This window comes from Alkalimonas amylolytica, from assembly GCF_900107845.1.
GTDB classification, from domain to species: domain Bacteria; phylum Pseudomonadota; class Gammaproteobacteria; order Enterobacterales; family Alteromonadaceae; genus Alkalimonas; species Alkalimonas amylolytica.
In genome coordinates this window covers 475,025-566,754 of the sequence record NZ_FNRM01000003.1, presented here as the reverse complement: position 1 = coordinate 566,754, position 91,730 = coordinate 475,025, and the positions used below count along the sequence as shown (strand labels likewise).

The window sequence follows — 91,730 nt, the reverse complement described above, 5'->3', positions numbered from 1 at the left end:
AAAGTGCAGTTGGAAAAGATGATTGCTCGATTAGATGCTAAAAAGTCACCATATCTCAGTGATTACGAAATTCATCAACTCAAACAAAAAGAAATCGATATAAGACAATCGCGGATATTTGTTTTGATAACTTGGTCAATATCTATTATCGCAGTTATATATTTCGGTGCTCTTCCTGGTCGGACTGGAATGATATACTGGTCTCAAGAGCCAGGCTTGTTTATAACATGTTTAGTCATCTGGATTTCTGTAGGGGTGTATTTTTATGCTAACAGTGAAGACACCTAACAAGTTGCTTAATTACCGGGGTCAGTAATTACCGGGGTCTAATTACCGGGGTCAGAACAAAATATAATAATTACCGGGGTCAGAACAAAATATAATAATTACCGGGGTCAGAACAAAATATAATAGGCTAAACTTACATCAGATCTCGCCCCCAAAGGCTACGCTATAGCACGACTTCCCCGAGTGCATCAGGCCTGTTGCCAGAGCATATTGTTCAGCGAGGTAATAACCGCCAGGTTTGGTTGAAATGTTAACAGGGCGGCGACAACATAAAGGGCAGCGAGGGCGGCCAAAGGTGAGCCGGGTATAATTTTCATCTGACCCCAATAGTTCTTAATTTTCATCTGACCCCAATAGTTCTTAGGGCCAGAACAAAATGAAACAGTCTAAACTTACATCAGATTCCGATCACCGAAAGGCTACGCTATAGCACGACTTCCCCGAGTGCATCTGGCCGGTGTGGCAGAGCCTATTATTCAGTGCGGTAAATAGACTGTTAACATTTTCAACACTGAGAATGCTAACGGCTATAGTAGGGCAGAAAACGAGATTAGTTTATATCCTGAAATGTCAGTCCGCTAAGGCCAAGTTGGCGCACTACATTCAAAAAGCTATTTGGCAGATTCGTACTGTAAATTCCCAGGCTCAAACCTTGAACGCGAAACAGCACGCCATTTGAGACTCTGTCACCATCCAGCACCAGCTTTTTAAACATACGCATCGGTGTGCCGTCCCGGCGCACTTTGCGTTGTGACTGAGCTTCATTAAAAATATCTTCTTTGGCCAGAACATGAATAATGTACCAACGCCAGCCATCCACATTGATGGGCAAGAATTCAACGTAATCGCTTATAAATGGCCGCAGCTTTTCGCAGGTTTCTGCCGAGGCAGCAAACGCTATTGCACCAAAAGCAGCAATATCAGGCTGTGGTTTTACCCGCTCGTCGGGGTTGTAAAACCAGGTTACTTCCATCGGTGCCCAGTTATCCGCTAACGGCTTGCCATATAAGCCAACCGGTTCGTCTATCTGCATTATCAGCTCTAATTCTGTTTCTTGCAGCATGGCGTATTGTTCGACGTCTGCAAACACACCGAAAACCTTGGTGTCAGCTATTACCTCAGACATCAGTTATCCTCCTATTCAGCGGGAACTCGCCATCTTCCAGTTCCTCTGCAACGTCACGCAGTGTAGAGATAATAGCATTGCGGCCCATACCTTCCGCAATGGTGGCTTCCAGTAAGAACTCCACATTCAAAAAGTAGGTATTTGTATGCGTTTTAGAATGCGATTGCGCATTAGGCAGGTACTCATGTGGACAATGCCGTTGAAAGCGCGGCAGGAATACCCCGTTACACTCATTATCTATATCAATTGCATACGCCGCCAGCCGAATTCGTGACTTAGCTGCGCGGGGATGATCCCAGGCAACAATGTGATGTGCCGCCATGTTTTTCTTGCGTTCACGACCAGCGGCCAGCATGTTATTTGACAACTTCTCATTGTGTTTCCGGGTATGCATCCAACGAATATGGCGACTCAGTTCTAACGTCTTTTGGTCAATAGCACCGCGCTTGTAGCGCACTGTGTCGATAACCGTATCCCGATAGTAAATAGCGTAGGCCATCGCAGCGGCCTGGCCATACTGTTTATTACCCGTGACATTAGTAAGATCTTCAGCCAGATCGCTTACAGAGAGATAAACCGACTCAGTAGCATTGTTCACGCAGTGCGCTCCTTGCAGAAAAGTTTTCCTAAGTTTACATAATAAATAATATATGTAAACGATAATGGTTAATTTTGGGGCCGTTAATACCTAAAACCGATATCAGGTTGGGACTGACTCATAATTTTGGGGTCACCCATTAGTTATTTTCTTAGAGAGAGGTTCGAAGCGAAGAAGGATAAAGTCAGAAACTCCGCATAATCCCCGCAAAAGCAGATTTTTTTTGCATTGAGTGGTAATTAGCCTGAATATAGCACCATAATCTTCCGTCCGGATACGACCATGACTGAGTTAAATGAACTGCTGGATTTGCTGAAAATATTGATCCGCGAGCCCAGTGTGGTGGGCGCAGAACATAGTTTTTTCAGGGTGCTGCAACGGGAACTGGAGGAGCGCGGCGCGCAGGTTACCTGGTATGAAGGCGTACTGGTAGCACAGGGCAATGCCCCCTTTAGCACCATGTTTTCTGCGCATATTGATCGCCACGGACTTGTCTGCACTGGCCCCGATGAATTTCAGTATGCTGCTTTTGTGGCAGGAAACCGCTCCGATTTGCTGGGAAACTCCGTATCCGAGCAGTTGATCAATAAAATTGTTGACCGCTTTGATACTACGCCAGTGATGGCGTATGAGCCCTGGTCCGGTGCCTACCGCGGGAGCGGTAAAATTGCATCAAGTTATGTCTGTGAGCGGCGTAACAACCTGATTTTCACTCTTGAGGGAATGTCGCATTTGGTCGCAGGCACGCCGGTGGCTTTCGCCGACAAACTCAGAATTGGTGCTGACAGCATCAGTGGTCAACTGGATAACGTGCTAACTGCGGCCTATTTGGTGCATTTGTTCAGTTTAGGTTTTCAGGGCACCGCCTTTTTTACGGCACAGGAAGAGGCTGGTAAGAGCTGGCGCTATCTGCTGGAATGGTTCCGGCGCTTTGGGAACACCACCAACCGGCTGGTGGTGGTGGATACCAGCCCCTACCCGGACAGAAAGGAGGCAGATCGCCAGCAACTGGTATTGCGACACAAAGACGCCAACGCCAGTTTCGATGCGCAACTGACCGACACACTGGCCGCTTTGTGCCAGGCATCAGGGGTTAGTTACAGCTACAAGGATGAATACATTGAACAGAAAAATGCGTTGTTAGCACCTGGACAATCTCCTCAGTCACTTGGCAGTACCGAAATGGGCAGGATTATCGCCGCCTCAGCGGGCGCAGTCACCGGTACCACACTGCAGATCCCCACGACCGGCTACCATACCATGGAAGAAACCGCATCACTGACATCCTGCGAGGCATTTCTGACACTGCTGAAGCGTCTGGCCGGTGTGTAACCCTATTATTCAGCGCGGTAATCACCGTCAGCTTTGGTTGAAGCGTTAACAGGGCGGCGGCATAAATAAAAACCCCAGCATCGGCTGGGGTTTTTATGTTTCGCTACCGGCCATGTTGTTAGCTACAACCGACTTAATGCCGCCAGGCTGCGTTCAATTTCCTGTTCGTTATTAATCAGGCTGGGGGCAAAACGGGCATAAGGGCGCCGGTACGGGGTGGTGCTGATGATAATGCCTTGCTCATGCATTGCTTTGTCTACCTGCCAGGGGGCCAGCTCCTTGTAATCAAAACAGACCATGCCGGAGGATAGCTCGGCCGACATCGGCGTGTGCAGCGTAACGCCTTTAATTTGCTGCAGGCCTTGTTTTGTCAGGGTGTTTAATTGGTGGATCCGCTGTTGCACCTCGGCTTTACCGAGCTGTAAATGCAGCTTAAAGGCTTCTGGTAAAGCCCAACGATGATCAAAGGCATGAAAGCCACCTGGGGTCATGTGTTCACCGGGTGGTACCTGATCCTGCGTCATATAGCCCAGCCATACCGCATAGGAGCGGCTGAAACTGGGCACCACTGCCTTACAATGCGCCCAGCCTCTATCACTGCCCCAAATAACACCGGTGCCACGCGGGCCAAACAACCATTTATGGGTACCGGCAATAAAGAAATCACAGCCCACAGTGCTGACATCAATATTCTCAATGCCAAAACCATGCACACCATCCACCATATACAAGATCTGATCGGCTTCATCCCGTGTTTGGTTTAGCTCTGCCAGCATCTTTGCAATTTCATGGATCGGCAGCTTTACCCCGTTCATCGAGTGAACCCAGGTTAGTGACACCACCTTGGTGGCCGGGGTAATGGCCGCTTTAAGCTTACTCAGTACCTCATCTTTGCTAACCAGCGCAGGGCTTTCATACAGGGATACGCGCCGTACTTTGGCACCGGTGCGCTCAGCACGCAATTGCAAGGATAAGTCCATGGCATAATGGTCGTGCTCTGTTTGCAGAATTTCATCATCAGGCCGCAACATCAGCCCGCTGGCCACCATGGCCAGCCCCATTGTGGTGCTGTCGGTCATGGCGATCTGGCCGGCGCTGCCGCCCATGTATTCCGCCGCAGCTTCGGCTATTGCCTTATCCATCTTGCCCACGTTGTCGTAGTAGTAATCAGCCGGATTTTCATCAAAAGCCCGGCGGTGTCGCTCTATCGCCTCGGCCACAGGCTTGGGGTGGGAAGACAGTAAAAAGGTCGCCAAATGCACGTGCTGGCGACTTAAAGCAAATAAGTCTCGCAATCCGATCCAATCGGCCGCTTTAAGCACAGTCGGAGCTGTTGCTTGCGCTAAGTTTGCCTGCGCCATAGCGGGGACCGACAGCAAGCTGCTGCCAAGCAACAAGGAGGTTTTGGTCAGAAATTCACGCCGCTGCATAACTAGCACCTGTGGTTGAATTTCGTACAGTATAGTTGGTTTTTGCAGCTACCAATCCGGTATTTCTGAACGCACGAATACAGCCATTAAAACTTCATTTATGTTTACTTGCTGAGTGAATTTATATAATACTTTAAGTTAATTATTTATTTTGATTTTCCGTGGTTGTTCAGGTGGAAGAACAGAATTTGAGAGTGATTAATCGTGGTACTTCATGTGTTTGTGAGTAGTAAGTTTGATTTAGAACAGCTAATTACCTCCTGCTCTGGATTACTGTGTCGGGCTGCACGCGCACTCAAAGGCAGAAATCAAGCTTATGAGATGGAGCTGCAAAGAATCATGGGGCATTAACCGTGAAGACTATTCTATTGAGCTTGATGTTAGCACTGACTATTTCTGGTTGCGCGACAGCAGATGATAGCCAAATGCCGTTGTTTCAAACCTATACGAAGTACACCGCATTAGTGGATAAAGACAATGTGCTAACGATAGCAGATCGCTATTTCAGCCCTTCATTATTAGGGGAAGATTATAAAAACAACCCTGGTGCTTCCAGTCAGCTGTTATTTCACAAACTCATGGCTGAAAAAGTCAACCACCGGGAGCTCGTGACTGGTCAGCATGGTTGCTTGTCCATTAATGGCTATGATGAAGGCAAGGAACCGCTGACATTTAGTCTTGCGTATATGCAATTGGATGATGCCTGGTTAATTGCACAAATCCATGTTGTTTTTCTGGAGAATGAAAGTGATTTTCCAGATGTGGCGACATGCCCCGATGCATATAGTCTGGATCCAGTCTGAACCCGGCTTTACGATAAGCCCCCGGAACAGGTGGGGGCAGCTATTTAAGGAGCTTTAGCAGCTGCTGCTCAATGGCAAAGACATGCTCGTCCTGCTCATCCATATCCCTTAATGCTTGTGCCAGTTGTAACAGGTAGTCGCTGTTGGGGCCACTTGGGCCTGCGCTGCTGGCGATATGGGCGGCGATAGCGGCGTCTGTGTCCGGGCCAAGATAAGCCTCATTATCGGCACTGGCTAAATACACCAGGCCTTGCGTTTGTCCTGGTTCGCCCAACCAATGCAACTCAGTGAATACCCGCAGGTAGCCGTTTTTCTCGCGGTGATCAAGGTGTTCAAAGGTATCGGGTGTTACTTCATAGGCCATGCCCGCGCAGCGGGCGCCTGGAGCCTCGATCAGGGTGAGTACCCGGCCTGGCGCCTGTGGCGTGCCACGATGATCATGCGAGCCCTGCCAGAAACGGCGTTGCCAGCCATAAATACAGGCCGGTTTGCACTGCATGTAAGGAAAATCAGCCTTGTAAATCAGGGAGCCATAACCAAACAACCAGACGGAATCAAGGTGATCCAAAGGCTGTTGCTGTTTGTTCAGGGCAATGGTGTTGTGCGACATAAAGCTCCACTCTGGCAGACAAGGTCATGGCTGGTGCCTGACATGGTAACAATTTTATCGCCGGTCGTGAGCATGCAGCTGCATGACTGACTAAAAAACTTGGCGCTTTCTTTCCCTGTCCATCCTTATGAATAGAGATACGATGCTATCGACATCCAGTGAACACAAACTCCAGCCATAGTGCTGGAGTTTGTCATAGCGTTCGTTCCGGGGCCGCCCGAGGCGAGAAGGGGATGAAATCACTTTTCATAAAAAACAAATAAGGTTACTTTGTATTCCATGAAGGCGTTTCAAAAAGGATAGGGTCATGCTAACGAAGTTCGTGCGCGTAAGTTTGTTGCTGCTGGCAAGCCAGGCCAGTTTCACTGCCACGGCCGATATCAGCCAGGCGCTGCAGCATGAAGTGCGCAGCGAAGCCAATAAAGTGCGGGACGATGCCCGCAAACCTGAACAAACGCTGACCTTTTTTGAAGTGACACCGCAAAGCACCGTGGTGGAAATATGGCCAGGGGCTGGCTGGTATACCGAGGTGCTGGCACCCTTGCTGGCCGATCAGGGCAAGCTGTACGCGGCGCATTTCTCTGATAAGTTTACCTTGTTAAGCGCCGATTACATGCAGAAAGTGCGCTCTGACTACCAGAAGAAACTGGCATCACACCCGGTCTATCAAAATGTCACCCTTACCGAGTTTGCACCCATAGCCGATATGACGATAGCGCCGCCTGAAAGCGCCGATGTTGTGCTGTCTATCCGCAATCAGTTTTATATCTTTGAAGGCGAGCAGTCGCTGCGCCATGGCCTGGCCAGTTTTTACCAGGCACTAAAACCGGGTGGGGTATTGGGGGTGGTGGCACCGCTGTTGCCTGAAGATAAGCTGGAAACCGATTGGCAAGGCTCTGGTTATGTGCCAAAACAACTATGGTTGGATTTAGCGGCAGAAGCCGGTTTTCATTTCGAAGCCAGCAGCGATTTGCTGCACAACCCCAAAGATACCGCCGATCACCCGGACGGGATCTGGTCACTGCCCCCGGCTTTAGCGGGTGGGGATACCGATAGAGAAAAATACCTGGCTATTGGTGAGGCTCATCAGATGGTGTTGCGGTTTCGAAAGCCGGTTGGTTAGGTTGGGTTTGAGAGTAGATACGGGGCGCAGCTTAATTTAGTTCTTAACATCGATTTTTGGGGTGATAAATGCTCTGACGCTTTCATTACCTTGTGTCAGAAAACCTTTCCTAGCCTTTTTTAACATAAAGGAAGATCTATGCCTCTGGACCTAAGCAACACGTTGGTTGTTGGTATTTCAGCTACCGCACTATTTGATATGAGTGAATCAGACAACATGTTTCGTGAAGCGAAGGCTGAAGATCCAGATAAGGCGATTGAGCTTTTTCGTGATTACATGCGTAAAAACGAAGATATTCCGCTGCAATCTGGTACTGGCTATCCACTAGTTAAGGCTTTGCTTGGACTGAACAAGTACATGCAAGATGGTGATAATTCACCGTTGGTTGAAGTAGTTGTAATGTCACGTAATAGTCCTGACACAGGGCTTCGAGTGTTGAAAACCATCCGTCATGAAAAACTAAACATTACCCGTTCTGCTTTTACGGCGGGAGAGTCGGCAGCAGATTATGTAGAAGCCTTTGATGTAGATTTGTTTCTTACAACAGATGTAAAAGACGCACAGCAAGTTATTGACTCTGGCCATTGTGCTGCTGCCATTTTAAAAGACCCACCAAAAGACAGTGCGGCAATACCAGAAGGTCAGGTGCGTATTGCTTTTGACGGTGATGCCGTGTTGTTTTCTGATAAAAGTGAACTGGTTTATAAAACTCAGGGCATGGCGGCATTTCATGCGCAAGAAGATGCAATGCAAGATACCCCAATGGAAGAGGGACCTTATGCCACACTACTGAAGAAATTGGCGAAACTACAGGACCGATTACCAATGCGTGTCGAATACTCACCAGTTCGCATTGCTATAGTTACCGCTCGCAATAGTCCGTCTGAAATGCGTGTGATAAAAACCTTAAGAGCTTGGGGGGTCTACGTTGATGAGGCATTTTTCTTAGGTGGTCTGGAAAAAGGCAAAGTTCTAAAAGCGTTCAAACCACATATTTTCTTCGATGATCAGGATGTGCATTTAGAGGCTGCAGCTAATTTAGTTCCATCTGGTAAAGTGCCGTATTTAAGTAGTTCCCAATTATCATCAATGCCGGTGAGTGCTGAAGCTGTCAGTTCGTCAGAACAAAAACTGGAGGCAGTTAAAATTTAACCTCTGTCTTAGGCTCAACAAGCCTTAATCCATGCTACGCTCTGTCATCAGGATCAAACAGTTTCTTGGCTTATAATATCTGGGGCAGATACAAATTATATCTCTGAACCGAAGGCTTAACGAGCCCCACTAGCCAAGCTTGCTTTAACAACTGTAAGGTTGCTAAGCTGCTTGTGCTAAGTATTTTGAAATACCTAAAAGCCATAGCGTTGGTAAAAGTCGTTTACGGCATCTTCGCCTCGCCACTTTTGACTATCGCAAGTGCTCTATTAATACGTGCCTTCCCCCTGTAAAAAAGCTTCAACATTTAACGGGCAGACAGCGTTGACGACAAAGTCATCTTTACTACCTAATAAATCCAGCATTACATCATTTAATTTCCAATGCCCTTGTTCTAATACAAACTCAATGTTGACGGTTGCTGGTGTTTGCTGAGTTGTGATGACATTAATGCTGAAGCAGCCTCGATCACCATTTACTGAGTAAAAATGTGTATGCTCTTGGTCAATCAATGAACTGACATAGCTAAATATCGGTGAAAATTCATCAAGGGTTGGTTCATTGCTCTCGTGCCACAGCGAGACCACTCTTTGACTGAAAATATCCGCTTGAAGTTGCTGGACGTTATTGTCACGAGATGCTTGGAGAAACGTCGTATACAGCGAATAGAATGGGGAGTTGCTTTGTGCAGACCAAGCGCAGCCGATGAGCGAAAAATAAAAGGCTATAACAACAAATCTTTTAATGGCCAAATGCATTTAATGCCTCCTCGGTACGTTGCTTATGTGATTTGAGCGCTCGGGCGGCCTGACAGAGCAAACCACTGCACGAAGTGATTAGTGCCTCCATATCCACGTTGCCTCTGAAACCAATGCTACCAATATTATAAAAGCTAACTACCGCATGATAATTCACTTTACCATTCTCAGCGCGTGAAAATGACACATTGATATTCCTAACCTGGGTGCTTATTTGCTCCAAAGCAGGTGAACCGTTAAATCGTAGCGAGCCAACTCGTGAAGACAGCATTGCATTACCATCCTGGTCTACGACCAGTCTGTAATTATCATTTCCTAACATGACTTTGGTGGTAAGCCCTTTATTTTCTTGGTAGGCAATCTCGACAAGTTTTGCAATGGTTAGACGCAACTCTATTTCATGGTTCATATTCAACATCCATTTAAGTTCTATTTTTGTTATTTTATGTTTTATTTGGGTTTTTGTCTTTATATATTTGTGTTGTTGATTGCGTTTCTGTGTGGTTTTTGGGTGGTGCCAGATAAGCATTAAATCCTAGCTGCTTTCACTCAGCAACCATTCGCTAAAGCCTTGTGGCGGCACAAGGCACTTGGTGTCCCGATTCACTTACTCGTTAGCGTCCGTACCCAAAACACTAACCCCGAAGCACAAACATCTGATATGCGAACTCAGCGCCGTACTGCCGGTAGATGTTGATTTCTTGTTGGCTATCCAGCAAAGCCCTTGAGTTTGGCAGCTGCGGTTTCATGGCATCTATGCGCTCTTGCAGCGGCTGGTAGTAATTTTGCCAGGCCTGGTCGCTGAGTGAGAACTGATCCACCAGTTGGTAGCCTGCGTCCTGCATTCGTTGGATGCAGGTGGCGATGTTCTGCATATCCGGGTAGCCCTGCTGCCAGAAGTCACGCGCTTCCGGGCTTGGTGCATCCGTCAGCCAAACCAGCTCGCTCAGCACCAGATAACCACCAGGTTTTAAGAATGTCTTCCAGTAGCGCAGTGCCTGCACCAGGCCCATGATGTAGGCAGAGCCTTCCGACCAAATCGCATCAAAGCTTTGTTCGGCAAAAGGCAGCTCCGTCATGCTGGTGCAAAGTGCCGTCACCCGTTTGGTGAACCCCAGCACTTCCAGTTGCTGCTGCAAAGCCTCCAGAGCCGTAGGCTCGTTGTCGATTGCGGTGATGCTGGCAGTGGTATGCTGTGCCAGCAGGGTGGTGGCAATGCCTTTGCCACAGCCAATTTCCAGCAGGGTGGCAGGTGGCGGTGACAATAGTGCCAGCGCACGCAAGGTATCCTCTGCACTGCCGGGCGCCCAATAGTTTAAGCCCTGGTAGACGGCCATAAAGTCCGCCATGTACTGTTCGTGTTCGTTCATATCGTGTGATAACCATTTTAAGCGCAGGGCTTCTTTTTCATTGAAACCCTGCTGTTTTAGCCAGGATAAATGAGCATCCGGCGCTGCTTGGTCAATGGCCTGATGCCAGGCGCGCAGCGTTGAATGCCCTAACAAGCTTGCCAGCAAATGCCGCGCCTGCTGCTTTTGTGCTATTTCGTGATCCAGTTTCTGCAGGCGGGCCTGCAGCAAACTTTGGTTTAACTTGGCATCGAGGCAGGCTTTGCACTCGCTAAGCGACAAGCCTCCTGCCTGCAGTTGTTGCAGCAAATACAGTCGCTGCCTGTCTTGCTCGCTATAGAGCCGATAGCCATTGCTTTGGCGTTGCGCGCGCAGCAATCCTTGCTTTTCGTAATACAACAAAGCGGTACGCGATAGTCCGGCCAGTTGGGCCAGTTCAGATATTCGATACATCGCCGGATCCTTTGCCAAAGTAAAGTGCAGCATAAACTGTAAAGTTATAGACGAGTCAAGCGATGAAGTCTGTTGAAAGTGCAACAATGCGATATGCATAACAGCGATCAACGGTAGGCTTTTTTAGGCCGCAAGGTGGCAAAACAAGCGCCATAGACTCTGAAATTACGTATATAATGCTGGCTTTTCCCCTTCAGGTTGTTTTGTTGTGACTAGCCTTGATAAAACAGTGGAATTGTCGCCGTCGCCTATCACAGCGCCAGCGTTGATGGTATTGCCGGTGGTCGGTGCGGTGAGTGTGGTGCACTTGCTCAATGATCTGATCCAGGCGGTATTGCCGGCCATTTACCCGATGCTAAAACAGGATTATGCGCTCAGCTTTACTCAGATTGGCCTGATCACGCTGATTTTTCAGCTGACCGCTTCTGTACTGCAACCTGCTGTCGGCTTTTATACCGACAAACATCCAAAACCGGCTTTACTGCCGCTCGGCATGGTGTTTACCCTGCTGGGGCTGGTGCTGCTGAGCCTGGCCCAGCGTTATGACATGCTGCTGTTGGCGTCGGCGATGATAGGGCTGGGCTCATCAACCTTTCACCCTGAAGCAGCCAGAGTCGCACGCATGGCTTCCGGCGGGCGTTATGGTTTGGCGCAGGCGATGTTTCAGGTGGGTGGCAATGCCGGCTCGGCGCTCGGGCCTTTGCTGGCCGCGATGATCATTATTCCGCGCGGCCAGGGCAGTATCGGCTGGTTTTGCCTGTTTGCCATTGCGGGCATTATGCTGCTGACGCGGGTAAGCCGCTGGGTGGTGCAATCCAATGCCAGACAACGGCTTGGCAGTGCGGCAAAACAGGGCAATGGCCTGAACGTCCGTCAAACCCGCCAGGCACTGCTGGTACTGGCGCTGCTGATTTTCTCCAAATACGTCTACATGACCTGCCTGACGAATTTTTACACCTTTTATCTGATCGAAAAATTTGCCGTATCGGTAGCCGATTCGCAGCTGTTTTTATTTTTGTTTTTAGCCGCCATCGCGGTGGGCACGGTGGCCGGCGGTCCCATCGGTGATCGCTTTGGCCGCAAGTGGGTGATCTGGGCATCGATCCTGGGCGCGGCACCGCTGGCGTTAATGCTACCCTACAGCAACTTATTCGGTGCGGCGCTATTAACGGTGCTGATTGGCCTGGTGATGTCGTCGGCCTTTTCAGCCATTATTGTGTTTGCTCAGGAGTTGATGCCGGCCAGGGTGGGGATGATTTCCGGGCTGTTTTACGGCCTGATGTTTGGCATCAGTGGCATTGCCGCGGCAGTGCTTGGCATGCTGGCAGATGCAACCAGTATTGGTTTTATTTTCAAGCTGTGTGCCTGGTTTCCGCTACTGGGCATACTGGCATTCTGGCTGCCGGATATGCGCCGCAGCAGGGCATAGTCGCCAGCAGGCAGATAAAAGTTAGCCCGAGCAAGATAAAACTGCGCAGCTGTGCAATCAGATTTATGGTTTTATTAAGCCGGATTGCATCAGCTACGCCGGGTATGTTTCAGCTCAGCTTTGCGCACATACCACTAGCAACCAAGCTCTTTTGTTAGCCCACCAGTTTGTCCAAATATAGGGCCTACTTTATAGCCCGGTAAATTAGGCATGATGTTTAAACCTGTGCGGTATTCCACATTGAAGCCCGTTACTTCGTAACTGCAGTAGTCAGCGTTTCGCGCCAGGCTTTGCTCCATAATAAAAGCAGACATTTCAACCCAGCCATTGTTATCGGTAACGATTGCCTTGAAGTAGCCCGAAGGTATGGTGTGTTGCTTCGAAGTACCTGGTAAGGTGCCAAAGTGCCACTCATACAAGGGGCCGGTCACAACGTAAACATCCTGGCCAGTGCGTGCTAAAACCCGAACAGCATTTTCCAGGCGTGCCCAGGGGCCTTGATTCAGGTTTGCCGCCTGAGGCGTTACATTCGACAAGTAGTTCGTGGTAGCCCAGTGCTCTGTATTGCTGAATGAAGCTAATGGCACTTGGTGGCCGCGATCAGTGCCTAGAGTTGCATGGGCACCATTGTAATCTGAGGGTATCAAAGTTTGGGAGGCATGAATGATAGGATCTTGCCGCCAATTGCGATTGCGGGATGGGCCATCAATCGTCTGGCTGGTGACCCGGTATGCCACCCAATCTGCAAACTTGGTGTTGGCGTTGTTTTGCAGTGTATAGATTGGCCGTTCAATGAATTGACCGGATGCACCCGTCGGGCAGCCATAAGCACAGTTTTGTGCATAGATAGCAAAGCTGGCAATGAACAGCAAAAGCGTTGCAGTTACACGTAGTAAGTTCATAGTGGGTCCTGGTTTTTGTTGGTAAGCGGCTAGTGCCAAGGGGACGGTATCAGTGCAATGTGACTCTGGGATTAACTTTGAATGACAACACGTGAGCGCTAGTTGAACTATCGGGGGCAGATCAACGGCTTGCTTAGTACGGTTTTGCTGCACCAACCCTTAGCTACCGCCGACCACCCGGCAGGGATCTGGCAATTGCTGCCGAAATTAGTGCTGCAATTCACTGATCGCATTGCCCTTGAGAGCGTACTCTTTGATTGGTCTCCAGCGTCATCCTAATTTCTAACGAAAAGAAGCCATATTTATGCGATATGTTCTATTTACTGCTGCGGCGGGAGCCGTCGTAGCGGCTGCTGTGTATGCGGTTACTGTGAGTGGCCGGGCACCGGTCAGTGCCCAGGATTTTGTCAATTTACAACAAGGCGACACAATTCAGATGGGCTTTAGGCGCGCTCATGCGAATGGTTTTTGTATTAGTGGCGAATTTCAGGCCTCTGGTGAGTTAGCCGCTTACTCCAGCGCCAAAGCATTGCAGCCTGGCAGCTACCCCTTTATTGGCCGCATGTCCATTGCCGGGAATAACCCAACGGCACCCGATTTGCGCGCACCAGTCAGAAGCCTGGCGCTAACCATTTTGCCTGACACGGCGGACCAGTGGCGCACTGCGATGAATACACCGCCGGTGATGGCGGTAGCGACGCCGGAAAAGTTTTATCAACAGCTGTTGGCCATTCAAAGCAATACCGTGCCGCAGTTTTTTGCTGACCATCCGGAAACTGCGCATTTTCTAGAGTGGCGTAGCCACTATCAGCCAAGCCAAAGTTATGCCACTGAGCGCTACCATAGCATTAATGCTTTTTATCTGGTTGACCGGCAAGGCAAACGGCAGGCAGTGCGCTGGGCGGCCTTGCCACTGACCGATGATGCTGGCGTCATTGCGGACGAAGAAGCACCAGATGCCTTGCAGCAGGAGTTTTTCAATCGGCTGCAGCAAGGGCCGGTCCGCTTTGATGTGCAGTTTACCCTGGCAACTGCCAACGATGATCCGGCCGACGCCACTATTCCCTGGCCGGAAACCAACCCACAGCTCAGTGCCGGTACTATTGTGATTGAACAAGCCAGCGTGCAGCAAGAGGGCGCCTGCAATGCGCTTAATTTCGACCCCCTGGTGCTGCCTGCTGGCTTTGCACCATCGGCAGACCCGATTCTACGCGCCCGCGCAGCCGCCTATGCCGAATCGCACCGGCGCCGGGCCCGCGAAGTCTTGATGCAGCAGTTTGCCGGAGGTGCCAATGAATAAGCCGCAGTCTTATCCTTTTGCCATGCGGGTGATGCATTGGCTGATGGCAGCGTTAGTGCTTAGCCTGCTATTTGCCGGTTTAACCATGGTCAAGTCACTGGGGCCCTGGCAGCAGCAACTGCTGGCCTGGCACAAAGCCATGGGGTTGATTGCCTTGCTGGCGATTGTGGTGCGCCTCATCATTCGTCTGCGCTCAGATACGCCAACATTACCTGCTAGTGTGCCGAACATGCAGCAACTGGCAGCGAAGCTCACGCAACTTGGCTTTTATCTGTTGCTCTTTGTGATGCCGCTATCCGGCTATTTAATGCAAAACGCGGCCGGCCGGCCACTGAGCTTATTTGGGCTGCCATTGCCATCCTTGCTTCATACCGATTTAGCCCTGTACGGCTTGTTCCGCGAAATTCATGGCTGGGCAGCGCTGCTGTTGGTGCTGCTGATCGTGGTGCATAGTTGTGCCGCGCTCTATCACGGCTTGATTAAGCGGGATGGAGTGTTTCGCAGTATGGTACGAAAATAGCTCATGGCGTGCGAGAAGGTCACGGCATTGCTTGGTGCAGTGACCTTTTTAAGAAAAGAGTCAGTCTGAGTTTTGTTGCAACAAGAACTCTGCCAATGCCTGATAAGCCGGTAACGAGGTCGCATCATTGGCGCTGTTGCTGGCAACCGGATGCGAGGCGAAACGCACAATCACCATGTCAGCGGTCGGGTCGATGTAAATGGTCTGCCCATGCACACCCCTGGCAGCAAAAGCCTGATGCGGATTATGAAAGACCCACCACATACTGCGGTAACTGCCACCGGTTAAACTGCTAAAACCGTCCGCAAAGGCCGCTTGATCACCACCGGCCTGAATGCTGCGAGCCAGCTCTGGCGCTATGATGCCGGGTTTACCTAGTGTTGCATCCAGCAGTGCTTGCCCCAAACGGCCCAAATCCCGCAGGGTGGCACTGATACCGCCACCGGCAAAGGGGGTGCCGAGTCCATCGACAGTCACGTAGGCATCCTGTTGCATCCCCAATGGCTGCCATAAGAGTTCAGATACCAACTGGTGATAGGGTTTACCAGTTACGGTGGCGAGCACCCAGCCCAATACATCACTGTTGACGGTTTTATAGCCAAACACCTTGCCATGCTCTCCCGCGGCCCGGACAGTCATCAGATACTCAAAATAACCGACTGGCCCCTGATAGCTGGCAGGCTTAGGCAGCGGGTTAGCCGCAGCACTGTATTGCCAGATATCCGCATTTGGATCGGCATAATCTTCACTGTACTGAAGCGCAGTGGTCATATCCATCACCTGCCTCACCGTCGCGTTGGCAAAGGCCGAACCCTGAAGTGCAGGTATCAGCTGACCAACCAGAATGCTCTCATCAAGCTGCCCCTGTGCAATCAGCATTTCTGCCAATAAACCGGTGATGGATTTGGTCATCGACATCGCGGCATGATGTTGTTGTGGGCCCAAACAGCCCCGATAGCTCTCGTACACCACCTTGCCGCGGTGGAGCACCAAAAGTCCATCGGTATAATTGGCCGCCAGGCTCTCTTGCCAACTGATGGGTGTGCTGGTCCCTGTAGGAGTGAACTGCAATTGGTCAATCGACGAAATGAGTGCTTCTGGCAGTGGGGCATAGTGGTCGATGGCGCGCGGAATGGCTGCAGTAGGCAGTAACTCACGCATGTGACACACGCTCCAGCGTAACTTTGGGAAACTAAAGAAGTTGCTATCGGGCTGAGTGATCCGTTTCTCCACCGGCGGTGGAAAACCCTGCATCCAACCGAGCGTTCGTGGATCGGATTGTTCGGCATTTAATGGCTCTTTCAGTGAAGCTGTCGCTGTAGCGGACAAAACACCCGCCGCCATTAAAACGGTGAGAAGGAATGCGACTATCCGTTGCGGACTGGCTAAACCCATAGCACTGCTCCTTGTTATGTGGCTTAATTCAGCTTAACAGTGAATAGCTTGTTGCTCCAGTGGCTTTAACCCCCCGTCACCAAGGGCGCAGATTTACATGAATTCAAAGCTAAACATTGAAGGCAAAGGTTTCTGGCGAACGCGTTGTGCTTTTCAGGGGCCAGTCAATTGGCGACTTCGTGCGGCTTTGTTGCTACCTGCTCCAGCGCGGTAATCATTTCTTCAGGATAAACCGAGTGATACAAGGCCCGCATGCGGCCATCCCGGTAACTTTGCAGCAGCGCCTGCTGCCAGCGCGCTACACGCTCAACAGGTACATCACGACTAAACGCCAGGTACTGGCGGGTTTCGATAAAGCCGTTCAACTGCACCAGTTCAATACCCAGCTCTTCAACTTCTTGTGCTCTGAGCGCTGCCGACGTCTCACTGAGTAAAATAATATCGACCCGGCCACGCAGCAACAAATTGAAGCAGTCGCCATGTTGTACTGTTTTGAACAAATTGCGCTCTTCATTAAATCCCAGCTCGATAAGCTTATCGAGATACACCGATTGAATGTACTCGCAGGCGATATAGTGCTTCGGCCAATACGCGGGGGGAACTGCCACATTAAAATGATCTTTTCTGGCATAAAGCGCGATGCGATGAATTTTTAGCGGGCCTACCCATTGGAATAAGGATTCACGACTCGGTGTCCGGGTTGTTTCAAACAAGGCCGTGTTCGGTTGTGTTGTGGCCATGGCAAAGGCTCTTGCCCAGGGCATTAATTCAAAGTGGACGTTTTCATTGAGCTGCTCTGAGATGCTACGTAGCAGTTCGAAGGTCACACCGGCCAGCTCACCGTTTTCATCCAGGTACTCGCCTGGCGGGCTGTGCTCGGTCAGAAATTGCAACGCTGGCGCTGGCGCTGGGTCTGGTTTGGTCGCGTGCAGTGAACCGCTAACCCCTAAAAGTAACGCCAGCACAAATCGGTACACCATGCAAACACCTGTGTGGTTCGTGAAAGAACTGCTACAGCAGTCATTTTGGTTGATGGTAGTGCAGACTGATGCAATCACCAAGGATAATTTGCTTAGCGATAATTAAGGTCTGATACAGAGCTTGGATCGATCGCATCTTTCCTGGAGTTAGGCTAACCCGATGGCCTCTTGGTCCATTTGCTAAACCTTTTCGTAAACTCCTTAGCAATACTTGACTAAAATACTCGGATAAATAGTTGAGTGTTTTACTCGGGTATTATACCATCACATATTTAATGTGATCTTCGCTTTTCAAGCGGCGCAAACGACTGCAGTGGCGTTGTTTGTTGGTTGTTTTGAGTAGACTGGTTATGAGGGGTTTATGAGAGGTACCATCACTGAAACGGTGACTCAGGTTCATCATTGGAATGACACGCTTTTTAGCATTAAAACCACACGTCGTCCTACCTTCACCTTTGAAAATGGTCAGTTCGTGATGATTGGCATCGAAGTGGACAACAAGCCACTGCTGAGGGCTTACAGCATTGCCAGTGCAAATTACGAAGATGAGCTGGAGTTTTTCAGCATCAAGGTACCGGATGGGGCTTTGACTTCACGGTTGCAACATATACAGGTGGGGCAGACATTGCATATCTCGACCCGTCCAACCGGCACTCTGGTCGCAGGCCACCTGACGCCTGGCGAGAATCTGTATCTGTTGGCCACCGGAACCGGCTTGGCGCCTTTTATGAGCATCATTAAGGATCCGACCATTTATGAGCAATTCAGCAAGGTGATTCTGGTCCATGGCGTGCGAACTGTGTCTGAGCTTGCGTACCAGGATGTCATCTGCAATGAGCTCCCTAACAATGAGTTTTTTGGTGATTGGGTACGTGACAAATTACTTTACCACCCCACAGTAACGCGTGAAGCCTACCGCCATGCCTTGCATCAGCAGCGGATCACCAGCTTACTGGAGTCGGACATCTTCACCGAGCACTTGGGTATGCCGCCACTGAGCCCGGAGCGGGACAGGTTTATGCTGTGCGGTAATCAAGCCATGCTGGATGACACCATGGCTATTTTAAATGCCCGAGGTTTTAGCAAAGCCAACTCTCGTCAGCGCGGCGATTACGTCATCGAGCAGGCTTTTTTGGAAAAATAGACTACTTTTTTGCAGGAATAGTGTTATGAGTGAAGCCGCAGCCACCGTTCAGCATGCGCTAATGCAGCTTGGCCTTGAGACGCCAATGATTGAAAACGGACTGAGTCCGGAAGAAAAGTACCTACAGATTACCTGGTTGATGACTGAGGTTATGACCACTCTCGGGCTCGATCTAACCGACCTGAATGCAGGCACACCTGAAGCCAACCGATAGACCACCCCCGGATACAGCATGCAAGCTATCAAGTGCCTGCTGTATTTCAGGAAACCCAACCAATTGCAGCAAAGCTTTCGATCGTTGCAAGCCCTGCATTTCTGATGACTGAATTCTTCATTGACTATTTACTGCACCAACTGGACGGTATACTATTCGCATTACTGTACCAACCAGACGGTTTTTTGAGGGTGGATCATGAACAAACGAGCCAAGGTCACCAAAGCGCAGATCATTGAAGCGGCACTGAGCGTGGCCGCCGAGAAGGGCGCGGGCAAGGTGACGCTGGATGAAGTCGCCAAAGTCAGTGGCTTTAGCAAAGGCGGCTTGCTGTACCATTTCCCCAGCAAAGAAGCGCTGATCACCGCCATGGTGCAACAGTTGGTGGATGACACTGAAGCTGGCCGGCAGCAACTGCTGGCGCAGGGCGACAATGCGCTGACCGCCATGATTAAATCGCATGTTCAGTTAAGTGAGCAGGTGCAATGCAATACCGCTATGGCCATTCTGGCTGCTGCAGCCGAGCAGCCAGGACTGCTCAACCCGGTGCAGCAGGCTTGTCGGCATCTGCTGTGCGATATCAATGCGGAAAGCGGTGATAACCCGGAAGCGATGTTGTTGATGCTGGCCTGCGATGCGCTCTGGTTCCAGGATATGTTGTCGATTTCACCACTGGATGCACCGCAAAAAGACCAGTTGCTGCAGTACATGCTGCGCCGCGCTAAGGAGCTGATGCCATGAGCAGGCTTTTTTCTTCGATAAATCAGGGCACTGCTGCGCTGATGGCTCTGCTGTTATTGCTGGGGCTGACTGCCTGCTCGAAGGCGCCGGAGGATGAGGCTCAGCTTGCGCCTGTCACGGTGAAACTGGTTATGGCCAATGGCGACTCGCAGCTAAGCAGCCGCAGCTTTGTTGGCCGGGTCGATGCGGTCAGCACGGTCGATCTGGCATTTCAGGTTGGAGGTCAGGTCACGAAGCTTGCGGTGCAGCAAGGTCAGGTGGTAGCAGCCGGCGGGGTGTTAGCAGCGCTTGATCCTGCCGATTATCAGTTGGCGTTGCAGCAAGCCAGGGTGCAGCTGGATCAGGCCAAACGCGATTTGGAGCGGGCGAGGCCATTGCGCGAGCAGGGCATATTAACGCCATCGGATTTTGAACAGCTGCAAACCAGTTACGAACTAGCCAAAGTAGCGTTGGAGAATGCCAGCCGCAATATTGCTCACGCCCAACTGGAAGCTCCTTTTGATGCCCTGATCACCCGCCGTCTGATTGAGCGCTATGCCACTGTGGCAGCTGGCACGCCGGTACTGCGGGTGCAGAACATCAGTGAGCTTCGGGTGCACATCAATGTACCGGAGCAATTGATGCGCCTGGTCAATGACAGTGCCGATTATCAGGTATCGGTGCGCTTGCCGGGGCAGGATGCTGCCTACCCGCTGGTGTATCGCGAACACGCCACCGAAGCCGATCCGATGACGCAAACCTATCGGGTCTCCTTTGCTCTGGCGCGGATCCCAGAAGTGAACCTGATGCCGGGCATGACCGTGAGTGTGGTCACTGAGCGTACCCAGCAACCAAGCAGCTTATCGGTGCCTTTATCGGCCATAGATACCGCCACACCGGAACAATTTCATGTCTGGCGTTACCTTAGTGACAGCCAAACCGTAGAGCGGGTTCAGGTGCAGCTTGGCCAGATCCATGGCCAGCAGGTCGATATTCTAAGTGGCGTGCAGTATGGCGATCAGTTGGTTTCGGCTGGCCACGCGCAGTTGCAACCGGGGCAGCGGGTGCGGCCTTTTCAGGCTTACTGAGTAAGGACGCCGCATGAAAATTGCCAGTTACGCCATTGATAATCAAATCAGCACCTGGATGTTGGTACTGTTATGTTTTCTTGGCGGCTTGTGGGCGCTTGCCACCATAGGCCGTTTGGAAGATCCTGCCTTTACTTTAAAAGAAGCCATCGTGATGACGCCTTATCCGGGCGCTACGGCCGAGGAAGTCGAGCGGGAAGTGACGGAAAAAATGGAGTCGGCCATTCAGCAGCTGTCACAGCTAAAACGCATCAGCTCCAAATCCATGCCGGGCATGTCGGAAATTCGGGTCGAAATTCAGGACAAGTACGATGGCCGGCAGATGCCGCAAATCTGGGATGAACTGCGACGTAAAGTCAGCGATATCCGACCGCAGCTGCCAGCCGGCGTTCTGCCGCCGATGGTCAATGATGATTTTGGTGATGTGTTTGGCATCTTCTATGCCGTCACCACTGAAGGTTTCAGCGATCGCGAGATCCGCGAGCTTGCAACTTTTTTACGGCGGGAAATGCTCACGGTACCAGGGGTGGCCAAGGTGCAAACGGCCGGCGAGCCGGAAGAAGCCATTTATGTTGAAATACCGCATGAGCGCCTGCTGGGGCTGGGCTTACCGCCCGCTGCCATTGTCGATACCCTGCAATCCGAAAATGCTGTGGCCCCGGCTGGCTCGGTGCTGATTGGCGATAAACGGGTGCGGCTGGTCAATAAGCCGGGACTGGATTCAGTGGCTGCGATTGAACATGTGCGTATTGGCAATCCGGGCTCAACCGAGCAGCTTAGCATTTACGATGTGGCCGAGGTGCGCAGAGAAGCGGTGGAAACGCCTTCGAAGCTGATCCGCTTTAACGGCCAACCGGCTTTTACCCTGGCGGTGGCGGGGTTAAGCGATGCCAATATCGTCGATGTGGGCAAAGCGGTCGATCAACATCTGACGTCGCTGCAGGCGCAAATCCCGCTTGGCGTCACGCTGCAGCCGATTTACCAACAGCATTTGGTGGTGGAAAAAGCCATCAATAATTTCATTGTTAATCTGACGCTGTCGGTGCTGATAGTGATTGCTGTGCTGTGCCTTGCTATGGGGTGGCGGGTTGGCCTGGTGGTGGGCGCTACCTTGCTGCTGACGGTGCTGGGCACGGTATTTTTTATGCGGCTCTGGCACATTGAAATGGAGCGGATCTCACTTGGAGCGCTGATCATTGCGATGGGCATGCTGGTGGATAATGCCATCGTGGTGGCTGAAACCATGCTGATCAAGATGCAGCGCGGTATGCACTCGCGTCAGGCGGCCAGTGAAGCTGCCGCTCGCACTCAGATCCCGCTGCTCGGAGCCACCGTGATTGGCATTATGGCCTTTGCCGGTATTGGTTTATCACCGGATGCAACCGGCGAGTTTCTGTTTTCCCTGTTTGCCGTGATTGGTATTTCCTTGCTGCTAAGCTGGGTGTTGGCGATGACGGTGACGCCTTTGTTTGGCCATTATCTGTTTAAGCCTGCTTCAGGCTCTGCCAGCGTCGATCCCTACGCCGGTCGCTTTTATGGCCACTACGCCCGCTTGCTGCAGCTGACTCTGCGTCATCGCTGGGTGACGATTAGCGTGCTGGTACTCCTTACCGTCAGCAGTGTGGCCGGTTTTAGCCGGATCCAGCAGGTGTTCTTCCCGGCTTCGAATACGCCGATCTTTTATGTGAATTACTACTTGCCGCAGGGCTCGGATATCCACGCCACCGCCCGCGATATCGGCCATCTCGAAGATTTTATGCTGCAGCAAGCCGAAGTGGTGTCGGTAAGCAGCTTTATTGGCGGTGGTGCCAGCCGTTTTATGTTGACCTATGCACCTGAGCAACCGAATGCGGCCTATGGCCAGCTGATTGTAAGAACCGAACACCGCGATCAGATCCCGCCCTTGATGCAGCGGCTGCGGCAGCAGTTGCCACACGAATTGCCACAGGGCACCCTCTATACCCAGCAGCTAATGTTTGGCCCGGGTGCCGGTGCTAAATTGCAGGTGCGTTTGTCCGGAGCCAATGAAGCCGAGTTGCGCCGTTATGCACAGCAGGTGGAAGGCATTATGCGGGCCAGTGGGGGGATTACCGATATTCGTCAGAACTGGCGTCAGCCGGAGTTGGTGATTGTACCGGACTTTAACGAAGAGCGGGCCCGGGTCGCCGGCGTGAACCGGACTGATTTGGCGCAAACACTGGAGCTGGCCACCACCGGAGTGCAAAGCGGGGTATACCGTGAAGCCGATCGCCAAATTCCAATCGTGGTGCGGCCACCGGCGCATGAACGCCTCAGTGTGGATAATCTGCATGACCGGATGATCTGGAGCTCGGTGGACAACAGCTACATTCCGATCACTCAGGTGATCGACGGGCTGCAAACCCGCAGTGAGGAAGCGCGCATTCATCGCCGCGACCGGGTCCGTACCCTGACGGTGGAAGCCGAACCCAGGCTTGGCATCACAGCCGATCAGGCGCTCAGGCAGATTAAGGACGAGCTGATGCAACTGGAGTTGCCGACCGGCTACCGGTTAACTCTGGGCGGTGAGTACGAAGACTCTGCCGAAGCCCAGGCTTCACTGGCCAACCAGCTGCCACTGAGTTTTCTGGTGATGCTGGTGATCAGCATTTTGCTGTTTGGTTCGTTGAAACAACCGCTGGTGATCTGGTTGATCGTGCCAATGGCGATTTGCGGTGTAACGGCTGGTTTATTGCTCTCTGGCTTGCCCTTTGGCTTTACCTCCTTGCTGGGTTTTTTAAGCCTGTCGGGCATGCTGATGAAAAACGCCATCGTGCTGGTGGATGAAATCGACCTGCAATTGAAGCAGCTCCCGGATCAGATAGAGGCCATCGTGCAGGCCAGCGTCAGCCGGATCCGCCCGGTGATCCTGGCTGCGCTCACCACCATTCTCGGCATGCTGCCGCTGCTGTGGGATGCCTTTTTTAACAGCATGGCCGTGACCATTATGGGGGGGCTGGCCTTTGCCACTATCCTCACGCTGGTGGCGGTGCCTACCCTCTATGCCGTGGTGTTAAACATTCGAAGCGCAAAAAACAGTTAATCGGCTCGCAGCATGCCCCGGCTGAGCGCCGGGGCATGGCTAAAACCCTTGAACAATGTGCCCGTGAGTGACTGCTTATTTGCATGAGATTGGCCAAAAATTGCAGATAGTGGCGGTTATCTTCTACGCTTCCATGTAGAATGCGCGTTTTCTAAGCGCAGTCAGGTTTTCTGGTAAGCGCACATGGGTAGGATAGGTATGAAAAAGACATTCGCGTTAACGCACCCCAAGCTAAAACCAGCGCGTTGGGTGGACGCCATCAAGCATGAAATCAAAAAGTACCTGAACCGGGAGCGGCGCAAAGCGCTGCCAGCTGGCATGGACTACTGGACCTTTGATTGCCGCTTTGGCGCCACCGAAGATGTGGCTGTCAAAATTTTCACCTCGGACATCAATAAACACATCGATGCAGCTGTAGCGCAGGAAATGCCCGGCTTTTATCTCGAAATTCTGGCCAGAGCCTGCCAGCACCAGCCGCGCGATCGCCATGACGATACAGATGGCGACTTTGACGGCGCCAGTGACTAATTTTCCCTTTTTAAACTGTAGCTATTCTACAGAGGAACTCCTATGCAATTTTCATCTTTAGATTTAGCGGCAGATTTACAGCGCGCTCTGGTCGAATGCGGCTACAGCGAGATGACGCCGGTGCAAGCCCAGGCCATCGTGCCAGCACGTCGCGGTAAGGATTTGCAGGTCACGGCGCAAACCGGTACCGGTAAAACCGCCGCTTTTGCCATCCCGCTGTTGCAGCGCATGCTGGATACACCCAAAGCGAGCCAACAGCGTCGGCCAAGGGCTTTGATTTTAACACCGACCCGCGAACTGGCCGAGCAAATTGGCCACGCAATCACGGCATATGCGCAGTTTTTGCCGCTGAGCGTAACTGCCTTGTTCGGCGGAGTGAAGATGGGCGGCCAGGCCAATAAATTAGCGGCTGGCGTAGACATGGTCATCAGCACCCCAGGCCGTTTGCTGGAACATCTGGCGCTTGGTAACGTGATGTTAAGCGACGTGGAATTTGTGGTGCTGGATGAAGCCGACCGCATGCTGGATATGGGCTTTAGCGCCGATGTGCTGAAACTGCTGCAGATGACAGCAAACAACCGGCAAACCTTGTTGTTCTCTGCCACCACCTCGCCTGCGGTCAACGAGCTGTCGCATAAAATCCTGAAGAATCACCAGCAAATTCGGGTGACCAAAACCAACAGCGCAGCGGATACAGTGAACCATGTGGTGTATGCGGTGGAAGAAAGCCGCAAAATCGAGTTATTTGAACAGCTGCTGGCCGAGCAGAACTGGTTTCAGGTGTTGGTGTTTACCAGCACCAAAGAGCAGGCAGACCGTTTGTTAGCTGGCCTGCAGCAACGCCGTATTGAAGCGGCGGTCTGTCATGGCGATAAAAGCCAGGGGGCAAGGCGCCGTGCACTCGCTGATTTTAAATCAGCCAAGTTGCAGGTATTGATTGCCACCGAAGTGGCAGCCCGTGGCCTGGATATTCAGGGCCTGGATTATGTGGTGAACTTTCATCTGCCGTATTTACCGGAAGATTATGTGCACCGTATCGGCCGTACCGGCCGGGCCGGGGCGAGCGGCCATGCCATTTCCTTTGTCAGCCGTGAAGAAGAGCAAAGCTTAGAGCGTATTCAAAAGCTGATGGGCACTACCATTCAACGCATCTCCAAACCTGGTTTTGAAGTCAGTACTCGCGATTCGCTGCTAAAAAGTATTTCGCGCAAGGTGCTGATTGGGCGTGCCAATAAGGCATCCGAAACCACTATTGACCTGGAGCGCTCAGGCAAGGCTGGCTCAAAAACCAAGACTAAGCCGAAAGCCACTGCTACATCAAAAGTCAATGCCAGGCCAAAGGCCAAAGCTGGCCGCAGTAAGTAAGGGGGGGGAGTGAGCTGGCAAACCGGAGCTCGCGAAGCCACCCCTTTGCTGGGTGGTTACATCCCTGTGGCCATTTCTTTTGGCATGGTTGCGGTGCAGGCAGGCTTTAGTGTCTGGCATACCATTCTGATTTCGACCCTGATTTATGCGGGCGCTTCGCAATTTCTATTTGTGGCGATGGTGGCGGCTGGTGCACCCTGGAGCTTGGTGGTGGTGATGACGCTGCTGATTAATGCGCGTCATGTGGTGTACGGGCCAAGTATAGCGCCCTGGTTGCCCAAAAGTCGTTGGTGGCCTTTTTTAAGCCATGGTCTGACCGATCAAATCTTTGCCCTGGCGCTGAGCCGCCTGCCACAGTTGCCTGCCGGGCAGCGCTTAGGCTGGTACAGCGGTGCTATGTTGCTGGCCTGGTTCAGCTGGGTGGCTGGCACTGCCGCTGGAGCCATCGCCGGTGAAGAACTGAGCCGGCACTGGCCTTTGTTGGGCGAGATCATGCCTTTTGCGCTGCCGGCCCTGTTTTTGGTGCTGCTGGCGCCCCGTTTTACCTCCCGCAGCTGGAGCATTGCACTGGGTTGCACCATCGGCGTGGCCATGGTGCTTACCCTGTATGGCTTTACCAATGCGTCGATCCCGTTGGCCGCTGCATCCGGAGCCCTGTGCTTTTATCTGACGACTTTGCATGCACGGGCCGGAGGGCGTCTTGATGGATAACGGCTTCTGGTTTGCATTGCTACTGGTCAGCGTGGGTACCCTCTGCATGCGTTTACTGCCTTTGCTTTGGATGCAGCGCCATTTGTTAAAACAAAAGCGCAAAGGCGGCCTGGCGGCCATCCCTGGGTGGCTTAGTGTGCTTGGTCCCTTAATGATTGCGGCCATGCTGGGTGTCTCGCTGGTGCCGGCGACAGTTGGTTGGTCGGCCTGGCTTGCCACCTTGTTAGGTGCTCTTGCTGCGCTGATGGCCTGGCTGTGGACCAAATCACTCGGTTGGCCGGTGCTGGCAGGGGTGAGTATCTATGGTTTGGCTATTCTGTTGGCTCGCCTGATGACGGGTGGATGAGGCGTGTTTTTGTATCTGTATTTGGTTACATTTGTATTTGTAACTAAATTTGGTTTCAAGCTTTACTTGTAACTTTTTTCGATTACACTTTAGGCTAAGTCAACCGATGAAAGCCAACGATGCCAACCAGCTATGCCGTGTTAACCGGTGATTTAGTCCAATCCCGTGCCATCAAAGCCGTGCAGTACGATAGCGTGCTGTATCAGCTGGAGCAGTTGTTTGCGTCCCAGGTCGAGACCTGGGGGCTGAGTTACAATTTTTATCGTGGCGATGCTTTTCAATTGCTGCTGACCAAACCCCAGTATGGGGTGCAACTGGCCATCAGCATACGTTTAACCCTGCTCAGCCTGGCGCAGGATTGTAAAATCAGCATTGGCATTGGTGAAGTGACCAACTTACGGCAGGACATTAAAAGTGCCACCGGCCCGGCTTTTACCTTATCCGGTACCGGGCTGGATAGCCTGAGCGGATCCCAGCGTTTGCAGATCCATTGTCAGCAGAGTGAGCTGCAGGCTATTTTAGCCGTGCCGGTTCGGATGGCCGATGCGATGGTGGCAAATTTGACCGCCCGTCAGGCCGAAGCCGTGTTGCTGCATCTGATCAACCCCGGACTGGCGCACGAGGCCATTGCTCAAAAGCTCGGGACCTCCAGAGCCAATGTCACCAAGCTACTGAATAACAGCCATGTCGATTATCAATTGCTGCAGGCATTTCTGATTTATTGCGAGCAGCATATTTGCCGGAGTCTCCCATCATGACCGATCTGAGCTTACTGCTTAGCCTGGTGCTGGCCCATGTGCTGGCCGATTTTTTCTTTCAGCCCACCGCCTGGGTGCAAGCCAGAGCCAGCCAGCACTGGCGCGCCGCTGCACTTTATTATCACAGCCTGTTGCATTTTGGCCTGACCCTGGCGGTGCTTAGTCTGTGGCATTGGCTCAGTTGGTCGATGCTGAGCGCCTGGTTGCTGCTTGGTTCGGCGCTGCTGATTGCGGCCAGCCATTGCCTGATTGATGTGGCCAAGTCCTATCGGCCGGGGTTTCGCTACTTTTTACTGGATCAGCTGCTGCACATGCTGGTGATTGTGCTGGTCTGGCTGGCACTAACAGACACCAGCATGGCGCAGTTGCTGGCTATGGCACAACTCATGCTTAACCCTAATGCGTTGCTGTTGGTGCTGGCTTATTTGCTGCTATTAAAGCCGGCATCGGTGGTGATTGGCTTTGTCCTGAATCAAATTGCGACACCAGCCACTGGTGCCGGCTCAGGCTTGCCTACAGCTGGTCATTGGATTGGCATGATGGAGCGGGTGCTGGTGTTGACCCTGATTTTAGTCGGGCAATACGGCGGTGTGGGTTTTGTCATCGCCGCCAAATCCGTGCTGCGCTTTAGCGATTTACGCAATGCCAATGATCGGGCCTTAACCGAGTACATCCTGCTTGGCTCTTTACTCAGCCTTGGGCTAACCCTGGTGCTGGGCATTGGGGTGGTACAGTTGTTGGGATAATGGAAAAGTAATTCGTACACAGGTGCCGGTAGCAGAGCTTTCGATGCTGTACTGCAGCTGCCATTTCTCACACAAGCGGCTGACAATGGATAAGCCCATACCCAGGCCCTGACTCGTTGGGCCTTTGGTGCCGGGGCTAAATAGCTGCGATTGTAACGCTGCCGGAATGCCGTGGCCGCTGTCCTTCACGATAAGCTGCTGGTTCTGGTAGCTAATGTGGATGCTGCCGCTATGGGTGTAACTAAAGGCATTGGCCAGCAGATTATTCAGCAAAATCAACAGAGGGGCCTCGGCCATGGCAATCTCGCTAGTGTCAGGAATGGCCAGCTCCAGTTCAATATCTTTGCCGGCAAGCCGACTGTGTTGCTGCAAGATGCTCTGCTCAACCATCGGCAGCAGCATGCTGCGACCCGGCTCTGGCTGTGGCTCACGGGCCAGTTCCAGTAAAGTGTCCATCGACTGCGCTATTTGTTGTTGGGCGGCTTCTATTCGGCCGACCAGTTCCCGTTGATCTTTCTTCAAGGCTGTCGCTGTCAGTAAGCTAAGTGCCCCCTGACTGATGGTGACTGGCGTTCGCAGTTCATGCGACAGATCACGGGTAAACAACTGCTCTCGCTCGATAAAGGCATTGGTTCGGGCCCAACTTTGCTCCAATGCTGTTGCCAGTTGGCCAATTTCATTGGGCTTAAAGCGGGCGGCAAATTCTGCAGGCAGCGATGAATGGGACGTATTGTCAAGCAAGGCGGTGAGTTGTTGCAGTGGGCTAAGCAGCTGGCGGCCAATCAGCCAGGCCAGGCCTGAGCTAAGCAGCAAGGTGGTCAGCAGCAGTACCAGCAGGAATTTCAGCATCAAGGGGCGAAGCTCACGCACCATCAAATGCTGGCTCACTTCTGCCAGCAAGTAGCCCTGGGACAGGCGCTGTAAATGATAGTGCCGCTGCTCCTGGCCGCTAAATTCGGTGCGGTTAGGCTGGCTTTGTATCACGCTTTGCAACTCGGATGGCAAAGCGGTCGCGTTGCTGTAGTAGCGAATGTAAGCAAGCTGCGGTTCGGGGGAGCTACCTGCTGTCAGTTGTTGCTCCGCCCGTTTGGCTTCATCAATGAGCTGGCCAGTAAAAAAGCGATCTTCGATGTGGTAAGCAAACAAGAAGGTGGTGAGGCTAAACAGCAGCGCGATTAGCAGGGTAGTTAGTGCAAAAGCAGCCAGCATGCGCCGGTGTATCGAGTGCTTTTTAATCATCGCTGCTTAGCTCCAGGGCAAAACCAACTCCATGCAGGGTTTTAAGCATCGGCTTTGGAAAAGGCTGATCCAACACCTTGCGCAATTGATACAAGTGCGATCGCAAAGCATCCGACTCGGTAGGCTCATCCCCCCAGATCCGGCGACAAAGCTCAGTTCGGCTCATTGGCCTGGGATACGCCTCGATCAGCAAACACAGGATTTGCCAGGCAATGGGTTTAAGCTGCAGCAATTGCCCCTGCCGGCTGATTTGACGACTTTGCTTATTGAGCAGTAGCTCACCCACACGCACCTGATATGCCGGTGGCAGCGGTCGGCGGGTCAGTGCTTGACAGCGAGCCCATAGCTCGGGCAGGGCAAAGGGTTTGCTCAGGTAGTCATCAGCACCACAGGCAAAGCCATGCAGCTTGTCATCCAGGGTATCACGGGCCGTAAGCATCAATACCGGTATATGGCGATTGGCCTGACTGCGTAGTGCTTTGCACAGCGTCAGCCCGTCCATGACTGGTAGCATCAAATCCAACACCACCACATCGTAGTAATGCTGTAAGGCCAGCTGCAGCCCCTGTTGGCCTTGTACGGCAAAATCCAGCACAGCGCCATGCTGGCTAAAATAATCGGCAATATTGGCGCTGATGCTGCTGTTGTCTTCAATCAGTAATACGCTGAGTGGCGCTGTCATCATGTCTGAACCAGTCATCAAGAGTCTGCACATAGCTTGCCGGTAACAGGTGGCCGCCGTCAAAGGTAATGTGTTTTTTATCGGGGCTCGGAAAGGCGGCAAACAAGTGGCTGTTCTGCTTTTTGCTGGCGTATTCATCCTGGTTTGCACTGAGTAGCCAGATAGGATTATCGGCCAGCCCTGCCAGCATATTTTTTGGCGCCACTATGGCTGTGGTGTTGTTGATATGCGGTGGTACTATAGCCAGAACCCGGTTGATGCGTGCATCGCTTCCTGCCAACAGCAAGCTGATGTGTGCTCCCATACTGTAACCAGCAATGTTGATATTATTGGGGTCAAACTGCGGAAGCTCTGTTAGCAAGTCCAGTAATACCCTATGATCTCGAACGGTATCAATTAACATAGCCTCGTAGGGTTCGCGTTTACCCCACCAATGCAAATTTCTTATAATTTCAGCGATGCCGTTCGACGGATCTTTCCGCTCGCCATGGTTACGGGCATCAATGGTGACGACAGCATAGCCATTGGCTAGTGCCATAGCGGTGATCTGGTCGGTACTCTCCAGGGTAGGACGGCCATTATAACTGTCTTGCCACCAACGCACCTGGGAGCGCCCCATGGCATGAGCGCCAATCAAAACGGGTAACGGCTTACTGCTGTCTGAAAGCGGCAACGGATAGCGGAGCTGGCCATTGACCACAGCCCCGTCAAAGCTGCGATAGCTAAAGCTGAAATGAGTGTTGTCTGTGGACTCTAACTGCATGGTCATTGGCTGAATCATCGAATAGCTGTATCGCTCAGCAATCTGTGTGGGCGTAACGGTATAAGGTTTTAAGCCAAATACACTGTACCAGGCAGCAGCCAAGGCCGCGGCCACTCCAGCTATGGTGAGTAGTGATGTTCTGATTTTGATGAGGTTCATGCACGGGCTCCTACGCTAAATAGTCAGCTGTTGGTTTGAAAGGGGGCAGCATAAGGGGGAAGCTGTGAAGCGGGTGTGAATTGATGAGTGCCTATTTTTTTCCGAGGTTCAGAAACATGCTTTGGCTTGCTTTTACCATAGCAACATGGAAGACTTTTGCGAAAAGTGATCCTTACAGCTACCGATTGAATACGATGCAAAAACTATTGATTGTCAGCGATATTTTTGGCCAGTGCCAGGGGCTGCGGCAGCTGTTGCAGGATCTGGCGGTGTCCGAATGCAGCATCCATGTGCTGGACCCTTATCAGGGGCAGCCGCAGTCGTTCAGCGATGAGCAGCAAGCGTATCAGGCCTACACCGAATGTTGTGGCCATGATCATTATGCCAGCCTGGTGCGGCAGACGTTAACCGAATACACGGATCCCTTGGCAGTTGCCATTGGTTTTAGCGCCGGTGCCAGTGCGCTCTGGCGTGCGTTGGCTAAGCCGGATGCCAGCCTGGTACAACAAGCCGTATTGTTTTATCCGGGGCAGATTCAGCCCTACCTTACGCTTAGCCCCGGCGCACCGGTACACGTTATTTTCGGTGCCAGTGAGCCGCAGTTGGATGTTCGCGCAGCCTGTGCTGCTTTGTCACAGCTGCCGGGTGTTCAAGCCAGCAGCACAGTATGGCAACATGGCTTTATGAACCCGGCATCAGCCGCTTATAGTGAGCTTGGTTATCAACAGCATCTGGGATTATTAATGGAGTTCGCTGCTATGTAGGGCAGCTGCTGGTTTAGTCTGTGGTTTGCCAAACACGAGATCGCAATAACTCAAAGTATGGGGCGGACTCCGGTTCATCATTAAACCAAAGCGCTAACACCTGCAAAAATTCCGGGTGCTGCCGTACCTGAGGCAGCACCTGATTGATTTTTTGTATGGCCGCTTGGCCCCATTCCGTATTGGTACAGCCGACAGCACCCAGCACATGCTGGCCTTGGGTTTCTGCAACTGGCAAAAATACCAAATTGCTAGTGGCATGCTCGGCTAGTTCAAAATTGTGCAGAATTTGATACTCAAGGGTGTAATCAATTCGACCTTTTTTTATCATGGAGAGAATTGCTACGGTCGCATTTTCACCGGTATGAGTAATTCTGGTAGTGCTGCTTTGCTCAGTGCTATCCAAAATATGCTGCACCGCAGGGTAATGGCGACCATCAGGATAACCAAATCGAAAGACGCGGTCGCTCATTAAACTGGCTAGGCGAACCGGATGACCATGACGCTTTTTGATAACCTCCGCTTTTTCTGAGGTCGTGATAATGCCATGCGGGTAATAAAAGTGAGTGGGTTTGCTTTGAATGGTATCGCCCGGTATCGGGCGATAAATCATGCAAGGAAAACATTGATCTTCCTTGCGCTCAAATTGTTTGCGAATGCGGGACTGTGGTAGCACCAAGCGCTCACTGTTAAGCTCAGGTAGATGCGCATCAATGACATTGATAAGCGCATCACAAATTCCCTGGCCAGCCAGAGGGCCATTTACAATATGAAAGGGAGGGGCGGTATTAATCACCCAATTCAGCGAATGCACCTCATGTTGTGCCCGCTCTTGTGCCATGGTAGGTAGTGCACTAAACGCAAAAAAGAGATACGTTATGAGTATCACCTTTGGCTCCTTCATTGCCTAACCCCACTGTCTTAGTCTCGCTAATAAACAAAATGACCAGCCACCAAAGCCATGGCTGGCGAAGCAGTATACCTCAGCATGGTTGTTCATGCGAACCCGGTTCGGGGACGGCAGCTTGCTAAACCTCAGGCAGAAAGCTTATTTTTTACAGCCTGATAAAAGTTGTTGATCTTTTTGTGGCTGCTGGCTAACTTGCTTGCAGCGAAGTGATGGAAAGAAACATCCTGGTAGTGTATTGGGGAGTTTTCTGCTTCCTGAAGGAGTCGATTCGCTATCAGGCATAGTGCCTTATTGAACTGGAGGATTTATGCGTACTTTGATTGCTTTAGCTATTGTTGTTGCTGGAATTGCCGTAGCTGTTATCAGCGTTGCTACCGCTTCACAGCCAGCAATGAATACCATTGAACAATGTGCCAGCTTGTTGCCGCAAGGCCAGGTTTACACCTTTGAAGTGATGGGCATTGTGGATACGACCAGTGGTTCGCCACAACTTTCGGGTGAAATGTCTATCTCTGATGGCACTGAGCAAGACCGCTCGGCTGAGACTGAAGCTTTTGGCCAATGCCTGGCCAGATTGATCCGTTAGTCGCTTCAGCTTAATTTAACCTGGGATCGCGCAAAGCAGCTGCCGGGGCATACAGATAGCCCCGGCAGTATGGTTGTGTGCGTCCGAACTGATGGCAACAGCCAGCCTTACCCCTGGCTAGTTTTTTCCAGCAGTGCATCATCCAGTTCATTGGCCCGGATGGCCGCTGCACGAGCGCCGAGCTTTGCTGTGTACTCGGTAAAAACAGGCCTTGGTTCGATGGTTTTGAACATCAAGCCCCACATAATATGGCTGCCCACATAGACATCGGCGGCGGTAAACTGTTCACCACAGAGGTAGGGGCCATTGGCTAACGCCGTTTCCAGGGTATTGATCGTATCCTGATAGAAACCAGAGCCCACCGCCGGCGCATTGTCGGCATCAATGCGCCAGTCGTAGGCTTTGGCGCTGGTTGCCATTTCCAGTGGCCCGGCAACAAAGAACAGCCAACGATAGTAGGCCGCGCGCTCCGGGCTTTGTGGATCGGGTGCCAGTTGTTTTTCGGCAAAGTGATCGGCCAGGTAAGCGCAGATGGCGGCGGCTTCGGTGACCACCACATTGCCGTGGGTCAGTGCCGGTACTTTGCCCATTGGGTTCAGCGCCAGAAAATCGGCGGACTTCATTTCACCACCGTACTGCAGTAGCTTCACCTGGTAAGGGACTCCCAGTTCTTCCAGTAGCCAGCGGACAATACGGCCGCGGGAGTTGGGGTTGGTGTATAAGGTTAATTCGTGCATTGCCATTGTGGTATTCCTTGTTGCTGGTAACTTTTGCACCTGGTCAGTGATCTGGCCTGGCAGTGTGGCGGTTTTCCGCTGATCCAAGAGTACAACTCATCTAGGGCAGAATACGTCCTAATTTTCGGCTATAGTTGCACTTTTAGTTTCACTTTGATCGTTTGCAGACAGCAGAGCGATTATGTGCATAAAGCATAGCAAAGCACTGGGGGATGGGATGACACAAAGGCAGCTGTTATGAGTGGCCCCACGGTGCGGGTACTGACCTTGCTGGAACTGTTGCAATCGCATTCGCGTTTAAACGGCACTGAGATAGCGCAGCAGCTTGGTGTGGATAAGCGCACGGTGCGGCGCTATATTCAGGCGCTGGAAGCACTGGGCATACCTGTGACCACAGAGCTGGGGCGCGATGGCGGCTATATGCTGGTGGCTGGTTACAAATTGCCGCCGATGATGTTTACCCATGAAGAAACCCTGGCGTTATCACTTGGTTTGTTGGCCGCGAAAAAGTTAAACCTGGCCGAGACGGAAGCGGCTATCAGCAGTGTGCAGGCGAAACTGGAACGGGTGATGCCTGCGAAGTTGAAATCCCGTACCCGGCTGATTGCCGATACCATCAATCTGATGTTGCCGGAGCCTGCACCAGCCAGTCGGGGATTGCCATTATCGCCGTTGCTGGATGCGCTGGAGCAGCAGCGCGCGGTGCAGATCCGTTATGCGTCCTACCATACCGAGCCGGTAGAGCGGCGGGTGGATCCCTATGGTTTGCTGTTTCGCCGCCAGCACTGGTACCTGAGTGGTTACTGCCATTTACGCCAGGATCTGCGTATTTTCCGGCTGGATCGTATTCAGCAACTGACATTGCTGGAGCAGACCTTTACCCGGCCAGCGAACTTTAATGCGGCAGAGCATTTTAATGCCAGCCTGAATCAGATGCCTGGCAATTTAGCAGTAAAAGTCATGCTGCATACCGACTTAACGACGGCTGCTGAGCATCTTGGTTTAACCGCCTCCTTGTTAAAACCGCAGGTCGGTGGTTTGCTGCTGAGCTTTCAAATCGACAACTGCGATTGCATCGCCCTCTGGCTGAGCCAACTGCCGTTTGATTTCACCATTCTGGAGCCACCGGAGCTCAGGCAAGCACTTAACAAGCAGGCGCAGCGTTTGCTGCGACTGGCTGGTCAGGCGCAGTGAGTGGTGGTAAGGCATAGTTTATGCTGCGAGGGCTCGGTAGTTAAAAGCTGCGTGCCTGAAAATTAATGCCCGTACCAGACTCGCAATACTGTTTCAGGCTCAGTAGAAAGATGGCCCAGTTGTAGTTACAAAACCGATAGAAGTCGGTGAGTTCCCGCCAGTCGGCATGCTGCAAAGTGACGGCGGTTTTGCCATTGCTCTCTTGCAGTTCAAAGCAAACACGGGTACCTATCCATTCAGGATCTGAATCCAGACAAAGCCAGTCCATACGCTGATTTGGCGTGAGGGCGGTGATTTGCATTTTTGTGGGTGTTTCATCACCAAACCGGAATTCATTGATGGCACCAGGCTCGGCGCTAAACGTCAGCTCTTTTGTCCAGATAGCGGCTAAACCCGCCGCTGTGGTGAGTGCCTGATACACCTGCGATGCGGGTGCTTTGATGTACTGAATCTGTTCAATGTTGATCATAGGTCCTCCGGTAGTGATTGGGTGGATTGTGTTTTGGGGCATTCGTCGCCGTTAGCGCCAATCGGGGAATAGCACTGCGTTGCCTTCCAGCAACGATTTCAGACCAGCAAGAATCACTGGCCAGCCGTTACTCACCCCCGGCAGCACTTTACTGCCCGGTTCAAACTGATCATGCGTCAGGGTCAGCTTTACTTTGCCCAGGTATGGCTCTATCACGAAAGTCACTCTGGATGGTTGTTCAGGCCGGGTCAGGTCTACTCTTTGTCCCTGGTAACCAGGCATCTCATCATCGGTAGCAGGATGAAAGGTGTAACACAAGCGTCTTGGAGGCTCTGCTTCCAGCACCTGTCCAGACCAATCCAGTGAACCGTCTTCTTTCAGCAGTTGTACCACAGCCCCGACTTGCCAGCTGGATTCAATACCACGTTGCCCCCAGTACTGCCGGGTAAACTCAGCACTGGTCAGTGCCTGCCATAGTTGCTCTGGGCTGGTATCGATATAGGTGACATAGACAAAGTTTGTGGCGGTCATGTTATTTGTCCTCCAGAGCTTGTTTTAAGGTGGCGAGCGCTTGCAGTCGCTGCGGTTCGAACTTGCCAAGCCAACGCTGATAGATCTGCTGGATTGGCTCTGGGTTTAAGTAATGCAGCTTTTCTCTGCCGCGCCAAACCACCACTACCAGATTGGCGGCCTCGAGCAGCGCCAGATGCTTCGTGACGCCCTGACGACTGATGGCCATGCGCTCACAGAGCGAACCCAGCGTCTGGCCGTTTTCTTCAGTTAAGCGATCAAGCAGCTCGCGGCGACAGGGATCGGCCAGTGCTTTAAAAATGTCGTGTGAGTCTGACGTCATAGATTATATTATGCAACTATTTGGTTGCATGTCAAATGTTGTGTGCCAAACTATTTGGGCTAGGTTATGGTTGGTACCTTTGGAGTGGCAGTGAACGAGTATTGGCCGCCGGTTAGGAAAAGTACTATTTATGGCATGCGGCCAGTAGGGGAAAGTGCAGCTGCGGTGTGAATGTTGGGTAGCGCAGTTGCTCTGTATTGGCAGTTTACAAAGCAGAATTCATCGGTGTGGCTGGTGGTTCGAGGGTGTTCAATATTCTGTTTTTAGCAACTTTGACTCACTGCTTCATCAAGCTGTATGGGGGGAGCATTTGCAATTACTCAAAACGTTGTTCTCGCTCGTTATTTTCTGCAGCTTCTTGCTCTCGTGTTTTCTTAATTACTTGCTCAAGTATGATCATTTTTGATTTAGCAAACTCTCTTATCTCAGGTGTAACATGATTGGTAAGTACAGCAAAAGCTCTTGCTCGTTCTTCCATGATATCTGCTCTTGAACCTAACCAAGAGGTTGGGCAGATATCTTTGTATATCGATTCAGCTATAGCTAGCTTATCTTGAGCAATGTCGAGTAGTGCCAGTGCATGTTCAGTCAAAGTTGTAACCCTCAGGTTTCCATCTTGGTCTGGCTCGTTGGGTAAACGCTTATACGCGGAAATGGATTTTGCTACTATTTTTATGCGCGTTTCTTCTTTATTACACCAAGCCAGAACACGTTTTGCTGGTACCTGATTAAGGTAAGAAACGTGTCGTGAGGAGTTATCTTTAAATAGGTAATATGTGAGGTGGCCTTGGTTATCCACATCTTTAAGCACGCGATCTAGTACAAGTTCAGGGAAGCTTTTAACCACAGCCGAAATTATTTTGGTGATATCAGGCCTGAAGAGCCGATAGTTACTTAAACCATCACAGAGGCAATCAATAATATTAACAATTTCATTCTGTGGTGCTGTTTCAGTTATGCAAAGTTCGATAACTCGATCCAGGCCAAATAGCTGATTATAATGAACGTTATCTTTATCTAATGAAAGTAGCCGATAAATAGTCGTACGGCCGAGCTTTTTTAGGATGTCTTGGGGCACATAAGTGCTTTTTTTATCGATGTAAAAGCGCATGCTAAGTATTTCAATTACAGAGAATATGCCATTTTCTAGCTTGCTCACGGCATTGAGAATTTCTGCAAAGTCATTGTCACTAATTGTTTCATGTATACGGCCACGGCTTAGACGTTGAAATTTCGATGCTTCAACAAGACCATGCTTTGCAACTTCGACTAACTTATTTGCACCCCACTGGTTTATCGGCGTGCTACACAACAAGTAAACAAAGTGCTGCTGCAGCTCAGGGATCAATAGTGTTTGTGCTTGAAGCTGTTCCGCTTGTACAGAATTTTCTGTATAGACAGCGCTTATGAAACCAGCAAATAAATTTGGATACACCATCGTTCGTTTTTGCTTCTGCATTAACGATACAAGATAGGTAAACGCTTCGGTTTTATCTTGGCTTCCTTGTGCAAGCCCTTTGCCGAATAACCAGATTGAATCTCTATCTGTAATCCAAAGCTGCGGTGCCAAAGACTCCAATATCTCAGACTGTGATGCGACCATTTCACCGAAAGAAGTAATCTTCTTGCAGATAGCTTGATAACTTTCTGGATATTCATCTTCGCAGTGTTCTGTGAGGGTGTGTATGCTGGAGAATAGATGGTATTCCAAATCTTCAATGAAACTTGATGGTGTAAGTTTTTTTTCTAAGCTTTGCAATAAGATGAGTAGCTCTGGAGAATGGGCACTTTTATCATAATGCAGGGTTTGCTTTACTGCTAGTAACATCTCTGGCCAGTGCTTTAGCTCATTTTGCTTTGTAATTAAGTTTTCAAGAGTTTTAAAGCAATGCGCTTCTGACCAAAGGCCTCGGAAGTTAGAGACTAAAATACTCCGGTTGTGATTTCTAATGTTTTCATCAGCTGACTCAAGACCTGGTTTTAAAATTTCAATAAATCCTTCATACCATGTTTTTACATCTGCATTTGTCTGAGGTCGCCAGCCCCAATCTCGTTTGCGTGCACCAAAGCTAAAACCGCCAAAGGAAGACCAGTGGTATGCTTCAAAAGCGGAACTGAATAGCTTTTCTGCTATTTCTTGGTACCTTTTGTTATCGCTACAATGTAAGTGCCGCAGAAACTTCTGTCTGCGTTCCGGGGTTGCTTGAGTACCTGAAAGATATAGTGAAAATAGCTGACTAAGCTTGTTAACTATACTGTCGTTATTTTCATCTTTATTTTCTGTTTCAGCGAATTTCACTAGCACAGTGGCAGCTCTATCAAACATGTTATCTTCATACGCAAGCTTGCAGAGCAATCCGACAACAGTTGAAAAATAGGTGTTCTTTCTGGAAGCGAACTTTTTATCGACACATGCTCTTTCAATTGCAGCTAACGCAGTGGCAGGAAAGACCGGAGCTATATAAGTCAGTATGGCAATTTGCTGTACATCGCCTGAAGCTATGTTATGTAGTGGTGCTCCGGGTTGGAGCCAACTGCTCGCGAGCTCATGTGCGGCTTGGCAATCATGCAAATAGCCCAGCCGGTGCGCACAGGATTTAAGTAGCCGGATATTCTCAGGTTTAAACAGTTCTGCATTGATCTCATCTGGAGCAATACTTTCCAGTGCTCTACTCGCTAACCGATTAGCAAGAGCATGTGGTAAAACTGCCCGCCAGTGACCGCGCTGTTGAACGAGCTGACGGCGGAGTAATTCGGCTTGGTCTTTGTGCAGTGACTTCCGCGTAACATCCCCGATCTGTGCGAATACGCTTAATTCGTCGTTAAATTCTTTTGCTGAAACATTGAATGAATAAACCAGAGACAGGAGTTCAGCATTGTGTAATAAGCTGACAGAGTGCTCTTTCCGCTGACTAAACAACCGTTTGAAAAGTGCATCGTCAGAAAACTTAGTCAGTGTTTCATCGGCATCTACCCGATTAGCTAATGCTATTGCTACGCGCGCATTACCTCCAGCAAACTCAGCGATCCTGTCTGCGTTGAGCTGTCCTAGTTCTGGAAAGCGTCTTTGAATAAGTGATGAAACTGTCTTCTCGCTGGCAGGCTCTAGGTGGATGACATCAGTCTCTTCCGGTTTATCATCAGAAATATCATATTCAATCGTCAGCAAACTTAACCTTGCATTGCTCTCTGACAGCTGCCTTTGCAACTGCCTGTGCACATCCGGATTGCAGTTATCAAGCACTACAAAGGCTGCATAATCGTTGGCAATTAAATAAGTCAGTAGTTCTGCAGCCGAAGGTTTTAAATCTTCGCCTAAATCAGCATAAATTACGCCGGTTGATGACAACACATTTTCACCAGTTCCGGCTTCAAATAACGCTTGGGCAAACCGTGTTTTGCCAACACCTGACAATCCGGTAATCCTAACTGCACTGCAGGGATTACGTAGTTTATCTCTGGCTAATTTTATTCCGTCGATAAGTGCAACGGCGCTTTTATCTGGGGAGTTGAGATCCCTTACGCAGGGATGATCATCAAGGAGTAATTCATCTTCTTTGTTAGCTGGTACTGAAGTCCAGCGTCTAAATGGCTTCCAACCAGAGAGCGGTTTGCCGAGTTTTATTCTGGCCCAAAGTGCAACCCCAGGATGCTGCCTTAACCAATTGCAAAGTCGGTCACTGCAATAAAAATCAAGTTTAAGGTTTTCCTTGTTCGGCAAACCTGTAATCGCTGATGCCATGCCTGAAATACGATCGGAAAGCATTCTGTCTGAGCAACGATCCTTCCCGCTGACAATGATGTAAGCACCGTGATTGTCTGCGAGACTGGATATTATTTTTTTTACACTGCCACTATCCTGCATTTCTTTAGCGCAGGCAGCTTTACTCATACTATTTTTCTTTACTTGAATGCCGGTGTTTATGCGGGGTACAAAGCCTGGTGAAGGCAATGAGCCGACATCTTGTACATAAACATCAAGACCACCGTCGGGCGCTTCTTGTGCTCCGCCCCATTTTATATGAACTGATGAGATGCCTTGCCGGCTTAATTCAGCCTCGCATAGACGTGCGACTAACTCTCTTAAGTCAGCGTCGTTTAAGTTGGAAATATCTACTGGTGCGAGCTCAAAAAGTACCATTGATCCCTCAATTGATTCTTCGCCACTATTTAAGAAATGGGAACCTAACTGATGGCAACATATCAGGCTTTACTGGGTGTGGCTATTAGTTCGTTTTTCTTGCCCATGTGGCTATAAATGTGGTGACTTTCTCTTCGATATGGCTTCCGATCGTTCTCAGGCGCAGCAGTGGAATATTCACCTTTGCCAAGATGCTATTTTTTAACGCATCGCGCTCGGCTTGCTCGGGGGAGTCGTGATAGCCACCATCCACTTCAATCACCCCCAAGGGTGTCTTGCCCACTTTGAAGTAGATGACAAAGTCACAGCTGGCCCGATTTATCAAAAATTGCTGCTCCCGCTCTGTTAAAGCGTCGTTGCTGGGGGCAGCCAATTGGTTCAAGGCGATCTGGGAGTGGAACATCAGTGCCTGGTAGGGCTCTTGGGACATTGCAGAACGCAGTATGTCTGCAATGATTTGTTCAGATTTAAATTTGGAGTCAGTCGGTCGCAACCGCTCGTTTAATGCTTGCAGGGACTGGTCGTATTCTTTGTAAAGCAGATCGAAGGCAGAAACAACAATCGCCCGGTGTATTTGTTTCTTATCCGCGTAATATTCCATGTAACGCACCAGTGCGGCGATGTGTCCATTATTAGTGGTGAAGACATCATCGCCGGTGACGAGTGTGAACTTATGCTGGGCTCTGGATACAGCGACATTGATCATACGGGCATCATCGACAAAGCCTAACTTTCGTTGGCTGCTCTGCTTCTTGTCCAGCACGGTAGAAAAGACGATTTCTTCACATTCTCGGCCCTGAAACTTATGGACAGTGTCATTAATGAAATCGCAGGGTAAATGGCTATCAGACAACCTAACCTGTGCCCTGAAGGGGGCAATAAAGCCTCTTGACTGGGTCTTATCCCATTCAACGCCATCCTGCATTTCAAACACCTTAAGCACGGAGTCCAGTTCGCGCAGATTCGAATTGTTTCTGGTGTGATTCCCTCGGGCGGTGACAATGAGCGTCAGTGCTTCTTCACCGTTATCTTGCCGCATCGGGATCAGTTGATTGTCATAATATTGCTGGTTACAAAACTGGATGATTCTGGGGTGGCAGCGGTAGTGCTCTTTTAACAGGGTACGGGGAAGTGAGTTGTGAAAAACACCCATGCACGAGGCGAGTAAACTGTATTTTTCACAGTCGTAGAACTCATGGGGAGAGGGGATTCCTACTGTGGCAGGAATATGGGCTAGCTGCTTGCTATCACCAACCACAATCAAGTTTCTGGCACAGCCAAGCGCTAAAACCCCGGGAACAATATCCTGCTGTGAAGCTTCGTCGATAATGACATAGTCAAGTACGGCGCCTGTCCCAATAGAGTTTACAATCGAGTGCGTACCACTGCCAATGATTGGGTAACGCTTGATAAAGTCATCAAATCGCTGCCGGTAATTTTTTGCATCGAAGTTTGCTTGCGCAGGGATATGCTCCCTGAGGTGGTGTTTCAGATAGATCATGGAGCTGTTGGTGAGCTCATCCAGCAAAGTGGTGAAATTATCTTGCTTTAACATCTCCTGCAAAGCGGCTAACTGTGCTTTTTTGTCCTGTAGCGTTTGCTCATAGTAGTGAAGTTGTAAAGCGTAAATCATGGTGTTGCGCTGCTCTGCACTTGAAAAAGGTTTCATCCGCAGTATCCAATGATTGAATAACAACTCAATCCGATCCTTCAGTGTGATTTTCTTGATTTTTCGCTCGTTGATGTAAGCCAGGTACACCATCAGCTCCACTGCTTTGGCGGGGGAGAGTCTGTACTTATCCAGCGATGCTGATGTGTCTACCTTGTTGTCGCTTTGCCATTGACGCAAATAACTCTTTTCAATTTTTAATTCGTCAATTTCAGCTTGCAGTTGCACCATTTCATTCTGGGTATGCAGCTGTTGCTTCAAGGTTGCAAGAACAGTCTGTATCTGTGCGATGGAAGGCTTAGGGGGGAGTTCCTCCTGTAAGGTGGTCGTCCCATCTGTGAAAAAGGCCTCTCGGTTATCCTTGTTCCCAAGTTTTGCGACCACATGATCCAGGCCGTGTTTGGCGAGCTTTTCGTACACATTTTCTACGGCAGCATTGTTGTTGGATAGTATTGCCACGCTTTCCCCGCGCAGCATAATATTGGCGATGATGTTCAGGATCGTCTGAGTTTTCCCGGTGCCTGGTGGGCCTTCAATCAGACTGATCTGTGATGTGAAAGCATGCTCAACAGCCTTGAGCTGGCTTTCATTAATGCCAAACGGGTAGATGTAATTTCCTTGCGGCACACGTTCTTGCATCTTAGCTGTACAGTAAGCTTGCAGCACGGTGTCTGCATGGGGAAGAATTTTTTCAAATTGACGCACCACATTGTCGGCAATTGATTTTTCTACTGCCATTGCATGCTCAGACCGAGCTTTTGCCACAGCAACAAAATAGTGGAAGAGGGCGTCATTTGTGAGTGTGGTTGCTGGGACAAGCTCAATGTCGGTCAATTTTTTGGCATAAACGCTTTGATTATTGGGGTAGCGAATAAGCCCATACTTTTCACCCAGAATCGTCACACGTTCTGTTGCACTGTAGACAGAGCCTTCTTTTTTTGCGACCAGCATTCCGTGAACGTCTCTGCAGGGGGTGACTTCACATTCGCTAAGCGGCCGGGAATAGCGTTTGCCAGAGGGGAAATGGCAAGTCAGTTTCAACTCATTCTGGTTGGAGTCCCAGCGTATTTCCCAATCACTGAGCTGTTTCGTTTTGTCTTGACCGGCTACATGGATCGAAACCATAGAATCCTTAGCTACCAACTCTTGCTGGTATCAAAACATCAGTTACGATGCCAAAAAATAAATCCAATTCGAACTAGAAATAGTGGGTTCAGGTTCAAAGGTGTTTAAATGATTTAACGTTAAATTATTGCTTAGGCTACAAGAAAAGGTTGGTGATAGTCAAAGGCTCAAAATGATTGAGCGGTGCCTGTAGCCTGTAACCAGTAACAGCTCTCTTTGGCTGCAAGCTGGCTGCCCAAGTGCAAAAGATCCCGGGTTTTAAGCGAGTGCCTGGCGCCGTTGCCAGAATGGAGCCTCTGTCCAGCGACTTTCGGCCTGATAGAATTTCTGTCGTAATTGCTTAAATGCAGAGAAGTGGTTGCGCAAATCTTGCTGAAAGAGCTGCCTGGCTGAAGATGAGCTTTGTGAGGGTGTGGTTGAAAGCTGTGCCAGCTCAGCCATAACTAAACGGGCGGCATGGCAGGCAGATGTAATGGCAAAGCCAAGCCCCATTGAAGAAATGGGATCAAAAGCGCAGGCGGCATCACCGATAGCGATGTAGCGACTGATGGCACTGCTGTCGCTGTAATGACTGCTGGCATTACGAACCCAGGGGTGTTTCGATAGCATGGTGCAGCCTTGCAACTGATACTTCAGTTGGCGGCTTTGCTGCAACCGGGTAAGCCAGTGTTGCCGCTGGTTGAGGCGCTGCTGACTGATTATGTCGACATCGGAAAAAAAGGTGGCTACGTATCCCTGGTTGGGCAGCAAAGCGCCATACCACCACCCATCTTCACAGCTTTCAATGATGTGTTGCTGTAGTTGACTGCCGTGCCCTGGACAAGAAAAAAAGCAGCCGGCTCCCATCAATTGATCCAGCTTATGGACCTTTCCCCCTTGTTGACGACACAAGGTGCTATTGCGGCCAGAGGCGTCTATCAGATAGCGGGCCTGGATTTGAAAAGGGGCCTTTTCCGGGTGCGTGCAATCCAACAGCCATCCGGCTGAGTCAAGCAGCGGTTGAGCTTTGCTTTGCGTTCTTGGGTAGATGGTGCCGCCCCTGGCCAGAATATGCTCCAACAAGGTGAAATCGAACAGTTCCCGGGCCAGTTGCACACTGGCATTTTCGCTGTTAAAAATGCTGTGGCGTTCTCTTGGGATCGCGCTGCCCCAGTAGGCGGTGTCCCCATAACAAGGCATAAAGCTGCCTTCTGGAAAGTCGGTTTTGCTTAACTTCAGGTAGTCGAGCAGTGCAAACAGGCTGTCGGAGACGTGCTCCCCAACTCGAAGTTGGCTGAAGTCGGATTGCTCCAACAGAACCACCTTCAACGACGAGTAGGTGAGCAAACTAAGGGCGGCACAGGCCCCGGCAGGGCCTGCGCCGATAATCACAACATCTGCTTCGATGCGGGGAAGGGCCATGCGAAATCAGCGCCTTACCCGAGTGCCAGAGCGAGGCATACCGAGGCCATCCGGGCTCACATCAATGGGTTTAAAAGCCCGCTGTTCCATCGCTTCCACCATCGCCTTCGCCCTGGTGCATTTCGCTTTGATGGTATCTTTATTTGTTTCGATATAAAACACCGGTATGGTCGTTTCATTATCGTCTTTATTGCCGGTGATTTGGCCGATGCCGACTTCCTTGTAGCAAAACAACTCGTTATTGCGTTCGGTTTCGGTGAAGTAGGGGTAAAGAGCATCCTCGCTGTGCTGATTGCGGATAAATGCCAGCGCGGACCAATGCTCCACCATCTGCACAAAGGAGTTGATCCCACGGGCGTAATTCATTTGTTGGCCGGCGGGTAAATGCGAGGCCGCTTGCCCCTCCTGTGTCAGTTCGCCGGTGAGCACATCCCAAGGGCTTTGCGGTGGCCACCAGTAAGCGTAATAGGTTGGGGGTAAGGGAGCGCCTTTGCTTTTATTGACCTCCGGCTCAGTAAAGTTCACTGTTTGCACTGTGCATTGGAAGAAGTCTGCTTGCCAGGGGCAAGCCATTCGTTTGGTCAAATCGCCTGGCTCACAACCTCCACCTTCGCATTCATCACGAGATGGCGTCAGGCCTGTCTTGTTGTATCCGCCAGGGCCTTTTTGATCAGCGATCCGGTATGGTGCTGCATAGACTGCCGGATGTTGCATGCTCCAGGTTACCTCGATGCCTGGACACATCGGCAAGCCGACACAGTTACCGACACTGCCTTGATCCAATGGATGTACTGGATAGGGTGGAGCCATTGGATCGGCATCAAAATGACCTTCCGCCCACTGACTTAACAGAAATTGCTGGGTTTCGTTTAAAGCCAGAAACTTCATAATCAGCTCATTACTGACGGAGTTGCTACCGGAGTTCAGTGGCAGCATGGGAAAATTGTCTTTAAACAGGGTTTGCTGTGGCTGATTTGGGGAGGGATCACCTTCCTTGTTCAGACCTCGAAAGTAGGAAAAGTAGCTTTGCCGGTTGGCTTTATTGGCTTCGCTGTTATCGGTGTAATCAAATTGTCTGGAGTTAAAGGCGCTCATTGCCTGCACATTTGCTACCCATTGGTACCGGCTGAGTCGCTCAACCAGTGGCTGAATATCACGTTGATAATTTGCCTTGAAACCCCGATTAAACTGGTCATTACAATAGAGTTCCGGGACTAAATTATAGAAGCGGACACCTACATCAAACATGGTGTCGGACAAGGTGGAGATATTGACAATTTCCGGTGCAAAATCTGGCGAACCAACCACCACCCAGGCTTGCAACTGTTCTGTAGAGCCATCCAGGTAGGTGACGGTGCAATACACTGGGCCATCGGAGATGTCATCATGCCAGCTGTCTGAGCCACCATAACTTGTCAGCTCCTCATTGCCTCCGGCATGGCCAAATCCGCCAAGCACAATAAGGCGGCCTGCATCGTCAGTGTATAGATTACCCAAGGTGGTTACAGGGGTGCCAGATTCGACTGTGGCCGGTGGGTAGGAGACCGGATAATCGACGGGAGCATTGGCCTTATCAAAACCAATGCTCTGACGACTGCCACTTATTGAACGCGGGCCTGGGTCAATGATGAGTTGTCGTCTGGCTTGTTCGCCTTCAACGCTTGCATTACGAAATGGGATATCCTGTGCTTTATAGCTGTTTTGTGGTCCATACAATAAATTACCTTTTAATTCACTGTATTGGTACCAGGCCGCTTTTTTATTGGCCAGATGCACTGTCCATTGGATGGACTTTACATTGGGGCTATCCAGGGTGACTTCGTCTCCTTCGGCGGTTAGCAGTTTAAACAACTGCCCCTGACGTCGAACCTGGCCCGCAGCATCTTTGAAATGCTGTACCGGCCCCAGCCGGTTGCCGTAGGCGTCAGCTTCAAATGGCAACTGGCCAATCTGATCAGGAGCCAGGTAAAATTGACCGGGACTATTGCCCAATCGGGCTACACCAATGGAAGGGTGGATGCTAAGGGTCATAAATAAATTCCTTGTTTGCAGTGAGTGCCGTAGTCTCAGAAGCTTAGTTGTACTTCCCAGGTTGAGTACGCATAAAGTTATGATATTAAATTGATATAAAAAAGTTTCCTGGTGGGTGTTTCTGATATTTTTGTTATAAACAAAATTTCAATCAGCAAGGCCTGATAGTTTTTTAAGCTGCACAGGCGTTGTGCGAGGACAAAGCACTGCAGGGTAGCGTTCTGTTGGAGGACAAAGTGGTCAAAGCGGTAATTTTTGATATGGATGGGGTCTTGATTGACTCAGAGCCTATGTGGCAACAGGCTGAGCTGCAGGTATTTAGTCAGCTCGGTGTCACCCTGACCGCCGAGCAAACCCGGCAAACTGCCGGCATGACCACCGAGGCTGTTGCTAAGTTCTGGTATCAGCAATCGCCCTGGCAAGGCATGAGTTTGGCAGAGACAGAGGCAGCGGTGATTGCTCAGGTAGCGCGGTCGATCGCAACCAAGGGTGAAGCTAAAAAAGGGGTTCAGCCTTTGTTGCAGTATTTGCGTGAGCGCCGTTTGCCTGTGGGGCTGGCTACCAATTCATCGCAGTATTTGATGGATACTACACTCGATACCTTAGCCATTCGGCATTATTTTGCTGCGCATTGTTGTGTCGAGATGGTGGCAAAGGGTAAGCCAGAGCCAGATATTTACCTGTTGGCTGCCAGTGAACTGGGGGTAGCACCAGCCGACAGTCTGGTATTTGAAGACTCTTACACCGGCATAAGCGCAGCGAAAGCAGCTGGTATGAAAGTGGTGGCGATTCCGGCAGCCGAAGAGTGGCACCATGAGAAGTTTGGCATCGCCGATGCGAAAATCCGCTGCCTGACCGAGTTTGATATGCGCCTGTGGCACTAAGCACTCAGGCGCAAACCAGGAAACGCAATTCTGTTAATGCAGCTTGAGTTTAGGCCGCACAGCCCGGTTCATTTTCTCTACCAGAACCAGCAGCATGCCTTTCCACCAGCCATGAATGGCGATTTGGTGCATGCGGTACAGGGAGATATAAACAAAGCGCGCCAGCTTGCCTTCAATAAACATGCTGTTGCCGGTCAGGTTGCCCATCAGGTTGCCGACAGTACTGTAGCGGCTTAAATTAACCAGTGAGCCGTGATCTTTATAGACAAAATATTTAAGCGGTTTTTGCCGGCGTTGCCGCAAAATATTCTGCCCCACCAGACTGGCCATTTGATGGGCCGATTGAGCGCGCGGAGGCACCCAACTGCCATCCTGTTGTTGGAAACCGCAACAATCACCAAGTACATAAATGGCTTCCTGTCCTTTGGCTTTAAGCTCCGACGTGACCAGAATTTGCTGCAAGCGGTTCAGCTCAAAGATACCAAGTTTGGCGATAAAGTCGGGCGCTTTCACCCCAGCCGCCCAGACCATCATTTCGGCGCTAAGCAGTTGATCATCGGCCGTGATAAAACCCTCTGCATTGGCAGCACTGACTTTGGTGTTTTCCCGCACCTCCACGCCAAGCAAGCTGAGCTCTTTGCGCACTGCATCGGCGATGCGCTTGGGTAATGCCGGCAGGATACTGGGACCAGCCTCCAGCAGGTGAATCTTCAGCTTTTTGGCACTCATACCGGACAAACCATAGCGCTTGGCTAAGGCAGCCACATGGTACAGCTCGGCGGCCAATTCGACCCCGGTAGCCCCGCCGCCGACAATGGCGATATTCAGTGCCCGGTCATCGTTTTGTTGGCTGAAGCGGACAAAGTTGTTCATCAGTGCTCGGTGAAAACGCAACGCCTGAGGAGCTGAGTCAAGGAAGTAACAATGCTGGCTCACCCCTGGGGTGTTAAAATCATTGCTGACGCTGCCGATAGCCAGCACCAGCGTGTCGTATGAAAGTGTACGCTCGGCAACCAGCAACTCTCCTGCATCGGTATGAATGGCGGCGAGTCGAATGTGTTTTTGCCCAGCATCCAAGCCAATCAATTCGCCATGCTGGAAGTGGTAATGGTGCCTGGCAGCGTGGGCACTGTAGATCACGCCGTCGGTATCGGTATCCAGTGAACCACTGGCCACTTCATGCAGCAGAGGTTTCCAGATATGGCTGGTGTTTTTATCCACCAGAGTGATCCGCGCCTGGCCGGATTTGCCCAGTGTGTTCCCCAGCCTGGTCGCTAGTTCAAGTCCGCCGGCGCCGCCCCCAACAATCAGGATCGTTTGCATGGTGATACTCCATTTTTTTTAACGTCATAATTCTTCCTGGGCGGCCTTTGTGATGGGCGTTGGTGGCAGCATCCGATGCCTAATGATAAATCCTTTAAGCTGGCAACACTATGTATTTACTGAGAGGGGAGCAGGAAATTGTGCAGTTAGCCAATTGGGTTGTTGGTCATGTCTTAGGTTGTCTCGCTACCGCCATGTTTGGCGGCCATCTCATCCAGCTCTGCCAGGGTGTAATCAAAGCCATTGCCATCAAACTGATAACGAACTTTCACCACCAGGCCGCCATCCAGCAGGCTGGTTTTTACATCCGCCACCGGCCAGTGCTTCAATTCGTTTAAAAAGCGATAGGCAATCTGAGCTGTAGCAAAGCGATAGCGAATGTCATTGGTCATGTTGTTGCAGAGATTAAGTTGAGCCTAAAGCGCATTGTGCGGCATTGCGGCATCGAATCAAGTCTAAGCGATAGCGATTGCTGGATTTAACAGCAAACATCACTACTTTTTCTGCATGCCTTGGTCTCTTGGCGGCTCTGCCAGCAAACGGTCAATGGCCGAGCTCCAGTTCTGATAACAAATGCTTTGCTGCTCTGGGTTTAATTGTGGGGTGAATTGTGCTGCGCTCTGCCAAAGTGGTTGGATAGCATCAAGCGTGCTAAACCAACCAAGCTGCCAGGCTGCCAGAAAGGCGGTGCCAAAAGCCGTGGCATCGCTGATTTTGCTTTGGCTGATACTGTGCTGGGTTAAATCGGCCAGGGCTTGCAAGAACCACCGATTGACCGTCATGCCACCATCGACCCGGATATCGGCGATGGTAATGCCATCTTTCTCCATCGCCAGCAGCAAATCCTGCGTTTGATAAGCGACACTGCGCAGCGCTGCGGCGCAGATTTCCTCACGGCCGCTATTACGGCTTAGGCCAAACAGCGCTGCTTGCACTTTAGGTTGCCAGTAAGGCGCGCCAAGGCCGGTAAAGGCTGGGATCAATAACTCGCTTTGCTGATAATCCACGCCGTTAGCCAGTGTTTCAGTTTCGCTGGCTTGTTGAATGATACCAAGCTTATCGCGCAGCCATTGCACGGTAGCCCCGGCCATAAAGATACTGCCTTCCAGCGCATAGCTGCATTCCCCTTTAAGGCGCCAGGCTACCGTAGTTAACAACTGATGTTTGCTGTGCAAGGCCTTTGCCCCGGTATTCACCATGGCAAAGCAGCCGGTGCCATAGGTACTTTTCAGCATCCCTGGCTCGACGCATGCTTGGCCCAACAAAGCCGCCTGTTGATCGCCCAGTAGGCTGACAATTGGGATGGGGTGATTAAATAACTCGGTATTGCAGCAGCCGAAGTCGCCGGCACTGTCGTGCACTTGCGGCAAAACAGCTGCTGGAATGGCAAAGAGCTGCAGCAGCTCCTGATCCCATTGCTGCTGATGGATATTAAACAGCAGGGTACGACTGGCGTTACTGGCTTCGGTAGCATGCACTTTGCCATCGGTTAAGCGCCACAACAAAAAACTATCGATGGTGCCAAAACACAGTTCACCGGACTCAGCGCGATTGCGCGCGTCGGGCAGGTGCTCCAGCAGCCACTGCAGCTTAGTGGCAGAGAAATAGGGATCAGCCAGCAAACCGGTTTTAGCGCGGATGCTGTCTTCATGCTTTTGTTTCAGTTCCTGGCACAGATCGGCCGTGCGTCGGTCTTGCCAGACAATAGCCGGATACAAGGTTTTACCGGTTTTTTTATCCCACAGCAGGGTGGTTTCCCGCTGGTTGGTCAGCGCCAGCGCAGCGACTTGTTTGGCCTGGATGCCATTTTGTTGCAGCAGTTGCCGGATGCAGTTCAGCACGCTTTGCCAGATCACCTCCGGATCCTGTTCGACCCAACCGGTTTGAGGGTAACTTAGCGGTAACTCCTCATTACAACTGGCCTGTGGGGACAACTGGCGATCGTACAGTACTGCCCTACTGGAGGTGGTGCCCTGATCAATGGCTATGATGTAATCCGACATGATGTTGCTGACCTCAGGTACCAAGGAATTTCGTTCAGGTGTTAAGCGTTTTTAGCCGCTCTTTCCAATACGCCCGCCAATGCTCTACCTGTTCGCTGGATTCCAGTTTGTCATGCTGGACCGTCAACGAGGCTTTATCCGGGCTTTTCTGGTAAATGTTGATATTCACCCGTGAACCATCGGCCAGTCCACAGCGCCAGTAACGCCACTTCTCGGTCGAGCTGATATCCGGCCCACGACTGATGGCGATATCGGAAAAATCAGTGCAGCCCTGCACCAATTGTTGCCAGCAAGCCAGTGCATCATCCATGCTGCCGCCCAGGGTTTTGCTGACCGAGACACTAAAGCTGCCGCTGCAGTCCTGACCTGCCACCCGGCGGCCAATGCTCTGCTCAAATTGCACTGCCAGCATTTGCGCCCACCAGCCGCTGATGCCGGGCTGTTCGGCCAGCTTGCTGGCAATCTCTTTGTGTGTTAACTCACTGGCGTGAATGCTGTGCAGCCAGCTTTGCCAGTGCGACCAGGGCTGGCCGGTGCCTTTCACGACGGCAGTTTCGGAAATAGAGAGTGTCATGTCCTGTGATTTCTGTTGGGTGTCATTGCTTTAGCCTAAGTCAGCTTTGGCAGCCTGTCCAGCACCATTGCCTGCCTGGCATCCTTACTCTATGATGGCTGTCTTCTGTGGTTGAAACGAACCTTTGCTATGACGATGCATGCCGCTGGCAAACCCCGACTGTGGCTTTGGTTGCTTTGGCTGGCGCTGTTTTTCAGTGCCTGGGGCTATTTAATGCTGGGCCGGGGGCTGTGGCCGGTAGCGCTGGAGCACTGGCCAATGGCACTGGCGATGGCGATTGGCAGCTACGCCGCCGGCTCCACCCCGATGGGGGGAGGCACCGTTGGTTTTCCGGTGCTGGTATTGTTGTTTGAGCTACCTGCCAGCCTGGGCCGTGATTTTAGTTTTGCCATTCAATCCATTGGCATGGTCAGCGCCAGTATTTTTATTCTGGCAAGGCGACAGCCGATCGCCTGGGCCATGCTGAAAGGCGCCATGCTCGGCTGTCTGCTGGGCTTGCCGCTGGGTATCTTTCTGTTAGCACCTCTGGTGCCGGAACTGTGGATCAAACTGCTGTTTGCGGTGGTGTGGGCCAGCTTTGGCGTGCTGCACCTGTGGCGCTTGCAGGAAATTGCCGGCCATAGTGGCATGACCGAATTTGACGAGCGCTGGGACTTTCGGCTCGGGCTGAATATCGGGGTACTGGCGGGCGCTTTAGTGGTCTCGGTGACCGGCGTTGGCATTGATATGGTGCTTTATACTGCTTTGGTGCTGATTAGCCGGGCTGATCTTAAAATCGCCATTCCTACTTCGGTGGTGATTATGGCCTTTGCCTCGGTGCTGGGTGTGCTGATTAAAGTGGTGCTTGGCCCTGGCCTTGCGCCCGGCGTGTTTGAAAACTGGCTGGCTGCCGCCCCTGTAGTCGCTTTGGGGGCACCTTTAGGGGTTTATATTGTGGCGAAAATTGGCCGCAAGCCAACCTTGTTGGTGGTATCCACCCTTTGTGTTGGCCAGTTTGTCTGGACCCTGTACTCCGAGCAAAGCGTGCTGGGTGTTGGTGGCATGGCTGTAGCTTTGCTGGCAGTGGCTATTTGCCTGTTTGGCTTTGAACACCTGCGCCGTTTTGGTGCTCGTTTGGCGGGTGAGCGTCTGGAGTTTGTTCAGACTCAAGCAGGCACCCAAAAGGGGACTCTGCTACCGGAACTTGCGCCAGAAACGTCCGATTCAAAAGCATCGCCGCTCTAACCCGCAGTGGTCACCGCATAGCGGCTTGCCAGGCGGCTTTCACCCAGGCCACTTTTACGCGTCACCACCAGTTGGGTGGGGATGCGCTCTTTCATCGCTTCAATATGGCTAATCACCCCAATCATCTTGCCGCTGGCATTGAGGTTATCCAATGCATCCAGCGCAATATCCAGCGTTTCGCTGTCCAAAGTGCCAAAACCTTCATCCAAAAACAGCGAATCGATGCTGGTTTTGTGACTGACCAGATCCGACAGTGCCAGCGCGAGCGCCAGACTAACCAGGAAACTTTCGCCGCCCGACAGGGTTTTGGTATCGCGCACCGTATCGCCTTGCCAGGTATCCAGTACGCAGAGCTCTAATCCTTCACCGGCTTTGCGTTGCAATTGGTAGCGGCCATGCAGCCGCTCCAGCTGGCGGTTGGCCAGATGGATTAAATGATCCAGCGTCAAACCCTGGGCAAACTTACGGAATTTAGCGCCATCACGAGAGCCAATCAGGGCATGCAGGTAGCTCAAATCATCCAGCTGGGCTTGTTGCTCGGTTATTTGCGCCAGCAACTGCTGCTGCTCGCTGCGTAAGCGCGTATCTTGCTGCAGCTGGCCGGTGATACTGCCGAGTTGCTGGTTCAGGCTATCCAGTTGTTCATACACCGATTGCAGTTGCTGCTCGGTGTCAGCGACAGAGCTGGCAGCATAGTGGCTTGCTTTTGGATCCTGCTGCAGCTGTTGCAACCGTTGTTCAGCTTGCTGCATGGCAAAGTCCGCTTGCTGTTTTTGTCGCTGCAATTGCTCGCGCAGTTGTGTTAATTGTTGCTTGGCTTCTGGTGAGAGCAAGGCATTTAAAAAGGCTTGTTCATCGGCAAACACTGACTTGTTGAGTACCTCGGTAAAGGCCTGCTGCTGCTCTTTCGTGCGCTGCTGCCATTGCTGCACACTGTCCTGCAGGCTCCGAATGCTGGCTTCCAGCTGCTGCAATGCCTGCTGGTGCTGCTGTTGTTGTTGCCCGGCCTGTTGCTGTTTGTGTTCCAGTTGCTCTAATTGTTGCTCACTTCGCTTACGCTCGGTGGCCGGGTCTTTGTCGGCAAACAGTTGTTGCCGTTTGTCACCAAGCTGCTTGAGTTCGGCTTCGCTGGCCTGAAGTGTTGTGGTTAGCTTTTCCAGCAGTTGTTTGAGTTCCTGCTGCTGTTGCTCCAAGTAATGGCAGTCGCTCTGATGACGTTCCAGTTGCGGCTTTAAGGCGTGCAGTTGTTGCTGCTGTTGCTGCCAACGATCGGCATCTTTTTGTTTTTGTGCCAGGAAATCCGCAAAATCGGCTGCTGCAGGCATGATCTGCAGCTGCGCCTGCACCCGTTGGGTTAACTGCTGCCATTGAGCATCCAGCTGCTGTTGAAGCGTGCCAAGCTCTTGCTGTTCTGTGCTGAGGTTTTGTTGTTGCTGTGCCAGCCGCTCTGCAAGCAGCTGTTGTTGCTGCCGGGCTTGCTGCAGCTGGTTGTCCAGTTGCTGGCCCTGTTGTTGCTGTTGCTGCAGTGCATGGCCAAGCGCACGTAGTTGCTGGATACGGCCGCTAAGCAGCTTTAGCTGGTCCTGTTTGCTGGCGAGCAGTGCGCTCATCGCCGAACTGTCACTGATAGCTGGGGCGCTGATAGCCGGTGCTGTCTGCCGTGCTGATTGCTCCGCCAGCTGCAGCTGCCAATCGTTTTGCAGCTGTTGTTGTTCAGTGGTCAGCCTTTCCTGAGTTGTTTGCAGCTCTGTCAGATGACGCTCACAGCTATCCAGCTCACTGCGAAGCTGCTTGCCTTGTTCTTCCAGGGTCGCCAGCTCCGAAAGGGCCTGATCGCGTTGCTGAATATGATTGCCAGCAGACGGTTCGCCTGAGCTGTGTTCTTGCTCATGGTCATTTTTATGCAGGGCAGGGTGCTGTTCGCTGCCACAGAGCGGGCAGGGGTTGCCAGGCTCAAGCTCTGCCCGGTACTGCGCCAGCTGTTCATCCTGAGTCACCAGGGTGCTGAGTGCTTCGGTCAGTTGGCGTTGCTGACGATACTGTGCTGCCAGTGTTTTGTGCTGCTGTTGTAGCTGTGTACGTTGGCTGGTGAGCTGTTGCAACTGCTGCTGTTTTTCCTGTTGCTGCGCATTATTCTGCTGGTAACGCTGCTGCAATTGCTGCAAGGCATGCAATAACGGCAGCTGCTGGTTAATGGCATCACGCTCGCTTTCGTCTTGTTCCAGGCTGCTGCCTTGCTGGGCATTGAGCAGAGCCTGGCGGGCCTGCTCAAGTTGCTGTTCAGCCTGTTGCTGTTTGGTCTGCAGTGTTTGCACCGCGCTGTGTTGTGCTGTTTGCTGCGAGCTGATGTCAGCGATGTGTTGCTGATAACTAGCCAGCTGTTGCTGCTTGTCTGCCAGCCGTTGTTGCAACTGCTGACAGCTACGGTGCTGTTCGTGCAAACGGCCCAGCTCGCGGCCGAGTGCTTCATCGGCTTTATGCTGCTGCAGGTAGTGCTCAAGTTGCTGCACCGCGGTGGTCTGTTCGGTCAGTAGTTGCAGTTTGTCGTGGTGTTGTTGCTGCAATTGCTGCAGCTTTTGTTGCTGCCTGGCGTGTTCTGATCCTTGCTGCTGATGTTGAGCTGTTAGTTGCTGCAGGCTGAGATCCAGCGGCAGCACCTGTTCGCTCAGTAGCTGTTGCAGTGCTTTGTGCTGGTTTTTCGCTTCGTGCAGCGATTTTTGCAACTGCTGTACTTCGGCATCGGCCGTTTTGAACGCTGTGGCTAGTTCAGGTTGTAGTTGCAGGCGCTCCTGCAGTTGATCTTTGGTTTGCTGTTCATGCTGCTGGCTATCCTGCCAGCGCTGGTACAGGCCACGGATGGCTTCAGCCGGTTCGCTGTCGGCCAGGCGTTTCAGATCCGATGCGGCTTGTTCGAGTGCCTGCTCAGCATGCAACAAAGCAGCCTTGGCATCCTGTTGCTGTTGCTGGTTGTGCTGGCTGGCTTTAAGCCACTCTTGCTGGGCACGAAGTTCTTGTTGTTGCTGGCGTAACGGTTGTTGCTGGCTTTGCAGGCTGTGTTGTTGCTGTATAAGTTCGGCTTGCTGCTCGTCACTCAGTAGTTGCATGCCATCGGCTCTGGCGCTAAGTGCTTGTAGCTGCTGTCTCGCTTCACTGTGCGCATCGTGCACATGCATCGAGATCAAACCATAGATATCGGTGCCGGTCAGCTCTTCCAGTAGTTCGGCGCGATCACTTTCATTGGCCAGCAAAAAGGCGGCAAACTGCCCTTGCGATAGCATCATCGAGCGGGTGAAGCGGGCAAAATCCAGGCCAGTGAGCTGTTCGATCTGGTCGTTTTTCTGCTTGAGTTGGCTGGCCAGCACCTTACCGTTACTGACTTCGGCCAGTTCAACATCGGCCGGTTGCAGCTTGCCATCGGCCTGGCCGCGGGCACGACGCATGCTCCAGTGCGCCCGGTAGACGGTGCCTTTGACGTCAAATTCCACCTCAGCCAGGCAGTCGGCACTGCCGCGGGTCATAATGTCGTTGCTGTTTTGGGTGATCAGGCCAAGCCGTGGCGTCTGGTGATACAGCGCCAGACAAATCGCATCCAAAATGGTGGTTTTACCAGCGCCAGTTGGCCCGGTAATGGCAAAAAGACCGTTATCGGCAAAAGGTGGCTGGGTAAAATCAATGTGCCACTGGCCTTTCAGTGAGTTTAAGTTGGCAAATCGCAGCGACAGGATCTTCATGCCGATGTCTCCCCGGCTTGCACCTCTGCCAGCATCTGTTGGAATAGTTGCTCCAGCCGTTCTTTTCTCGCCTTGGCTGTATCGTCGTCAAAGCTTTCCAGCTCAAGACGCCGGGCAAATACTTCCTTGGGTGTCAGTTCGCTCAGGGTTTCTTTTTGCTGCTGCTCCAGGGCCTGACGCCTTGCGGTGCGGGCCCGGCGTAGCTGCAGTACTTCCACCGCTTTATCGGCACAGAGCGCCTGAATGCGCTGCTGCAAATCCGACAAGTAATCATCCAGCGCTACTTCAATGCTGAGCCAGGTGACGCGGTCAGTTTCTGCCAGACCGGTGCTAGCAGGGTAATCAGCCAGTTGCTGTTCAAGCTGGCTCAGGTTGCCTTTTAACAGCGCCATCGGCTGAAAGCGCGGTACTTCCAGCGGCGTCACTTTATCCAGCTGATCCTTGCTAAATTGCACCAGCAGTACTTGTTTGGCGCTGCCGAGTTCATCGAAACTCAGTGGAATGGGCGAGCCGCTGTAGCGGATGTGTGGCTTTTTACCCACGATCTGAGACCGGTGAATATGGCCCAGTGCAATGTAATCGGCCGGGGGAAAAGCATCAGCGGCAAAGCCATCCAAAGTACCAATGTAAATATCCCGCACCGATTCGGACTGGCTAACGCCTACAGCGCTTAAGTGCCCGCTGGCAATAATGGGCAGCGCAAGCGCCAGTTCCGTGCGCTTGTGAACGGCCAACTGATAAAGTTGTTGGTAATGCTGCTGAATGGCTTCCCCCAGCGCCTGGCGCTTGGCCAGGCCACTGTCCCCGGCCTGGCTTTGCAGCACATCGCGCGGCCGGACAAAAGGCACGGCGCACAGCAGGGCACCTGGGCTGCCATCGCGTTTAGGCAAGGTCAGCAGTTGTTGTGCTGGTTCATCGGTGACACTTGCCACCACATAGGTATTCAGGCAAGCCAGCAGCTGACGCGATTCATTCAATACCGATACCGAGTCGTGATTGCCAGCCAGCACCACCAGGCAAACGCCCAGCCGGTTGCAGCTCACCACGAACTCGTTGTACAACTCGCGGGCATAGCTGGGCGGCGTGCCGGTATCAAACACATCACCGGCTACCAGAATGGCATCGACCTGTTGTTGTTCAGCTTGGTCCAGCAGCCAGTGCAAAAACGCCTGATGCTCAGCTTTGCGGCTTTTGGTGAAAAAGCTTTGGCCGAGGTGCCAGTCGGAGGTGTGAATGATTTTCATACAAGGCTTTGTGCTTACTGATACATTGGGTCATAGACTACCATAGCGTTGGTATTTCGTAGGACGCTTTGCTGGTTTTTAACTAAAAAACAGGCAGTACGGGCTGCCTGTTTTATGGGCTGACTGAGTGTTACGCCCTCACTTTCTGCAAGCGTTGCCAGTCACGAATGACTTCCCAACCAGGAAAGAGGGCAATGATCAGCAAGCTAATCGTCATGCTGCGCTCCAGTTGCTCAGCCGTTATCCAGGACAGCTGTTCTGGCACACTGCTGAAAAACGGACTGGTCCAGGCCAGGATTAAAATTGCAGTCACCAGTAAGGCATTTAGTACCAGGTTGCATTTCAGCAAAGCTTCAGTCCAGTAGCGCTGTTTGAGTTGCCAAAGACTGAGTGCGATACCAAGCAGCAGCAAGGGGCTAAAGGCTTGCAGTAGAAAACGACTACCCATACTGAGTTCTACGGACATGACGACCTCACCCCACAGCGGATACCAAATCAAAATGAGCAAAAAGAGGTAGGTCGCCAAATCGTGAAATACATCACTCAATGAGATCCGTTGCCAGCGGTGATTCAGTTGCGGTAGCTGTAACGGGTCCCAGCTCTGTTGTGCCGTGCAACGCGTTTTTTGCTCCAGGCTCATCGACCAAAACCCCAACGTGATTGCTGTAAACGCTAAGGTTGCATCGCCAATAAATCCACTACCCATGTGTTTTAACAGCAAAAGCAGCCCCATCTGCTCATGCCCTAGCCAGAGCAGGGTCGATTGCACCAGATTAATCAGAAAAATAATGCCCAACACCATAAAAAGGGTAAAGCGAAATAATGGTATCAGATCGGCTCGGATCAAGGGTTGTGGCGGATGAAACTGATAGGCCATCTGTTTGGGGGGCCCCAACTCTTGCAGCACTTGCAACAAGTGCTCTTCATCGGATTGCTCTGGTGTTTGTTCGCGTAGCGCATCCACCTGATCAAGAATGTTTGCTTTCAATTCGCGTGTCACATCCTGCTGCTTGTCGGCAGGCAATTCTTGCTGCACGGCGGCTAAATAGCGTTCCAGTAAGTCCATGGCTAGTGCTCCAGTAGTGGCCCTAAGGCCTTATTCAGTTGTTGCCATTCCTGCGTTAGCTGCGTCAGCAACTCCGCTCCTACTTCCGATAGCTGGTAATAGCGCCGCTCCCGGCCTTCCCCCTGGCGCCATTCGCTGTCCAGCAGGCCCTGATCGGCCAGCCGTCGTACCAGCGGGTACAGGGTGCCTTCATCGATATCGATGCCAGCGTCCTGCAGTTGCTTGCGCAGCGAGTAGCCGTAGTGGGGGGCTTTCAGCGAACCCAGTACTGCCAGTACCAGCACGCCGCGCCGCAGTTCCAGCCGCATTTTGTCCAGTTGCGCTGTGGTCATTGTTGGTTCCTGCTTACTGTGTGTCACATACTGTATGTGACACAGTAATCATATACTAGGTGACACACAGTAACGGTGTCAAGCGTGATAATGGTTATTTTTTGTACCAGCCACAAAAAAGCCGGCACAGGGCCGGCTATCGTGAATTTAGGGCATTAAAGCATGCATGGAGTGAAGCTATCTGGCTGTTTTCACTTTTGAGAGCCGACTGAACGATGGTAGCTCCAAATTTTTCGGTAGTGCTCTACGCCTTGGCGGTATTTTGAAGAACCATACAATTGATGTGCGAGACTAGCCATAGTTATTCCTACCAATCCAGTTAAGCCAACGCCATATGTGCCAGCAAGGAAGGCAAGCAAGGTACCGACAAGCAAAGTGGTAAGGCATGCTCTGTTAAACCAAATCAGAAACCCATGGAAAACGGACCTTCCTCTTGTGACCAAAAAGGTTGCTGTTGCCAGGATAAGCATCAGTATGACTATTGAACCAAGCTCAAAGTAGACCAGTGAGTGCTCATTTAACCAAGACGACAGCAAGGAGGATGTCAAGAACACCGCGAGTGAGAGGCAAATAACCATCAATAAAACGGCCGTAAGCATATGCCAGATACCAGTTGGGAGCATCTGATACTCTGGTAAGACGCTTCTATTTTGGTGACTTTTCTTTTTGGACACTATTCTTCCTTAACTACTACAATCGCTAATTGTCTAAAGCTACCCCCGAGAGCACTTCCAGCATATGCCAGACCTGCACCTGTTGCATCTTTGATTTGACGAAGTGTTGTTGCTTGAATTGCCGCATTGGAATAGCGACGCTCAATCTGGCCGGCTCTTTCCATCATTTTGAGGGTAGAGTTTGAAATGCCTGGTGCATTTGAGCGGGCTATTTCTCTGGACAAGCGCCGACGTTGTTGACGGTTCAAGCCTTGTAATGCTTCGCGGGTTGGGATACCGCTAGCATTAAGAACTTTGATACCACGTATAGTCATTAAACCAGCAGTGGTCGCCCCACCGATGGAGATTATATCAAGTGCCATAGTTGCGTTTTGGTACCAAAGTTCGCTATCAAGCTCGTCGTTTCTGTTTGGGGCTACAATCTCGTTTCTAGTTCGCATGATGCTGTTGCCGCACTGTATGGAGCTTGCAGCTGCTGCGCCATAGGCCATTACAGTGAAAACACTCGAACTACCACCACTGAAAGGAATTGCAGCGCCAGATGTAAAAACGACAAACCAGCTAAGGGCTGCGGCACCACATGATAAAACAGCCCCTGCGGCTTCAGATACTATACGACTTTCTCGTGGGTTATTCTTTACTTCAGATATATAAGTTGATGCGGAAAGGCCTATAGGTGGCTCACGAAGCACAATATTTACTGGTTTAATAAAACAAAGTGGTTCAAATTCCCTTAGGGTGACCGCAGTACCTCGACTATCAATGAACATAACTCCAGCACCAACAAGAGAAATATCATCATCAATTGCCCTGAACAGACGGTCTTGATTAATTAGATGAGACAAACGACGACGAAGGTTTTGTTCATTATATGAATTGAAGCCAAGCGGTAGTGATGAAGCCATTTATAAGTCCCTTTGCTGAAAATCTAGGTTTTTAAACTTTACCTCTCTATTGTTTCCGGGATGTTAAATGCTTGGGTTTTTAGTGTCAATTTAATCCTGTCTGCGTACACAGAAAAACACTATATTTTGCAAAATTAACTGCAAACTGAAATATAACTAAGCCTGATACAGCTCCAGTGGCAATCCATCCGGATCCTGAAAGAAGGTGAAGGCTTTGTCGGTGTAGGGATCGATGCGAATGGGCTCGACGGCGACACCTTGCTGTTCCAGATAAGCTTTCACCTTGGCGACATCCTCCACCACAAAGGCTAAATGACGCAGTCCTTGCGCTTCGGGTTGGCTCGGCCTTGGCGGCGGGGCCGGGAAAGAAAACAGCTCCAGCTGACTGCCGTCCGGCAGTTGCAAATCCAGCTTCCAGGAGTTGCGCTCTGCCCGGTAGTTTTCTGCCAGGATAGGTAGTTGCAACAGCTGATGATAGAAGGTTTTTGAGCGCTGATAATCGGAGCAAATAATGGCCAGGTGATGAATGCCTTGGAGCATAGCAATCTCAATCATTTAGGAAGTACAGAATGCGATAGATTCTATAACACTTAATCACAGTTTTCACGGTGCGCAGGCCTATACTGATGTCTCTATCTGGCGTCTAAACTCATAGCTCATTATTAAGGAGGATGCGATGCGATATCTGAGCCTTGTTTTTGCAGCGCTGGTTATCACAGGTTGCGGCGATTCGGACTCTGTTGCACCACCGGTACAACAAGAGCCTGCGCCTGTTGGTTATCAGTACAGTCAATCCAACTTGCCCAGGGATTTGCAGCCCCAGATCAGTGCGGCTGCATTTGAGCAGTTCATTGATAACAACAATGACTTTGCTTTAAAGCTTTACCAGTGGCAGGCCGGAAAAAATGAAAACCTGTTCTTTGCCCCTGTGTCTGTATCACTGGCGATGGCCATGAGCTACGCCGGAGCCCGTCAGCAGACGGCTACGGAAATGGCAACGGCACTAAATTTCCAGCTGCCGGATGAACAACTGCACTCAGCCATCAATAAATTGCTGTTACGGTTGCATGAGACTGCCACTACAGGTGATTACCCTATCACCTTCAACCTCACTCAGGCCAGCTGGTTAGAGCAAAGTTATGTTGTGCTGCCTGAGTACCTGGATCTGTTGGCAGTGCATTACGACGCAGGTGTGCATCAGATTGATTTTAAAGAGCAACCTGACAAAGCCAGATCAACGATTAACAACTGGGTAGCTGAACAAACCGAAGGCAAACTTACTGAACTGTTATCTGATGGCAGCGTGACCACAGATACCCGGCTGATGTTGTTAAACACCATGTTTTTCAAAGCAAACTGGGCGCAGCCATTTAAACCAGCAGATACCCAGCAGGCAGACTTTTTCCTTTTGGATGGCAGTGCAGTACAGGTTCCGCTGATGCAGCAGAATGCAGTTAGAGCCTTGTATGCGGAAGGTGCTGGCTATCAGGTTATTCGTTTAGCCTATGCCAATCAGCAGTTTGCTATGCTGGTGCTGGTACCGGCTGAAGGCAACTTCGCCGCCTTTGAGGCTGAGCTGAACCTGAATCGGCTGCAGCAGATCCGTCAGCAACTGAGTGAGCATTTGGTGGATCTGAAGCTGCCGAAGTTTCAATGGCAACACGAACTCAATTTAAAAACCGTGTTGCAGGATTTCGGTATGCACGAGGCGTTTCAACCCGGCAGTGCTGACTTTTCCGGTATCGATGGTACACAATCTCTGTTTGTTGGCTCGGCGGTGCATCAGGCTGTCATTGATGTGGATGAATATGGGACTGAAGCAGCTGCGGCAACTGCTGTGGAGATGGGCGTCACCAGTGCCCCACCTCCGGCTGTACTGACAGTCAATCGTCCCTTTATCTATCTGATTGAAGAGCAGGACACCGGTTCCATTTTGTTTATGGGACGTATACTGCAGCCTTAAGTTCGGATTCTGACTCTGCATCTTGCCATCCAGTAACGGCATTGCTGGATGGCCAACAGTTAAGGCAGGGTTCACGCTGCCTGGCTATGCTGGGCCAGATATCAGCGTTTCTTGATGAGGTTTTACCATGCGAACCATGCTAGTAACTGTGGCCCTAAGTGCCTTGATTCCGTTTGCAACTCAAGCCAGCCCGGTGCCAGATTTTCCTTTTGTAACAGTGACCGGCTCTGCCCAAATGGAAGTGGCGCCGGATTCGGCCCGTATTTCCTTGGTGATCCGCGCCAATGCCGAAACAGCGGATGCGGCTACCAGTTCGGTGTACCAGCAAGGGCGCAGCTTGCTAAGCTATTTACAAAGCAAAGGGGTGGAGCTGGGGGATATAGAAGCGGCTCAGATCAACAAAGAGGCAACTTATCAGGATTACAGCAGCCGCGTGATTACCGGTTATGCGGCGACCCAGCCCGTATTTGTGCAGCTGCGCAGCATTGAGCATTACATCGCTATTATGGATCACTTATTCAAGCAGCCGCATATCTTCTCAATCCAGGGCCAGTTTGAAACCAGCAAGAAAGAGCAACTGGAGCAGGAGCTGATGGCCAAGGCCGGGGCCGATGCCCGTCAGCGCGCTGAACGGTTGGCAAAAGCTCAGGGAGCTGGCATTCACTCGGTCTTTGCCATCAGTGAAGGTAGCCGAAGCTGGGGCAGCTTAAGCTCTGATTTTGGCTTTGGCGCGGGCAGTGGTGTCTATGGGGTGCAGATGCGCGCCAGTGCCGATATGGCTGAAAGCAGCCTGGTGCTGCCGAAGCACATCCGTATTCAGCAATCGGTGAACGTGATTTACCGGCTGGAGCCTTAATCTTTGTCAACGCAGGGGCTGGGTGTCCAGGGCGCTGCATTTCCAGGCCAAAGCCACTGGCGCTTGCGCTCAAGCGGGCTAAAGGTATAACTGTTTGCTGCCGGTAACTGCGCAAGCTGGCATTGCACCACCAAGTCGTAGTTTTGATCTGCGCTAAGTTCGTTGAGCAACACTGGTTGGCCAGCGCGCTGCAACAACAGACAGCTGGCTCCAGCGCTATCCCGATAGTCCTGGCTTTGCAGTGGCTCCTGGCCTTGCAAGCCCGCGACCAACAGCAGTGGTGGGGCGCCACAGCGTATGATGTGCAGGACGCTATCGCCTTGGCGGTAATGCAAAACAGCAGCCCGCGCTTCTGTATCGGGTAAATCGGCCTCGGCGGTGTAATGCACGATGCTGCAGCCCGACAAACTCAGTATCAGTATAAAAAATAGTGTTTTCATTTTACCCCCAAAGCATCGCTACTAAACGTAAGCCTAATGACGGATCTTGCCAGTAAGCGGTATGCGCCAGTAACCAGCGCTGACCGGTGTTGACGTAATGACCATGCAATAACCAGCCTTTGTCATCGCAGCCTTTGCGATACCGCAGCTCGAGAGGCCCTTCTGTGCCCTCTACTTCAACTTTACTGCCAAACACCCGGCCGCTAACGATGGGATCATGTCGGCTGTAAAAGTTGTGCCAGGGCAGTCGCTCATGTTGTGCGGGGAGGGGAAGCAGGGTGACTTTTGGAAAGATGGGCCAGGGGCCGATTTGTAAATCCAGCCCCAGCGGGCTACCCATGGTTACCAGCCCCTGCACTGGCCAGAGGCGACGGTCTTCGCCCTGAAAAAGTCCGGGCTCTGCAATCAGTTCGTTCAGTACCTGCAAGGCATAAAAGCTGCCCAGGCTATGGGCCAGCAACAGTACCCGGTGGCCTTGCTGATGGGATTGCAGGATCTGCTGGCGCAGTCCAGCGCGAATACTCGCTGCTGTACTAGCCTGGCCGGCAGCTATCACCACATCGCCAATCAAATCTACCGTCATCGTCAAGGCACGTCGGGTTAGTGGTCGACCACGGGCAATGGCGGTTGCCAGTTGTTTTCCAAGTTGCACGGTGGGATGGGCGTCGTTTTTGTCTTCATACAGGTATTGCAGCACCTGATAATCTTCGCAGATGTGGCTGGCTGCAAGCACTCGATCTACCAACCGACGAACGGATTTATCCAGTGAAATCTGCTGGTTACTGCCGGTCTGTACACCATGCACCACCAGAATATGGGGGGCTTTGCTAAGATCTACGGCCATGGCCTGGTACCAAATGTAACAGAATCGTTTGATTCTAGTACAAATCGTGACCAGATCAACCTGGCTGTAAGGGGGACAAGCTATTTTGGCTCAAACTGCTGTTGTAAATAAGCCATGATATCGTTGGATTCATACAGCCAGCGTACTTCTTTATGCTCATTCTCAATACGTAAACAAGGTACCTTTACCCGGCCACCGCCTGCTTCAAGCTCCGCTCTGTGAGCGGCATTGTGCTGAGCATCCCGCTTTTCGATATTCAGGTTAAGTCGGGCTATTTCTTTACGTACCTTGATGCAAAAAGGACAGGCCAAAAACTGATACATCACCAACTGCTGGCAGGCTTGATCGACCTCCAGTTGTGCGCTTGGATCACGCTTTATCGGTGTTGGTGTACTGAGCTTTTCAGTAAGCAGTAGAAAGGGAGTTACTATCAGGCGGATAGAACGGAAAAATAAACGGACAACAACGCGCATAAAGGACTCTATTGATTTCGAACAAGTTACTGTATTCGGAGCGGCATTTTAGCATATTCGGCTATTTAAACACAGCGCTTGCGAAAGCACGTTGCTTGGTTGGCACTTTATTCGGAACGGGTTGTTGTGGATCCTACATTTCTTGCAAGTTGCCGCGTTATGGCTGTTTGGATAATCAGACTCTTGCTACTATCTAAGCCAATGTGAAAAAGGTGATAAGGTGCCGTTGTATGATGTCCTCGACCTACCCGATAGGTACAGCAAACACGCCATGGGGCGAAGTTGAAAAGGCTGCATGGTTAAAGCAGCAGCAAATTCAGCGCAGTTATCAAAGTGATGTGCTAAGCCAGCTGAATGCACTGCAACAGGATTTTGATGTGGAGCAGTATGGTCGGTTGGATCACCGGGAGCTGGTTGGTGCTGACTACCCGCTGTTTGCGGTAAAAAGTCGTTGCTGGGATCCGGCCAAACCCTCGGTGCTGGTAACCGGTGGCGTGCACGGCTATGAGACCAGCGGGGTGCATGGTGCCTTGGCTTTTTTACGTCAGCAAGCACTGAGTTACAGCCAGCATTTCAACCTGCTGGTGCTGCCTTGTGTAAGCCCCTGGGGCTATGAGACCATCAACCGCTGGAATCCAAAGGCGGTGGATCCCAATCGCTCATTTACCAAGCAAAACCTGACTATCCCAAGCCCGGCACCGGAGTCGGCCCAGGCAATGCAATATGTGCAGTCAGTCACTGCCAACTGGCTGGCACACATCGATTTGCACGAAACCACCGACAGCGACAACAGCGAGTTCCGCCCGGCCAAAGCAGCACGCGATGGCACCGTCAATACCAACTGGAATATCCCGGATGGTTTTTATCTGGTGGGGGATACGAAGCAGCCCGCCCCCGCCTTTCAGCAAGCCATTATCGAGGCGGTAGCAAAGGTCACTCATATTGCCGAGCCGGATGAGCAGGGCTGCTTGATTGGTGAGCCTCTGGTGCAGTCAGGGGTGATTTTGTACGATACCAAAGGAGCCGGGCTATGCGCAGGCATGACCGATGCGGCTTTTGTTACCACCACGGAGGTCTACCCGGACAGTCCGCGCAGCACGCCGGAAAACTGTGTGCTGGCTCAGCAAGCCGCTATTTGTGGTGCGCTGGATTACCTGCTTAATCAGCGCTAGCGTCCGGTAGCAGCTCGCTTATAAGTTGCCCGGCACTTTGCTGGTTCAGGTAGCGCGGCACCGCATAGGTAAAGCGGGCTTCGGCCAGCGCTGCTTTGGCAATGGCGGCAATATCGGATGCTTGCAGCTGCGGTACTTTGTTGGCAATTCCAAAGCTTTGATTCAGTTGAATAATGTGATCAATCAGGGCCAGCGCGGCCTGCTGATCACTTTGCGTACTACTTGCCAATTGGCAATGACGAGCAAGGCTGGCCATGCGCTTTTCACAAGCCGGTAGAGAAAACGCCAGCACAGAGGGCATCACCATGGCATTGGCTAATCCATGGGGGATATGATAGTGGGCACCAAGCTGATGGGCGATGGCATGAATGTAACCCACGCCTGCCACGGTAAAGGCTTTACCGGCCAAGTGAGAGGCTTCGGCCATCTGTTGGCGTGCTTCCAGATCTGCACCGTGTGCAAAGGCGCGCGGTAAATGACTAAAAATCGCCTGGGCTGCCGCCAGTGCCTGCTGATCGGTTGTGCGGGTGGCATTTCGTGATAAATAGGCCTCAATGGCGTGGGTAAGCGCATCCATGCCGGTGCTGGCGGTGATGGCAGGCGGAAGCCCGGCCATCAGATGAGCATCCAGGGCGGCAGCTTTGGGCAGCAAACGCACATCAATTAAGGGCAGCTTTCGCTGGCGCTCCGGATCCGACACCACGGCTGCGATGGTCACTTCAGAGCCGGTACCCGCCGTGGTGGGAATGGCGTAGACCGGCAGCATGCCACGCCACACCCTGAGCATGCCAGTCATTTTTAACACCGACTTTTTATTTTTTGCCCGGGCGCCAATCAGTTTGGCGGCATCTATCACCGAGCCACCACCAACCGCCAGCAAGGCGTTGGCATCGGCTGCCACCAGCGCTTGATAACCGGCTTCAATTTGCGCATTGACTGGATCCGGTGTGATCTGATCGAACATCTGGTAGCGAATACCAAGGCTTTCGAGTTCTGCAAGTAAGGGATCAAGCAAACCCAGCTGCCGCAAGGCACTATCAGTTACCAGCAGCAAGCCGCCGGTTTCCTGCTGCTGAATATGCTGCAGCAACAAGCGGCTGCTACCAGGGCCTTGAAAGACCCTCGGCCAGCGAAAGGGCAGCAAAGCCGTGCCCATTTTCAAAGCCATCATGTACAGGCGTAAGGCCATTTTTTCCAGGGTAAACCGCATGTTGCTAAACCAGTGATGGTGAATACTTAGGTTTGTACACCAATTAAAGCGGCTATGCAAAGTCAATTGCCAGCCTAAGCGGCATGCAGTAGGGTAGATGCAGACAAACCCCTGGGAGAGATTCGATGAAACAAAGAATAGGATGGATAAGCTTGGTGTTGCTGCTGGCAGGGTGCAACCCGCACATGCAAAATAGTACCAATGGAGCTCCTGCAGCCGACAGCCAGCCGTTTGAACAGTTTTTTCAGGCCCTGGCACAGCACTGCGGCAAAGCTTACCCCGGTGGTTTGACATTGGAGCCGCAAGGCGATGACATGCTAACGGGGACTGAGCTGTTGATTGTGCATTTCCGGGAGTGCAGTGACGATCAGCTGAAATTACCTTTTCATATCGAGCTGGAAGCAAGCCAAAGCTGGGATCGCTCCCGCACCTGGATCATCAGTCGCCATGCCGATGGCCTGGAGCTCCGGCACGATCACCGCAAAGCCGATGGCAGTGACGACAGCAACACCATGTATGGCGGGTTCACCGTTGGCGAAGGCTCTGTCATCACGCAGCAGTTTCAATCGATCCCGCGTACTGAAGAATCGGGCTATTTTCGTGGCTGGCGCATCGAAATTGAACCCGGAGTGCGTTACACCTATGGCACAGTCCGTGGTGACAACTGGAGCTGGCGCATTGATTTTGACTTAACCGAACCTTTGACGGAGCAGCCACCGGCACCTTGGGGCCATGATTAAATAATGCGCTTTTTTCGGGCATGGCATTGCGCTAAGGCTGCATTTCGCGTAGATTAGCGCCCCTTTTGCTGCAACCATCCGAGACACTGAAAAGCATGATTTCTGCCGCCAATATCACCATGCAGTTTGGCTCCAAACCGCTGTTTGAAAACATTTCCGTTAAATTTGGCCAGGGCAACCGTTATGGCCTGATTGGTGCCAACGGCTGCGGTAAGTCCACCTTTATGCGCATTTTAAGTGGTGAGCAGGAGCCTTCTGCTGGCAATGTTTCGGTCGAGCCCAATATGCGGGTTGGTAAGCTGCGGCAGGATCAATTCGCCTACGAACAGTTCAGCATTGTTGATACGGTGATTATGGGCCATGAAGAACTGTGGCAGGTAAAAGCCGAGCGTGATCGCATCTATGGCAGTGCCGAGATGAGCGAAGAAGACGGCATGCGGGTGGCCGATCTGGAAGTGCAGTTTGGCGAAATGGATGGTTACACTGCCGAAGCCCGTGCTGGCGAGTTGCTGATTGGCGTTGGCATTCCGGTCGAGCAGCATTTTGATTTGATGTCGACGCTGGCACCAGGCTTAAAGCTAAGGGTACTGTTGGCGCAGGTGCTGTTCTCCAATCCGGATATCATGCTGTTGGATGAACCGACCAACAACCTGGATATTCATACCATTCGCTGGCTGGAGAATGTGCTGGCCGAGCGCAGCAGCACCATGGTGATCATTTCGCACGATCGGCACTTCTTAAACCGGGTATGTACCCATATGGCCGATATCGATTACGGTGAGCTTCGGCTTTATCCGGGCAATTACGATCAGTACATGTTTGCGGCCACTCAGGCCCGGGAGCAATTACTGAACGAGAATGCCAAGAAGAAAGAGCAAATCGCTGAGCTGCAAAGTTTTGTCAGCCGTTTTTCGGCCAATGCCTCCAAAGCCAAGCAGGCCACGTCGCGAGCCAAGCAGATTGAGAAAATTCAGTTGGCGGAAGTCAAGGCATCCAGTCGCGTTAACCCTTTTATTCGTTTTGAGCAGCATAAGCAGCTGTATCGTCAGGCACTGGAATTAAAAGATGTGCAAAAGAGCTTTGATGAGCTGGCGGTATTAAAAGGTGTATCCGCTCTGATTGAAGTGGGCGAAAAAGTGGCGGTAATTGGTGCCAACGGTATTGGTAAAACCACCTTGCTCAAATGCCTGATGGGTGAATATCAGGTAGACTCAGGTCTGGTGAAATGGTCAGAGAATGCCGAAATTGGCTATTATGCTCAGGATCATGCCTATTTGTTCCAGCACAAAATGACGGTGTTTGACTGGATGTTGCAATGGAAGCAGCCGCAGCAGGATGAACAGGCCGTGCGTGCTGTGCTTGGCCGCATGCTGTTTTCCAAAGACGATATTTTAAAGCCGGTCACAGCCTTATCGGGTGGTGAGAAAGGCCGGATGATTTTTGGCAAGTTGATGCTGCAGCGGCCCAATATTCTGTTAATGGATGAGCCGACCAACCACCTGGATATGGAATCCATTGAATCCCTAAACCAGGCCCTGCTGGATTTTCCGGGTACCCTGATTTTTGTTAGTCACGATCGGGAGTTTGTCTCCTCACTGGCCACCCGCATCATTGAAATCACTGCCGATGGCGTGCGTAACTTTGCCGGTAGCTACGATGACTATTTGAAAGAGCAAGACCAACAACAACGCTAAGTTGTGACTCCATCAACAAACCCGGCTTCGGCTGGGTTTCTCTTATCTGGCTCGACGAATAGTCATTGCTGTGCTTAGATCAGACAAAGCAGCTCACCGTCAAAGCACTGAACTTTATAGTTAGTTTAGCGTTTTATTTTGCAGGAACCTGTATGTCACTGCTGGCATTTGCCGATCATACAACCGACTTCAGTCAGGCCCTTAGTGGTAGCCATCAGCCCTTACTGGTGCTGTTGTCGTTGCTGATTGCCATTTTGGCTGCCCATACCAGTTTTAACTTCGGCCAGTTAATGCGCTCTACCCGTTCCATCCACATCCGTCGACTTTGGCATGGCCTGGGTGCCATCGCCTTGGGAGGCGGCGTTTGGGCCATGCACTTTACTGGCATGATGGCCTTTGAGCTGCCGGTGCAAGTGGACTATCAGTTGGGGGCTACTTTATTGTCGATAGTCCCGGCCGTGCTGGCAGCCGCCGTGATTTTGCATGTGGTTGCCATGCCGAAGATCCATTGGCGTGGCATCGTGTTGGGTGGCTTTTTGATGGGTGCCGGTATTGGCATTATGCATTACACCGGTATGGCCGCTATGGTGCTTCAGGCCGAGCGGTTGTATCGGCTGGATCTTTTTATTGTTTCCGTGCTGGTAGCTGTGGTGCTGGCCACTTTGGCGCTGTCAGTGCGGCCATTGCTACGTCCTTTCATTACTCAACATGAGATCCTGAAGCTGATCAGTGCCGTGGTGATGGGGCTGGCGATTGCCAGTATGCATTACCTGGCGATGCATGCTACCTTGTATCTGCCCGCTGAGACGATTCAAGGCTTGAGTGGCGTTCATATTAGCAAAGCTACGCTAGGAGCTTTGGCGGTGATGGTTGCAGTTGGACTGCTTGTTATCGCTGCCGTGGCGGTTAGGATGCGTCAGCGCTTGCAGCATATGGAAAAGGAAAGCAGCCAATCGGAGCGCATGGCATTGCTCTGGTCACAGCGGATGCAGCGTATTTCCGAGCGGGTACCCGGGCTGGTGTATCAGTTCAAACTCAGCAGCGACGGGCGCTTTACTTTTCCTTATGCCAGTGAAGCCATTCGTGATATTTATCGAATTTCTCCGCAACAGGCTGCGCTGGATGCTTCCAGGGTGATGGATGTGATTCACCCGGACGATCGGGAAGGCATGCTGCGCTCGATAGAGCGCTCAGCAGCCGATTTCTCGCCCTGGAATTATGAATACCGAGTGCTGGATGAACAAGGAAATAGCCGCTGGGTGCTGGGCAACTCGGTACCGGAGCAAGAGGCGGATGGCATTAGCTGGTTCGGTTTTATTACCGACATTACTGAGCGCAAGGCAGCCGATGAGACCATTCATCGGCTGGCATATTACGATGAGTTAACCGGGCTTTATAACCGGAAGAAAATTCTGCTTTGCTTGCAGGAGCTATTGCAGGAGATGGCGCATAGTGGTTATTTTGCTGCGGTTATCTACCTTGATTTGGATGATTTCAAACGGCTGAATGATACGCTTGGCCATCAGGCTGGCGATCAGTTGTTAATGCAGGTCGCCCATCGAATAGCTCAGGAAATGCCGACAACAACCTTTTGTGGCCGCTTAAGTAGCGATGAGTTTGTCATGGTGTTGGGACGCTTGCCTGCGATCCCAACTTTGGCGCGGGATATTACCGAGCAGCAGGCTGAGCAGCTGTTGGTCCGGTTACAGCAGCCTTTTGCCATCAGTGGTCATCAGTACAACAGCTCGGTTAGTGTTGGGGTCTATACTTTCTCTGCAGAGGAACAAGCCGAGGAGTGCCTAAAGCGGGCTGATCTGGCGATGAGCTATGCCAAGCAGGCCGGCGGTAGCGAGGTACGGTTTTTCGACCCACAAATGCTGGCAGAGGTGGAGCAACGCTTTGAACTGGAGCAGGCCATCAGCAGGGCGCTGGTGGCTGACGAGTTTATGTTGTTTTATCAGCCTCAGTTAACAGAGGCGGGCCAGGTGATCGCTGTCGAAGCATTGATCCGTTGGCGGCATCCACAATGGGGCATGATTTCGCCGGCCTACTTTATTCCCTTGGCAGAAGAGTCCAGTCAAATTGAGGCCATTGGCCACTGGGTATTGCAGCAAGCCTGTTTGCAATTGCAGCGTTGGCAACAGCAGCCCCGGTTGGCTGACTTGTGTATCTCGGTCAATATCAGCGTGCGTCAATTTTATCAGCCAGATTTTGTGCGTTTGATGTCGGACTTGCTTGCCCGGTATCAGGTGGATCCGGCACAACTGACGCTGGAGCTCACTGAAAGCCTGGTATTAACGGATTTGGATGACGCGGTGCATCGCATGCAGCAGCTAAAAGCACTGGGTCTGCGCTTTGCCATGGATGACTTTGGTACCGGTTATTCATCCTTGTCTTATTTATCCCGCTTGCCCTTTGATGAAGTGAAAATTGACCAACACTTTGTCCGGCAAAGTGAAGATGGCGAGAAAACCAGAGACTGGGCCATTGTCGAGGCCATCATCGGCATTGCCAACACCTTTGGCATGGCGCTGGTGGCAGAAGGCGTTGAAACAGAAGCGCAGCGCCAGCTACTACTGGCTAGTGGTTGTTATTGTTTTCAGGGGTATTTGTTTGCTAAGCCGCAGGCCGTAGCTGACTTCGAGTCATGGTTTAGCCAAAGATAAATCCAGCTTGAAAACTCGAATTTTTTCAAAAGCACACTAGGCTTTAAATCAGGGATCGAAGTACAGAGCTGTAAGTGTGCGAGATAAATCACCAAACCGGACCTGTTGTGCCATCAAAACGATTCGTCGCTGCTGCTGCCTGTTATGGCTTGGTGGCAGCTTTTTATCGCTTAGTGCCTGGGCGACATTACCGCAGCAAATAACATACTGCGTGGATCCTGACTGGTTGCCTTACGAAGCAATTGCTGATGGCAGCCATGTTGGCATCTCTGCTGACTACATTCGTTACCTGCAGCGCGCGACGGGTATTGAGTTTGTGCTGCTGCCAACTGAGTCCTGGAACCAGACCCTGACTGCCTTGCAACAAGGCGACTGCCAGCTCACGCCAATGCTGAATCGCTCGTCAGAGCGGGAGCAATATCTGGTATTTAGTGACGTCTATTTCCGCTCGCCCAATGTGCTGGTGTCTTTGCGCGAGCAGCCATTTTTACAAAGCCTGGATAATATTGGGGAGCGTTCGCTGGCCGTGCCTGAGGGCTATCGGCTGTTGGAGTATCTGGCCATGCATTATCCAGAGATCCCTATCGTGTTGGTGCAGAGTGAAGCCGATGGTTTGACGGCAGTCGCCAGCGGCAGGGCTGATCTCTTTATTGGCTCCTTGTATTCCATCAATGCATTGATCCAACAGCAAGCCTTGTATCAAATGAAAATTGCAGGCTGGGTCGGGCTGGAGGATGAACTACGGCTTGGTGTGATTACCGGGCTTGAGCCGTTAATCCCGGTACTTGAACAGGCATTGGCAGAACTTAGCGACACTGAGCGCATTCAGATTTACCGCAACTGGACCCAAATTGAAGTCATCGACCACACCAATTACCGGCTGATTTGGCAAGTAAGTGCTGCTGCGCTGGGTATCATTCTGTTGCTGCTGCTCTGGAATTACCGCAGCAGTTATTTTAACCGGAAATTGCAGGAAAAAAATCAGCAACTCAAGCAAACCCAGGCCCGGCTTCAGCGAGCGGTCAACAAATTGCAATTTTTATCCAGCCATGATCCTTTGACCAAGACGTACAACCGCAATCACTTTGATCAGTCGATGCAAAAGCAGCGGCGACAACCACATAGCGACGATGCATTTAGCCTGATTGTGCTCGATATCGATTATTTTAAGCAGATCAACGATCAGTATGGTCATTTGGTTGGGGATCAGGTACTGCAGGAGTTAGCGTATGAATTAATGCAGCAAGTTCGCGATGGTGATCAGGTAACCCGCTGGGGCGGTGAGGAGTTTGTGATTCTTTGCCAGAAAACCAGTTTGCCTGAAGCTAAGGTCCTGGCGGAGCGTATTCGCCAGAGCATCAGCCAGCAGTTATTTGCCGGTAGTGTGCAACTCAGTTGCAGTTTCGGACTGGCGGAGCAGGGGGCGAAAGAGCCGCTGATGGCTTGCTTTGAGCGGGCCGATAAAGCCCTCTATCAGGCCAAGGCTGAGGGCCGGGACAGGATTTGCCTGGCAAAGCCCTTTGTGGCTGCTGTCAGCTGAAAACGGCCTGGTCGGGCACAAGGCATCGAAACCTTGGAGCCAGTACTGGCGCTCATCCACCGCACTCATGCTGAGTTTGTTGCTGCTTGGCTGGATGCTGCTGCGTTCTGAGTCCTGGTATGACCATGGCTTCGGTTGCCCGAAGCCATTTTGTCTGCAGCCTTGGTATTTAAGCGAGACTGGGGTAGTCGGTATAGCCTTTGGTATCCTGGGTGTAAAATGTTGCCGCATCCGGTTCGGCCAGAGGCAGCTGCTTGGCAAAACGCTCAACCAAGTCAGGGTTGGCAATATAGGCGCTGCCAAAGGCGATCGCATCCAACTGGCCGCTTGCTACCGCAGAGCTTGCTTCATCAACGCTGTAGCCCATGTTGCCAATCAAAGTACCCTGATAGTGCTCACGGGTGACTGAGATCACATCGGCCTGCTGTATGCCGGCAAAATCCGCCCGCATCAGGTGCAAATAAGCCAGCTCATAGCGGTTGAGCTCGGTGGCCAGATACTGCATCAGCTGGATGGGATCATCGTCCAGCATGCTATTAAAGCTATTGAGTGGTGATAAACGCAGGCCGGTGCGATCAGGGCCAATGGCCGCTGTAACAGCTGCAATCACCTCGAATAATAAGCGGGCACGGTTTTCCAGCGGGCCACCATAGTGGTCACTGCGCTGATTGGATCCACTGCGCAAAAACTGATCCAGCAGGTAGCCATTGGCACCATGGATTTCAACGCCATCAAAACCAGCTTCAATGGCATTGAGCGCAGCCTGCCGAAAGGCAGTGACTATGGCTGGTATTTCGCTGAGCTCAAGCGCGCGCGGTACCACATAAGGTAGTTTTCCTTCCGGGGTATGCACGGTATCATCAATGGCGATGGCGGATGGAGCGACCGGAGTAGCACCGTCATTCAACGCTGGATGACAAGCCCGGCCACCGTGCCAGATCTGCAAAAAAATCCGCCCACCTTTGGCATGCACCGCATCAGTGACCGTTCGCCAGGCGCTGATTTGAGCCGCAGAGTAAATACCAGGTTCACGCCAAAATGCGGAATTGCCTTCGCTTACCATGGTCGCTTCTGCAATCAGCAAACCAGCACTGGCACGCTGCGCATAGTACTCGGCCATCATGGCGGTTGGCACATGATTGGCGTCGGCCCGACAACGGGTCAGCGGTGCCATCAGGATACGGTTGGGCAGGCTTGTTTTGCCTAACTTAAGCGGAGTAAATAAATCGGTCATGGGCTGGTCCTTGGTTGATTGCCTGACATTACTATGGGGACGAGGTCATTGCGATTAAATTGCATAAAATTCAGTTGAGTGTTCGATTTTTTGATTGTATCCCAGCCAGGCTCGGGCGACACTGAGCCAATTTTGTCCACAGCGGGGCTTCCCATGATTGATTTTCGCAGCGATACCGTCACCAAACCGACCGCAGGCATGAAAGCAGCCATGATGGACGCTGAGCTGGGTGACGATGTATTTTCGGACGATCCAACCACCAATGCGCTGCAAGACTGGGCGGCTGCTCAGCTGGGTTTTGAAGCCGCACTTTTTGCCTCAAGCGGCACCCAAACCAATCTACTGGCCATGATGAGTCACTGCCAACGCGGCGATGAAGTCATCCTTGGGCAGGATTGGCACACCTACCGCTGGGAAGGTGGCGGTGCCGCTGTGCTTGGCTCTATTCAACCACAACCATTAGCCGTGCAGGCCGATGGGTCCTTGTTGTTGGAAGACATCGCCGCGGCGATTAAACCGGACGACCCTCATTTTGCCCGCACCCGTTTGGTGGTGGTGGAAAACACCATCGCCGGCAAGGTGCTAAGCCCGGAGTACATGACCAGTGTCGCAAAGCTGGCCAGACAGCATCAGCTGGCCTGCCATATTGATGGCGCCCGTTTGATGAATGCCGCCACCCGCCTTGCGGCTGAGCGGGAGCGGGATGTCTGGCAGATGGCGCGCCAGTTGTGCCAGGGTTATGATTCTCTGTCGCTGTGTTTATCCAAAGGCTTGGGAGCACCGGTTGGTTCGTTATTATTAGGCTCTAAGGAAGTGATCGGTCGAGCCCGTCGCCTGCGAAAAATGCTGGGGGGCGGTATGCGGCAAACCGGCCTGTTGGCCGCAGCCGGGCACTATGCTTTGCAGCATCAGGTGCTCAGGTTGGCTGATGATCATACCCATTGTCAGCAACTGGCCGGGGGAATACAGCAACTGGCAGAGCGTTACGCCTGCTGGCAGGGCAAGTTACGGCTGCAACCGGTACAAACCAATATCTTGTTCTGCGATATGGCGCCGCCGCTGGCGGCAGCCTTACTGCCTTACCTAAAGCAACAGGGGGTGCTGCTAAGCGGCAGCAACTACAGCCATGGCGGTACTGAGTGGCATCGCTTGCGCTGGGTATGCCACCTGGATATCCAGGCGGCAGATATTGCCCGCACGCTTGCCTTGCTGGAAAACTTTAGCCGGCAGTATGCAAGCCATGAATAACTAGTATCGGCAGATTCCATTGTCTGGACGGCCAGATGCCTGCTACCATGCGGCATGGTTGGATAAGCAGGATGCCCCTGTGCTCTGGATCCCTTTTACCTTGCTGGCGGCCTTTATGCAGGCCTGGCGCAATGCGTTTCAAAAACAGCTTAGCCTGGAGGTGCCGGTCACCGGCGTCACCCTGGCCCGTTTTTTATGGGCCTCACCATTGGCAGCGCTCTATTTGCTGGCTCTGTACAGTTGGCAGCCGGTCAGTGGCGGTCAGTTTCAGGGCTGGTTCTGGGGCTATATCGTGGGCGCAGCGCTGGCACAAATTCTGGCAACGTCGTTGATGGTGCAGCTGTTTCAACGGCGTAATTACGCCATTGGGGCAGGCCTGGCTAAAAGTGAAGCGATTCTGGCCGCTGCCCTTGGCGTGTTGTTTTTCAGTGCCCCTTTAAGCTGGCTGGGCTGGCTGGGTGTATTATTGGGGGCTGCGGCTATCTGGTTACTGAGTGGTGCTCGACTGCGGGCTCTGTCCTGGCCAACCTTGTTGCTTGGGCTTGGCAGTGGTTTATCCTTTGCGCTGACCTCACTCTGGGTGCGCGAAGCCAGCCTGGTGCTCGGGCTGCCTTTCCCGCATGGCGCAGCCTGGGTGTTGCTGCTGGTGATTTGCCTGCAAAGTGTGCTGTTAATTGGCTGGTTGCTGCTACGCGATCCGGCTGTGCTGCTGGCCTTGTGGCAAAGGCCGCGCTTAACGCTACTGATCAGTGTGTGCAGTTGTTTGGGCTCCATTGGCTGGTTTACCGCCATGAGTCTGGAGTCGGTGGCGCTGGTAAAAACACTGGGCCAGGTTGAAGTGCTCTTTATGCTGCTGATTTCGGCATTTTTCTTCAAAGAAAAACTGGCTCGTAGCGATCATCTGGGGTTAGCTCTGATCGTGCTGGCAGCTGTCTGCGTGATGTGGGCTTAGCCTTGTTGTTGCTCGCGGGCTCTGGCAACCAGGGCTTTAAATAAGCGGCGCTGGCGGCCCAGAAACAGCAAAAACTCCGGGTGCCACTGCACACCCAGTAAGAAGGGGTAGTCTGGATCTTCAATGGCTTGCACCAGTTGATCCAGGTCTCGTGCTACCACTTTTAAACCATCGCCTAATTGATTGATGGCCTGGTTGTGCAGGCTGTTGATTTTACAGCGCTGGCACTTAAGCAGCTTGGCCAGCAGCGAGGGGCTTTCTTCCAGGCAAAGCGTTTTTAGCGGCAATACCGTCCAGCGATGCGAGGTGTTGTAGCGATGTTCTTTTAGCTGCTGGTGCAGGTTACCACCCCGGCACACATTCAGCAGCTGTGCGCCGCGGCAAATGCCCAGCAATGGTTTGCGCTGCTGCAAAGCTTGCTTAATCACGGCCATTTCCAGTTTATCCCGTTCTGGATCATACTTTGGATGGACTTCAGGCTCGGCCGCATACAGTACCGGGTCTACATCATGGCCACCGGTCACCACCACGCCATCAAAGCTGACGGATTGTTCGTGTTGGGATGGTCGCAACTGCAGGGGGACTCCACCATAACAGCGCACCGCCAGTGCCACCAAAAAGCGAGGTCCGAAAGCGCCGCGCTCTGGTCCTGTAATGGCAATTACCGGTTTAGCCATCGTTGCTCCACTTGCATAGGCCAGTCTTGCAGCAGTTTACCCAGCGGCTTGTGCAGCAAGGCCAGGTAAGCAGCTGCGCAGGCTTTGAGTTGCTCCGGGTTGGCTACCAGTTGCTCAAGCTGGATCCAGCCATTCCAGGCCCGGTGCAAGCCCCAGCCGGGCTGTTGCAGTTCGGAGCTGGGCAGGCGGTAATGAAAGGTCGGCCGGGCTTTGACCAGTTCGTCTTTGATCACGGCTTTGACTCTGCTTTCATCCAGCTCCATAAACAGCGGCAAACAATCCAGCGCCCGGTTACGGCTGGGATTATGCGTAAGGTAATCATCAATGAGCTGAGCCAAATCTGGCTGGTAATCGACAGCCAAAATCAGCTTTTGGTAGGCTTTGGGGTAAGGGTTGATGTAACTGGTTAAACGCCGGGTCACATCGATTTGCTCTTGTTGCAGCAGCCAGTCATGCAGGCAGACAAAGGCTTGCAAAAAGCGCAGCAAAACAGTCGGGTCGCTTGATGGGATCTCCGGGTTCAGTTGCAAGCCAAAGGCATTTTGAAACTCATCGGAAGAACCTTTGGCACCCTGCTGCTGCAAGCGGCTGATAATGCGCTCGATATCACTCAGGCGATCAAACGGCAGGGGCGGGCTCACCAGCTCCAGCGGTACCAACTGGCTGGCCACCGTAGCAAGCAGTTGCTCGGCACTTTCTGACAGACTGCCGGGGTCTTGCTGTGTTTTTCCTAATTCTTTGAGTAAATGAAAATCGAGCTCCACCACCCAGTCACCGGCTTGATCGCCGGTTAAACGCAGATCGTAACGACCCTTTTGCTCGGTAGTAAGTTGTAGCTCTGACGCCACCAATTCAGCAAGCTCGTTCAGAGTAAGACCACTAAGTTCAATTTCAACGCCAATGCGTCTTGGGTTGCCCCGGTGGCTGTTGGCAAAAGGCAGCGGTAGCAAGCTTGCTTGTTCGGTCATCATGGCTCCTGCAGGTGTCTGCCGAGTTGTCAGACAAGGCCGGTTCGGTTAGGCTGAACGCCTGTTGCTTACCACCAGCCTAGAGCGAGCCGTTTTCGATGTCAAATCAAGGGTCCATGCAGGCATTCCCTGAGTACACTCAAAAATGAATACCGTGCCATCGCTTTGTCCGCTGTGTCAATCCGACCACACGCAGCTGTATCATAGCGAGCAGCGCTCTAAGGTACTGCCCCGCGATTACTGGCGCTGCGCCACCTGTGCTCTGGTGTTTGTGCCTGCAGTTTTTCATTTGGATAGCGTGGCTGAAAAAGCCGTGTACGATCAGCACCAAAACCGGCCGGATGATCCGGGCTACCGTAAATTTTTAAACCGCTTGTATGAACCGATGCATCAGAAACTTGCGCCGGGTGCTGTTGGGTTGGATTTTGGCTGTGGCCCGGGACCAACGCTGGCGCTGATGTTTGCAGAAGCCGGCTTTGCCTGCGCTAATTACGATCTGTACTACTGCCACCAGCCCGAGCGTTTAGCACAGCGCTACGACTTTATTTGCAGCAGCGAAGTGGTGGAGCATTTAAGTGCCCCTGGTCAGGTGCTCAGCCAGTTGATTGGCATGCTTAAACCGGGAGGCTGGCTGGGGTTGATGACCAAGCGGCTTTCCACCGACGCCGCTTTTGCCAATTGGCATTATACGCTCGACCCTACCCATATCAGCTTTTTCGCCGATAACAGCTTCCGCTGGCTGGCCAGCGAACACCAATTGCAATTAGAGTTTTATGGCCCCGATGTGGTGTTGCTGCATAAACCAGCCGCCAGCACCATCAGCTGCTAAGGCCTTACCATAGCTCTGGTTGCATGCCGCCAGCCGATTGGTTGTGCTCGCCAGGCCAGGGCTCGAGCGCTGGATGCGTTATCCCCAGATCCTGCACAAAAGCGCGGCAGAGCTCCGGAGCCGAGGCATTATCCGGGGTATGAAAAAAGCAATAAGGGCTTCTGCCTTCATCCAGCCACTGGCGAATTTTAGCCAGCCAGGGTTGGTAATGCTGACGGTTAATGGCAGCATCATCGCAGCCGATAAAGCGCACCACGGGTGCATCCGTCAGGCAAATGGCATGCACCGGTAAACGAGGCTTTTTGCGCTGCGCTTCGATAAGCGCCGGATGGCTGGCTGGCACTGCAAACAAGGACCGGCTGTCAAAGACCACCCGCTCGGTTTGATAATCACGCAGCAGTCGGTTTAAATGCACTTCGTGTTCGGCTTTATCAAAAAAGGCCAAGTGCCGCACTTCCACACAGCAGCGCACATCGGCGACCAGTGTATCCAGCATTGCGGCAATAAACGCCAGTTGCTCTGGCCCGGCCGTGGCAGGTAGTTGCAGGTGTACCTGACCGATGCGGCTATGCAGTGGCTTTAGGGATTGCCACCAGTGTTTAAGCTCTGCCTGAGCATCTGCCCCTGCCTGATGACTGATACGCGAAGGCACCTTCAGTACAAAGCGAAACGACCTTGGGGTTTGCTCGCTCCAGCGCTGCAGGCTTGCTGGCTTGGGATCGGCATAAAAGGTGGTATTACCTTCCACGGTGTTAAACACCTGGCTGTACTGCTGCAAAAAATCGGCGGTTTTGCAGCCTGGACTAAACAGACTGTGTTTCCAGCTGGCATTGGCCCACATGGGGCAGCCAAGGTAGAGCATGGCAGCGACCTTCTGAGAAAAAATGCCATCATAGCAGAGCTTGCGGGCAGTGACATTGCTGTTGTTTTCTTTATAATGTCCCCCCAGCTAGGCCTGCCGGTTTTCCCCCTCCGATGCAGGCTTTCACGACAGTTTTGGAAAGGATTGAATGCATGCGCAGTCATTATTGTGGTTCGTTAACCGCTTTGCAGGTAGATACAGAGGTTACATTGTGTGGTTGGGTCAATCGTCGTCGTGATCTGGGTGGTCTGATCTTCCTGGACCTGCGTGATCGTGAAGGCCTGGTGCAAGTGGTGTGCGATCCGGATGAAAAAGCCCTGTTTGAACTGGCTTATACGCTGCGTAATGAATTTTGCATTCAGGTCAAAGGCAAAGTACGGGCCCGTCCTGCTTCGCAAGTCAATGCGGATATGGCAACCGGCGAAGTGGAAGTTTATGCCCGTGAGCTGGTGATTTTAAGCAAGGCTGCGCCAGTCCCGCTGGACTCCAACCAGAACAACAGCGAAGAACAGCGGCTGAAATACCGCTACCTGGATTTACGTCGCCCAGTGATGACTGAGCGGCTGAAGTTTCGTGCCAAAGTCACCAGCTTTGTCCGCAACTTTATGGACAGCCATGGCTTTTTAGATGTAGAAACCCCCATGCTGACCCGGGCCACCCCGGAGGGCGCGCGCGATTATCTGGTGCCAAGCCGTACCCACAAAGGCAAGTTCTTCGCGCTGCCCCAATCACCGCAGCTGTTTAAGCAGTTGTTGATGATGTCGGGACTGGATCGTTACTACCAAATCGTCAAGTGTTTCCGCGACGAAGATTTGCGGGCCGACCGTCAGCCTGAGTTTACCCAGATTGATATCGAAACCTCCTTTATGACGGCCGATCAGGTGATGGCGGTGACCGAGCAAATGATCCGCGAGCTGTTTCAGCAACAATTGCAGGTCGATTTGGGCGATTTCCCCCGCATGACCTACGCCGATGCCATGCGTTTGTATGGCTCGGACAAGCCCGATCTGCGTAACCCGATGCAGTTGGTGGATGTAGCCGATTTGCTCAAAGAGGTGGAGTTCAAGGTCTTCTCCGGCCCGGCCAACGATGCGAAAGGCCGGGTGGTGGCACTGAAAGTGCCGGGCAAAGCAGAAGCCATTTCCCGCAAAGACATTGATGGTTATACCGAGTTCGTTGGTATTTATGGTGCCAGGGGCCTTGCCTGGATGAAAGTCAAAGCCGTGGGCCAGGGCATCGAAGGTGTGCAGTCGCCGGTGGCCAAGTTTTTAAGCGATGATATTGTCAATGACATTCTGAGCCGCACCGAAGCTGCAGCCGGTGATATCCTGTTCTTTGGCGCCGATCGCTACTCAGTCGTTTGTGAAGCTATGGGCGCACTGCGGCTGAAACTGGGCGAACAGCATGGCTTAACGGAACAAGGCTGGAAGCCGCTGTGGGTGGTCGACTTCCCGATGTTTGAGCAGGGCGACGATGGCCAACTGATGGCCATTCACCACCCCTTTACCTCGCCGGTCAACCCAGACCCGGCGGCGCTGCAGCAGGCTCCGGAGCAAGCGCTCTCCAATGCGTATGATATGGTCCTTAATGGCACCGAGCTGGGTGGCGGTTCGGTTCGTATTCACGACCCGGTGATGCAAGCCACGGTATTCCGTTTGCTTGGTATCAGCGATGATGAAGCGGCCGAAAAATTCGGTTTTCTGTTGGAAGCTTTAAAGTACGGTACTCCGCCGCATGCTGGTCTGGCTTTTGGCCTGGATCGTCTGGTGATGCTGATGACCGGTGCAAGCTCTATCCGTGATGTGATGGCGTTTCCAAAAACCACCACAGCGGCTTGTCCTCTGACTGATGCACCAGGCCTGGCCAATCAGGCTCAGCTGGCGGAGTTGATGATAGAGCTTAAAAAGGAGTAAGCATGGCAGGTCATAGCAAGTGGGCGAATATCAAGCACCGCAAAGCCAGACAGGATGCCAAAAAAGGCAAAATTTTTACCAAAATCATCCGGGAGTTGACGGTAGCGGCCCGGATTAGCCCTGAGGTAAGCTCCAACCCGCGTTTGCGTATTGCGGTGGATAAAGCCTTAGCGGAAAACATGACCCGGGATACTATCGACCGTGCTATTAAGCGTGGTGCCGGTGCCACTGAAGGTGAGAATTACGACGAGTTGCTGTACGAGGGGTATGGTATCAACGGGGTGGCGGTGCTGGTTGAAACCATGACCGACAACCGCAACCGCACCGTCAGTGATGTACGCAATGCATTTAGCAAAAATGGTGGCAACCTGGGCACGGATGGCTCGGTGGCTTATTTGTTTAGCAAGCAGGGCGTGCTGTCGTATGACAGTGACACCGATGAAGATGCCCTGATGGAAGCGGCTCTTGAGGCGGGTGCAGACGATGTACAGCGTCATGAAGACGGCTCTTTCGATGTATTGACCACACCGGATACTTTCTCCGATGTCAAAGATGCGCTGGTAGCGGCTGGTTTTGCCCCGGCCAATGCGGAAATCACGCAGGTACCCAGCACCCGGGTGGAGCTGGATCTGGAGCAGGCAAAGAAATTTCTGAAGATGTTGGATACGCTGGAAGATCTGGACGATGTGCAAAGCGTGTTTCATAACGCCGACATCAGCGATGCTATCCTGGCGAGCCTGGACTAGGGCGTGGCCATTATCCTTGGCATTGACCCCGGCAGTCTGTTAACCGGCTATGGGGTGGTGCAACAACAAGGCAGCCGCTTTGAGTATCGCTCAAGCGGCTGCATTCGTCTTCCCAAGGCCGATTTGGCCGAGCGTTTGCAAATTATTTTCCAGGGCGTGACCGAGCTGATCCAGCAGCATCAGCCAACGGTGTTTGCCATTGAGCAGGTGTTTATGGCGCGCAATGCTGATTCTGCTTTAAAGCTGGGGCAGGCCCGTGGTGCCGCAATAGTGGCGGCCACCAATGCCGGCCTGGCCGTGTTCGAGTACTCGGCCCGTCAGGTCAAGCAGGCGGTGGTTGGCACTGGTGCTGCCGATAAAGTTCAGGTGCAGCATATGGTCAAAGCCATGCTGAAATTGCCCGGCACACCGCAGGCTGATGCGGCCGATGCGCTGGCGGTGGCGCTCTGCCATGGACATACCCAGCAAAGCTTAATCAACCTGGCTGGCCAGGCCCGCAAAACAGTGCGTGGCCGCTTACGATAAGGACAACCTATGATAGGACGATTGCGCGGTATTTTGCTGGAAAAACAGGCACCGGATGCATTGCTGGAGGTAGCAGGTGTAGGTTACGAAGTGCAGTTGCCACTCACCAGCTTTTACCAGTTGCCGGAGCCTGGCAAGGAGTGCGTGATCTACACCCACTTTGTAGTGCGCGAAGATGCGCAGTTGCTGTATGGCTTTCATACCGCCAGCGAGCGTGCCTTGTTTCGTCAGCTGATCAAAGCCAATGGCGTGGGGCCTAAACTGGCACTGACCATTTTATCCGGTTTAACGGCTGATGATTTTGTGCGCTGCGTGCAGCTGGATGATTTATCCACGTTAGTGAAGCTGCCTGGTATTGGCAAAAAGACCGCCGAACGTTTGCTGGTAGAAATGCGCGACCGGCTCAAAGACTGGGGCATGGCTTCGTCCGACAGTGCTTTCAGTACGGTGCAAATCAGCCCGATCAAGCCGAACTTAACAGCCACTGAGCAGGCTGAACAGGATGCACTTGGTGCCTTGGTCAGCCTTGGGTATACTCAGCAGCAGGCCAGCAAAGCGGTGCAAAAGGTGAAAACCGACGAGATGAGCAGTGAAGCTCTGATCAAAGCCGCCCTCAGGAGCATGATGTAAACCATGATTGAAGCCGATCGTTTTATCCAGCCAACCGCCAGTCGTGAAGATGAAGCCATCGATCGGGCGATCCGGCCGCGCCTGCTGGCGGACTATACCGGTCAGCAGCATGTCTGTGAGCAGATGGCCATTTTTATTGAAGCGGCACGGGGCCGGAATGAGCCACTGGATCATTTGTTGATCTTTGGCCCGCCAGGCCTGGGTAAAACCACCCTGGCAATGATTGTCGCCAACGAAATGAAGGTGAACATCAAAACTACCTCGGGACCTGTGCTGGAAAAAGCCGGCGATTTGGCGGCGCTGCTGACCAATCTGGACGAGAACGATGTACTCTTTATCGACGAAATCCACCGTTTAAGCCCTGTGGTTGAAGAAATCCTGTATCCGGCGATGGAAGATTATCAGCTGGATATTATGATTGGCGAAGGCCCGGCGGCCCGCTCGATCAAATTGGATTTACCGCCCTTTACTCTGATCGGTGCTACCACCCGGGCAGGGGCGCTCACGTCACCGCTGCGCGATCGCTTTGGCATCGTGCAGCGGCTCGAGTTTTACAAGGTCTCGGAGCTGACACAAATCATCCTGCGCTCAGCCGGCTTTTTAAATCTGGAACTGGATGAAGCCGGTGCTACCGAAATTGCCCGTCGCTCCCGGGGGACACCGCGCATCGCCAACCGGTTGCTGCGCCGGGTGCGCGATTACGCTCAGGTCAAGTCCAATGGTGAAGTCACGTTGCAAGTAGCGGCCGAGGCGCTGCAAATGGTGGATGTGGATGCCGAAGGTTTTGATTACATGGATCGCAAGTTGCTGTTGGCCATTATTGAGAAATTTATGGGCGGACCGGTCGGGTTGGATAACCTGGCAGCAGCCATTGGCGAAGAGAAAGATACCATCGAGGATGTGATCGAGCCGTTTTTGATCCAGCAGGGCTTTATTCAGCGTACTCCGCGAGGTCGCATCGCAGCACCGCGTGCTTATCAGCATTTTGGTTTTGATCTGCCTGAGAACTAAAGCTGGTTGCTACCGCAAACCCCCGTTCAGTTTGAAAGGCGACGGATAAAAAAAAGCCCGCTCAATAGAGCGGGCGAATGCAACAAGTTGAAGGAAGTGCTTCAATAAAATCCAGGGAACATCTACGAGCAATAAAGTGAACTGGGAAAATTCGGCCTCTACCACTCTGTGAACTGGTCTAAAACAGCGAGCGAATCGCTGTGGTTTGCGCTAGCTCAGAACACAGGGCGTATTCTAGGGAGTTAGAGTAAAGACTTCAAACGAGAAAAATTGCTTGTTTCGAATAAAAATTTCTAATGCAACATTCATTTGGCGTTCATCCAGATGCTGTATAACAATCCTTAGTATGCCATACATGCAGCTGTATTCTGGCGAAGCATACTCTGCAGTGTGCACAGCATGGTAAGAATATAATTCATGCAAGCTTACTGAAGCCTCGGAATTGCACCTGTGGAAGCTGGTCGCATTTTCAGGTTTTTTGAACGCATGGCAGGAACTTGTTTTTTACTACAAAGTCAGTGAAATGGCGGTAGAAAAGTATTTTGCAACATTTGTCTGGCACCGGTTGAGTTCGCGAAATGGCTGCCCTATGATAGGCACTGCGCGAGTACACCCTTAAATAGCCACTATCAATCCCAGATTTGAATTCTCAGAGGTAATGTCCAGTGTCCGGTGAAATTTCAGTTATAGGCTTGCTGTTCGAAGCAGGAATTATTGTGCAGGCCGTGATGTTAACCTTAGTGGGCATGTCTATCGTGTCCTGGGCGATGATTTTTCAGCGCAGAAAAGTGTTAAAACTGGCCAGCGCTGAAGCGAAACGCTTCGAAGATAAGTTCTGGTCTGGTATCGACTTATCGAAACTCTATACCGAAGTCAGTGCCCGAGGTCAGGTCACAGGGCTGGAAGCCTTGTTTAAGTCTGGTTTTAAAGAGTTTATCCGTTTGCACAAAAACAACCGTCAGGCCGGTGCTGTGATGGAAGGCACCCAGCGTGCGATGCGGGTTGGTCTGTCGCGTGAAGTAGAGCGACTGGAAACGCATTTACCTTTTCTTGCCACTGTTGGTTCTATCAGTCCATACATCGGGTTGTTTGGTACTGTCTGGGGTATTATGAACTCCTTTATTGCGTTAGGCTCGGTGCAGCAAGCGACCCTGAACATGGTGGCACCTGGTATAGCCGAAGCCTTGATTGCAACGGCCATGGGCTTATTCGCCGCTATTCCGGCAGTCGTTGCCTATAATAAGTTTTCGCATCAAGTTGAACTGCTTGAAAGCAGCTACTTCAACTTTGTGGAAGAGTTCTCCAATATTTTGCACCGCCAGGCGGGGAATACCACCGGAGAAGCGGCCTGATGTACATCCGTAAAAAGCGTCGCATGATGGCTGAAATCAATGTGGTTCCCTACATTGATGTGATGCTGGTGCTCTTGATTATTTTTATGGTCACCACCCCCATGCTGACGCAAGGGGTGAAAGTTGAACTGCCTAAGTCATCAGCTGAGCCGCTGGAGCAAATGACCGATGGCAAAACACCGCTGGTGGCTACTGTGGATGCTGCAGGCCTGTACTACTTTGAAAAAGACGCCGAAACCCATGGTCCTTATACCTCGGCTGAGCTAGTGGTGGAAGTTGCTAGTTGGCTATCCATTGAGCCAGGCACTCAGGTCATTGTTAAAGGCGATCACACCGTCAGTTATGATGCGGTGATTCGTTTAATCAATGTACTTAAAAACGCGGGAGCACCATCGGTTGGTCTAATGACTGATCCGGGGGAGGGCAACTAGATGATGCAGCCGGAGTTTAAAACAGCTTTAAAGAAGTCGCTGTTGCTCCATGTCGGCTTTGTGCTTATTCTGGTAGCCAGTAATTTTGCGCCAAGCCCAAGTTTGCAGCCGACACCAGTAACGGCGACTGCATCCGCTGCGCCATCGGCACCGATTGAAGCGGTGGCCATCGATCAGCAGCAGTACGAGCAGCGGGTACAGCAACTGCGCGAGCAACGCGAGCAAGCGCAGCGTGCAGAGCAACAACGGATTGCCGAATTAGAGCGTCGCGCCCGTGCTGCTGAGCAAGCCCGGGCGGAAGAAGAGCAACGTATCCGTCGGCTGGAACAGCAACGCCAACAACAGGACGCAGCTGCGCGTCAGGCCGCGGCGGCAGCTGCTGAAGCACGTCGGCAACAGCAGCAAGAAACTGAGCGGGCACGTCAGGCTGAGCAGCAGCGGCAGCAGGCCGAAGCAGAAGCCAGAGCAGCCGCTGAGCGCCGTAGGCAGGAGCAGGAAGCCGCCCAGAGGGCAGAAGCTGAACGCCAGCAACGCGAACGCGAAGCCCAGCTGCGTGCACAACAAGAACGTGAGCTGCAAGAGCGGTTAGAGCGTGAATCTCAGGCCAGGCAAGTTGCACGGCAGCGCCAGACGGTGACCGAAGTAGAACGTTTCACCGCCATGATCCGCGATCGCATTCAGCAAAATTTGCGGGTCGATGAGCGGATGCGTGGCAGACAGTGTCGCATCAATATCCGTTTGGCCAGTAATGGCTTTGTCACCAATGTCAGTGTGGTCAATGGTGATCAGGTGGTGTGTGATGCCGCCATGCGGGCAGTCGAACGTGCAGGAACCTTACCGGTGTCGCAAGATCCGGATGTGTTTGAGCAACTGCGCAATATTAACTTAACGGTGATCCCAGAATTTTAATTATGAGAACCTTTATCCGATACAGTTTCATCCTTATCTTGCTGCTGAGCTTTCATCTGCAGGCGCGCAGTGCTCTGGAAATTGTCATTACCGAAGGCATTGATTCTGCTCGGCCAATTGCTGTGGTGCCGTTTCGCTTTGAAGGCGTAAATCGCCCAACAGAAACCATCACCGAGGTGATTGCGGCTGATTTGATGCGCAGTGGTCAGTTTAATCCAATACCGACGGTACGAATGCCACAACAGCCACATCGCGCCGGTGATGTGGATTATGCCGCCTGGGCCAAAGAAGGGGTGGAACACCTGGTGATTGGTACCATTCGTGAGGCCGGCCCGGATCGCTACACGGTGTCGTTTGAATTAATTGATGTGGTGAGAGGCAATGCAGGTTTAAGCCGGCAAATGCTGAACCAAGGCCAGTTGGTAAGAAGTCAGGAGCATGTACTGGAAGCGCGGGAAACCACCATTACCGGCAATCAGGTTCGGCAATTTGGCCATCGCATCAGTGACATCGTGTATGAACGCTTAACCGGTACCCGCGGCGCATTTCTCACCAAAATTGCTTATGTACTGGTGCAGCGTGATGCCGAGTTCCCATTTCAACTGGCGGTTGCCGATTACGATGGTGCCAATCAGCAAATATTGCTGCGCTCACGCGAGCCCTTGATGTCGCCTAGCTGGTCACCGGATGGTACCAAGCTTGCCTATGTCACCTTTGAGCAGCGTCAGGCACAAATTGTCATTCAGGACATCTACACTGGCCGTCGCAGTGTGTTAAGTAGCACTCCCGGCATTAATGGCGCACCCACCTGGAGCCCGGATGGCCGTAAAATGGCGATGGTGCTATCGAAAGATGGCAACCCGGAAATCTATGTGATGGATATTGCCAGCAGAGAGTTAACCCGTATCACCAACCATCGTGCGATCGATACCGAGCCTGCTTGGTCGCCAGATGGCAAAGAAATTATCTTCAGCTCGGAGCGAGGTGGAAATCCGCAACTATATAGCGTAAATTTACAAACTGGAACTACAAGGCGATTGACTTTCGAAGGTGAGATGAACCTGTCCGGCACTTTTACTCCGGATGGCCAGTCCATTGTGATGGTGAATCGTACCCGAGGACGTTACCAGATAGCCCGGATGGATCGACAGACCCGCTTTATGCAGGTTCTGACTACCACCAGCCTGGATGAATCCCCAAGCATTGCCCCGAATGGGTCTATGGTGATTTATAGCACCATGCACGGATCTAAACAGGTGTTGGCATTGGTATCTATGGATGGTCGTTTTAAAGCCCGGTTACCTGCTGCTCAAGGTGAAGTGAAATCACCAGCCTGGTCGCCATTTTTATAACAATGAAATTCAATCATTCAATCTACTAAGGATATGTTGCTATGAACGTACATCACGCGTTAAAGGGGATCTTGATCGCTTTGCCAATCCTGACTCTGGCTGCCTGTAGTTCTACCTCGCAAACCAGTGTTTCAGATGCTGAGGCCGAAGCTGCACGCCGTGCTCAGATGGAGCGCGATGCTGCAGTGCAAGTGGAGCGTGCTGATCAGGCGGTAACACCAGCCGAGCGTGTGCGTCAGCAGATGGAAGCACTGCGCCAGGAAAATGTCATTTACTTTGACTTTGACCGTTCAACCATTCGCCAGGAGTTTGTAGAAAGCCTGCGGGCACATGGTGAGTTCTTGCGTACCAACCCATCGGTTCGTGTAACCATTGAAGGACACACCGATGAGCGTGGCACGCCAGAGTACAACATTGCATTGGGTGAGCGTCGCGCACAAGCTGTGGTACAGTATCTGCAGAACCTGGGCGTACCAGCCAGTCAGATGCGTACTGTGAGTTACGGTGAAGAGCGTCCGGTTGATATGTCACGTACCGAAGCAGGCTTTGCGAAAAACCGTCGCGCTGTATTGGTGTATTAATTCCTGCTAAGAGAAGCGTTGTGCAATGAAAAAATCCTTGATAGTGCTGGTTAGCCTGTTATCTGCAGCTGCGGTTGCCAACCCCGCTCCGGTGTCTGACATTAGCCGTAGCCGGGGTGCTGTATCTACCGCTGCTGCTGGAAGTATTGAGCAGCGACTGGAAGCTTTGGAGCGGGTGGTAGAAGCCCGTGCCAATGCGCAACTTCGGATGCAGCAGCAACTGGAACAGTTGCTGGATGAAGTGTCTGAGCTGCGAGGTCAAACCGAGCTACACAGCCATCAACTGGAAGAAATTGTGCAACGCCAGCGTGATATCTACCAAGAGATAGAGCGTCGAATGGCTGCGGGACCTGCACCTGTGGCAACACAGGTGCAGACCAGCATTGAGCCAGCAACGACCCCGTTTTCTACCGATGTGTCTGAGAATGATGCCTACGATCGTGCTGTCCAGATGGTACTGCGTGATCGGCGTTACGATGCAGCCATCGCCGAATTTGAGCGTTTTTTACAGCAATACCCCAACTCTGTCTATGCGGCCAATGCCAATTATTGGCTCGGTGAGTTGGTGCTGCGTGATAACGAGTTGTCCAAAGCAAAAACCTACTTTCAGCGGGTCGTGCAAAACTTTGCTGACTCCAGCAAGGTGCCTGATGCGTTGTTTAAATTGGGTCAAATTGCCGAGCGAGAGAACAATGTAAATGCCGCCAAAGGTTTTTACCGCCAGGTTGTACAGCAACATCCAAATGCTCCCGCGGTTCGTTTGGCACAGGGACGGCTCGATAGCCTGAATTAAGAAAAAAGTTGCTGTGCTGTTGTCATTTTCAGCAAGTTGCTTTCAATTTAAGCGTTTGGCAGCTGCAAGAGGCATTTTTTCGTTTTTTTGGTTGCACTGACGCCTGAAATCAGTAAGATATGCGTCCGCGGCGAGGGTCATTAGCTCAGCTGGTAGAGCAGTGGACTTTTAATCCATTGGTCGATGGTTCGAATCCATCATGACCCACCA

At 51.9% G+C, this 91,730-nt stretch carries 86 protein-coding genes and 1 tRNA gene; 46 read left to right on the top strand and 41 right to left on the bottom strand.

What is annotated here, in order from left to right:
* On the top strand, positions 1 to 288 hold a 288-nt coding region (locus tag BLW37_RS18800), incomplete at its 5' end, for a hypothetical protein (RefSeq protein ID WP_216351826.1).
* Between the two features lie 188 nt (positions 289 to 476).
* Here the strand turns inward: BLW37_RS18800 and BLW37_RS18940 are convergent.
* The 3 genes from BLW37_RS18940 to BLW37_RS08935 all read right to left on the bottom strand — a co-directional run bounded on the left by BLW37_RS18940 (position 477) and on the right by BLW37_RS08935 (position 2,012).
* Complete coding sequence (locus tag BLW37_RS18940) at positions 477 to 605, bottom strand: hypothetical protein (RefSeq protein ID WP_281248653.1); 129 nt, start codon at positions 603 to 605, stop codon at positions 477 to 479.
* Between the two features lie 233 nt (positions 606 to 838).
* Positions 839 to 1,414 (bottom strand): hypothetical protein, encoded by a 576-nt coding sequence (locus tag BLW37_RS08940; RefSeq protein WP_091341983.1) that lies wholly within the window; start codon positions 1,412 to 1,414, stop codon positions 839 to 841.
* On the bottom strand, positions 1,407 to 2,012 hold the full coding sequence (locus BLW37_RS08935; RefSeq protein ID WP_245785667.1) for an AHH domain-containing protein: 606 nt from the start codon (positions 2,010 to 2,012) through the stop codon (positions 1,407 to 1,409). The genes BLW37_RS08940 and BLW37_RS08935 overlap by 8 nt, the downstream gene beginning before the upstream one ends.
* A gap of 282 nt (positions 2,013 to 2,294) precedes the next feature.
* Between BLW37_RS08935 and BLW37_RS08930 the strand changes: the two genes are divergently transcribed.
* Positions 2,295 to 3,344 carry a peptidase M42 gene (locus BLW37_RS08930; protein WP_091341981.1) on the top strand — a complete coding sequence of 350 codons (1,050 nt, stop codon included), beginning with the start codon at positions 2,295 to 2,297 and terminating at the stop codon, positions 3,342 to 3,344.
* Between the two features lie 122 nt (positions 3,345 to 3,466).
* On the opposite strand, the gene BLW37_RS08925 is transcribed toward BLW37_RS08930, so the two are convergent.
* Positions 3,467 to 4,774: an aminotransferase class V-fold PLP-dependent enzyme gene (locus BLW37_RS08925; protein ID WP_091341978.1), complete on the bottom strand. Its 1,308-nt coding sequence runs from the start codon at positions 4,772 to 4,774 to the stop codon at positions 3,467 to 3,469.
* Positions 4,775 to 5,127: 353 nt separating this feature from the next.
* On the opposite strand from BLW37_RS08925, the gene BLW37_RS08920 reads away from it, so the two are divergent.
* Entirely contained in the window at positions 5,128 to 5,577 is a 450-nt protein-coding gene (locus tag BLW37_RS08920) for a hypothetical protein (protein WP_139243687.1), read from the top strand.
* 40 nt (positions 5,578 to 5,617) lie between these two features.
* Here BLW37_RS08920 and BLW37_RS08915 read toward each other — a convergent pair whose 3' ends face one another.
* A complete protein-coding gene (locus BLW37_RS08915) occupies positions 5,618 to 6,187 on the bottom strand; it encodes a gamma-glutamylcyclotransferase (RefSeq protein ID WP_091341973.1) in 570 nt (189 codons plus the stop codon).
* Positions 6,188 to 6,494: 307 nt separating this feature from the next.
* On the opposite strand from BLW37_RS08915, the gene BLW37_RS08910 reads away from it, so the two are divergent.
* Positions 6,495 to 7,310 carry a class I SAM-dependent methyltransferase gene (locus BLW37_RS08910; protein ID WP_091341972.1) on the top strand — a complete coding sequence of 272 codons (816 nt, stop codon included), beginning with the start codon at positions 6,495 to 6,497 and terminating at the stop codon, positions 7,308 to 7,310.
* Positions 7,311 to 7,448: 138 nt separating this feature from the next.
* On the top strand, positions 7,449 to 8,462 hold the full coding sequence (locus BLW37_RS08905; RefSeq protein WP_091341969.1) for a 5'-nucleotidase: 1,014 nt from the start codon (positions 7,449 to 7,451) through the stop codon (positions 8,460 to 8,462).
* A gap of 269 nt (positions 8,463 to 8,731) precedes the next feature.
* Here the strand turns inward: BLW37_RS08905 and BLW37_RS08900 are convergent, their stop codons facing one another.
* From BLW37_RS08900 to BLW37_RS08890, 3 genes are all read right to left on the bottom strand, one after another.
* Positions 8,732 to 9,220 (bottom strand): hypothetical protein, encoded by a 489-nt coding sequence (locus tag BLW37_RS08900; protein WP_091341968.1) that lies wholly within the window; start codon positions 9,218 to 9,220, stop codon positions 8,732 to 8,734.
* Positions 9,204 to 9,749 (bottom strand): hypothetical protein, encoded by a 546-nt coding sequence (locus BLW37_RS08895; RefSeq protein ID WP_091341966.1) that lies wholly within the window; start codon positions 9,747 to 9,749, stop codon positions 9,204 to 9,206. The genes BLW37_RS08900 and BLW37_RS08895 overlap by 17 nt, the downstream gene beginning before the upstream one ends.
* 106 nt (positions 9,750 to 9,855) lie before the next feature.
* Positions 9,856 to 11,022, bottom strand: a complete 1,167-nt coding sequence (locus tag BLW37_RS08890; RefSeq protein ID WP_091341964.1) for a MerR family transcriptional regulator — start codon at positions 11,020 to 11,022, stop codon at positions 9,856 to 9,858.
* Positions 11,023 to 11,290: 268 nt separating this feature from the next.
* On the opposite strand from BLW37_RS08890, the gene BLW37_RS08885 reads away from it, so the two are divergent.
* Entirely contained in the window at positions 11,291 to 12,451 is a 1,161-nt protein-coding gene (locus tag BLW37_RS08885) for an MFS transporter (RefSeq protein ID WP_091341962.1), read from the top strand.
* A 134-nt stretch (positions 12,452 to 12,585) separates the two neighbouring features.
* Here BLW37_RS08885 and BLW37_RS08880 read toward each other — a convergent pair whose 3' ends face one another.
* Positions 12,586 to 13,353, bottom strand: a complete 768-nt coding sequence (locus BLW37_RS08880; protein WP_091341961.1) for a DNA/RNA non-specific endonuclease — start codon at positions 13,351 to 13,353, stop codon at positions 12,586 to 12,588.
* Positions 13,354 to 13,657: 304 nt separating this feature from the next.
* On the opposite strand from BLW37_RS08880, the gene BLW37_RS08875 reads away from it, so the two are divergent.
* Positions 13,658 to 14,653, top strand: coding sequence for a catalase family peroxidase (locus BLW37_RS08875; RefSeq protein ID WP_091341959.1), 996 nt, complete (start codon positions 13,658 to 13,660; stop codon positions 14,651 to 14,653).
* Complete coding sequence (locus BLW37_RS08870) at positions 14,646 to 15,173, top strand: cytochrome b (RefSeq protein WP_091341957.1); 528 nt, start codon at positions 14,646 to 14,648, stop codon at positions 15,171 to 15,173. The genes BLW37_RS08875 and BLW37_RS08870 overlap by 8 nt, the downstream gene beginning before the upstream one ends.
* Positions 15,174 to 15,233: 60 nt before the next feature.
* Here BLW37_RS08870 and BLW37_RS08865 read toward each other — a convergent pair whose 3' ends face one another.
* Positions 15,234 to 16,568 carry a serine hydrolase domain-containing protein gene (locus BLW37_RS08865; protein WP_091341956.1) on the bottom strand — a complete coding sequence of 445 codons (1,335 nt, stop codon included), beginning with the start codon at positions 16,566 to 16,568 and terminating at the stop codon, positions 15,234 to 15,236.
* A 164-nt stretch (positions 16,569 to 16,732) separates the two neighbouring features.
* A complete protein-coding gene (locus BLW37_RS08860) occupies positions 16,733 to 17,548 on the bottom strand; it encodes a substrate-binding periplasmic protein (RefSeq protein WP_091341954.1) in 816 nt (271 codons plus the stop codon).
* Positions 17,549 to 17,909: 361 nt separating this feature from the next.
* Between BLW37_RS08860 and BLW37_RS08855 the strand changes: the two genes are divergently transcribed.
* The 11 genes from BLW37_RS08855 (at position 17,910) to BLW37_RS08805 (ending at position 28,229) form a co-directional block, all read left to right on the top strand.
* Positions 17,910 to 18,692: a ferredoxin--NADP reductase gene (locus BLW37_RS08855; RefSeq protein ID WP_091341953.1), complete on the top strand. Its 783-nt coding sequence runs from the start codon at positions 17,910 to 17,912 to the stop codon at positions 18,690 to 18,692.
* 25 nt (positions 18,693 to 18,717) lie between these two features.
* Positions 18,718 to 18,906, top strand: coding sequence for a hypothetical protein (locus BLW37_RS08850; protein ID WP_091341951.1), 189 nt, complete (start codon positions 18,718 to 18,720; stop codon positions 18,904 to 18,906).
* 198 nt (positions 18,907 to 19,104) lie between these two features.
* Complete coding sequence (locus BLW37_RS08845; protein WP_091341949.1) at positions 19,105 to 19,647, top strand: TetR/AcrR family transcriptional regulator; 543 nt, start codon at positions 19,105 to 19,107, stop codon at positions 19,645 to 19,647.
* The gene (locus BLW37_RS08840) at positions 19,644 to 20,714 is read left to right on the top strand and encodes an efflux RND transporter periplasmic adaptor subunit (protein ID WP_245785666.1); all 1,071 of its coding nucleotides are present in this window, start codon (positions 19,644 to 19,646) and stop codon (positions 20,712 to 20,714) included. Before BLW37_RS08845 ends, BLW37_RS08840 begins: the two co-directional genes overlap by 4 nt.
* Before the next feature lie 13 nt (positions 20,715 to 20,727).
* Positions 20,728 to 23,775, top strand: coding sequence for an efflux RND transporter permease subunit (locus tag BLW37_RS08835; protein ID WP_091341947.1), 3,048 nt, complete (start codon positions 20,728 to 20,730; stop codon positions 23,773 to 23,775).
* 198 nt (positions 23,776 to 23,973) lie between these two features.
* Positions 23,974 to 24,303: a DUF6172 family protein gene (locus BLW37_RS08830; protein WP_091341945.1), complete on the top strand. Its 330-nt coding sequence runs from the start codon at positions 23,974 to 23,976 to the stop codon at positions 24,301 to 24,303.
* Between the two features lie 42 nt (positions 24,304 to 24,345).
* Entirely contained in the window at positions 24,346 to 25,668 is a 1,323-nt protein-coding gene (locus BLW37_RS08825) for a DEAD/DEAH box helicase (protein ID WP_091341943.1), read from the top strand.
* Between the two features lie 9 nt (positions 25,669 to 25,677).
* On the top strand, positions 25,678 to 26,379 hold the full coding sequence (locus tag BLW37_RS08820) for an AzlC family ABC transporter permease (RefSeq protein WP_245785665.1): 702 nt from the start codon (positions 25,678 to 25,680) through the stop codon (positions 26,377 to 26,379).
* Complete coding sequence (locus BLW37_RS08815) at positions 26,372 to 26,725, top strand: AzlD domain-containing protein (protein WP_091341941.1); 354 nt, start codon at positions 26,372 to 26,374, stop codon at positions 26,723 to 26,725. Before BLW37_RS08820 ends, BLW37_RS08815 begins: the two co-directional genes overlap by 8 nt.
* A 119-nt stretch (positions 26,726 to 26,844) precedes the next feature.
* Positions 26,845 to 27,483 (top strand): hypothetical protein, encoded by a 639-nt coding sequence (locus BLW37_RS08810; RefSeq protein WP_091341939.1) that lies wholly within the window; start codon positions 26,845 to 26,847, stop codon positions 27,481 to 27,483.
* Entirely contained in the window at positions 27,480 to 28,229 is a 750-nt protein-coding gene (locus tag BLW37_RS08805; protein WP_091341937.1) for a DUF3307 domain-containing protein, read from the top strand. Before BLW37_RS08810 ends, BLW37_RS08805 begins: the two co-directional genes overlap by 4 nt.
* On the opposite strand, the gene BLW37_RS08800 is transcribed toward BLW37_RS08805, so the two are convergent.
* Genes BLW37_RS08800 through BLW37_RS08790 form a run of 3 tightly spaced genes read right to left on the bottom strand, consistent with a single transcriptional unit; the run spans position 28,185 to position 31,072 of the window.
* Positions 28,185 to 29,468 (bottom strand): sensor histidine kinase, encoded by a 1,284-nt coding sequence (locus tag BLW37_RS08800; RefSeq protein ID WP_091341936.1) that lies wholly within the window; start codon positions 29,466 to 29,468, stop codon positions 28,185 to 28,187. The two genes, BLW37_RS08805 and BLW37_RS08800, sit on opposite strands and share 45 nt — an antisense overlap.
* Entirely contained in the window at positions 29,461 to 30,153 is a 693-nt protein-coding gene (locus BLW37_RS08795; RefSeq protein WP_091341934.1) for a response regulator transcription factor, read from the bottom strand. The genes BLW37_RS08800 and BLW37_RS08795 overlap by 8 nt, the downstream gene beginning before the upstream one ends.
* A complete protein-coding gene (locus tag BLW37_RS08790; protein WP_091341933.1) occupies positions 30,119 to 31,072 on the bottom strand; it encodes an alpha/beta hydrolase in 954 nt (317 codons plus the stop codon). Before BLW37_RS08790 ends, BLW37_RS08795 begins: the two co-directional genes overlap by 35 nt.
* A 194-nt stretch (positions 31,073 to 31,266) precedes the next feature.
* Between BLW37_RS08790 and BLW37_RS08785 the strand changes: the two genes are divergently transcribed.
* Positions 31,267 to 31,836 (top strand): dienelactone hydrolase family protein, encoded by a 570-nt coding sequence (locus BLW37_RS08785; protein ID WP_091342057.1) that lies wholly within the window; start codon positions 31,267 to 31,269, stop codon positions 31,834 to 31,836.
* A 13-nt stretch (positions 31,837 to 31,849) separates the two neighbouring features.
* Here the strand turns inward: BLW37_RS08785 and BLW37_RS08780 are convergent, their stop codons facing one another.
* Positions 31,850 to 32,722 carry an ABC transporter substrate-binding protein gene (locus BLW37_RS08780; protein ID WP_139243686.1) on the bottom strand — a complete coding sequence of 291 codons (873 nt, stop codon included), beginning with the start codon at positions 32,720 to 32,722 and terminating at the stop codon, positions 31,850 to 31,852.
* Positions 32,723 to 33,050: 328 nt separating this feature from the next.
* Here BLW37_RS08780 and BLW37_RS08775 point away from each other — a divergent pair, with 328 nt between their 5' ends.
* A complete protein-coding gene (locus BLW37_RS08775; protein ID WP_091341929.1) occupies positions 33,051 to 33,329 on the top strand; it encodes a hypothetical protein in 279 nt (92 codons plus the stop codon).
* A gap of 107 nt (positions 33,330 to 33,436) precedes the next feature.
* Here the strand turns inward: BLW37_RS08775 and BLW37_RS08770 are convergent, their stop codons facing one another.
* Positions 33,437 to 34,066, bottom strand: a complete 630-nt coding sequence (locus BLW37_RS08770) for a glutathione S-transferase family protein (protein WP_091342055.1) — start codon at positions 34,064 to 34,066, stop codon at positions 33,437 to 33,439.
* A gap of 237 nt (positions 34,067 to 34,303) precedes the next feature.
* On the opposite strand from BLW37_RS08770, the gene BLW37_RS08765 reads away from it, so the two are divergent.
* Positions 34,304 to 35,260, top strand: coding sequence for a helix-turn-helix transcriptional regulator (locus BLW37_RS08765; protein ID WP_091341928.1), 957 nt, complete (start codon positions 34,304 to 34,306; stop codon positions 35,258 to 35,260).
* 40 nt (positions 35,261 to 35,300) lie between these two features.
* Here BLW37_RS08765 and BLW37_RS08760 read toward each other — a convergent pair whose 3' ends face one another.
* The 7 genes from BLW37_RS08760 to lodA form a co-directional block, all read right to left on the bottom strand.
* Positions 35,301 to 35,729: an SRPBCC family protein gene (locus BLW37_RS08760; RefSeq protein ID WP_091341926.1), complete on the bottom strand. Its 429-nt coding sequence runs from the start codon at positions 35,727 to 35,729 to the stop codon at positions 35,301 to 35,303.
* Positions 35,730 to 35,780: 51 nt separating this feature from the next.
* Positions 35,781 to 36,260, bottom strand: a complete 480-nt coding sequence (locus BLW37_RS08755) for an SRPBCC family protein (RefSeq protein ID WP_091341924.1) — start codon at positions 36,258 to 36,260, stop codon at positions 35,781 to 35,783.
* A 1-nt stretch (position 36,261) separates the two neighbouring features.
* Complete coding sequence (locus BLW37_RS08750; protein ID WP_091341923.1) at positions 36,262 to 36,582, bottom strand: ArsR/SmtB family transcription factor; 321 nt, start codon at positions 36,580 to 36,582, stop codon at positions 36,262 to 36,264.
* 316 nt (positions 36,583 to 36,898) lie between these two features.
* Positions 36,899 to 40,723, bottom strand: coding sequence for a hypothetical protein (locus BLW37_RS08745; RefSeq protein ID WP_091341921.1), 3,825 nt, complete (start codon positions 40,721 to 40,723; stop codon positions 36,899 to 36,901).
* Positions 40,724 to 40,808: 85 nt separating this feature from the next.
* A complete protein-coding gene (locus BLW37_RS08740; RefSeq protein ID WP_091341920.1) occupies positions 40,809 to 43,517 on the bottom strand; it encodes an AAA domain-containing protein in 2,709 nt (902 codons plus the stop codon).
* Between the two features lie 258 nt (positions 43,518 to 43,775).
* Positions 43,776 to 44,918, bottom strand: a complete 1,143-nt coding sequence (gene lodB / locus BLW37_RS08735; RefSeq protein WP_091341918.1) for a lysine-epsilon-oxidase maturase LodB — start codon at positions 44,916 to 44,918, stop codon at positions 43,776 to 43,778.
* 6 nt (positions 44,919 to 44,924) lie between these two features.
* Positions 44,925 to 46,949: a CTQ-dependent lysine 6-oxidase LodA gene (gene lodA, locus BLW37_RS08730; RefSeq protein ID WP_091341916.1), complete on the bottom strand. Its 2,025-nt coding sequence runs from the start codon at positions 46,947 to 46,949 to the stop codon at positions 44,925 to 44,927.
* 236 nt (positions 46,950 to 47,185) lie between these two features.
* On the opposite strand from lodA, the gene hxpB reads away from it, so the two are divergent.
* Positions 47,186 to 47,833 (top strand): hexitol phosphatase HxpB, encoded by a 648-nt coding sequence (hxpB, locus tag BLW37_RS08725; RefSeq protein WP_091342053.1) that lies wholly within the window; start codon positions 47,186 to 47,188, stop codon positions 47,831 to 47,833.
* 33 nt (positions 47,834 to 47,866) lie between these two features.
* Here hxpB and BLW37_RS08720 read toward each other — a convergent pair whose 3' ends face one another.
* The 4 genes from BLW37_RS08720 to BLW37_RS08705 form a co-directional block, all read right to left on the bottom strand.
* A complete protein-coding gene (locus tag BLW37_RS08720; RefSeq protein ID WP_091341915.1) occupies positions 47,867 to 49,156 on the bottom strand; it encodes an NAD(P)/FAD-dependent oxidoreductase in 1,290 nt (429 codons plus the stop codon).
* Between the two features lie 173 nt (positions 49,157 to 49,329).
* Positions 49,330 to 49,548, bottom strand: a complete 219-nt coding sequence (locus BLW37_RS08715) for a hypothetical protein (protein WP_091341913.1) — start codon at positions 49,546 to 49,548, stop codon at positions 49,330 to 49,332.
* A 102-nt stretch (positions 49,549 to 49,650) separates the two neighbouring features.
* The gene (gene glpK, locus BLW37_RS08710) at positions 49,651 to 51,159 is read right to left on the bottom strand and encodes a glycerol kinase GlpK (RefSeq protein ID WP_091341911.1); all 1,509 of its coding nucleotides are present in this window, start codon (positions 51,157 to 51,159) and stop codon (positions 49,651 to 49,653) included.
* Positions 51,160 to 51,193: 34 nt separating this feature from the next.
* A complete protein-coding gene (locus tag BLW37_RS08705; RefSeq protein ID WP_091341909.1) occupies positions 51,194 to 51,733 on the bottom strand; it encodes a hypothetical protein in 540 nt (179 codons plus the stop codon).
* 129 nt (positions 51,734 to 51,862) lie between these two features.
* Here BLW37_RS08705 and BLW37_RS08700 point away from each other — a divergent pair, with 129 nt between their 5' ends.
* A complete protein-coding gene (locus tag BLW37_RS08700; protein ID WP_091341907.1) occupies positions 51,863 to 52,957 on the top strand; it encodes a sulfite exporter TauE/SafE family protein in 1,095 nt (364 codons plus the stop codon).
* Here the strand turns inward: BLW37_RS08700 and BLW37_RS08695 are convergent.
* The 6 genes from BLW37_RS08695 to gloA2 form a co-directional block, all read right to left on the bottom strand.
* Entirely contained in the window at positions 52,954 to 56,688 is a 3,735-nt protein-coding gene (locus BLW37_RS08695; protein ID WP_091341906.1) for an AAA family ATPase, read from the bottom strand. The genes BLW37_RS08700 and BLW37_RS08695 overlap by 4 nt on opposite strands.
* A complete protein-coding gene (sbcD, locus tag BLW37_RS08690) occupies positions 56,685 to 57,932 on the bottom strand; it encodes an exonuclease subunit SbcD (protein ID WP_091341904.1) in 1,248 nt (415 codons plus the stop codon). Before sbcD ends, BLW37_RS08695 begins: the two co-directional genes overlap by 4 nt.
* A 130-nt stretch (positions 57,933 to 58,062) precedes the next feature.
* A complete protein-coding gene (locus tag BLW37_RS08685) occupies positions 58,063 to 58,998 on the bottom strand; it encodes an HAAS signaling domain-containing protein (protein ID WP_091341902.1) in 936 nt (311 codons plus the stop codon).
* Positions 58,999 to 59,000: 2 nt separating this feature from the next.
* On the bottom strand, positions 59,001 to 59,330 hold the full coding sequence (locus BLW37_RS08680; protein ID WP_091341900.1) for a PadR family transcriptional regulator: 330 nt from the start codon (positions 59,328 to 59,330) through the stop codon (positions 59,001 to 59,003).
* A 673-nt stretch (positions 59,331 to 60,003) separates the two neighbouring features.
* On the bottom strand, positions 60,004 to 60,909 hold the full coding sequence (gene ssp4 / locus BLW37_RS18605; protein ID WP_139243685.1) for an Ssp4 family T6SS effector: 906 nt from the start codon (positions 60,907 to 60,909) through the stop codon (positions 60,004 to 60,006).
* Positions 60,910 to 61,065: 156 nt separating this feature from the next.
* Positions 61,066 to 61,449, bottom strand: a complete 384-nt coding sequence (gene gloA2 / locus BLW37_RS08665) for an SMU1112c/YaeR family gloxylase I-like metalloprotein (protein WP_091342051.1) — start codon at positions 61,447 to 61,449, stop codon at positions 61,066 to 61,068.
* 136 nt (positions 61,450 to 61,585) lie between these two features.
* Here gloA2 and BLW37_RS08660 point away from each other — a divergent pair, with 136 nt between their 5' ends.
* Entirely contained in the window at positions 61,586 to 62,872 is a 1,287-nt protein-coding gene (locus BLW37_RS08660; protein WP_091341895.1) for a serpin family protein, read from the top strand.
* Positions 62,873 to 62,999: 127 nt separating this feature from the next.
* Positions 63,000 to 63,728 (top strand): SIMPL domain-containing protein, encoded by a 729-nt coding sequence (locus BLW37_RS08655; RefSeq protein WP_245785664.1) that lies wholly within the window; start codon positions 63,000 to 63,002, stop codon positions 63,726 to 63,728.
* On the opposite strand, the gene BLW37_RS08650 is transcribed toward BLW37_RS08655, so the two are convergent.
* From BLW37_RS08650 to BLW37_RS08640, 3 genes are all read right to left on the bottom strand, one after another.
* Positions 63,725 to 64,168, bottom strand: a complete 444-nt coding sequence (locus BLW37_RS08650; RefSeq protein ID WP_091341893.1) for a hypothetical protein — start codon at positions 64,166 to 64,168, stop codon at positions 63,725 to 63,727. The genes BLW37_RS08655 and BLW37_RS08650 overlap by 4 nt on opposite strands.
* Before the next feature lies 1 nt (position 64,169).
* The gene (locus tag BLW37_RS08645; RefSeq protein WP_091341892.1) at positions 64,170 to 65,012 is read right to left on the bottom strand and encodes a hypothetical protein; all 843 of its coding nucleotides are present in this window, start codon (positions 65,010 to 65,012) and stop codon (positions 64,170 to 64,172) included.
* An 80-nt stretch (positions 65,013 to 65,092) separates the two neighbouring features.
* Positions 65,093 to 65,485, bottom strand: a complete 393-nt coding sequence (locus tag BLW37_RS08640) for a glutaredoxin family protein (RefSeq protein ID WP_091341890.1) — start codon at positions 65,483 to 65,485, stop codon at positions 65,093 to 65,095.
* A 230-nt stretch (positions 65,486 to 65,715) separates the two neighbouring features.
* Between BLW37_RS08640 and BLW37_RS08635 the strand changes: the two genes are divergently transcribed.
* A complete protein-coding gene (locus tag BLW37_RS08635; protein WP_091341888.1) occupies positions 65,716 to 66,657 on the top strand; it encodes a M14 family metallopeptidase in 942 nt (313 codons plus the stop codon).
* Here BLW37_RS08635 and BLW37_RS08630 read toward each other — a convergent pair.
* Positions 66,644 to 67,867 carry an iron-containing alcohol dehydrogenase gene (locus tag BLW37_RS08630; RefSeq protein ID WP_091341887.1) on the bottom strand — a complete coding sequence of 408 codons (1,224 nt, stop codon included), beginning with the start codon at positions 67,865 to 67,867 and terminating at the stop codon, positions 66,644 to 66,646. The genes BLW37_RS08635 and BLW37_RS08630 overlap by 14 nt on opposite strands.
* 125 nt (positions 67,868 to 67,992) lie before the next feature.
* Here BLW37_RS08630 and BLW37_RS08625 point away from each other — a divergent pair, with 125 nt between their 5' ends.
* The 4 genes from BLW37_RS08625 (at position 67,993) to BLW37_RS08610 (ending at position 74,507) form a co-directional block, all read left to right on the top strand.
* Positions 67,993 to 68,607, top strand: a complete 615-nt coding sequence (locus BLW37_RS08625; protein WP_139243684.1) for a hypothetical protein — start codon at positions 67,993 to 67,995, stop codon at positions 68,605 to 68,607.
* Between the two features lie 95 nt (positions 68,608 to 68,702).
* The gene (locus BLW37_RS08620; protein ID WP_091341884.1) at positions 68,703 to 70,301 is read left to right on the top strand and encodes an ABC-F family ATPase; all 1,599 of its coding nucleotides are present in this window, start codon (positions 68,703 to 68,705) and stop codon (positions 70,299 to 70,301) included.
* Positions 70,302 to 70,453: 152 nt separating this feature from the next.
* Complete coding sequence (locus BLW37_RS08615) at positions 70,454 to 72,967, top strand: EAL domain-containing protein (protein WP_091341882.1); 2,514 nt, start codon at positions 70,454 to 70,456, stop codon at positions 72,965 to 72,967.
* Positions 72,968 to 73,043: 76 nt separating this feature from the next.
* Positions 73,044 to 74,507, top strand: a complete 1,464-nt coding sequence (locus BLW37_RS08610) for a diguanylate cyclase (RefSeq protein WP_091341880.1) — start codon at positions 73,044 to 73,046, stop codon at positions 74,505 to 74,507.
* A 169-nt stretch (positions 74,508 to 74,676) separates the two neighbouring features.
* Here BLW37_RS08610 and BLW37_RS08605 read toward each other — a convergent pair whose 3' ends face one another.
* Entirely contained in the window at positions 74,677 to 75,741 is a 1,065-nt protein-coding gene (locus BLW37_RS08605) for an alkene reductase (RefSeq protein WP_091341878.1), read from the bottom strand.
* Positions 75,742 to 75,894: 153 nt separating this feature from the next.
* Between BLW37_RS08605 and ltaE the strand changes: the two genes are divergently transcribed.
* On the top strand, positions 75,895 to 76,989 hold the full coding sequence (ltaE, locus tag BLW37_RS08600; protein WP_091341876.1) for a low-specificity L-threonine aldolase: 1,095 nt from the start codon (positions 75,895 to 75,897) through the stop codon (positions 76,987 to 76,989).
* Between the two features lie 115 nt (positions 76,990 to 77,104).
* Positions 77,105 to 77,941, top strand: a complete 837-nt coding sequence (locus BLW37_RS08595) for an EamA family transporter (RefSeq protein ID WP_425426617.1) — start codon at positions 77,105 to 77,107, stop codon at positions 77,939 to 77,941.
* On the opposite strand, the gene BLW37_RS08590 is transcribed toward BLW37_RS08595, so the two are convergent.
* Positions 77,938 to 78,618: a gamma-glutamyl-gamma-aminobutyrate hydrolase family protein gene (locus BLW37_RS08590; protein WP_091341874.1), complete on the bottom strand. Its 681-nt coding sequence runs from the start codon at positions 78,616 to 78,618 to the stop codon at positions 77,938 to 77,940. The two genes, BLW37_RS08595 and BLW37_RS08590, sit on opposite strands and share 4 nt — an antisense overlap.
* Positions 78,603 to 79,586, bottom strand: a complete 984-nt coding sequence (locus BLW37_RS08585; RefSeq protein ID WP_245785663.1) for an amidoligase family protein — start codon at positions 79,584 to 79,586, stop codon at positions 78,603 to 78,605. The genes BLW37_RS08590 and BLW37_RS08585 overlap by 16 nt, the downstream gene beginning before the upstream one ends.
* 145 nt (positions 79,587 to 79,731) lie before the next feature.
* Here BLW37_RS08585 and BLW37_RS08580 point away from each other — a divergent pair, with 145 nt between their 5' ends.
* Positions 79,732 to 80,415 carry a class I SAM-dependent methyltransferase gene (locus BLW37_RS08580; protein ID WP_091341871.1) on the top strand — a complete coding sequence of 228 codons (684 nt, stop codon included), beginning with the start codon at positions 79,732 to 79,734 and terminating at the stop codon, positions 80,413 to 80,415.
* Between the two features lie 4 nt (positions 80,416 to 80,419).
* On the opposite strand, the gene BLW37_RS08575 is transcribed toward BLW37_RS08580, so the two are convergent.
* Entirely contained in the window at positions 80,420 to 81,277 is an 858-nt protein-coding gene (locus BLW37_RS08575; protein ID WP_091341869.1) for a DUF72 domain-containing protein, read from the bottom strand.
* A 152-nt stretch (positions 81,278 to 81,429) separates the two neighbouring features.
* Between BLW37_RS08575 and aspS the strand changes: the two genes are divergently transcribed.
* The 12 genes from aspS (at position 81,430) to BLW37_RS08515 (ending at position 91,730) form a co-directional block, all read left to right on the top strand.
* Positions 81,430 to 83,190 carry an aspartate--tRNA ligase gene (aspS, locus tag BLW37_RS08570; protein WP_091341867.1) on the top strand — a complete coding sequence of 587 codons (1,761 nt, stop codon included), beginning with the start codon at positions 81,430 to 81,432 and terminating at the stop codon, positions 83,188 to 83,190.
* Between the two features lie 2 nt (positions 83,191 to 83,192).
* A complete protein-coding gene (locus BLW37_RS08565) occupies positions 83,193 to 83,936 on the top strand; it encodes a YebC/PmpR family DNA-binding transcriptional regulator (RefSeq protein ID WP_091341865.1) in 744 nt (247 codons plus the stop codon).
* A 3-nt stretch (positions 83,937 to 83,939) separates the two neighbouring features.
* Positions 83,940 to 84,461: a crossover junction endodeoxyribonuclease RuvC gene (gene ruvC / locus BLW37_RS08560; RefSeq protein ID WP_091341864.1), complete on the top strand. Its 522-nt coding sequence runs from the start codon at positions 83,940 to 83,942 to the stop codon at positions 84,459 to 84,461.
* Between the two features lie 9 nt (positions 84,462 to 84,470).
* A complete protein-coding gene (gene ruvA / locus BLW37_RS08555) occupies positions 84,471 to 85,091 on the top strand; it encodes a Holliday junction branch migration protein RuvA (RefSeq protein WP_091341862.1) in 621 nt (206 codons plus the stop codon).
* Positions 85,092 to 85,094: 3 nt separating this feature from the next.
* Entirely contained in the window at positions 85,095 to 86,102 is a 1,008-nt protein-coding gene (gene ruvB / locus BLW37_RS08550; RefSeq protein WP_091341860.1) for a Holliday junction branch migration DNA helicase RuvB, read from the top strand.
* A 665-nt stretch (positions 86,103 to 86,767) separates the two neighbouring features.
* The gene (tolQ, locus tag BLW37_RS08545; protein ID WP_091341858.1) at positions 86,768 to 87,454 is read left to right on the top strand and encodes a protein TolQ; all 687 of its coding nucleotides are present in this window, start codon (positions 86,768 to 86,770) and stop codon (positions 87,452 to 87,454) included.
* Positions 87,454 to 87,885, top strand: a complete 432-nt coding sequence (tolR, locus tag BLW37_RS08540; RefSeq protein ID WP_091341856.1) for a protein TolR — start codon at positions 87,454 to 87,456, stop codon at positions 87,883 to 87,885. The genes tolQ and tolR overlap by 1 nt, the downstream gene beginning before the upstream one ends.
* Complete coding sequence (tolA, locus tag BLW37_RS08535) at positions 87,886 to 88,794, top strand: cell envelope integrity protein TolA (protein WP_245785662.1); 909 nt, start codon at positions 87,886 to 87,888, stop codon at positions 88,792 to 88,794.
* A 2-nt stretch (positions 88,795 to 88,796) separates the two neighbouring features.
* A complete protein-coding gene (gene tolB, locus BLW37_RS08530; protein ID WP_091341854.1) occupies positions 88,797 to 90,146 on the top strand; it encodes a Tol-Pal system beta propeller repeat protein TolB in 1,350 nt (449 codons plus the stop codon).
* A 41-nt stretch (positions 90,147 to 90,187) separates the two neighbouring features.
* On the top strand, positions 90,188 to 90,727 hold the full coding sequence (pal, locus tag BLW37_RS08525; RefSeq protein WP_091341852.1) for a peptidoglycan-associated lipoprotein Pal: 540 nt from the start codon (positions 90,188 to 90,190) through the stop codon (positions 90,725 to 90,727).
* 25 nt (positions 90,728 to 90,752) lie between these two features.
* The gene (gene ybgF / locus BLW37_RS08520) at positions 90,753 to 91,520 is read left to right on the top strand and encodes a tol-pal system protein YbgF (protein WP_091341849.1); all 768 of its coding nucleotides are present in this window, start codon (positions 90,753 to 90,755) and stop codon (positions 91,518 to 91,520) included.
* 134 nt (positions 91,521 to 91,654) lie between these two features.
* A tRNA-Lys gene (locus BLW37_RS08515) sits at positions 91,655 to 91,730 on the top strand.

Bases quoted from the DNA above. Each gene is read 5' to 3' on its own strand.
- BLW37_RS08720 (WP_091341915.1), bottom strand. From the start codon at position 49,156: ATGCAAACGATCCTGATTGTTGGGGGCGGCGCCGGCGGACTTGAACTA.
- BLW37_RS08930 (WP_091341981.1), top strand. From the start codon at position 2,295: ATGACTGAGTTAAATGAACTGCTGGATTTGCTGAAAATATTGATCCGC.
- lodB (WP_091341918.1), bottom strand. From the start codon at position 44,918: ATGGCCCTTCCCCGCATCGAAGCAGATGTTGTGATTATCGGCGCAGGC.
- BLW37_RS08850 (WP_091341951.1), top strand. From the start codon at position 18,718: ATGAGTGAAGCCGCAGCCACCGTTCAGCATGCGCTAATGCAGCTTGGC.
- ybgF (WP_091341849.1), top strand. From the start codon at position 90,753: ATGAAAAAATCCTTGATAGTGCTGGTTAGCCTGTTATCTGCAGCTGCG.
- BLW37_RS08895 (WP_091341966.1), bottom strand. From the start codon at position 9,749: ATGCTTATCTGGCACCACCCAAAAACCACACAGAAACGCAATCAACAA.
- BLW37_RS08825 (WP_091341943.1), top strand. From the start codon at position 24,346: ATGCAATTTTCATCTTTAGATTTAGCGGCAGATTTACAGCGCGCTCTG.
- BLW37_RS08915 (WP_091341973.1), bottom strand. From the start codon at position 6,187: ATGTCGCACAACACCATTGCCCTGAACAAACAGCAACAGCCTTTGGAT.
- BLW37_RS08860 (WP_091341954.1), bottom strand. From the start codon at position 17,548: ATGGTGTACCGATTTGTGCTGGCGTTACTTTTAGGGGTTAGCGGTTCA.
- BLW37_RS08755 (WP_091341924.1), bottom strand. From the start codon at position 36,260: ATGACCGCCACAAACTTTGTCTATGTCACCTATATCGATACCAGCCCA.
- BLW37_RS08925 (WP_091341978.1), bottom strand. From the start codon at position 4,774: ATGCAGCGGCGTGAATTTCTGACCAAAACCTCCTTGTTGCTTGGCAGC.
- BLW37_RS08700 (WP_091341907.1), top strand. From the start codon at position 51,863: ATGACGATGCATGCCGCTGGCAAACCCCGACTGTGGCTTTGGTTGCTT.
- BLW37_RS08835 (WP_091341947.1), top strand. From the start codon at position 20,728: ATGAAAATTGCCAGTTACGCCATTGATAATCAAATCAGCACCTGGATG.
- BLW37_RS08635 (WP_091341888.1), top strand. From the start codon at position 65,716: ATGATGTCCTCGACCTACCCGATAGGTACAGCAAACACGCCATGGGGC.
- BLW37_RS08870 (WP_091341957.1), top strand. From the start codon at position 14,646: ATGAATAAGCCGCAGTCTTATCCTTTTGCCATGCGGGTGATGCATTGG.
- BLW37_RS08765 (WP_091341928.1), top strand. From the start codon at position 34,304: ATGAGTGGCCCCACGGTGCGGGTACTGACCTTGCTGGAACTGTTGCAA.
- BLW37_RS08705 (WP_091341909.1), bottom strand. From the start codon at position 51,733: ATGACACTCTCTATTTCCGAAACTGCCGTCGTGAAAGGCACCGGCCAG.
- BLW37_RS08660 (WP_091341895.1), top strand. From the start codon at position 61,586: ATGCGATATCTGAGCCTTGTTTTTGCAGCGCTGGTTATCACAGGTTGC.
- BLW37_RS08815 (WP_091341941.1), top strand. From the start codon at position 26,372: ATGGATAACGGCTTCTGGTTTGCATTGCTACTGGTCAGCGTGGGTACC.
- BLW37_RS08865 (WP_091341956.1), bottom strand. From the start codon at position 16,568: ATGGGTTTAGCCAGTCCGCAACGGATAGTCGCATTCCTTCTCACCGTT.
- BLW37_RS08620 (WP_091341884.1), top strand. From the start codon at position 68,703: ATGATTTCTGCCGCCAATATCACCATGCAGTTTGGCTCCAAACCGCTG.
- ruvA (WP_091341862.1), top strand. From the start codon at position 84,471: ATGATAGGACGATTGCGCGGTATTTTGCTGGAAAAACAGGCACCGGAT.
- ltaE (WP_091341876.1), top strand. From the start codon at position 75,895: ATGATTGATTTTCGCAGCGATACCGTCACCAAACCGACCGCAGGCATG.
- BLW37_RS08880 (WP_091341961.1), bottom strand. From the start codon at position 13,353: ATGAACTTACTACGTGTAACTGCAACGCTTTTGCTGTTCATTGCCAGC.
- BLW37_RS08855 (WP_091341953.1), top strand. From the start codon at position 17,910: ATGAGAGGTACCATCACTGAAACGGTGACTCAGGTTCATCATTGGAAT.
- BLW37_RS08590 (WP_091341874.1), bottom strand. From the start codon at position 78,618: ATGGCTAAACCGGTAATTGCCATTACAGGACCAGAGCGCGGCGCTTTC.
- BLW37_RS08625 (WP_139243684.1), top strand. From the start codon at position 67,993: ATGAAACAAAGAATAGGATGGATAAGCTTGGTGTTGCTGCTGGCAGGG.
- sbcD (WP_091341904.1), bottom strand. From the start codon at position 57,932: ATGAAAATCATTCACACCTCCGACTGGCACCTCGGCCAAAGCTTTTTC.
- BLW37_RS08795 (WP_091341934.1), bottom strand. From the start codon at position 30,153: ATGATGACAGCGCCACTCAGCGTATTACTGATTGAAGACAACAGCAGC.
- BLW37_RS08585 (WP_245785663.1), bottom strand. From the start codon at position 79,586: ATGACCGAACAAGCAAGCTTGCTACCGCTGCCTTTTGCCAACAGCCAC.
- BLW37_RS08885 (WP_091341962.1), top strand. From the start codon at position 11,291: ATGGTATTGCCGGTGGTCGGTGCGGTGAGTGTGGTGCACTTGCTCAAT.
- BLW37_RS08655 (WP_245785664.1), top strand. From the start codon at position 63,000: ATGCGAACCATGCTAGTAACTGTGGCCCTAAGTGCCTTGATTCCGTTT.
- BLW37_RS08900 (WP_091341968.1), bottom strand. From the start codon at position 9,220: ATGCATTTGGCCATTAAAAGATTTGTTGTTATAGCCTTTTATTTTTCG.
- BLW37_RS08715 (WP_091341913.1), bottom strand. From the start codon at position 49,548: ATGACCAATGACATTCGCTATCGCTTTGCTACAGCTCAGATTGCCTAT.
- tolR (WP_091341856.1), top strand. From the start codon at position 87,454: ATGTACATCCGTAAAAAGCGTCGCATGATGGCTGAAATCAATGTGGTT.
- BLW37_RS08810 (WP_091341939.1), top strand. From the start codon at position 26,845: ATGCCAACCAGCTATGCCGTGTTAACCGGTGATTTAGTCCAATCCCGT.
- BLW37_RS08785 (WP_091342057.1), top strand. From the start codon at position 31,267: ATGCAAAAACTATTGATTGTCAGCGATATTTTTGGCCAGTGCCAGGGG.
- BLW37_RS08615 (WP_091341882.1), top strand. From the start codon at position 70,454: ATGTCACTGCTGGCATTTGCCGATCATACAACCGACTTCAGTCAGGCC.
- BLW37_RS08890 (WP_091341964.1), bottom strand. From the start codon at position 11,022: ATGTATCGAATATCTGAACTGGCCCAACTGGCCGGACTATCGCGTACC.
- BLW37_RS08685 (WP_091341902.1), bottom strand. From the start codon at position 58,998: ATGGACTTACTGGAACGCTATTTAGCCGCCGTGCAGCAAGAATTGCCT.
- BLW37_RS08805 (WP_091341937.1), top strand. From the start codon at position 27,480: ATGACCGATCTGAGCTTACTGCTTAGCCTGGTGCTGGCCCATGTGCTG.
- pal (WP_091341852.1), top strand. From the start codon at position 90,188: ATGAACGTACATCACGCGTTAAAGGGGATCTTGATCGCTTTGCCAATC.
- BLW37_RS08645 (WP_091341892.1), bottom strand. From the start codon at position 65,012: ATGGCCGTAGATCTTAGCAAAGCCCCCCATATTCTGGTGGTGCATGGT.
- aspS (WP_091341867.1), top strand. From the start codon at position 81,430: ATGCGCAGTCATTATTGTGGTTCGTTAACCGCTTTGCAGGTAGATACA.
- BLW37_RS08605 (WP_091341878.1), bottom strand. From the start codon at position 75,741: ATGACCGATTTATTTACTCCGCTTAAGTTAGGCAAAACAAGCCTGCCC.
- BLW37_RS08830 (WP_091341945.1), top strand. From the start codon at position 23,974: ATGAAAAAGACATTCGCGTTAACGCACCCCAAGCTAAAACCAGCGCGT.
- BLW37_RS08875 (WP_091341959.1), top strand. From the start codon at position 13,658: ATGCGATATGTTCTATTTACTGCTGCGGCGGGAGCCGTCGTAGCGGCT.
- glpK (WP_091341911.1), bottom strand. From the start codon at position 51,159: ATGTCGGATTACATCATAGCCATTGATCAGGGCACCACCTCCAGTAGG.
- BLW37_RS08595 (WP_425426617.1), top strand. From the start codon at position 77,105: ATGCAGGCCTGGCGCAATGCGTTTCAAAAACAGCTTAGCCTGGAGGTG.
- BLW37_RS08630 (WP_091341887.1), bottom strand. From the start codon at position 67,867: ATGCGGTTTACCCTGGAAAAAATGGCCTTACGCCTGTACATGATGGCT.
- BLW37_RS08575 (WP_091341869.1), bottom strand. From the start codon at position 81,277: ATGCTCTACCTTGGCTGCCCCATGTGGGCCAATGCCAGCTGGAAACAC.
- BLW37_RS08650 (WP_091341893.1), bottom strand. From the start codon at position 64,168: ATGAAAACACTATTTTTTATACTGATACTGAGTTTGTCGGGCTGCAGC.
- BLW37_RS08760 (WP_091341926.1), bottom strand. From the start codon at position 35,729: ATGATCAACATTGAACAGATTCAGTACATCAAAGCACCCGCATCGCAG.
- lodA (WP_091341916.1), bottom strand. From the start codon at position 46,949: ATGACCCTTAGCATCCACCCTTCCATTGGTGTAGCCCGATTGGGCAAT.
- ruvB (WP_091341860.1), top strand. From the start codon at position 85,095: ATGATTGAAGCCGATCGTTTTATCCAGCCAACCGCCAGTCGTGAAGAT.
- BLW37_RS08695 (WP_091341906.1), bottom strand. From the start codon at position 56,688: ATGAAGATCCTGTCGCTGCGATTTGCCAACTTAAACTCACTGAAAGGC.
- gloA2 (WP_091342051.1), bottom strand. From the start codon at position 61,449: ATGCTCCAAGGCATTCATCACCTGGCCATTATTTGCTCCGATTATCAG.
- BLW37_RS08580 (WP_091341871.1), top strand. From the start codon at position 79,732: ATGAATACCGTGCCATCGCTTTGTCCGCTGTGTCAATCCGACCACACG.
- BLW37_RS18940 (WP_281248653.1), bottom strand. From the start codon at position 605: ATGAAAATTATACCCGGCTCACCTTTGGCCGCCCTCGCTGCCCTTTAT.
- BLW37_RS08565 (WP_091341865.1), top strand. From the start codon at position 83,193: ATGGCAGGTCATAGCAAGTGGGCGAATATCAAGCACCGCAAAGCCAGA.
- BLW37_RS08790 (WP_091341933.1), bottom strand. From the start codon at position 31,072: ATGAACCTCATCAAAATCAGAACATCACTACTCACCATAGCTGGAGTG.
- BLW37_RS08640 (WP_091341890.1), bottom strand. From the start codon at position 65,485: ATGCGCGTTGTTGTCCGTTTATTTTTCCGTTCTATCCGCCTGATAGTA.
- BLW37_RS08840 (WP_245785666.1), top strand. From the start codon at position 19,644: ATGAGCAGGCTTTTTTCTTCGATAAATCAGGGCACTGCTGCGCTGATG.
- BLW37_RS08740 (WP_091341920.1), bottom strand. From the start codon at position 43,517: ATGGTTTCGATCCATGTAGCCGGTCAAGACAAAACGAAACAGCTCAGT.
- BLW37_RS08910 (WP_091341972.1), top strand. From the start codon at position 6,495: ATGCTAACGAAGTTCGTGCGCGTAAGTTTGTTGCTGCTGGCAAGCCAG.
- ssp4 (WP_139243685.1), bottom strand. From the start codon at position 60,909: ATGGCTTCATCACTACCGCTTGGCTTCAATTCATATAATGAACAAAAC.
- tolA (WP_245785662.1), top strand. From the start codon at position 87,886: ATGATGCAGCCGGAGTTTAAAACAGCTTTAAAGAAGTCGCTGTTGCTC.
- BLW37_RS08770 (WP_091342055.1), bottom strand. From the start codon at position 34,066: ATGCACGAATTAACCTTATACACCAACCCCAACTCCCGCGGCCGTATT.
- BLW37_RS08775 (WP_091341929.1), top strand. From the start codon at position 33,051: ATGCGTACTTTGATTGCTTTAGCTATTGTTGTTGCTGGAATTGCCGTA.
- tolB (WP_091341854.1), top strand. From the start codon at position 88,797: ATGAGAACCTTTATCCGATACAGTTTCATCCTTATCTTGCTGCTGAGC.
- BLW37_RS08940 (WP_091341983.1), bottom strand. From the start codon at position 1,414: ATGTCTGAGGTAATAGCTGACACCAAGGTTTTCGGTGTGTTTGCAGAC.
- BLW37_RS08845 (WP_091341949.1), top strand. From the start codon at position 19,105: ATGAACAAACGAGCCAAGGTCACCAAAGCGCAGATCATTGAAGCGGCA.
- BLW37_RS08800 (WP_091341936.1), bottom strand. From the start codon at position 29,468: ATGATTAAAAAGCACTCGATACACCGGCGCATGCTGGCTGCTTTTGCA.
- BLW37_RS08680 (WP_091341900.1), bottom strand. From the start codon at position 59,330: ATGACCACAGCGCAACTGGACAAAATGCGGCTGGAACTGCGGCGCGGC.
- BLW37_RS08905 (WP_091341969.1), top strand. From the start codon at position 7,449: ATGCCTCTGGACCTAAGCAACACGTTGGTTGTTGGTATTTCAGCTACC.
- BLW37_RS08745 (WP_091341921.1), bottom strand. From the start codon at position 40,723: ATGGTACTTTTTGAGCTCGCACCAGTAGATATTTCCAACTTAAACGAC.
- BLW37_RS08750 (WP_091341923.1), bottom strand. From the start codon at position 36,582: ATGACGTCAGACTCACACGACATTTTTAAAGCACTGGCCGATCCCTGT.